We start from the raw sequence: 96,106 nt of genomic DNA on the forward strand, positions 1-96,106 counted from the left end.
ATCATTCGCTTGATACGTCTCAGTTTCTAAGTTCGCGAAATTTTGAAAGAACTCATCTTCTTGTTTAAGCAACTCATTTAAATCCGTTCTCTCTTGATTTAATCGTTGGAAATCAATCTTTTTAGACATATGAAACTCCTTTTTATTCTAGTGTCTCGGTTTATCATGCTCCAAAGGAAACGTTATCAAAACATCCGAGCTTTAAAGTAATTATAATAATCTTTTTATAAGACTACAAGACTATCTATAGAAGCACTTGCTACTATTAGCCTTGTAAAAGTTGATTATTGAATTTTCGATATTTCTGACAGGCTTACTGCACTTTATTTTGAAGACTGTAACTAAAATAACTAGTTGAAAAATATTTTTTTAAAAAAAGTTTTTTTCGTTGCTTTTTGTCTAGGTATAGTTTTAGGCTGGCTTAAAAATCTTCATGTTATAGCACCGCTATGTTTATTAAGAATTGTTTATATTCCGTTAAAAAGCTAAGAGAAATGCTGTATTATCAATCAATTCAGCGTAGATTGGTTTGACCTTCTATTTAAAAACCGATAAACTATTCAAGTATATGAAAATAATTAAAAGGAGCATGAAATGTCTCGTTTAAAAAAATATAGTGTGTTTTTCCAAACGCGAATTGGCTTTTTTAGTTTGCTGATTGGGTTGCTTTGGCTGAAAAATATGTTTGCTTATGTCGTTGATTTTCACTTAGGGATTCAAAGTTTCATGCAATTCTTTATTTTGATCATTAATCCTTTGAGTGTCTCTATGATCTTACTTAGCCTAGGCCTTTTTATTAAACGACCTAAAGTTGCCTATACAACGCTGTTTGTCATTTATGCCATACTGACAATTTGGCTATTTTCCAACGCGGTTTATTATCGGGAATTTACGGATTTTATCACGATCAATACCCTGCTTGGAGCTGGTCAAGTTTCAACTGGTTTAGGGGAAAGCGCCGTTCGTTTGTTTCGCTGGTATGATATCGTTTATATTGTGGATCTGTTCATCTTACCGCTACTTTTCTTTAAAAATAGAAGAAAGCTAGATCCAGAATATCCGCGTTTTCGTAAAGCTGCTGCTTTGACGGCCTTATCTTTACTAATCGGCAGTGGAAATATTTTTCTGTCTGAGATCGATCGTTCAGGTTTACTGAGTCGGCAATTTTCTCGAGAAAATTTAGTGAAATATTTAGGTGTTAATGCCTTTACTTTATATGATAGTTACCAGACGTATCAAAACAACCAAATTCGGGCCGAAGCTAGCCCAACTGATCTAAAAGAAGTTGAAAATTACGTTAAAGGTCACTACGCTGAACCGAATGATTCAATGTTCGGGATCGCTGAAGGAAAAAATGTGGTCTATATTCACTTAGAAAGTTTTCAACAATTTTTGCTCGATTACCAATTAACGGATGAAAATGGTGTGGCTCACACGGTAACGCCATTTTTAAATAGTCTGTATCACGGAGAAAGCACGTATAGCTTCGATAACTTTTTCCATCAAGTTAAAGCCGGTAAAACTTCTGATGCGGAAACTTTGATGGAAAACTCCTTATTTGGTTTAAATCAAGGAGCATTATTTACCCAAATGGGTGATAAAAATACCTTTGAAGCAGCACCAAATATTTTGAAACAAAAAGCTGGTTATACGTCTGCTGTTTTTCATGGTCATTCAGCTTCCTTTTGGAATCGCGACAAAACCTATAAACATTTGGGTTTTGAATATTTCTTTGACTCTTCTTATTATGATATTAATGATGAGAATTCTTTCCAATATGGCATGCACGACAAACCATTCTTGAATCAATCGGTTCAATACTTGGAACATCTGCAGCAGCCTTTTTATGCAAAATTTATTACGGTATCTAATCACTATCCTTATTCACAATTCAAAAATGATGAAGACGGCTTCCCTTTGGCCAATACTAAGGATGAAACGATCAATGGTTATTTTGCGACTGCTAATTACTTAGATACAGCCTTAAAAGAATTTTTCGATTATATGAAAGCCAGTGGTCTCTATGACAACTCAATTTTTGTCTTGTATGGTGATCATTATGGAATTTCAAATACTAGAAATAAAGAATTAGCGCCTTTATTAGGCAAAGATTCAGCAAATTGGACCGATTATGATAATGCTCAATTGCAACGTGTACCATTCATGATCCACGTACCTGGCGCAACAAACGGGGGGATCAATCATACCTATGGCGGTCAAGTTGATGCGCTCCCTACCCTGTTACACCTATTAGGCGTCGACTCTAAGCAATATTTACAACTAGGACAAGATTTATTCTCACCTGAACACAAGCAAGTCGTCGCTTTTCGGGATGGTGATTTTATTACGCCGCAATATACTTTCTATGGCGGTAAAATGTATGACAACCAAACGGCTCAAGTGATTGATGAACCGACAGCGGACCAGGAAAAGCTTTTTCTTGAATTAAATAAAACGGTTGATCAGCAATTGATTACATCGGATAAAATCAATAATGGTGATTTATTACGTTACTACCAAGACAGCGGCTTGACTCCAATCAGTCCAAGTACCTTTGATTATCGAGAACAAAAGGCCCGGCTAGAAGCCATCGAACGCCAAAAAGGGGCGTCTTCAACTAGCCTGTATAGTGATCATAACCAAAAATCAACGGTCGGTTTGTACAAAACGAAAACGTATCAGCAATATGAATAAGATAAAAAAGGTGTGACAAAAATCTTGTCATACCTTTTTTATCGAATATATGGTGTTCCGAAAATAACTTCTTCGGAAATAAGCCAAAACTTCTCGAAGCTGACCACTTTTCTTACATAGTCCATGACGAATTTAGAGGGAAGAATCAGTGACAACTGATTCTTCCCTCTATTCTAAGTATGTTTTCTAATTCGATTTTCTTTTTAAAGCTGCCTGCTTCAATTTTCGTTGCGCTTTTTTTGAGCCGCGCTCAATATCTCGTCGTTCTTTTCGTATTTCAAAGGCTTCAAATAAATTATCTACTGGATAATCGGCCGGATAAAGATCCGCGGCTCGGTATTCCAGTCTAACCCGTCGTTTAGGGACTTCAATAAACTGATCTGCCAGGTAAACGGCAAGTTGATCTGTAAAGGGAATCTCTTGGTAAACGAGCGCTGATTTTTGTTGTTCCAGCAAAAAGACTTTGTCTCCTCTGTAATAGGTCTCTTCAGTCGCTACTGTTGTTTGCTTTTGAGTTTTTGTTTTGAAGTTTTTCTTTGTGGTAGCATAATTTCGTTCAGTGAAATACAACTGAGCCTTAGCGATAACTTGCTCGGAAATTGCCATCTTTTTGGCAATCCATAACGCATTGCTTTCTCCGGTCTGACCGATTAACAACCGGTATTTCGGTGTTAAATGTTCCGCGTCAAAGTCCATTGCAGCCGTCACAAAATCGGCATGCTGTTCAGCAAAACGTTTGATTTCTCCATAGTGAGTGGTCGTTATCAGAATACTACCCTTTTGATAAAACTCTTCCATGATTGCAATCGCTAAAGCAGCGCCTTCGTTTGGCTCTGTGCCACTACCTAATTCATCTAACAGGATCAGACTATTTTTGCTTGCTTGTCGTAAGATCTCAGCGATATTTTGCATATGACCAGAAAAAGTACTCAAAGCATTTTCGATGCTTTGAGCATCCCCAATATCGACAAAAATTTGCTCAAAAATGGCGATCTCAGTTCCCGCTTGCGCTGGAATTTGTAATCCAATCATCGTCATTAGACTCATCAAGGCGACGGTTTTTAAGACGACCGTTTTACCACCGGCGTTTGGCCCAGTAATGGTTAAGCCGCGATACTCCTTGCCAATCGTTAAATTCAAAGGAACCGGATCATCCAATAAAGGATGTCTCGCAGCAATCAACTCAATATATCCATCGGCATTTATCCGAGGCGTGATTCCTTTTAATTCGCGACTATACTTCCCCCGCGCAAAGATCTGATCAAATTCTGCAATCACTTCAATATTTTTCTGGATTAACGGCAAGGATTCCGCCAATAAACCAGTCAAGGAAGCCAAAATTTGATATACTTCAGCTTCTTCAACCATTTTGTGGTAGGTCAATTGTTCATTCCACCGGCTGACATTGCTGGGTTCAATATAAGCCGTTGTCCCTTTACTAGAAAGTTCGACAATGGTCCCTTGGATCTGTTTTTTGTGAGCCGTCTTAACGGGGACCGTAAAGATATCATTACGTTTGGTGATGATCGCTTCTTGTAGCTTTTCTTTATTTTGACGAATAAACTTCTTTAATAGTTCTTGGATTTTTTCTTGCGTTTCAGCGATATCTCGCCGTGCTCGGCGCAATTCGCGACTAGCGCTATCGATTATTTGGCCGTTACGGATAACTTGATAAATTTCTGTCTCAATCTCATTGAAATTACTTAGTCCTTGTGCGTACCGACTTAACAACGGAGCTAAGCTTTGATTTTTCACAAAAAATTGCTGGATCAAGCGTAAACTGCGTAAAAAATCAGCGTATTCCAGTAATTCCTGCGGTGTTAAGACGAAGCCCTTTTCAAGCTGATTGGTAAGATGCTCAATATTTTGCAGCCCCATAAAAGGAACATGGAGATTGGTCTCGAGCAGTTGCTTGGCTTCTGTTGTTTCTGTCAAACGTTTTTCAACAACCGATAATTTTGTATGAGGTCGACTTGTTTCAATTAATTTCTTACCTAAACTACTAATGGCATAGCTGGTTAGTTGTTTTTTGATTTCGTTAAATTGTGTTTTTATAATTGTTTGATTATTCATTTTTTTGTCCTTTCGATTGAAAAGACACCTATCAAGCTTAGTGGGAACTTAACAAGATTTTATCTTCAAAGCTTAATCAATTACCTAAAATAACCGTAAGAAGACAATCTTTTAACAAAATTGCTAGGTAATTCAATTGATCGAACCTTTCGCTTCAGACTTTCTCACGTGTTAATTGAACAGCTTAATATACAACAGAATCGACAAAAAAGCTGTGAAGATTCCTCTTCACAGCTTAGACTAATATCGATCAGAGTCAGCTTTGACAGGTATCTAATTTGGCATACGAAATAAGCCTGCTTGCACAGAATTTTTTCGCTATTAAATTGCTCCAAATTAAATAACTACACTCACCAAGACACCTCATTAAATTTGTTAAGTTTCCTTAGTAATAGTCTAACGTGCTGACAATTATTTGTCAATTCTGACTAAAAATTAAGCAGTAGTCGCTGGGACTGGCTTTACGCCATCATTGATGAAATACACTTGGTACCAAGTCAAGAAGGTATAAATCGTCCAGATCTTACGACGACCATCGACGGTTCCCGCAAAATTATCATCTAATAATTTTACAATTTTGTCTTGATCAAAGAATTCTTTAACGAACTCTTGAGTAAAGACATCACGGACAATTTGATAATACTTTTCTTCACGCAACCAGTCTTTAATTGGGACTGGGAAGCCTAATTTTTCACGGTTGTACCATTCTTCTGGTAAATGACGGGCAGCCGCTTGACGGAATGCGTATTTTGTATTTTCAGCATTGATTAAATATTTGGTAGGGACAATCTCAGAAACTTTCATTAATTCTTTGTCTAATAATGGGACACGGACTTCTAATGAATTGGCCATTGCCAATTTGTCAGCTTTCAATAAGATATCTTTCGGCATCCATTGGTGCATATCTAAGTATTGCATTTTTTTGATCTCAGACATATCCTGAACTTTTTCGTAATGAACGTCAACAATGTCTTTGATCGTTGGACTTTGTTGGAATTCCGGTTGCAAGTAAGATACGGCTTCATCTTCCTCAAAGACTTTGGCTTGACCGATAAAGAATTCTTCAGCTGGTGCCAATGAAGTATATAAATGCAATGCGCCTTTAAAAGTTTTACCTTTCAAACCTTTGGCAATTGAGTAACGCATCCCTTTTGGTAGTTTCTTCAAACCTTCAGCCACGACCTTGACCACTTTTGACTTCGTGTTCATACCATAGGCTTGGTAGCCGGCAAATAATTCGTCAGCCCCTTCTCCACTCAAGGCTACCCGGACATCCCGGCTGGCAAGTTCCGTTAAGAAATATAATGGAACACATGAAGGATTAGAATCTGGTTCATCTAAATGATATTGAATCAATGGGAAGTATTCGAAAGCTTCGTCCCCTGTAACGACTCGAGACGTATTGTTAAGATCAATCAGATCTGCCAATTTTTTTGCTTCGATTGATTCATTGTAAGATTTATCGCCAAAACCGATCGAATAAGAATGTTCCGGACGTAAAACAGCTGTTACGTAACTTGAATCGACACCCGATGACAAGAAAGAACCAACCTCAACATCAGCGATCCGGTGGGCTTCAACAGATTTAACTACTGTATCATCAATCAAATCAACGGTTTCTTCCAAAGTCATATTGGTTTCTTGTTCTTTGACATCCCAGTATTGTTGGATATCTAATTTTCCATCTTTATAAGTAAAGTAATGACCTTCTTTGATGCGATAAACGTTTTTAAAGAAAGTTTCATCTAGCGCTGAATATTGGAACGTCATATATGGTTTCAGCGCTTCGCGGTTCAGTTCTTTAACAAAGTTGGGATGTTGTAAAAAGCTCTTGATTTCTGAACCATACATAAAGGTCCCATTCATGATTGTGTAATACAAAGGCTTGATCCCAAAGTGATCACGAGCACCAAATAATTCTTGCTTTTTGGTATCCCAGATCACAAAAGCGAACATCCCACGAATTTTTTGTAATAAATCAATACCGTATTCTTCATAGCCATGCAGCAGTACCTCAGTATCAGCATGAGTTGTAAAAATATGGCCTTTAGCGATTAAATCTTCACGGATACTTTGATAATTATAAATTTCTCCGTTAAAAGTAATGATTTTTGTACCGTCTTCATTTTTAATCGGCTGCGTTCCGCCTTCAAGGTCAATGATACTTAGACGACGGAAGCCTAAAGCAGCCCCTTCATCGATAAATTGTCCCGCGCTATTTGGACCGCGGTGAACGATTGTATCCATCATATTTTTAACGATTTGTTCTTTTTGCGTCGTATTTGAACGGTCAATAAAACCTACTATTCCACACACAATCTCTACCCTCTTTCAAACATGGTAAATGATACTCTTTCATATCAACTTTCAAAGTATATCATAGGATTTACGGACTTTCACGAGTGAACGTAATTTACTATGAAAAAAGCTCCTAAAAATTAATTTTTTCCAAAGAGAAATGCTTTCTTATCTCAGACTTTGCTGTAATTAAAAACTAAAACGAAAAATTTAAACGTTAACTGGAGGGCTTTAGAATTGAACAGGCTTTTGGATAAAAAAATACTGCGCCAAAATATTTTGGCGCAACACTTGTTGTTTCATTATTCATTATCTGTAATCGTCAAGGGCACTAAGAATGGATAGCTGCCGAAAAACTCAATCAATGAGCGGTTCTTTTGAGCCGTATTAAGTTTCAAATTGCTTGTCTTATCTTCAGGATTTTGTTTGATAGTTACGGTTTGCTTGCTATCTAAGGCAACGACATAATGATCTGGACCGATCTTTTTGAAATCATAGTTCTCGTGGTTCATGGTGGTGATAAAAATCGCATCCATCACGTCTACCGGTGTTTTCCGCTCAAGATTGATCGCCAAATCTAACGGCTGACTATTGTCTAGTAAGTTTTCATCAAACTCGAAACCTAGTTCTTTCATATGCGCAATAACATCATTCATCTCACGACTAAACATCGAGTTTTGACCACTAGTATAGATATGCTTTTGGTAGCAGTCTTTTAACAACGTCAGTACAGCATCATTTAAAATCGTAACTTTCATTGTTTCTGGGAAAACTTCCATCAACTTGATTTTTTCATTGCGGAATTTCCCGTCGGATGTTGGCATCATGAAACTGAATTTGATTTCGTTGGTGCTCGCTAACCGATAAGACAAATTGAAGTTTTTACTTTCCCAAGTTGAAAATTCATTGGTTGAAAGTTGTAATCCATGACTTTGTAACGGTTTGATCAATTCAAACGTGAAGTACTCCAACAAAGCACCTCTTGCAATGGCTGAGGCCTTCATTTCTTCTGAAATAAAAATTTTCTTGAAGTAGTCTAATAATGATTGGAAATCTGACTCCATTAATATTTTTCTGAATTTCAAATCAGCCAATTCTTTTTCTGCATCTTCGATTAATTGTAACAAATCTTGATAATTTTCTTCACGGTTATCGTAATAATTTAGCAAAGAATCACTAACCGTTTTTGTTTTTGGAACCGCTTGTAATGGTTTGTCAGCTTCTTCAGTGGTCTCTTCCGGATGAAGAATCTCTTTTTCGCGAATATTCAAACTCGGATCTTCAGCATCCACTAAAGAATCATAAATCTGATTAAGTTTATTCTTTTCTTCGGTCATTTATTCTCCCTCCTTATTCAAAAAATCTTTGATGAATTGGTCCAATGCGGCATCCATCTCTTCGAGTCCACCGAACCGTTTATTGATCAAACGTAATTCTTTTAAAGCAATCGCTTGTTCTAATGAAAGGCTGGCAATTTTATTTGCTAATTCAATCTTTTGTGATTCGCCTGATAATTGATCGCCGATAAAAGGAGTCCATTGGCTGCGTTGCTGCTTCAATTCTTGGATCTTTTGATCGATTCCCTCAATTTCTTCCTCGATCTTTTTACGATTCATAAAGGTTTTCGTTTCTTCTAGATTCGCTTTAAGTTTTTCTTGATGCTTCATTTGTCCGTCAATTTCACGCAATTCTGATTGAGCGGCAATCGTCTTCGCATCAAAGTTATCCTGTTGGTCCTGCAAGGCTGATAATTGTTCTTTATAACCGCCCTTTAGTGCCTTTTCCCATTGTTCACGAATTTCAGGTAGTATTTTAATCGTCGGTTGAGTCGCATCGACTTGGATAACCGTGCGTTCACGATAGTAGCTTCCCAATTGAAAATTTAGCAAAACCGGTGAAACCACTTCACACATAATCATGAATGGGAACGTCTTTTGAATCTCCGTATCTAGTTTGCTCGTCAAAAAATTATCGATTTCATGGTTAGCATTGCTAGATTGTTGGATCGAAGCGGGCAGCTCATTCCAGTAGATCTGATACACATCTCCCATGTGTTCAGCCTTCATCGCTTCTTCCAAACGCTTCAGCTGACCCATCAACCCACCTAACACATCGGAAGCAGATTCCTTTACTGAATCTAATGACGCTTCAGTTTGAATTTCTTCCTGTTTCTCTGGAGTCTCCATTTAAGACCCTCCTTTATTTTTTTAAATAATTATATAATAAATATACCCATAAATGTTGTTTTGTTCCAATTTCAGAACGGATATTACCAACAATTTCCCACTAAAATTGACAACTCACTCTTCTATTTTAACCTAGCAAGCGCCTAATGATAAGTCTAAACTACCACTGAAAGCAAAAAAGATTGTGTCTATCTGCAAAAATTGACACAATCTTTTTCATTATTTAGTTAAATTACTAAAGAAATCTTTGACTTGCTGCCATAGATTGGCAAAGAATCCTTGGTTATCTTCTAAGGTGCCTTTAAGGGAATCTCCAAATTTACCTAATTGATCAGATACTTTATTGACTGTTCCTTTAAAATCATCACTGATTTTATCTAGTTGTTGAATCGATTCTTTGTCCAAGACACCATCCGTTGTTTGGTACTGCTGGGCCAAAGAGACTAATTTATTAATGTCATCTTTTGTAACATATTGGGATAAATTATTTTTTTCTAAGGCATCATTGACGATTTTTTCGACATCTTCTTTAGTTGCCAACTCACCTTGTCGCTCTTTTAAATCCGCCAAGTCTTTTTTGATGTCAACTAAAGTTTGGTTTAATTGAGCCTTATAGGCTTCGTCCGCTTTTTCTTTTTCGCTGTCAGATAAATTTTGGTTCTGACTTTGTTCGTTAGCTTTATTAACGACGGATTGTGAAATATCAGATGTCGTATCTAATTCCGTTTGAGCCAATTGTGCCCGTTCGGGATCGACTGTTTCACCATTTGATTCAAAGGCTTTATAAACTCCGGTTAGAGCACTTTCGCCAGTTACTTTTACGACACTCGCAACTTTGACAGTTGCATCAGTGATCCCCGCTGTTACTAATGGATTTTTATATTGATCTGCTGTGATTTGGGTAATATTTTGTGGCGTCAGAATTTTGACATTGATCCCCTTCCCTTGATCTTCCCGGTTCACAACGACTGAACTCAACATAACGCTATCGTCTCCACTGCCATAACCTAGATATTTGACTAAATCAGCACCTGTCGCTTGTTCCATTTTGACGCTATCTTGATTAATTCCTAATTCACTCATCGTTTCATCTAATTGTTGCTGATTCAAACCGGCGCCAGCGACAAAGGTCGGTTTCCCCCAGCGTTCATTGATTGCTTCGTCATTGGAATCAGCATAGGCCTTTGTTTGGCTGACTAAACCGGCCCCTAATGATAGTCCTAGTCCTGCTAACAAAATATATTTATGAAGTTTCATAAGTTCCCTCCTACTTCTTGATACCTTCATTTTAGCTGATTTAGCCGTATTTGCTGCATTAAAGCCCTTCTCTTTAAAAAATTATTTACGAAACTAAGAATCTCTTAACTATTTTTTCAGACTTAAGACGGAAGCTAGTCCCCTCCTTTTATGCTTCAGGCCCTCCATTAAAAAAAACTTCTCAGCAAGAGCTGCTGAGAAGTTTTTTGGCTGCTATTGTTCTTTCGTCGTGAAATGAATCTTATCTTGCGCATCGCGTTCTAAATAAGTCGTTTCCTTTAAATAGCTAAACTGCAATTCTTTGATGCTAGGATCCTCCAACATTTGTTCGTAGCCTTCAAAGATTGCTCGAATATATTGTTTGTACACTCGTTTTTTTCGTTGTCGTTTGTTCATAAGACACCGTCCTTCTTGGATATCTTACCAAGCATCTGCTATTCAGACAAGTATTTTATTGATAGGTTTGTTGCAAATAACTCAACAAATCTTTAGAAAGATCCGTAGCAGAAGTTCCTTCCGGCTTATTTTCTAAAAATTCAACAACAGAGTAATTCTGTTTCTCGACATCAAAGGCATACAAGAAACTGTTTTCTTGTCCTTTTTCATCTTGTTTTTGTTTGATTTCCGCCGTGCCGGTCTTAGCGGCTAACGGAATATTTAAGGCTGCCAAATTATGAGCTGTGCCGTTTTCATCCGTAACAACCGCCTGCATATCACTGGTGATTCGTTCAGCGGAGCTGGCTTTAATGACCGTTTTTTTATCTTTAGTCGCTTGGTCAGCTAATAATTTAGGATAGACTAAAGTCCCTTTATTAGGAAAAACCGAATAAGTCGTGATTTGTTGGATTGGGTTCAACAGCAATTGGCCTTGTCCGTAACCAGTATCCGCTAATAAAATTTCTGAGTCAAAGCTGCCTTTGTTTGAAATCTGAGCTTGGTCCATGGCAATCGGCAAATCTAATGTTTTCCCGAAAATAAATTTGTTCAGACCAGCCCTAAAAGTTTTTTCGCCCATTTTTAAAGTTTCTTGCGCCATATAAATATTGTCAGAGTAAACTAATGCTGTTTTCAAATTGACCGGACTGACATCGGCTACCCGCGTAACTTGATAAGAACCCCATGAACTATCCTTTTGCCACTTCAACCCATTGATGGTTAACGCTTCGTCAGGATCTAGTGTACCTGCATCTAAGCCAATCGCCGCCGTCACGGTTTTAAAGGTGGAGCCTGGTGCGTAGCCGGTCGCAAAGCGACTCATGAAAGGTTGATTTTCATCATTACTGTAGGCATCATAGTCAGCTTGGCTGATGCCGTTGGTCATTTTATTCGGATCAAAACTTGGCGAGCTAGCGGCTACTAGTAAATCTCCAGTCTTTGGTGCCATCACCACACTAGAACCGGCATGATCTTTCAAGCCATTATAGGCAATCTGCTGCGCCCGACTGTCGATGGTCAGTTTGATATTTTCACCATCTTTTTTCGTGACTTGCTGTAAGATTTTTTTCTCAGTTCCTTGACTGTCAGTGATTACTAACGATCCGCCATCTTTTCCCCGCAACTGCTTGTCTAAAGCCATTTCTAAGCCACTGCGGCCAATCAAACTGTCGCTGGCCAAATCTGCATTTTTCTTCAGATCTTCAGCAGTCACTTTACCAACATAGCCAATTAACTGGGCTGCTGCTTCTTTTAAAGGATACGTACGACCAGTGACTGCCTTCACTTCTAAGCCGTCTGGAATCTCTGTCGGTGCTTCTGCTGTCGTTTTTAAGGGAACAAAAAAATCATCTTGGACCCAAGCTTGTCCTAAAGCATTCTCCACATCTTTTGCTGTAAGGCCTAAGCTGTTAGCAATTGCCGCAACTTTGTCTGTTCTCTCTGTGCCTGTTCCAAGATTTTTAGGGACCACGCCTAGTTGCTGAAGGGTGCCGTTTGTTGCTAAGCCTTGTCCGTTGCGATCTAAAAGCTCGCCACGAGTCGCCGGATCGATTGAGTATGCCACTTTATCTTTACCGGTCATACCAGGAAAAATCAAATTAGGTGCCCAATTGATTGCTTTACCATCAGCAGAAAGCGTTCCTGTATATTTTTGATTTTTAAGCTGACCAAAACCGGTATTCAATGACAACTGATAGGAAAAATGATTTTTGCCATCTTTTTGCTCGATCTTCAGCTCTTTCATTTTGATGTTGGAAGCGCCGATTCCTGTGAAAACTGATTGATACTTTTCTGCAACCTGTTCTTTTGAAAAACCGCTGGATTTAAGTGAACTAGCGGATAAATGTTTTGTTGTAGCAGTATACTTACCTTTTTGTAAACTTTTTACAAAGGCTTCAACCGTTGCTGCTCCTTGCTGTTTAAGCTGGTTTGCTTGATAGGAACGAATACCGAAAAATCCGGCGATTACTAAAATAATAACGCCGATAATAAGGATCGGCAGTTTACTCAATTGTTGATTATTACGTGTATTTCTTTTCATGACGAGATCCTCCCTAGCTTCTTTTCTCCTCTTTCTTTATACTGTAAAAAAGGATGTGTAAAAAATATGAATCATTGCTATCTATTTATTGGACCAAGCGGTTCTGGAAAAACTAGCTTGGCTGAAAAAGCCTTTGCTCCTCAGCAAAAAGTAATCTCCTATACCACCCGTACTCCCCGTAAAGGAGAAGTTGATGGTCGTGATTACTATTTCATATCGAAAAAAAAGTTCAAACAAATGATCACAGCCGATCAATTTGCTGAATATGATGTTTATGACCAAAATTTTTATGGTATCGCCAAAGCGACTCTGGAAGCCGCACTATTAGTTGATGACTGTTACGATCCAATCACTACGACTGGCTTCATCAATCTCCAACGTATTTTTGGTGACCAGATGGTCCCGATCTGGATCAATATTTCCAAAGAAACACTAATCAAACGACTTGAAAAACGCTCCTCAGTGGAAGAGTTGGAACGGCGGTTAGCTATTTTTGCTGAAGACCAAAAGAATCTGGCGCGTTTAAAAAAATTTCCAAATCTGATTGAAATCGATGGGGAACAATCATTGGAAGCGATGTTAGAACAGTTACGGCACGCGTTGAATTAACTGAAAGGCTTTCCGTTCACCGTGTTCAAAAGGGAAATAAACCATTCCGCGATAAGTAAACCCCAGTTCTTCGATCAGTTTGAGCATTGGTTGATTGGCTGGATAAGTATCAATTCGAATATCTCCGTAACCTAAATCCTGTGCTTGCTTGATAGCTTTTTTTAAAAGTATTTTGCCCAATCCGATGCCGCGATAGCTTTGACTAATTGCAACGTGGTGTAACGCAACATAAGGATCTGGATCTCTTCCTTGCCACTTTCCTTCGATTGCTTCGTAAACAGGATCCTTTTCAGTGATTAACGCAACGGTACCGACAATTTCATCTTTTAAAGTCAGCACATAGCTGGCTTTTTTTCGAATATCTGTCTGAATAACAGCCTTATGCGGCTCATGTCCATTTTGCCATTGAGGCGAACCTTGTTCTTTTAAATATTCTTTTGCCTCGTTAATGATTATTCCTATTGGGGCTACGTCTGCTTCGGTACTTCTGCGCAAAGCAAATTCTTGCTTTGGATTTCCTGTTTTATCTGGGCTACCCAATGTTTCTCCATCCTCTCCGCCAATGATCCCCGCGCTCTAAAAAAGCTCCAATTAATTCTAAGTGATGGGCTAACGACCACTTTTTAATGGTTCCTAAACCAGGGAATTTTCTAGTTTCTTGATATTGTAATAACTCGTGTAAGCCTAAAGTCAATAGTAATTGATCTTGATTGCGAGAATACCATTCACTTAATTTCTGCAAGGCTTCAAAGAATTTCTCACCTTGATTTTTGGCTGTTTCATTACTATCGGACACAAAATGCTTCACTCGCAAGTTAAGATAGGCATCAAAATAAGTGATATGAATCGTTATCGCTTTACTTGGTCCGCCTTTGTCAAAATAGCGACTGCCCTCAATCGTATAATCACTAAATCCTGTGATTTCCTCTGATAAATAAAGGTGTTCATCACTATAAAAATCATCCGCTTTTTCTGCATAATCTGCAACCTGTTTTTGTGGTTGAAAAGCTTCTCTGAGTAAAATTTTATTTGGCACTGCTAAAATTCTAAATCGACCTTGATCGGGGATTACGGCTAAATTGTGGTCCTTGATAGCCAATAATTCTTTTTTTCTCGGCGATTGTGCGTTAAAAACATAAAGCTCTCCTTGAAAAGGATTGTCTTTAGTGACAATCTCGGCTTTTTTTACACTAGATTCCAGCTCCAGAGACCAGGTGAACCGCTTTTCTTCAAATAATTTCGCACTGCCTACTTGTGGATTAGTGATTAAATAGCAAATCATAGTATTCTTATCAAAGAGCTCAATTGTTTTTTTTAGGGTGGCAGAATCACGGACTGGTTCAATGATCGGTCGGATTTTTTTCGACCAGCGCTGCTCTTTAATCAAACTATTTATTGCTAATAAATCAAATTGTTTCCCTCGTATATATGGATAATACATCGAATCACTCCAATGGTTCCGTCGGGCGACGACGTACCTGTCTTTGCTGACGTAGAAATTCATAATCTTGCTCCAAGGCTCGTAGTTCTTCTTCCAAACTTTCAATTCTAGCAGACTGGACATCTGTAATGAAGCGTTGATAATAGTTTTCTTCCTGTAAACTGTCCGTTTCAGCTAAGCGGCGGCGCAATTCTTTATACAGTTGATCAGTTGGGAAAAAGCTAGTGCCATATGACATTTTTTTTGCTTTTTGGACTTCTCGGAACAAGGAGGCCATGAATCGTTGAAGCAAAGCGTCCTCAGAAACTTGCAATTCTCTTTTCAGCGGTTTCTTTGCGATAAAAAAGGTGCCTTTAGCCGGAAGTTCCGTGACCGCTTCTGTATAAGGACGATAAATAAGGACACCGATTTCTTTAGGAATCTCATTTTGGACTTTTTCATATAATTCTTCAGTCAATACATAATAATTGTACTGGCCAATAAAGGAAAGCTTCGCCTTTGAGTAAAAGTCGGCTTTGGTGACTTTTAATTCATAGCAGCGCCACTCTCGGCTCGTTGGTTTAAAAAAGCAAGCCAGCGTATCAACGATTCCTTGTTCATCAGGCATCGTCACTTCTTCAACGACGATCGCCCCCAGTTCAAGGCAATAATAATACAAGGCCTTTTCTATTTCTTGTGTCAATGTTGTTTTCATAATCTCACCATGGGAACGTATTTTCGTAAACTTTAGCATATTCGCTATAAAAAAAACAGAGGTTGCCCTCTGTTTTAAACAAAATATGAAAGATCACTGGCTGGACTCGGATAAGCAAAAATATATTTTTCGACTTCTTCGTGAGACATTTTTTTAGTCAAGATAAGCAAGAGATAGTTGATGACCTCATCTGCTATCTGGCTCAAACAAGTGATTGCTACAATTCGTTCTTCTTCATCATAAACGAATTTAATTTTGGCCCCTTGGTCGTTGATTCGGCGATAAGTGTACCAGCCCGACAAATCAAGCGTCTTTGAATGATATTTCTCAGCCTGAGTCGCAATAGCTCGTTCACTTAAGCCGATTCGGGCGAGACGTTGATCGCCGAAAACGATCGTCGGAATCAAGGGGTAAATGATTTCCGCTCCTGGCGCTTGCATGGCTTGAACGACATAGTCTGCTTCAAAACTAGCCACTGGGGTAAGCTTTGGTTGACTTTTAGCTATGACGTCGCCGCACGCAAAGATATTGCTTTGAGTCGTTTGGAGCTGTTCATTGACCTGAATTCCTCTTTTATCGTAAGCCACACCGGCTTTCTCCAGATTCAATCCTTCAACATTCGGCACGCGTCCCGTAGCACCAATCACCAAGTCCGTGACTAATTCAAAATCTTTTCCAATAATACGGTACTCGGGATGCATTAACTCAATCCCTTTGGTCTCTATATTAAAATGAAACTGGATGCCTGACTCTTCCAGATGTTGAACTAAAGCCTCTACTAATTCCTGATCAAATTCTTTTAATGGCCGATCATTATGATGAATAATATGAACCTCTGAACCAGCGGCGTTAGCAATCACGGCCAATTCAAAGGCAATATAGCCGGCTCCGATAAAAGTAATTTTTTTAGGTAGATGTTCTAGCGCGAGAAAGTCTGTGCTACTTTGCAATAAGTCTTGTCCGTCGATTTGCAACACCGCTGGACGCTGACCAGTCGCAATCAAAAATTGCTCTGCAGTTAGTATTTGATCATCCACAATTATTTGATGAGCATCAATAAAACTTGCTTGTCCTTGATAACGGTCTATCTCTGCCCCATCTAGCCCAGCTTTTGTCTTTTGAGGAACAAAATCAGTGTAGTTGCGTTTAAAAGCCATCAGATCTTCCCAAATGATCTTAGGTGTTTTTTCAAAGCCTTTTCCCACTAGTGTTTCAATTCGTTTCTGTGCCTCCACGCCACTCATCAGCAGTTTTTTTGGATCGCACCCACGGTTGGGACAAGTTCCTCCCCATAAATCGGATTCGATCACCGCAACTTTTTTGCCTTGAGCTTTCAGACCATAGGCAGCGGAATTGCCTGCTGGCCCACTACCGATTACGATTGCGTCATAGTTTATCACTCTTACTCCTCCTGACTTAAATAACGAAAGACGTCTCCACGGCTGATCCAACCAAGCGTCTTATCACCTTTTTTGAGTTCAAAAGCTTCTTGCTCAGCCAGTAGATCAAAAACTTCACTTAAACGAGCATCGACCGCCAAACTGTGGAGCGTCTCAGCGGGGCAATTTTTTTGATAATAGCCCCCGTTGTATAACACCTCTAAGGTCTGGGTATAGACTTCGTCAGTCGTTTCATCGAAGAATTCTTCAACAAATTGATTGGCCGGATGTTTTTGGATCTCTTCTGGCGTATCGCATTGAATCAACTTGCCTTCGTGCATCACGGCGATCCGGCTGCCTAACTTCATGGCTTCTTTCATATTATGAGTCACAAAGATTATCGTATTACCTAACTTTTGATGCAGTTTTAAAACAAGATCTTGCAAGCTAGTACGTGAAATGGGATCCAACGCACTAAATGGCTCATCCATCAAAACAATATCCGGCTCTGAGGCGAGAGCACGAATAATCCCGATCCGTTGCTGCTGACCACCAGACAATTCACTAGGCATTCGATCTCTAAACTGCTTGGGTTCCATATCGACTTCCCGCAATAATTCATCGACTCGTTGACCGCGGCGTTCTTTGTCCCAACCCAACATATCGGGGATGACTTCAATATTTTCCTTGACACTCATCGTTGGAAATAAGGCAATCTGTTGTAAAACATAGCCGATTTGCCAACGTAATTTCTGAATATTGTAATCTTTGATTCTTTTTTCTTTAAAGTAAAGATTACCATCCGTCGGTTCAATCAGTCCGTTGATCATTTTTAAAGAAGTCGTCTTACCACTGCCGGAAGGACCGACAAGAACAAATATTTCGCCTTTTTGTACTGAAAAGTTGAGATCCTTTAAGACGAGGTTTCCTTCAAATTCTTTACTGACATCTTTAAATTCAATAATGGGTTCCATCTATTTTCCCTCCTTAATGATTTTTTCTTTCACCAAGAAGTCATGGGCCACTTTTTTCGGCTGTTGTTTCTTGACGTTCACCAGATAGTTCATCTCAATCATTTGATCTTCTGTGATTTTTCCAGCCAAACGATTCAAAGCTTTAACAACTTTTGGATGGTTATCCGCAAATTCCTTCTTCATTAAGGGAGCACCTTGATACGGCGGGAAAAGATGTTGATCATCTGCTAAAGTCACTAAATCATACTGTTTAATCTCACTATCGGTTGAGTAAGCATCGATCACATCAACGTCGCCATTATTGATTGCTTGATAACGCAGTGCCGGTTCCATACTTTGAACCGAGCTCAAATTCACGCCGTATTTTTCTTGAATTCCACGATAACCGTCCTGCCGATCGATAAATTCTAAGGTGAAACCGGCTTTTAATTGAGCTTGTTGGCCTTGCAGCTGAGAAATTTTAGTGATTCCCCGTTTTTCAGCTTCGCTTTTCTTCATAGCTAATGCATAAGTATTTTCATAAGCCAGCGGTTTTAATAAACGCATTTCAAATTGAGCACTTAATAATTTATTCGCCTCTTGATAGGTTTTTTTAGCGGATAAATCATCGGGGGTGTTTTCAGGAACTTTAACCAAACTTTCTAAGACTGTTCCGGTAAATTCAGGATAAATATCAATTTGATCACTCTTTATCGCACTAAATAAAAAACTTGTTTTACCGAAATTCGGTTTCAATTCTACCTTGATGGATGGGTCTTCTTCTTTAATGACTGCTTGATACATATTGATCAAAATATCGGGTTCAGAGCCTAATTTCCCCGCGATGGTCACAGTCTCCTGCTCCATCGGATTATTTTGAACAAAGAAGATACCGCCAATACTTAACCCGATCACACCTAAAACAATTAATGTGGTTTTCCCACTGCGATTTTGCAGGAAACGGATCAACGTACTAAAAATGATCGCCAGCAGCGCTGAGCTGATCGCACCAATCAGGGTCAAACTAGGATCATTGCGGTCGATCCCCAACAAGATAAAGGTCCCTAATCCGCCAGCACCGATTAAAGCGGCCAGCGTTGCCGTTCCGATAATTAAGACTGCCGCTGTTCGGACCCCAGAGATAATCACTGGCATGGCCATTGGCAGCTCGACCCGTACTAATTTTCGGATCCTTGACATCCCGAATGCATCCGCCGCCTCCTCAATTGAAGGATCAATCTCTGAGAGACCGATATAAGTATTTTGAAAAATCGGTAATAAAGCATAAACGACTAATGCAATCAAGGCCGGCACAGTGCCGATCCCAACAAAGGGAATCAAGAGCCCCAGCAAAGCAAGAGAGGGAATCGTCTGTAAAATACTGGTGATTTGTAAAACAACTTCTGCTAATTTTTTTCGTTGACTTAGAAGAATCGCCAAGGGAATCGCAATCACGACTGCAATCAATAAAGCACTTAAAGAAATGACTAAGTGTTCAAGGATTGCCGTTAGCAAATCAGCCTTCCGTTCATTGAAGGTGTGGATTAATTCATTCATAAACTGTCCTTTCAAAAATATGACCTGTTCTCATTATAACTTAATCAAAAAATGAGACAAAAGGATTGGCTTGTTTGAAAAAGTAGTATAATAATCAAAAATACTGAAAAAGGATGCTATTAGTCATGGAAACAAAAGATCATTTAAAACAAATCCAATTAACAAAAAATGGTAAAAGCTACTCTTATTTACATTCCCATCATTATAATTGGTTCAAAGCGATTGACTTAAATTTACTGAACAGTGATGGCTTCACCAATTATTTTATTCGAATCAAGCAAAACGAACCGACTATTTTTGCCGATTTGCAAACAAAGGTTTTACAGGCGACAATCACAGCCTTTCAACAAGAGTTGTCAGAAGCCGATAGTTTTGTTTTAATGACTGCGGCCTGGGCCAACGGTTTTGTGCCTGAAAATGCCACCGCTGCACTCCAAGATTTCGATCGCTATTTGACCAATTACACGATCCAAAAAGATCCGCTGCTAGGTTTAAACCAAATGAACGCTGATTTTAACCAGGTTTTAGTTCAACATTTCCCTAAAGTTCGGCGGCAAGATCTCCGCTTACTCTATCGCTTGCTTGTACTGAAAGATGCCTCAGCAGAGAAAATTGCTGAAGAATTAGCGCCTTTAAATGAGCCTACTCAAGCGCGGACAAAAATAATGTTGGAACTTTTTAAAACACTATAAATAGTAAAAAAGAGGCGGTGTGACAAAAAGTGTCACACCGCCTTTTTTCCAATAAACCGTATTCTAAAAATAGCTTCTTCGGAAATAAGCCGAAATCCCCTTCTTATTTCTTGAAGCTGATTACTTTTGTCGCAACCTCTTTTTCATGATAATCGTTGAATTTCTCGTTCGATTAATTTAAGGGACAGTTTTAAAGCTTTGACTCTTTCCTTTGACAAAGTAATTTGCGCTTTTAAATTCCGTCCCGCTTTTTGTTTTTCTTCAAGCGAAAATAGTGCCTGTTCAATCTTATGCAAAGTTGAGCCCAGAGATTTTTGAGCCGCTTGATAATCAGTTAATGTATATTCATCTTTTTTTTTCCTCCTTTTGAAACTCAAAAAAATCTCCCCTTTTCGAGGGGAGATACGAGTTCTGATTAAATTAACGAATTCCTAGAGCAATCCGCGCATAACGACTCATTTTATCCGTTGTCCAAGCTGGATACCAGACTAGTTTTACTTCAACATTCGTTACTTCAGGAATCTCAGCTAAGGCTGATTGGATGTTATCAGTTAGAATATCAGCCAACGGACAACCCATCGTTGTCAGAGTCATTTTGATTACCGTATTTCCAGTTTGCTCAAAATCTACTTCATAAATCAAACCAAGATTTACAATATCAATTCCCAGTTCAGGGTCAATGACTGACTCTAAAGCGGTCAAAATAGTTTCTTTAATCTCTGCTACTTCTGCATCGGTCCATTTTGGTGCTTTTTCTTCCACTTGTTCCACTCCCTTTCGAGTTTCAAGAGTATTTTACTCCATCTATCAGATTTTGTAAATGAGAATAACGGGTCGTTCATTCTCATTTAACAATTGTTATTTACTTGTTTGCGACTTTTTTAATAAATTTTGTTCATCCTGTGTTAAAAAGCTGCCAACAACGGAATCTGTGGCGACAATATTCGTGAATGAATTAGGATCAACATCTGCGACTACTTGCTTCAAGGTATATAATTCGTAACGGGTTAACACGATCATAATAACTTCTCGCTCACTCGCACTAAAACCGCCGCGCGCAGGAATAACTGTTAAACCGCGAAGCAATTCATTACTTAAAGCGGCACACATCTCGGTACTTTTGCCAGTGCTGATAAACGCAGTCATCTTTTGATGGCTCGTGTGGACATAATCGACCACGGTGCTCATCGTAAAGATCGTGATGATCGTATACAAGGCACTTTCCCAATTGAAGAAGAAGCCGGCAACTACAACGATCACACCATTTAAAAGCATCATATAATTTCCAACCGTACGACCGGTTGTTTTCGATAATAATAGAGAAACAATATCTAAACCGCCAGTGGTAAAACCAAGTTTTAGTGATAAACCAGCCCCGATACCTAATAAGACACCACCGGTAATCGCATTCATCAATACATTATCCGTCACTTGACCGACAGGAACGACTGTCGTGAAAACGGACATCGAGATCACATTAGCAAAACTTAAAATCATTGCTGAGTGTCCTAATTTAATAAAACCTAAAATAAACACGGGGACATTAAGCAGGAAGATCAAAATCCCAGTATCAATTGACAGCCCCGCGTTTGACAATAAATGCTCAGCGATTTGGGCAATCCCCGTCATCCCCGCAGAAAAGACATTAGCTGGGATCAAAAAATAATTCAATCCAACTGCACCTGTCAAACCTGTAAATAGAATAACTAATATTTTTTTGGCTAAATCCTTTGATGTATAATTGATAACCTTCCGCATCTACTACTCCCCCTTTAATTCAAACCTATAATAGAGTAACAGGTTCATTGATTATTAATCAATCGTTTTCAATCACTTATTGGAGAATAATTATAGCTTTCTTAGCATTTTTTGATAAACTAGAAGAAAAGGTTTAAAATGTTGTTTTTTTTATCAGTTTGACCTTTTATTTTGTTCATTAAATCGAACCATAAGGAGGATATCGATGGCAAAAGATGCAAGCTTTGACATTGTTTCAGAGTTAAATAAAGAAGAAGTCAAGAATGGGATTCAAATCGCTTTAAAGGAACTTAAAAATCGTTTTGATTTTAAGGGCAGTCTTTTCGAAATCAAACTAGAAGGAAATCAATTAGTCATCAAGGCTGAAGATGATTATAAAGTCGAACAAGTTAAGGATGTATTGTTTAGTAAATTGATCAAACGCGGCGTCCCCTTAAAGAATATCCAATTTTCTGACTCTGAACATGCGCTAGGCGGCAATGCCCGGCAAGCAGCCGAGTTAGTCAACGGAATCGATAAAGAAAGTGCAAAAAAAATCACGACTGCGATCAAAAACAGCAAACTAAAAGTCAAAGCACAGATTCAAGAAGATCAGCTCCGCGTTACTGGTAAGAACCGTGACGACTTGCAAAAAGTTATTACGCTAGTAAAAGACTTAGAGTTACCGATTGATGTACAATTTACAAATTATCGTTAAAAAAGCAGCCGACAAAAAAATGTCGGCTGCTTTTTATAACGGACCTAACTAAATCAGGCTTGATTATTGAAAGTAATAGTGGGTTAATCTACAAATATCTTATATGCGATATTTTTATTTTTTGCCCAAGTGAGTAGTTCCACTCTAGTCCATCGCCTCATGAAGCTGCCAAAAAGTTTGAGCCGCTTGAGACACCGCGTTTGGCCCGAAGAGAACTTGTCGATCCGCCCAGTTGACAGGTAATAAATTTTGATAATGGGGATTCAAATAACGCTGATCGAGCAATAGGATAATTCCCTGATCCTCCATCGTCCGGATCACTCGACCTGCCGCTTGAATGACCTTATTCATTCCTGGTAATTGATAAGCATAGCTGAACCCCTGCTTTTGTTTCTCATCATAATAGTCTTTAATCAGTTCTTGTTCGTGATTGACTTGCGGCAACCCCACCCCTACAACAACGGTACCGATTAAACGCTCACCAACTAAATCAATTCCTTCCGAGAAAATCCCTCCCAGTACACAAAAACCAATTAACGTTTTTTCTGGCTGCGGAACAAAGGCCGCTAAAAATTCTTCTCTTTCCTGTTCATTTAATTTTGAACCTTGGATTTGGATTTCATATTCTGGATATACATCATGGAAATAATCAGCGACTTGATCCAAATACTGAAAAGAGGGAAAGAATACTAAATAGTTCCCCGTTTTAGTTTTCACTAATCCTTCAATTGAAGCCGCAATTTTAGGAATACTTTGCGTCCTTTGCTGGTAGGTCGTTTGAATACTCGCGTCCACCATCACTAAGCGATTTTCATTGGGAAAAGGGCTTGGCAAACGATAGGTCAGACTTTCCTCACCCCCACCTAAAACTTCCTGATAGTATTCTAAGGGAGAGAAACTAGCAGAAAATAAAATACTGCTACCAACCTTTTCCATCGTTTGTTCCAAAAACCACGAAGGGTCAATACAGTACTCCTTAACAATCAAATCATAGCGTTTATGCTCCACCGTTGTTTGATAATGATCATCATAAAACTCACTCATCCGGGTAAAACGCAAAATCTCAAAATAAACCGGCAGCATTTTTTGCTGCAATGGATGATCTGGATTTTCAGCTAACCATTCTTTGATTTGTTCTTGTAATTTGAAAAGACTGTTGATCAAATTTTCTGGGGCTGCTGCTTGGTGATGGTAAGCTTTTCCATCCAATGCCTGCTGAATCAATTCAAATTCATTATCCGTACGCCGGAATGCTTTAGTTAATTTTTTAAAGGACTTATCTAAGTCTTTCTCAATCTGAACAAGGTTTTCTCTAGCAATGCTGGCTGAGTACATTTCCTTTGAACGATTGACCAAGTTATGGGCCTCGTCAACCAAAACCAAATTGGTTTTATTCTCTTCCTCAAAGAAACGTCGTAAATAGACTGTCGGATCAAATAAATAATTGTAATCGCCCACTACCAAATCACAAAAGCGGCTGACATCTAAGGATAACTCAAAAGGACAAAGTTCGTGTTTCTTAGCATATTCTTCAATCACTGGCCGCGTGTACTGATCCGCATTATTTAGCAAGTCCCATAAGCCCTCGTTGACTCGATCGTAATAGCCTTTAGCAAACGGGCAATGTTCCGGTGTACAGTTACGTTCTGTTAGAAAACAGATTTTATCTTTCGCTGTCAACGTCACACTTTTGATTCGTGCCTCTTTTTTTGTGAGTTTAGTCACGGTTTCTTCCGCCACTTGCCGCGTAATTGTTTTAGCCGTCAAATAAAAAATCCGTTCCCCCAGTTCCTCCCCCATCGCCTTAAACGCCGGAAAGAGGGTTGACATCGTCTTCCCTGTGCCGGTGGGAGCTTCAACAAATAATTTCTGCTGGGCATGGATCGTTTTATAGACTGCTGCCGCTAACTCTCTTTGACCCGCACGATAGGTATCAAAAGGAAAAGCGAGAGCTTTGAGAGACTCATTCCGGGTGTTTCGCCATTGAGTTTGAAAAATCAGCCAAGCCTCATAGCCTTCAATTAGATCCTTGAAAAAAATGGTCAGCTCTTCAAAAGTAAAACTTCGAACTTGGCGCGTAATCTTTTCTTCAATTGTTTGAAAATAAGTCAGACGGGTGCTGATCTCTGCTAAGCTCTCTTGTTCGCTATAGATATAAGCGTAAACCATGGCTTGATAAAAATAGAGATCAATAATCCCTGCTTCTAATTCTTCAAAGGGGGTTTCGGAAGTTTTGATTTCATCAATATATACGCGCTCGTCTTCCAAGTAAATCCCATCCGCTCGACCTTCGATCTGAATAGCTGTGTCAGCAATTTCCAGGGATTTTTTCAACCAGACTTCTTTTTGATAGTTCGGACCGGCTTCTTTTTGCAGTTGGCGATGAATCCGAGCGCCTTCTTGAGGTGTATGATTACTATTCTTTCCTTCATCAATGCTTCCGCGTCGTAGAATAAATTCAACTAGCTCGCGAATTGCGACTTTTTTAACCACCAATGGATCACCTCATTCTTTGTTTCATGCTCATACATTCTAACTTATTTTGCTGTTTCACCATAGAAGATTTTCCCCAACTCGTCAAGTCTATTCATCCTCCTCTTTTTCCAGCAGTCGTTGAATGAAATTACGGAAAACTTCCGTTGCGATCCCCATCTTTTCGTAGTTTTCAAAGATTGAATGAAGTTCCATCACTAGAAATGAGACATAAAAAGCATACAACAAAATACTTCCTGCTTGTAATGGTATCAAGCTTGAGACCGGCAAAAAGAAAAGCAGTAATAAAATGCTAGCAATTTTTCGTAAAATTCCATTAATCCCGATCTTTGATGAAATCTGTTTGGTCAGCTTCGCCGCAATCACCCCCGTCAGTAGATCCAAGAGCATTGCAACCGAGATCAACGCTAAAACGAAAAGTAAGCGTGGTTCTTGTTCAATCATTTTTAGCCAATCAGTCATGTTTACTTCCTCCTTACTTACATCCTTTTTTTCGACGCACAAATTCTCATTATTGGTTTGTCGCCAAACCTTTCCTTTCTTTAATATCTATTAACGAAAATTTCAGCAAAAATGCGTAGTAGCTTCAGTGAAAACATTTAAGAAAGCCGCAATTTTTTTACTTTTAAGGTATAATGAGGAAGTGTTACAACCGATTTTTTTAAGCGAAAAACATTTTGCGAATTAATCAGCTTAAGGCTACCTACTTTTTGTTACTTCAGGAGGAAAATAATGATTCAAATCGAAGGCTTTGTTACTGGAATCGCGCAAGAAAATTGCTATTTGATTCATAATGAACACTATTTACTAATCGTTGATCCAGGATCAGAAGGCGATCGACTCATCAAAGAGATATCACGGATTGGAAAGACGCCACGGGCGATTCTTTTGACCCATACCCATTACGACCATATCGGTGCAGTAGAACAATTACGACATAAATACGGTGTGCCTGTTTATGTCAGTGCATTAGAACAAAGCTGGTTAGGCGATCCCATCTTAAATCTCTCGGGGTTAGGACGTCATGATGACATGCCTGATCTGATCGTTCAACCAGCAGAATTTGAATTCGAGATGAAAGAGTATACAATTGCTGATATGACTTTCCAAGTAGTTCCTACTCCAGGTCATTCCATCGGCAGTGTTAGCTTTATCTTTGATGATTTCGTTGTCGATGGTGATGCCTTATTTAAAGGCAGCATCGGCCGGACAGATCTTTACACTGGTGACCTACAACAATTACTTTACAGCATCAAAACATATCTTTTTACTTTGCCACGGGAATTGCCGGTATATCCCGGTCATGGCGAGGCAACGACGATTGGTCACGAGATCGATACAAATCCGTTCTTTAATTAATCTACTTTTTGGAGGTTTTAATTATGACAGAAACAAATCTTTATATTGTGCGCCATGGGAAAACGATGTTCAATACCTTGGCTCGTGTGCAAGGCTGGTGTGATACACCACTAACCAAAAGCGGACGCGATGGGATTCATTACGTTGGCCTGGGATTACAGGATACAAAGTTTGAAGAAGCTTACTCAAGTGATTCTGGTCGTGCCATCGAAACGATGCGCATTCTTTTAGGCGAACATCCTGAAGGCAAAGAAATTCCTTATCATGTCGACCCACGTATTCGTGAGTGGTGTTTTGGCTCACTAGAAGGCGCTTATGACGCGGAAATGTGGGGCGTCTTACCGCGTGTCTTGAATTTTAATACGGAAGACGATTTGTTTTCCACTGATGTTACCTTTGAAGAAATTGCCAATGCAGTAGAGGGGGCAGATACTGCTAATTGGGCAGAACCATATACTCAATTACGTGATCGTGTGTGGAATGGATTTGAAGATATCGCGCAAAATCGTGAAAAACAAGGCGGTGGAAATGTCCTAATCGTCTCTCATGGTTTAACGATAGCCTTCTTATTGAGCTTAATCGATCCCAAACAACCGGTGCGCGCCAACTTGCTAAATGGCAGTATCAATCGGCTTCGTTATGAAAACGGTGAATTCTCAATCCGGGCAATCAATGATATTAGTTACATGGAACGAGGAAAGACAATTTCTGATCAAACAAACGCATAAATTTGTAACCGTCGATAACTTTCGGCGGTTTTTTTTCTTAAAAAAAGCTTACTTATTTTTCAATGGTCTTTTCATTTAGGAAACGGTATACTATTTTATGTTATTAATTTGAAAGGACGTACAATATGCTTATTGCGAATATTTTTAAAGCTATTATTCTCGGAATTGTCGAAGGAATTACAGAGTGGCTACCGATTTCTTCTACTGGGCATTTGATTTTAGCTGATGAATTTATCAAATTGAACATGAGCCCTGCTTTTATTGAAATGTTTAATGTTGTGATTCAGCTAGGAGCGATTTTAGCCGTGGTGGTTTTATTTTTCAATAAATTGAACCCCTTCGCCCCTAGTAAAAACAATATAGAAAAAAAGGAGACTTGGACGCTTTGGTCAAAAGTCATCATCGCCTGTTTGCCGGCAGCCATCATCGGTATTCCAGCTGACGATTTTCTAGACGCTCATTTCCACAAGTTTTTACCTGTTGCGATTATGTTGATTGTTTACGGGATCGCCTTCATCGTGGTGGAAAAACAAAATAAACATAAAACACCAAAATGTACTAATTTAAATGATTTTACTTATCAAGCTGCTTTAATCGTCGGTGGCTTCCAACTGCTTTCATTAATTCCTGGAACTTCTCGCTCCGGTGCAACGATCTTAGGTGCCATTTTGATTGGAAGTTCCCGCTATGTCGCAACTGAATTTTCTTTCTTTCTAGGAATCCCCGTAATGTTTGGCGCTAGCGGATTGAAAATTGTTAAATTTTTAATGCATGGAAATACTTTTGGTGCTTCTGAAATTGTTGTTCTTTTAGTCGGAATGGTTACGGCCTTTGTCGTATCGATTATCGCCATTAAATTCTTACTAGATTACATCAAACGTAACGATTTCACTGTTTTTGGTTGGTATCGAATTGTCTTAGGGATCATTTTGATTGGCTATTGGCTAATAGCCATGTAAGATCTGCATTTATGCAGGTCTTTTTTATTGTTGATAATAATTATAAAGTAACCGCGAGACCCTCAGCCACTACTTTTTCCACAAAAAACCTCCTTCTATCAATCTATATAATATTGATAGTCATTCTCAATTCCAGTTGATAACCACTTTCATTCTCAATTAACTTATTTTATTATCAATTACATCAACAACTGTGATACTATGATAATGAAAGGACTACTATTTAGTGAGTGTTCAAATCCACCGCTCCTTTATTTTAGTCTAATTTAGGTAAATTAAGAAAGGAGGAAAAGTGATGAGTAAAAAAGAACGTGAAGCTTTTCTCTCTACCCTTTTCTGTTTAGTATTTTTAATTGTCGGAAGAATTTCAATGGCTCTCTCCCAACCGTTTTTCCCGCTCTTCTTCCTAATCGCAATCATTAGTGGTGGCTGGAAACAAACGTATGAAGGAATTAGCGAATTAATCCACGAGCGGACATTAAATGTGGATTTACTGATGGCTTTAGCAGCCATTGGTGCTTGTTTAATCGGTAACTGGTTCGAAGGTGCGATGCTGACCTTTATCTTTTGTCTAAGCGGGGCTTTGGAAGAATATGCTACGAATAAAAGCACGAAAGAAATTACGGCATTGATGAATGTCGCTCCCAACGAGGCAATAAAAATTAGTGCTGACCAACATGTAACTGTCCCCGTTGAAGAATTAGAATTAGGTGATTTGGTATTTGTGCCTAAAGGTAATGCTATACCGATCGATGGTCGGATGTTAGGGACTTCCTCTATTGATGAATCTGCTATTTCCGGCGAGGCCATCCCTGTTGAAAAAAAGATTAATGATGACGTATTCGGTGGGACGATCAATTTGGGTCAGCCTTTTACTTTAGAGGTAACCAAAGTTAGTACGGATACTCTATTTGCACAAATTTTACGATTAGTTGAAAATGCCCAAAATGAAAAAAGTGCAACGGCGACTTTTATTGAAAAAATTGAGAATGTTTATGTAAAAATAGTTTTGCTAGCGGTGCCTTTAATGATTATTTTCACTCATTTTTTATTGAACTGGAGTTTTACTGAGAGTTTTTATCGCGGCATGGTTTTATTAGTTGTTGCTTCTCCTTGTGCTTTAGTTGCCTCAGCCACTCCCGCAACCTTAGCTGCTATTTCCAACGGTGCAAAAAAAGGAATTCTGTTTAAGTCCGGAAAAACATTAGAGAAGCTAGCTGATCTGCAAGCAATCTCTTTTGATAAGACGGGTACATTAACACAAGGAAAACCTCGCGTAACGAATTATAAACCGCTTTCTGATGATCCTGTGGTTCCTCAACTATTTTATTCCATGGAACGCCACTCGACTCATCCACTGGCAGTAGCGATCACAAATTTTTTTAAAGAAGAAGAAAATTTACCACTGCAAGTGGAAGAAAAAGCTGGTTTTGGCTTAGAAGCAAACTATCACAACCAGACCTGGCATTTAGGAAAACCCAGGAAAAATCAACAACACCCGTTGATTGATCAATGGCGCGAAGAAGGAAAAACCGTTGTGGTTCTCAGTCGAAATAATGAGATCACTGCTTTATTAGCCTTAATGGACTTACCAAAAGCCCATACAAAAGAAGTCATCGGCTATTTTCAACAGCAGGAAATCGCTACTGTGATGCTGACTGGTGATAATTCAGGTGCCGCTCGATATGTCGCACAACAGCTCGACTTAGATGATTTTCATGGTGAATGCTTGCCGGCAGACAAGACTAACTTAATAAAGGCTCAGCAAGAAATGTATTCAGTCAACGCGATGGTTGGTGATGGCATCAATGATGCTCCTGCTCTAGCTACTGCCAGTATCGGGGTTGCTATGGGGGAAGGGACTGATGTAGCCATGGAAGTCTCTGATATGGTACTAATGAAAAATGATCTGACCAAATTAATGTACAGTCATCGCCTAGCTAAAAAAATGAAACGGATTATTCGTCAAAATATCGTCTTCTCATTGGCTGTGATTCTTTTATTGATTGCTAGTAATTTTTTACAATTTCTAACCTTACCTCTTGGGGTTGTCGGTCATGAAGGAAGTACCATTTTAGTCATTTTAAACGGCTTACGAATGCTTTTACCCTTAAAAGAGTTTGAGTTGAAAGAGACAAATTGCACCGCTTGTCCCCTTTACAAAGCCGTTCACTAAAAAATAGTGCTGCTTTTTAACAAAGTAAACTCTGTGTTTTTCCTTTATTTTCTGTTAAGGAAAAAAACTTGTCACGATTTTATTGCATTGAAAAGCTCCTTTATGTATAATAAGTAATGTTGAATTGTACGGTCATAACCGTATAAGACTGAATTCGGAGGTGAAATCCATGCCAAACATTGAATCTGCAATCAAACGTGTCCGCACTAGCGAAGCTGCTAACGCTAAAAACTCATCACAAATGAGCGCAATGCGTACTACTGTTAAGAAATTCGAAGAAGCTGCTGCCGCTGGCGCTGAAAATATGAACGACCTTTATAAAGAAGCTGCTAAAGCAATCGATATGGCTGAAACAAAAGGTTTGATTCACAAAAACAAAGCAAATCGTGATAAAGCACGTCTTGCTAAAAAATTAGCGAAATAATAAAAACCGATCAATTGATCGGTTTTTTTATTTTAGCCTAGCCCCCTGAAATTACTTTTTCAGGGGGCTAAACTTTTATCAATTATTTTTTTGCATTCATTAGTTCAACGTAACTGTTTGAACGTTCTTCCATGTCCTCAACGGTTTGATTCAACATTTCCTCTACTAGCGCATCATCGTCCTTAATGTTATGCAAAGCAGAAAAACGTGTTTGCCCTTCAAGGAACTGATTCATTTTACTAAAGTCCGCTTTTTTGAAATCGATTCGCATTGGATCTTTGCCTTTTTCAGCCCGCTGTGGATCAAAGCGATACAGTTGCCAGTAGCCTGATTCAACTGCTTCTTTCGCTTCCTCGATAGATTGACTCATACCACCACGAATACCGTGATTGATACAAGGTGTATAGCCAATTACTAAAGATGGTCCCGGGTAAGCTTCCGCTTCTTGAATAGCTTTCAAGGCTTGAGCAGGATTGGCTTCAATCGAAATTTGCGCTACATAAACATCCCGATAAGTCATGGCAATCATACCTAGATCCTTTTTCTTCGTCTTCTTTCCACCAGCCGCAAATTTGGCAATCGCCGCAGTTGGTGTCGCTTTAGACATCTGTCCGCCAGTGTTGGCATAGAGTTCATTGTCCATCACTAAAATGTTGACATCTTCACCAGAAGCCAGAACATGGTCGATCCCGCTAAAGCCGATATCGTAGGCCCAGCCATCACCACCGATAATCCATTGACTCGGTTTAGCAAACATTTCCCGATCGGCTAAGAGGGCTCGGAATTCATCAGCTGTTTCCGTAGCTAGCGTCGCGGCTAGTTTAGCGGCGCGTTGTTGACTGCCTTCTCCTTCGGTCATGTGGTTCAACCAGTCTTGTAATTGGGCTTTAGTGTCCTCCGAGCCAATTCCTTCTTCTAGCACAGAAATGATTTTTTTCGCAACACGTTCCCGTTTCATTTGGTTGGCAGTGTGCATACCCAAGCCATATTCAGCATTGTCTTCAAAGAGTGAGTTACTCCAAGCTGGACCCCGCCCATCTTGATTGAGGGTGTACGGCGTGGCTGGAGAAGAACCGCCCCAGATTGAAGAACAGCCCGTTGTATTAGCAATCATCATACGATCCCCAAAAAGCTGGGTTAAGAGTTTCACGTAAGGTGTTTCACCACAGCCGGCACAAGCACCTGAGAATTCTAACAATGGTTGTTCAAATTGTGAGCCCTTTACTGAGAATTTCTTCGCTGGATTAGCTTTTTGTTTCAAAGTCATCGCAAAAGCCCAGTTAATCGCTTGATCCTTTTGTTCTTCATAAGACCTCATCCCCAATGCTTTTTCTTTAGCTGGACAAGCTTCGACACACAAGCCGCAGCCAGTGCAGTCTTCCAGTGAAACCTGAATTCGATACTTGAGTCCGTCCTTGCCCCGCATATCTCGAGTGATAAACCCGGCTGGTGCTTCCTCAAGCTCTGCTTCATCCGCAAGAAATGGCCGAATAGCTGCATGCGGACAAACAAAGGCACACTCATTACACATCGTACACGCTTCTGGGATCCACTCAGGCACCTCTAAAGCAATTCCGCGCTTCTCATAAGCTGCGGTTCCAGAAGGCATTACACCTCCAAGCATACCGTTTTCAATCAAATCATTAACTGAAAGCTGGTTGCCTTTTTGGCGATTGATTGGTTCCAAAATATTACGAACATACGCTGGTTTATTGCGCTCATTTTCCATCGTTGCAGTTTTGACTTCAAGTGTTGCCCATTCTGCTGGTACTTCAATTTTTTGTAGCTCAGCAACAGTAGCATCGATCGCCTGCCAATTTCTTTCAACGATTGCCCGAGATTTTTTCCCGTAAGCAGCATCAACTTCAGCTTTTAGCAGCGGTAAATAAGTCTCGTGGTCCATGATATCAGTCAACTCGAAAAAAGCCGTTGACATGACTTGATTGATCCGCCCACCTAAACCAGTTTTTTGAGCAATCTCCATTGCATTAATAATATAAAAATTAATATGGTGTTCTGCTAAATAGCGTTTCAGGCGATTTGGCAATAACTGCTTAACTTTCGCTTCATCCCAAACGGTGTTCAATAAGAAGGTTCCGCCATCTTTCAAGCCCTTCAATAGATCATATTGATGAATATAAGAGCTGTTGTGACAACCAACAAAATCAGCTGCCTCTACATTATAAGTCGAAAGAATCGCTTCTTTCCCAAAACGTAGGTGGGAATTCGTTAGCCCACCCGATTTTTTTGAATCGTAAGAAAAGTAAGCTTGAGCATAATAATCAGTATTATTTCCGATTATCTTGATTGCTTGCTTATTTGCTCCAACTGTTCCATCTGAACCCAACCCCCAGAATTTTGCTTGGAAGGTTGTTTTAGGCGTCAAATCTAAGACTTTGCCCATTGGTAAGGAAAGATTTGTCACATCGTCATTGATCCCAACAGTAAAGCGCTGCTTCATATCAGCAACTGGTAATAATAAATGATCAAAAACAGCCACGATTTGATCTGGCGTCACATCTTTAGAAGCGATTCCGTAACGGCCGCCGATCACGATTGGACGGTTGGTATGACGATAAAGCACGCTTTGAACATCTAGTAATAATGGTTCACCGTCTGATCCAGGTTCTTTAGTCCGGTCCAAGACAGCGACTTTTTCAACGGTTGTCGGTAATTTTTCCAGCAAGTTTTCAGCTGGGAAAGGGCGGTATAGGTGCATATCAATAAAACCTACCTTACGCCCCTGCTGGTTTAAATAATCAACGGTTTGCTGAATCGTTGGGGATGCCGAACCCATCGCAATAATAACCTCAGTTGCCTCTGGATCACCGTAATAATTGGTTAAATCATAGTTGGTTCCCCGAAGCTCATTAATTTTATTCATGTATTTTTGGACGATGGCTGGCATTTCGTCATAATAACGATTGACCGTTTCTCTTTGTTGGAAATGAATATCTGGATTCTGGGCTGTCCCAGAAACATTCGGCCGATTAGGATTCATTCCTCGTTCCCTAAATTCAGCCAATGCTTCCCAATTCATCATCGCCTTTAAATCTTCATAATCAATCACTTCGATCTTTTGTAGCTCATGACTGGTTCTAAAGCCATCAAAGAAATTCATGAAAGGTAGTTTGCCTTCGATACTGGCTAAGTGGGCAACTGCTGACAGATCCATGACCTCTTGTACGCCGCCCTCAGCCAACATACAAAAACCGGTTTGACGGGCAGCCATGACATCACTGTGATCACCAAAGATACTTAATGCATTCGTAGATACCGCCCGCGCAGCTACGTGAAAAACGGTGGGTAGCAATTCACCCGCAATTTTGAACATATTAGGTATCATTAGCAATAGACCTTGTGAAGCTGTGTAGGTGGTTGTTAACACCCCGGTCTTCAATGAACCATGAACGGTTCCAGCAGCCCCTGCTTCTGATTGCATCTCCACTACTTTGACTTGCTCGTCAAAAATATTTTTTCGGCCTTGTTCCGCCCACTCGTCAACCACTTCTGCCATGGTTGAACTGGGGGTGATTGGATAGATGCCGGCAACTTCTGTGAACGCGTAGGATATATGCGCTGCTGCGGTATTTCCATCCATTGTTTTCATAGTTTTCATCATTTGCACCTCACTTAAACCAACTGCTCCTGCTTCGTCTTTTGAATGTATTGATCAATTTCATGTGCGGCAACTTTTCCTGCTCCCATGGCTAAGATAACAGTCGCTGCACCAGTTACAATATCACCACCGGCAAAAACACCCGGAATGGATGTCACACAGGTTTCTTCATCCGCATCAATATAGCCCCATTTGTTCAAAGCTAATTCAGGGAAAGTATCTAATAAGACTTTATTGGCTCCTTGTCCAATTGCTTCAATCGCAGTATCTGCTTCGATAATAAACTCACTGCCTGGAATGACGATTGGTCGGCGCCGACCTGACTCATCCGGTTCGCCTAACTCCATTTGCACACATTTGACCGCGGATAGACGGCCTGATCCATCATCGATATACTCAACTGGATTAGTCAACCAATAGTACTCAATCCCCTCTTCCACGGAATGATGGTATTCTTCCTCACGAGCTGGTAGCTCTTCCAATGAACGGCGATAAACGATTGAGACTTTTTCAGCCCCTAAGCGCTTCGCTGAACGAGCCGCATCCATCGCCACATTCCCGCCACCAATCACGACTACGTTCTTCGATTTTTGGACAGGAGTGTCATATTCGGGGAATTGATAGCCGTGCATCAGATTGACCCGCGTCAAGTATTCACTGGATGAATAAACTCCGTTTAAAGAAGTTCCTTTGATTCCTTGGAATCTTGGTGCGCCCGCACCAACAGAGAGGTAGCAGGCATCAAAATCATTCAAGATTTCGTCCATTGTAATTGTTTTACCGACCACTACATTTGTTTCGATCTTGACACCTTGAGCCACAATCCCTTCAATCTCTTGTTTAACGACTCGTTTTGGCAGACGAAACTCAGGAATACCATAAGTCAGTACCCCACCAGGAGAGTGCAATGCTTCATAGATCGTCACATCATAACCTAATTTCGCTAGATCGCCAGCAGTAGTCAGTCCTGAAGGCCCCGAGCCAATTACTGCCACTCGGCCCTTATCACCCTTGTTTTCTTTGTATTCAAGTGGCTGTTGCAAAGCCCAATCAGCAACTAGACGTTCCAGTTTGCCGATCGCTACCGGTTCAAATTTCTTCGAACGTCCCAAACGACAGACCATCTCACATTGTTTTTCTTGTGGACAGACACGGCCGCAAATCGCTGGTAAATTTGTATAGCGCCCTAGAATCTCATACGCTAATGACATATTTTCTTCTTCAATCGCCTTGATAAAACCTGGAATGTCGATCATTACCGGACAACCTGTAATACAAGGAGCGTTTTTACATTGCAAGCAGCGGCTGGCCTCAAGCCGTCCTTCTTCTAACGTATACCCTAAAGCCACCTCATCAAAATTCTTGTTACGAATCTCAGGTGCTTGTTCTTTCATCGGTGTTTTCGTATAACTGCGTTTAGCCATTTGCGCTCACCTGCTTTTCATATCTCTCGTTGGCCAATAATTCTTCCGGTCGATACTGTTGCATCCGATTAACAAATTCACCCCAATCGACTTCTTCACCCAAAAATTCTGGTCCATCGACACAAGCAAATTTGATTGAATCTGCTACCGTTACGCGGCAACCACCACACATTCCGGTGCCATCAATCATAATCGGATTCAAGGACACATAAATGGGCACATTATATTTTTGGGCGGTAATCGTACAGAATTTCATCATGATACTTGGACCAATCGCCCAAGCCATCGCAATGTTTTCTCGCTGAAAGACTTCTTCCATTGCCTGTGTAACGACACCTTTTTGCCCTATTGACCCATCATCTGTCATTAAAATTAGCTCATCGGAATATTTCCCACATTCTTCCTGCAAAATTAACAAATCCGCAGTTTTAGCCCCTAAAACGGTGATCACACGATTCCCGGCTTCTTTCAAACCTTTGACAATTGGAAATAGCGCTGCGATTCCCACGCCCCCGCCGACTAAGAGAACCGTTCCATAATTTTCGATATCGGTAGCTTTCCCAAGCGGACCAACAATATCTGACAAAGCTTCACCAGCCATGACAGTTGCCAGCTGAGCAGTCGATTTACCAATCACTTGAAAGATTAAGCGAACCCAGCCCGCTTCTTTGTCTGTGTCGACGATTGTTAGAGGAATCCGTTCTCCTTGTTCGTCGATTCGCAAGATCACAAACTGACCGGGTTGAGCTTTACTGGCAATTCGCGGTGCATCGACTAAAATTTCATATTCTGTCGGTGCGAGCTCCTTGCGTTCTAATACTTTAAACAAATTCTCACTCCATTCTTCCCGTCTGATCCTTACTCCGCTGCTTCTACTAAACTTTTCACAAATGTTTTCAAGATTTCTTCATCATCATCATCTGCTTCGTTTTCAATCTTCACTGTATCTGCGGCCTTTTTGGCACCCGTCTTGGCAAAAGCGTCATCAAAGGTAATCGCTGCCTGACAGAAATAATCTGGATATAATTCGCTGTCTCCACTGCCGACTACACCATAGACTTTGCCTGATAAATCTTCATCAGGTAATTCTTCATGCAAATCTTCTAAATCAAAAGGCAGTTCACCGTCTCCATCAGTATAAGTAGCAAGAACACAAATATCTGCATCTTCATAAAAATCAGCCTCGGCATCATCTGCTTCGACGCGTTCAACTTCAATGTCTAACGCTGTAAATGCATCCTCTAAAATTTCTGAGATCCCTTCAGTGTTCCCTGTGTTGCTGGCATAAACGATTTTTGCTAATGTCATTTCTGTCATCCTCTCTTGAATAAGTTTCTTAGTAGTGCTTATATAAAGTCAGTATTAGCTGACTTTTATCGTAGACAAATAAAGAACCATTTAATCATTACCTATCAGTCTAAAAGCTTTCGGACTTAGCAACATTTTCTATTCAAAAATCCACTTTAGGTAGTTGCCACCTTGCTATTATCATACCTTATAATCAGTGATTATTAAACATAGCTAAGAAAAAAAATCTTTATTTTTATCGGCAGATGAAGATTTGTTTGATTTTATCATCTTTGTTATATAAAGTTTGTTAACGGTACCATTAAAAATAATTTCAATAGCCATTACTAGTAAAAAATTATTTTAGCTACGCGTCACAGCTTTCATTCTCATGGTTTTTTCATATAAAACATAAGAGGTTCGGCAAATTTTGCCGAACCTCTAACGCTGTCTTGAAAACGAAGGAGCACTTATAATGAACTTGAGTAGTGACACAAACTCGAGGCTTTTATTGGCGGTCTTCCCCGTATACAAAACCGAGTGATTCGCTTTGTGAGACTAACGAATTGTCGCCCTCGTGCACGTATATAAAATTTCTTCAATTTTTCCAAAGCGAATCCGTCACAACTCAATAATTCTGAGGAGTGGTTTAGATGGAAGTCGTTGTCGAACGTTGTTGTGGACTGGATGTTCACCAAAAAACCGTCGTCGCCTGCACACTTGTCGGAAATCTTTCGACCAATCGTCCGAAGAAAGTCATTAAAACCTTTGGTACACGAACCTTTGAGCTACAAGAACTAGCTTCATGGCTTCACGATCAAGAAATTTCTACTGTTTTGATGGAAAGTACCGGACAATACTGGTATCCTATCTGGAATGTTTTGGAAAAGGAAGGATTCAAATTAATTCTTGCCAATCCTCAACGGATTAAAGGAATTCCTGGTCGAAAAACTGATCAAAAGGATGCCGAATGGATTGCCCAACTTGGTCGCGTGGGGCTCGTTCCTCAAAGTTATGTACCACCAACAGATATACAAGAATTGCGTTCCCTCACTAGAACTCGTACTCATCTTATTGTCGAGCGAACCCAGCATAAGAATCGTATTCATAACATTCTCCAACAAGGAAATATTAAACTAACGGGATTTTTGTCAGATATCTATGGAAAGACTGGCAGAAAGCTCATCGACTTACTACTAAGTGGTGAAAAAATCGAAGAGGAAACCGTTCTAAGGTGTCTTCACTCTCGGGTAAAAGCTTCCCAAAGAGATATTGTCGAGTCACTAAAAGGTACACTGACAAAAGCCCATCGGTTTGAGATGCAAGTTCACTTTGATATCATCGATTGTCTCGAGGAGCAGATTACTGAATTGAGTAAAGAAATTCGCATAAGAACTGCACCTTATCAAGAGATTATCGACAAATTGATAAAGATTCCAGGTATAAAAGAAAGTTGTGTAGAAGTCATTCTTTCGGAGATTGGACCGGATATTTCTGCTTTCCAAACACAATCCCATCTGGCCTCTTGGGCAGGTCTCTGTCCTGGAAGCTATGAAAGTGGCGGTGTTAGGAAGAAAGCGCATATCGGAAGAGGAAATAAATATTTGAGGACTGCCTTGTACCATGCCGGGCGGACAGCTGCGCACTCAAACAGCCACATCTTTTCCGAATTTTATCAGCGACTTGCAAGTCGTGGTTCAAAACAAAAAGCTGTGATTGCGACAGCGCACAAGATTCTTCGGGTCATTTATCGAACGCTGGAATCAGCAAATAAAAAAAGCTACTGCGATGGTCTTGGACTGACATCACAGTAACTATCAAAAAAATTTTTTACAACCTTATTATAAACGAGGAGAGGCTTTTTTTGCCATTTTTTCGTTTGTTTTCATATAAAAAAATACGTACATCCTCCCAAATTGAAACTACCTAACTTGTACGTTTAATCAAAAAAACCGCAGATAATGAAAAAAATTCATTATCTGCGGTTTAACTGCTATCTAGTTTTTGATTCTTTCCGTACTTTTTAAAATGAACAATTGAAAGTTTAGTTCCTTTTCGGCTTGTCCCGTTTTGACTTCGTAATCATTTTCGACTAATTCATCATACATTGAAACTAATAAATTTAGCGGAAATTTAGCAATTTGCTGCATTGCCAGTTTCACTCGATAAGGGTGAACGCCTAATGTTTCAGCGATGTTGGCCTGTTGATACCCCATTTTCTGCAAAATTTTTGTTTGTAACAGTAATCGAATCTGGCCAATCAGAATAGCCGTTAACTTAATTGTCTCTTCTCCTTGCAGATGCAAGTCCTCATAAGTCTGATACGCCTGTTCAGTATCACCTTTTAAAATCTGCTCAGTTAATTCGAATATGTTGTGTTCCAAAGTCTTAGGAACTAGATCTTGAACTAACTGAAGGGTAATCGTCCCACCTGCTCCAGCTAATAATAGTAGTTTTTCTAATTCGTTCATCGCTTTTGATAGATCGTAATCTGTTAAACGTAAAAACAAATCAAAAGCTTCTTTTGAAATTTTGACATTTTCATTATTGATATAGCGCTGTAAGAAGGTCCGTAACTCCCGTTCCTGCAGTGGGGCCGCATCAATTAGCTCTGTTTTTTTCAAAGCCTTAGTAATTTTTTTACGCGCATCAAGCTTTGGATAGGTCGCCCAAAAAACGACAATCGACGTATCAAGTGGTTGTTTTAAATAAGATACTAGACTGTCCGTATCCTGCTCAGGTACGTTATTTTTCTTTTCGCCTGTTAAAAAATAGGGATTTTCAACAAAGATTAAGCGATAATCCCCGAAAAAAGGCAACGATTCCGCTTCATCAATTACCGCACCTAAGCCGCTTTCTTCCATATCAAAAGACATGAAGTTGAGCTCTTCTAAGTCATCTTTTTTCATTCGATCGATGAAGGCCTGACGAATTTCCTGAATTAAATAATCCTCAGTCCCAGTAACTAAGTACACAGGTTTCAATGGTGCAGTTCTAATTTGCTGAAGAGCTTCTTGTGTGTTCATTTGATTACTCCTAGTTCAATAAATCATTAAGATTTTGATCTTTATCAGTTACTCATATTGCTGACTATCTATGCTAACACGATTATTCAAGAAAATCTATCATCACTTCAATTTTTGACTGATTAATGAGTGGCCACCATTGATAGTAGATCATTCCCTGTTGATCTGTCCGAAAGACTGTGACCCGATACTTTTTAAGCTTTCTCAAGGTTTCAACGGTCGGGTGACCATAACGATTGTTCTTTCCAACCGAGATAATTCCATATTTAGGCTGCATTTTTTTCAACAATGCTTCACCAGTCGAAGTATTGCTGCCGTGATGACCTACTTTAAGAAAATCCGTCCTTAATTGCGGATAAGCGCTAATTAATTTTTCTTCTCCCTCAACCTCTAAATCACCAGTCAGTAAAAAACGTTGGCGATTTACTATAAAAAATGTAACCAGTGAGTCGTTGTTTTCTCCCCGACTTATCTCCGGTGACAGTATTTGGAGCTTTAGATATTTTCCAACAGTATCTCCTCGTTGGACTAAATGAATTCGGGTTCCCGTAACTGATTCCAAGTTTCTTTTTAACGCCTGCTGAGAGCCTTTAGCAAGATAAAGATTCTTTACTTTAATCTCATTGAGCACATGTGTCAGTTCCCCCATATGATCGGCATCGTTATGGGTAATCAACAGGTGGTCTATCTTTGAACAACCAATTGATTTCAAAAAAGGTAATAGATTATAATCAGAAAGCTGTCTTTGTTGCTGCCTTTGCCATTTTTGGCGTTTGAAATTTGAACGCCCACCGGTATCAATCAGAAATGTTTCCCGCTTAAAGGGCAATCTGATGAAAATACAGTCTCCTTGACCGACATCAATAAACGTGACCAAACCCTTGGGGGAAAAGGAGAGCATGATTAGGCAGAAAATCATTGCCCCCGCTAATAAATACACTTTTTGCCGATACTTCAAACGATCAATCATTAAAAGAACCAATAAAATCAAGAGCATCAGTAAAATCAAACTAGGCCGTCCAATCGTCAAATTAGGAAAAGCTATCCCTACTAAGACTATTTCCAATAATTGAAAGAGTCCATCCATTAAGCGACTTAAAACCTGGGTAAGCGGCAAAAAACAGCCAATAAAAAGTAATAGGCAGCCTGGTAAAATCACCCATTCAAACAATGGGAATAGTAACAACGTGACTAATCCGCCGATAAACGTCCACTCGCTAAAGCTATAAAGTAATAATGGCATTGAAAGAAATGAGAATAATAGCATCTGTTGCCAAGTTTTAAGCCGCAGATCCGTCATGTAAAGCAGCAATAAAGCAAAATATAAACTCAACTGGGCACCAACTGACCAAAGGACTAGTGGAAAACACAGTACTAGAAAAAACAACATGATACTCCATTGATCAAGTTTAGCAAGCATGCAATCAAAAGTGACACAAGTAAAAGCAATCAGATAGCTCAATACAGCTCGGATTGTGCTAAAGCTACTGCCAGTTAAGCCAATCAAAAACAGTCCTAGACCGCTTAACAGAATCAAGCGTGATTCTCTGACTAACCTGCAGCGTTTCAAAAGGAGGTGCACCCCACCTAAATAAAATTGAATATGTAGCCCTGATAAGGTAAATAAATGCAGCAAGCCGGTCGATTTATAGGCCTTCGTCTGCTCAGCAAAGTGACTATCCTTATAACCAATCACTAAAGCCTTCACGTAGCTTGCTAAACGCTGATCATAACACTGATCAATCCGCCAGATTAACTGCTTTCGCAGGTCACTCAACCTAGCACTTTTTCGAGGCATTGGTTTGAGTGCTCTCACCTGTAACTTTTGACTAATCCCTAAGCTATGATAGTATTTTTGTTCATCAAAACCATTTAGATTGCGGGCTGTTTCAAAGTTTTCTGACTCGCCACTAACTACGGCTACATTGGTTAAATCATTGCTTATCCAATACTTCTTTTCTCTAGGTTTTTTTAATGCATAATAGACCAAATATTTTTTCCCATGTATTTCGCCCGTTAGTTTTAATAAATTCCCATCGACCTTGACTGAATTGGTTTCGATTGTTAACACCTCCTCAGTGAGCTTGACTGGTTCCGCTATTAATTGACTAATATAAAAGTAGGTTCGTATAGCTAGAAAAAAACTGCACAAAATGACCAGTAACAATAGCTGGCGCTTTTTCATGCAGACGATTCGAAGCATTAAAATAATTAATAGTAAAAAAATCCATCGATTAAACTGATAGATCAGGCTGCTTGATAAAACAGCAACAAGAATCGGTAATAGTAGATAATTACGGACAGCCTCTATTTTTCCGGTGATGTGGCAGCATCTTCTCCTAATTGTAACTTAGTAAAATATTTACTCTCCAAATGAACCTGATGCGCGCTGGCACCCACTTGCTTAATCAATTCGATCGCATAAGGATCATTACGATAGTCCTTTAAATAGTGAATTTTCTTGATTCCAGCTTGCAATAAAGCTTTCGTACACGCTAAACAAGGAAAATGGGTCACGTAAACCTCCGCTTGATCTGTTGCGATCCCTAATTTGGCACACTGCAGCAGTGCGTTCATTTCCGCATGAATCGTCCGTAAACAATGCCCATCGACCACGTAGCAGCCATCATCAATACAATGGACATCACCGCTGACAGAGCCATTGTAACCTCCAGCGATGATCCGCTTATCGCGGACGATCGTTGCTCCTACTTCTAGTCGTGTACAAGTACTTCTTAGTGATAATAATACAGCTTGGGCCATAAAATATTGGTCCCAAGGGATTCTCTCTTCTGTCGTCAAAATTTTCGTCCTGTCCTCTCTTTGATCTTTCTTATATTGTAATCGAGTCTTTCAAATTTTCAAGCGTCTTTTCTCCAATACCAGATACTTTCGTTAAATCCTCTATCGCTTGAAAACTGCCATTTTCTTCGCGATAAGAAACAATATCTGCCGCTTTTTTTTCACCGATTCCCGATAATTTTTGTAATTCTAGCTCGTCTGCTGTATTGATATTAATTTTTTCTGACTCTGATTTTGTTCCAGCGGTGCCAGCCAACTCATGTGCCGGAGACTCAAGTTTTGGTAACTCCTCACCGACCTTCGGCACATAAATGACCTCTTGATCAGCTAATAACTTTGAAAAATTTATTTGATTTTGATCGGCTTCGTCAGTAAAACCACCTGCTAAGTCAATTGCATCCATTAAGCGCATCCCCGTTGTAATTCGGTACATTCCTGCCTTTTTTACCGCGCCTTTAACGTCAACATACCAATCCTGTCTACTGGATTGACTAGTTTTGGTATCGCTGCTTACAGTTGAAAAGAACGCTGGGTCAACGGAGGCTTCTTCAGGTTCTCTGAGTAAGAAGAAAATAATTCCCAGCGCCAAAATTATCGGTAGCGCAACTAAATAAGGATACTTTTTAAGATATTCTTTCATAGCAACCTCCTTTGTAAGAAAGTACGCAAAGAACTTGCAACAACTCCACAAGGATTTTAGAAGACAAAAAAAGTGTTAGACACTGAGGTCTAACACTATAATCTATTGCATTTTTGCTAAATAAGCTAAAGCATCTTGAACGTTTTTCACTGGGACGATCTTCATATCCGTCTTCAATTTCTTAGCAGCTGCTTGCGCTTCGGCGTAGTTAGATTGGATTCCCGGTTGTACTTCTTTCATTTCCTTCGTTATTTCATCATTTGGAGCGAAGAAAATTTTATTGCCACTGGCCGCAGCACTGGCAACTTTTTTGTCAATTCCACCAATGCGACCAACCTCACCATCTGGACTAATCGTTCCAGTACCCGCAATCTTTTCGCCGTGACGTAGATCTTTATCAATTAACTGTTCATAAATTTCTAAAGTGAACATCAACCCAGCCGATGGTCCGCCAATATCACCCGCATCGATTTTCACCTTGTCTTGTGCGTTGATCTCGGTATGATCCGTTAACGTAATCCCGATTCCCGGCTTTTTATCGGTTGGTAATTTGATCAGTTTTCCGCTGGCTTCTTTGGTTTTACCCTCATGAATATACGTAACGGTCATTTCTTGTCCAACTTTTTGTGATTTTACATACTTCATAAAGTCTTCGCTACTAGTAAAAGTTTTACCATCAGCCTTCGTCACAGTATCTCCCACGCTGATTTTGTTAGCAAAATTGGAATTCTTTTCAACGCCTAAGACATAGACTCCCTTATATTCCATTTCATACGGTTTATTTGCCAATTTTAGCGCTTGTTCAATCGCGAAATTCTGCGAGGTTTCCATATTAAATTTTTGGATTTGCATATATTCCGCATCGCTGGCACCGCCAGTCAGATCATCCACCGAGATAATTTCACGAAAAGGCTTGATCTGGGCCGCCAAAGCCGTAAAGACTGTTGCACGTCTAATACCCACCGAAGTTAAACTAAAAGAACCCTTGTGCTCATCCTGCTTATCGTTAACTGTAATTAACTCCTTCAGATTGATTGTTTCACCAGGCTCTTCGATATAATAAGGTAGTGGAACAATCACACAGGCAATCATAACTAACGCTAAGAAAACCAGTAATAATCGTTTGACAAGTTTATTGTTTTTCACTCTGCTCACGCTTCTCTTCCAATGCCCGATAAACTGCTTCAGGCAAATATTCTTGAATATCCCCATTAAATTTCCAAACTTCTTTTAAAATTGAAGAGCTAATGTGACTATACTTAGGAGCAGCCAACAAAAATACACTCTCCAATTCTTGATCTAGATGTCGATTCATTAAGGCGATTTCTTTTTCATATTCGTAATCTTTGATGCTGCGAATTCCTCTTAACAGAAACTTGGCACCTAATTTTTCGGCAACGGTCACCGTTAATTCGCTTTCTTGGGCGATGACTCGAACATTAGGAATATGCTGGACAGACTGTTTCACGATCGCCAACTTTTCCTCTGGGGTGAAATAACTACTTTTACTGGTATTTACAAACACTCCAATGATTAATTCATCAAATAGTTTTGCTCCCCGTTCGATCGTATCAAGGTGCCCCATCGTCAATGGGTCGAAACTTCCGGGAAAGAGTGCGATTCGTTTCATCTTAATCCTCCTATTTCAAGACATTTAGGCTCTTTTGAACAAGTCTGATTTTCACCTATAAATTCAGATAGTCATAGCTATCTACTAAAACACTTAAACCAATTCAACCATGATCTTTAATCGCTAGTCCAATCATAAATCGTAACAGCAGTAATGCCATAGTTCTGACGTTTACGTTCTCTTAATTGTCCGATTACTTCGGGCAAGACTACCTCTTTATCTGTTTCACAAACAACTATTGCTTGATTCGTCAATAAATTATTTTCCAATAGCATTTCAATCTGCTTGACGATCTCTTGTTTTGCATAAGGCGGATCTAATAATACCAAATCAAACTGCGTTCCGCTAGTAATTAACTGTTGAATCGCCTGATTTGCAGGCATTTTCATTAATTGGAAAGCTGCTTCTTGTTTCGTCATAGCTACATTTTCACGGATAATTTCCATTGCGCGAAAATTCTTTTCTACTAAAACTGCTTGTTCCATTCCGCGAGAAACGGCCTCGATTCCTAATGACCCACTGCCTGAAAATAAATCTAAAGCCACTCCGCCAGAAAAATACGGACCAATCATATTAAAAATCGCGCCTTTGACTTTATCAGTTGTAGGCCGCGTATTATTTCCAGTTAATGTTTTTAGCTTCCGCCCACCAAATTCACCTGCGACTACTCGCATGAGCTACATACCCCTCTCTAGTTTTCTACTTATTCTACTTAAAATTCATATTATCAATAATTTAAGTTTACATAATATGATTACGATTAACAAAAAACAAGTAGACATCAATGCCTTTATTATCAAACAAAAAGATGAAAAATGTTTGAAAAAATCAGACATTTTTCATCTTATTTAGACTGTTTCAGCTAATCGAATCTTTGTATTGGCTTCAACGACATCCAACTCATCATCATCTTTCACTTGATAAGCAGCCTTCGTTCCGATTCGATCTGCAAAATTCATTTCAATATCAGGACGATAAGAACGCTCCACTTGGCGAACGAAGTGTAAAGCCTGCAGCTTTTCTTCTGTTTCATCGACAACTTCCTCGTTCACATATAATACTACATATTTCATTTTTCTTGAGACAAAATGGACCAAACCAAATCGCTTCAACGTTTTTAATTGCTTTAAGGAATAGACCCACACGATTATTCCTCGTCTTTTCTGCATTACAAATTCCGTATTATCCATGACAATTCCCCTCACAACTATGATTCCCTGTTTCAAAAAAAGGATTTCCTGCATCAACTTTGATCTCTGAAGAAATCGTCTCTGCTAATGTTTGACCAATCTCATCTAATAATTGTTGAAAATCCGTCTCAGCTAAGCGAAAAGCTGCCACCTTTTCATTTAAATCAAGGGCCCGCTTACTTACCCGAACTTTTCGTTGGGTTGCGCGAAAATCTGGTGCGTATGAACCATAAGCAGCAATCTTTTCAAAATTATCCTTGGCTGTTTGGAAATCTTTTTTTAATTGCATTACTTCAGGACAGTTATTCATTTGCGCTCTAGCCTGCAGATAGTTTTTATAGCTTTGACTCGCTAAAATGGCTTGAATCAAGACCTGATTCTGATCCTCTAGCTGAAAGAAAGCTTCATTAATAATCAACTCATTCACTATCCTTTGTCTTTTCTGTTTCTTGTAATAAGACTAGCACACTTTCTTGATTGATTGCAATGCCCAGACTTGCTTCAGGTGTATCAAATATTTCATTAAAATGGTCATGGCTAATCCAATCGAACAGATTAAATAGCGGGTCTACCGCTGGTGAGTAAAACAAGCCATTCTCATAGGTAACTTTTTCCCGTTTTGCTAAATCCTTAAACTCAGACTCAGACAATTCAAAAGATAGATTGCTCAAATGAGCCTCTTGATCTGTCTGCCACTCTTCTAATCGCTCGTTACTTAATACTTTTTTGGGTGCTGTTAAAAAACTTTTAAGCATTTTTTTACTGGCACTCATGGTTTGATCCGCCACTGAATAAACAGGGAGCTTATGAAATACACGATACCGATTAATGGCCTCAACCGTTCTTGCCTCTTTTTGCTGGTTCAGTACATTCCAATCTAAATTACTCTCTTGTACACGATTGGCGAGGGGATTACCACTATTGATTTGATAAGGCATTAAGCGCAAGAGATTCTCAAGGTCCAAATACACGATACCGATTAGTTTTTCACTATGCCCATTAAAAAAAAGCATCGCGAATGTCTGGTTGTCGAAGGCAACCAACGGGCGAAAGCGCATATCGTTTTCACTTAATTCAATCGCAACTGGTTCTTCATCGTAGGTTAAGGAAAAATCAGCAGATAAATTTATTTTATCGGATAATTGACTGCTCGTCATACCAAATTTAAAAGGCGAAACATCATTTTTTTTTGCCATCACTTTAATCGCACTGACTTTACCAGATTCTACATTTACTTCTAAAACACCTGCATCCAAATTGTAATTCCGTGTTTGAAAAAAGAAGCCACTATCCTCAGTCTTCGTTGGTTGACCAAATTGCTGCTCAAAGTCTGCAATCGGCTCTGCGATATACTTAGCATATCCTTCTGTTTTGACGACTTGATGCTTCAGTGCTTTATGGCGAACCACTTGATTGATGGGTGCATGTGTTATTTTTTTAGGCGTAGGCGGAAAGAGGACCGGCTGCAAATAGTAGCCGATCAAAACTAAAAATAGAATACTAAAAAAACCGATCACTCTTTTCACACATCAACGCTCCTAATAATTATTTTTCTTTCACTTCAATCAGTAAATCGCCAGAAGAAATACTTTCGCCTTCTTCGACATATAAATGGGAAACTTTTCCGGCAAAGCGCGCGTCAATTGATGTTTCCATCTTCATCGCCTCGGTAATTAGTAATGGCTGACCTTTTTCAACATGATCGCCTTTTTTAACCAAGACTTTTAAGACTGATCCAGTCATCGTTGCTCCGATTTGTTCACGGTTAGTTGGTTCAACTTTGCGTTTTGTTTGGACCGCACTTTTAATTGAGGCGTCCTTAACAACTACTTCGCGCCGTTGACCGTTCAAATTGAAGAACAAGGTCCGATTTCCTTCGATATCCGCCTCGCCAATTTCATCTAAGCGAATGATCAAAACTTTACCTTTTTCAATCTGTACATTGATAGTTTCACCTAAACGCATTCCTTCAAAGAAGGTTGGCGTATCTAATAAGGTTACATCCGCAAATTGTTCATAAGATTTTTGATAATCCAAGAAAACTTGCGGATACATCAAGTAACTCAAAACATCGGTTTTACTTGGTTCAAAGCCAATCAATTCTTGCAATTCTTGCTTCACTTTAGCAAAATCGACTGATTTAGCAAATTTCCCTGGCCGCTCTTCCATTGCTGGTCGACCTTGTAAAATGATTCGTTGCAACTCTTCAGGGAACCCACCTACTGGTTGACCCAATTCACCTTGGAAAAAGCTAACTACGGATTCAGGATAACTCAATTCATCTCCATGATCGTAAATATCTTCTTCAGTGAGTTCATTTTGCACCATAAACAATGCCATATCTCCAACAACTTTAGATGAAGGCGTTACTTTAACGATATCCCCAAACATCATGTTGACAGTATGATACATTTCTTTGATTTCATCCCATTTTTCGCCTAAGCCAACCGCTTTAGCCTGCTGTTGCAGATTCGAATATTGTCCGCCAGGCATTTCATGATTGTATACTTCTGTTTGAGCGGCAACAATTCCGTTTTCAAAACTTGAATAGTAGGGGCGAACATCTTCCCAATAATGATTCAATTGACGTACGTTCTTTAAGTTTATTTCCGGTGTCCGATCACCATATTGCAACGCGTAGTACAAACTGCTTAAACTTGGTTGACTCGTTGCTCCGCTCATGGCACTTGTTGCCACATCAACAATATCAACCCCTGCTTTAACAGCCGCAGATAAAGTAATAATACCGTTACCAGCCGTATCATGGGTATGCAAGTGAATGGGTAAGTCGGTCGTTTCTTTCAATTCGCTAACCAACTGGAATGCCGCTTGGGGTTTCAATAAGCCAGCCATATCTTTGATTGCTATGATATGTGCCCCTAATACTTCCAGTTCTTTTGCCATATCTTTGTAATACTGAACATTATATTTCGTGCGATTTGGGTCTAAAATATCCCCAGTATAGCAAATCGCTGCCTCAGCGATTTTACCAGCATCACGAACATACTGAATACTTTTTTCCATTTGTGGCAGCCAGTTTAAACTATCGAAGATTCGGAAAACATCAATCCCGTGATGCGCTGCTTCTTTAATGAATTCTTCCAACACATTATCGGGATAATTCGAATAGCCTACTGCATTAGATCCACGGAATAACATTTGCAACAATGTATTAGGCATTGCTTTACGCAATAATTTCAATCGTTTCCACGGATCTTCTGTCAAGAAACGATACGCCACATCAAAGGTTGCTCCACCCCACATTTCGCTTGAAAACAACTCTGGAATGGCTTCACCAGTTGCTTGAGCCACATTTAATAAATCATGAGTTCTGACCCGAGTAGCTAATAAACTTTGATGAGCATCACGGAAAGTCGTATCGGTCATTAAAACTGAATTTTGTTCTTTGACCCATTTGGTGACTGCTTCTGGACCTTGCTCATCTAAAATATTTTTAGCTGTTAGAATTTCTCGTTGTTTAACTTTTGGCATCCGTGGTGTTTCAAAGTAACGTTTTTCATGTTTTTCGATCCCAGGAAAACCGTTGACTGTAATCTCAGAGATGTAGCGCATCGTCTTATTCCCACGATCACGTACTCGAGGAAATTCAAACAATTCCGGTGTATTATCGATAAATGTCGTCTTCGCATCACCACTTTGAAAAACCGGATGACTGATTACATTGTGCATAAAAGGAATATTCGTTTTGACTCCGCGAATTCGAAATTCAATTAAACAACGCTGCATTTTTTCAATCGCTTGGTCAAAATTCAAGGCATGGGTACAAACTTTTACCAATAATGAATCAAAATAAGGTGTCACCGTTGCACCAGCATAAGCGTTACCGACATCTAGACGAACACCAAAGCCCCCTGGAGAGCGATACGTATCAATCTTCCCGGTATCAGGCATAAACCCATTCAACGGATCTTCGGTTGTTATCCGACATTGAATCGCCGCTCCGGCCATTTGGACAGCTGCTTGTTCTGGCAGTCCAATTTCTTTATGCAGATCTTTTCCTTGAGCGATCAATAACTGTGACGTCACAATATCAACACCAGTAATTAATTCAGTGATCGTGTGTTCCACTTGAACCCGCGGATTTACTTCAATAAAGTAGAAATTATCACCCTCAACTAAGAATTCGACTGTTCCAGCATTGACATAGCCGACGTGCTTCATTAATTGAACTGCTGCTTGACAGATTTTTTCTCGCTGAGCCGTATTCAAAGAAATACACGGAGCTACTTCAACGACTTTTTGATGGCGCCGTTGAACCGAGCAATCCCGTTCAAATAAATGAAGGACATTCCCGTGGCTATCGCCTAAAATTTGGACTTCGATATGTTTAGGATTGGCAACATATTTTTCCACGTAGATTTCATCGTTTCCGAAAGCCGCTTTTGCTTCACTTTTGGCACGATCATAGCCTTCACGGGCTTCTTTTTCATCATGAGCTACCCGCATACCGCGACCACCGCCGCCTAGAGCAGCTTTAATCATAATGGGATACCCATGTGATTCAGCAAATGCTAAGACGCCTTCAATCGTATCGACAGGACCATCAGAACCTGGAATTGACGGAATTCCGGCTTCTAATGCGGCTGTTTTGGCTTTGATTTTATCACCAAAAATATCTAAATGATGTAATTCAGGTCCTACGAAAATAAGACCTTCCTCACGGCAACGTCGCGCGAATTCTAAGTTTTCCGAAAGAAAACCATAACCCGGATGAATCGCATCGACATGGGCTTCTTTTGCCACCCGAATAATGTCTTCAATATCCAAATAGGCATCAATCGGTTTTTTTCCTTTACCGACAATATAAGCCTCATCTGATTTAAAGCGGTGAACGGAGTATTGATCCTCCTCTGCAAAGATTGCCACCGTTTTAATCCCTAATTCATTACACGCGCGAAACACCCGTGTTGCAATTTCTCCTCTATTTGCTACCAATACCTTTTTCATGCACTTCACTCCTGACTTTTTAAGTATTCATACTCGATCGCAAGTTTCGTGCGTTTTTCATCTGCACTGATGTTTAATGCAAAAGCAACGCCGACTGACAATACAAGTAAGCTATTTCCTCCTTGACTCAAAAATGGGAACGTGATCCCAGTCAATGGAATAATTCCTAAAATACCACCAAGATTAATAAAAACTTGTAATAACAACAAACTTCCAATTCCGATACAAATCAATGAATTGAAAGGCTTCTTCGAACGAATCCCAACCAAGTAGATCCGTGCGATCATAAAAATCAAAATTGCTAATATAATTAAAGCGCCGATCAAACCGACTTCTTCAATGACAATTGAAAAAATAAAGTCCGTATGAGCTTCACTTAAAAACCCTTTTTTCTCAATACTATTCCCTAAGCCACGGCCAAACCAACCACCGTTATACATGGCATAATAGCCATTGACCATTTGGTGACCTTGATCCAATTCATATTTGAAGGGATTTTTGAAACTTTCAAAACGACTGACAATGTAAGCCAATCTTTGGGGTAAAATCGCCTCACCGAAATGAGTCAAAAACTGAATCACCAAAAAGCTGCCGATAATTCCCGCACCACCGACAATTAGGCTATACACCCAATTAATTCCACTAGCTAAGAGTAAAATTAAAGCTAACAATGTGATAATCGCCGCGTTCCCCATATCAGGCTGAACAGCAACTAAAAAGATCATCGCAAAAACCAATATCAACGGACGTTTCATATCAGTCACAAAATTATCCTGAATTGTCTCTTGTCGTTTAGAAAGAATATAGGATAAATACCAAACGACCATAATCTTTAAGTATTCCGCTGGCTGCATACTGAAACCACCGATTCGGATCCAACCTTTTGCGCCGTTGACTTCATCTCCAATAAAAAAAACAACAATCAACAGAGCAAAAATTAAATAAGTCGCAAAAATGATCAACTGCTGACTTTTTAATACATCTGTTTTCATCTTGTACATCAAACTGATCATAATTAAACTTAAGCCCCAAAAGATCGCTTGGTTCATCACAAGACTCGTTGGATTTGCATCATTTGTAATCAATAAATAGGAAGTTGAACTGTAGACAAAAATCAAACCGATGACAGTCAGAATCAAGTAAGGAATCAAAATGCTGTAGTCTAAAAAATGACGTTTCTTTATCTTTGTTGGCAAGATCTAAGCCTCCCAGCCGGTATCCGTCAGATCTTGACGATTTTCATATAATTCAGTGTATAAACGATTCAGCTCTGCTTCTAGTTCACTAAGCATCTGCTGACCTTCTCCTTGCTTTAAAACACCAATTTTTTCAGCAAAAAAAACTTGCCGTGAGAAGCCGTACATTTGTGTATCAACGACTTCTTCAAAAGCCTTACATTGAGAGATACAAAGACTATTTGTCTGATTATGAATCAGTAATTTGATCCGATCGGCATCCTCTTGCAATATTTTAATGGCAAAATCAGAAGAAATATTTTCCATTTTGCTTCCCTCCTATCTTGGTTTCAACATTATAACATAGAAAAATTTCAAAAAGGAAAAAAATAAGTGAGACTAAGCTTTTTCTAAACTCTTCGTTCGGGTTTTGACTTTTACACAGCAAATTTATATTACAAGAAGATTACAAATCCCGAAAATACAAGGAAAACGCGAAATATCAATTCTTTTTTTAAAAGCATTCGTGAAACAATGACATTTCATGAAACATAACGATTTTTAGGCTTTCCAATTATTATAAAAAAAGACCACACTTTTTAAAGTGCGGCCTTCAAAGAACTTTATTCAGCAACTTTACGTTTCTTCGCTGCTTTTTCACGTTCTGATTTATTTAGAATCTGTTTGCGTAGGCGAATAGATTCTGGTGTAACTTCACAGTATTCATCATCATTCAAGAATTCTAGTGATTCCTCCAAAGTTAAGATCCGTGGTTTTTTAATCACTGATGTTTGATCTTTATTGGCTGAACGAACATTAGTCATTTGTTTTGCTTTCGTGATATTTACACCAAGGTCATTGTCACGACTATTTTCACCGACGATCATTCCTTCATACACTTCTGTGGTTGGTTCAACGAAAACAGTTCCGCGTTCTTCCACACTCATAATTGAGTACATGGTAGCTTTACCAGTATCAACAGAAACAAGTGCACCATTACGGCGACCGCCAAGCGTTCCTTGAATCATTGGTAGATATTGGTCAAAGGTATGGTTCATGATCCCATAACCACGTGTCATTGATAAGAATTCTGTTGTAAATCCAATCAAGCCACGGGCTGGAGCTAAGAAGACCAAACGAATTTGACCATTTCCTGAATGGATCATGTCTTGCATTTCAGCTTTACGTTGACCTAATGCTTCAATCACACTACCCATGTATTCTTCCGGCGTATCAATTTGAACTCGTTCAAATGGTTCACATTTCACACCATCAACGATTCGTTCGATTACTTCCGGACGTGAAACTTGTAATTCATAGCCTTCACGACGCATATTTTCAATCAAAATTGATAAGTGCAATTCGCCACGACCAGAAACTGTCCATGCATCGGGTGATTCTGTATTCTCAACGCGTAATGACACGTCTGTATGCAATTCTGACATCAAACGTTCTTCAATCTTACGTGAAGTGACATATTTCCCTTCACGACCAGCAAACGGTGAATTATTGACCAAGAATGTCATTTGTAATGTCGGTTCGTCGATGTGTAAAATTGGCAATGCTTCTTGATGATCAATTGGCGTTACCGTTTCCCCAACAAAGATATCTTCCATCCCAGATACCGCAATCAAATCACCAGCCTGAGCTTCTTGGACTTCCAAACGTTGCAAACCGAAGAAACCAAAAATCTTCGTTACTCGGAAGTTTTTAATCGAACCATCTAGTTTCATAAGAGAAACTTGGTCGCCGACTTTCATTTTCCCGCGGAAGACACGGCCAATCCCGATTCGGCCAACGTAATCATTATAATCCAACAAGGATACTTGGAATTGTAACGGTTCGTCACTATTGTCAACTGGCGCTGGGATTTTTTCAATGATTGTATCAAAAATTGGTGCCATTGTTTTTGTTTGTTCTGCAGGATCATCTGATAAACTAGATGTTCCGTTGATAGCTGACGCATAGATCACTGGGAAATCCAATTGATCATCGTCGGCGCCTAATTCGATAAATAATTCTAAGACTTCGTCAACCACTTCTTCAGGACGAGCAGAAGGTTTATCGATTTTGTTTACAACTACGATTGGTGTTAAATGTTGCTCCAAAGCTTTTTTCAATACGAAACGAGTTTGCGGCATCGTACCTTCATAAGCATCGACAACTAACAACACACCATCAACCATTTTCATGATTCGTTCTACTTCACCACCGAAGTCGGCGTGTCCTGGGGTATCCATGATATTGATTTTGTAATCTTTATAGTTTACAGCCGTATTTTTGGCTAAGATCGTGATACCACGTTCTTTTTCAATCGCATTTGAATCCATTGCACGTTCTTGCAAATGTACGTGACTATCAAGGGTATCAGATTGCTTTAACATTTCATCAACTAAAGTTGTTTTACCATGGTCAACGTGGGCGATAATGGCCACGTTGCGGATATCTTCTCTGTATTTCAATTTAACTTGCTCCTTTTCTTGTAACGCGAGACTCACTCGATTGACAATTATAACAGAAAATCAGTGAGAGTGTTAGTAAAACATTTTCATTATTTCAGAAAAAAGTCTTTTCTTAATGTTTCTGCCTATTTAACCGCTTGAATATCCTTCATCGCTGCTTGAGTAGCGCCGATAAAAAGTTCTCTTCCGTGGAAATTTAAAGGCTGATCATCCGCCCCGCAAGTCACCATTCCTAATTGTTCCATCATGATTTTTCCGGCCGCGTAATCCCATGGGCTTAACATGCTAATATACCCCAGCTGAGTTCCTTTGATAATCGCGATAAAGTCTAACCCGGCACAACCTAATACACGAATTCCCATCGATATGTTGGCAATTTCTTGGGCATGATACAAATTTTTGCGGTAAAGCGCCGCATTCATCCCAATCAGACCTTCGTCTAACATTTTATTTTCTGGCGCGGCAAGTTCTTGTTTATTAAAGAAGACTTTTCCAACTTTTGGTCCACCCCAAAAAAGTTCATCCCGCATCACGTCATAAATAAATCCTAGCTGGCCGATTCCTTCTTCATAGACTGCAAGCATGATACAAAAGTTTTCTTGCTGCATCACAAAATTTAAAGTGCCATCGATTGGATCAATCACAAAAACTCGCCCATGGTCAATCGGTGTTTGATCCAAGCCATTTTCCTCGCCTAAAATTTTAGCTTCCGGATCAAAAGACCGAATTTTTTTAACGATAAAATCTTGCGTTTCCTGGTCTACGTTGGTCACTAAATCAGTTCTTCCTTTTTTTTGATCAACCTTTAACGCATCGCCTAGGCCAGACTTGATTCTCTCAGCAGCTTCATAAATCCAAGCGATAATCTCGTGTTCCATAATCGTCCCCTCCTAATCTCACTGTTGTTTAAAACGTTTGCCAGTCGTCTTTTTCGCTTGTTGAACAGTCCGATACAAAGAATAGCCACTAGCCGTTTCGAACTCTCGACCAATTCTTTTTTCTTCACCAATACTTTTTATAACGGATTTAAATTTTTTATAGCCAGCTAAAAATTTTTCGGTTTCAACACCCGTTTCGTTAGCGGCTTCAACAAGATTCAGAAAATTGATCACGTTCGCAATCTCTTCATGTGTCCAATCTTCATCAATTGGATAACTATAATTTGCCATTATTCACACCCCATTCGCAAATAGTTTACCATAGAACCCTCCTTTGCGTTTAGGCAAAAAGATTTAAAGAAAGGAACTATCAATCAGGAACTAATTTTTTCTAAAATGAGCAGAACGCTTATTCTGTACACAACAATGTTCATTCATTTTAAAAGACTTTTAAGAAGCTTCTTCAAGAGCTCAAAAAAGCACCTCGATCTCCTGTTAAATGCTATTAAGCTAAGAGACTTCTACAAAAAATGAGGGTACTTCTCTAAGTGTAATTGAAAAACAACTACCCAAAATAGGCAGTTAAGCACATATAGAAATCGATAGCGAGTGTCTTCAAGGCTTAAAAGCAGCAAAAAGCTCTGTTTTCTACCGTGAAAAATAATTACTAAATTAAAACAAAAAAACGCCAAAATTTCATTAATTTTGGCGTTTTCCAACGATTTAATTAAATATGAATCGGTAAACCTAACGCTAATTCAGACGCGTCCATCACGATTTCGCCTAATGATGGATGCGGGTGAATCGTTAACGCAATATCTTCTGCATTCATCCCTGATTCGATTGCTAAAGCTAATTCAGATACCATATCACTGGCTCCGACGCCGGCAATTTGTCCACCAATAATTACATTGTCTTCTACCGTTGTAACCAAGCGGATAAAGCCTTCAGTCTTACCTAATGATAAGGCACGACCATTACCAGAGAATGGGAATTTGAAAGCTTTAGCTTCGATTCCTGCTTCTTTAGCTTCTTTGATGGTCATTCCTACAGAAGCTAATTCAGGATCGGTAAAAGCGACAGCTGGCATTGCTTTGTAATCAACAGCAACTTTCTTGCCGGAGATTGCTTCTGCAGCAATTTTCGCTTCATAGCTTGCTTTGTGAGCGAGCGCTGCGCCGGGAACGATATCACCAATTGCATAGATGCTTGGTACATTGGTCCGGCCTTGTTTATCAACTGTAATCAAACCACGGTCCGTCATTTCGACCCCCGCTTGTTCCAAGCCCATATCATTGGTATTTGGCCGACGACCAACAGTGACCATCACGTAATCTGCATCAATCGTTTCTTCTTTGCCGTCCACTTCATAGTGAACAGTCACGCTTTCACCATTGTCAACGGCTTCTCGTGCCATGGCAGAAGTTACTACTTTAATCCCTTTTTGCTCAAAGTCTTTTTCGACCAATTGCACCATATCTTTTTCATAGGTCGGTAGAATTTGCGGTGAGCCTTCTAGAATCGTCACTTCAGCACCTAGGTTCGCATAGGCACCACCTAATTCGGCTCCAATAACTCCACCACCGATAATTACAAATTTCTTTGGTACTTCAGTTAAAGCCAAACCGCCAGTAGAATCTAGAATACGACCGCCAAACTTGAAGCCAGGAATTTCAATCGGACGAGATCCAGTAGCCACAATTGCATTATTAAATGAATAAGTTTGCGCTGAATCAGGATGAATCACCCGTAAATTTTTATCATCAACAAAGAATGCTTCTCCTTCAATGATCTCTACTTTGTGTTTTTTCAACAAGAATTTGACGCCACTCGTTAATTTATTAACGACACCGTTTTGTTTCCAGTCTTGAGTTTTAGCAAAGTCCAATTTGACGCCTTCGCTCGTTACACCAAACATTGCAGAATCAAGCGAATCTTGATAATGATGTCCAGCAGAAATCAAGGCCTTAGAAGGCACACAGCCGACATTTAAACAAACGCCGCCAATGTATTCTCGTTCAATAATCGCTACCTTTTGTCCCATTTCAGCGGCGCGGATAGCGGCAACATAACCGCCAGGTCCGGCACCAATTACAACTGTATCTAATTCAATGGCAAAATCTCCAACTACCATGATTTTATCATCCTTCCATTAATAATAATTCTGGGTCAGCTAATAAACGTTTAATATTGTTCATAGCTTTTTGCGCTGTCGCTCCATCAACAATCCGATGATCGAAGCTTAATGAAAGTTTCATCACACGACCGACCGCTAATTCACCTTCAGAGTTGACGATTGGTTGTTGGGCAATCGTACCAACCCCTAAAATAGCTACTTCAGGGTAATTGATGACTGGTGTGAACCAGCCGCCGCCAACTGAACCGATATTGGAAATGGTAATTGTCCCGTTGCGCATATCGTCTCCTGATAATTTGCCATCATGAGCCAAGGCTGCTTTCTCATTGATTTCATCAGCAATTTTGAACATGCCTTTTGTATCTGCATTTTTTACATTTGGTACATATAAGCCATGATCTGTATCGGTTGCAATCCCGATATTATAGTAATTTTTATAGACGATTTCTTGCGCCGCATCATCGATTGAAGCATTCAAGACTGGGTATTTCTTGACCGTTGCAGTCAAAGCTTTCACTACGTATGGTAAGAAAGTTAATTTTGTGCCATTATCTAAAGCAACTTGCTTGAATTTCTTACGATGATCCCAAAGTTTAGAAACTTCAACTTCATCATGTAACGTTACATGTGGAGCAGTATGTTTGCTGTTAACCATTGCTTTTGCAATCGCTTTACGTGTCGGTGTCATCTTCTCACGCGTTTCCATTTCACTCATGTTAGAAGTAAATGGCTGTGCTGGTTTTTCTGCTGATTTTGGTGCACTTGAAGAAGCTACTGGTGTTTCAGCTGGTTTTTCTGCTGATTTCACCGGAGCAGTTTGTCCGCCACCAGAAACAAAGGCATCAATATCTTCTTTTACAACACGGCCACCTTTTCCTGTCGCTGTTACCTGAGTAATGTCCACGTCTTTTTCCCGCGCATATTGACGAACAGACGGCATAGCCAGAACACGTTTATCTGGGTTGCTTGCTTCAACTACTGAAGAATCGCCCTTTGTTTCAGCTTTTGGTGCTGCTGGAGCTGCTGGTTCGGTTGAAGCCGCACTGGAATCATTATGACCTGGCGCATCAATTTCGACCAAAACATCACCCACATTGGCAACAGTGCCTTCTCCTACGATAATATTTTTGACAGTTCCTGTTACAGGGGATGGGATTTCTTCCACCGATTTATCATTTTGAACTTCTAACAAGGTATCGTCTTCTTCGATCTTGTCGCCGGCTTTAACAAACCATTTAACAATTTCACCTTCCGCGATTCCTTCACCAATATCTGGTAATTTAAACTGGTAGACACCACCGCCATTATTTGCTGACGGTTCTGCAGCTGGCGCTTCTGGTGTTTGTGATTCTGCTGCCACACCAGAGTCCCCTTCATTGTCTTCGTGTCCTGGTGCATCAATTTCGACCAAAACATCACCCACATTGGCAACGGTTCCTTCATCTACAATGATTTTTTTGATGGTTCCCGTTACAGGGGATGGAATTTCTTCCACCGATTTATCATTTTGGACTTCTAATAATGTATCATCTTCATTAATGGTATCGCCAGCTTTGACGAACCATTTGACGATTTCGCCTTCCGCGATACCTTCCCCGATATCCGGCAATTTAAATTGGTAAGCCATTAGTTTTCGCTCCTTATCTCTATTTACTAGCACTTAAGCTAGTCCACAAATGTTGTATGAATTTTCCTAACGTAAAAATCCAGTAATCTCAAATGGATTTCTTTTAGTTTCAATTAATAAATAATAGTAGAAACTAAAACTAGCAATTAAAATTCAACGATTTCTTTTACTTTTGCTTCAATATCCGCTGCGTTTGGCAACCAAATACCTTCCGCTTGCCCAAATGGGAAAATTGTATCTGGAGCAGAAACACGTCCAATTGGAGCTTCCAGTGAAAGAACTGCCCGTTCAGAAATTTCTGAAACAACTTGCGCGCCAACTCCAGCTTGTTTTTGTGCCTCTTGAACAACAACTACACGGCCCGTTTTTTCAACCGATTTAATGATTGTTTCGACATCTAACGGTGCTACTGTACGTAGGTCGATAATTTCTGCATTGATATTTTCCTTTGCTAGATTATCCGCTGCTTTGATTGCTTCACGAACCATCGCACCGTAAGTGATAATCGAAACATCAGTCCCTTCTTTTGTCACCGCCGCTTTATCTAATGGTACTTCGTAGATTCCTTCTGGTACTTCCTCACGGAATGAGCGATAAAGCTTCATGTGTTCTAAGAAAACAACGGGATCGTTGTTGCGAATTGATGAGATTAATAAACCTTTAGCATCATAAGGATTTGATGGGATTACGACCCGTAAACCAGGTGATTGTGCCATCAAGCCTTCTAAGTTATCTGAGTGCAATTCTGGTGTATGGACACCTCCACCAAATGGTGCACGAATAGTGATTGGCAGATTGCGTGTGCCACCCATACGGTAACGGGTCCGCGCCATTTGACCAACAATTTCATCCATGGCTTCAAAGACAAAACCAAAGAATTGGATTTCTGGAACTGGACGGAATCCTTGCAAGGCTAATCCAAAACCAAGTCCGGCAATACCAGATTCAGCCAATGGCGTATCGAAAACTTGATTTTCCCCAAATTTTTCTTGTAGACCTTCTGTCGCACGGAAGACCCCACCATTTTTACCGACGTCTTCACCGAAAACTAAAACTTCTTTATCTTTTTCAAGCATCAGAGCTAAGGCATCTGTGATTGCTTGGATCATTGTTTTTTGTGCCATAATTATTTCGACTCCTTCGCTTCATAGAATTCAATTTGTTCTTTGATATTTTGTGGTTGAACTTCGTACATATTCTTCAAGAAATCAGAAACTTTTTGTTTTGGTACACGGTCAGCATCAGCAATTGCCTGCTTAATTTCTGCTTTAGTATCTTCAATGACTTTTTCTTCTTGTTCTTCTGACCATAAGCCTTTGTCAGTCAAGTATTTACGGAAACGGACCAACGGATCCTTTTTCGTCCATTCATCATCCATTTCTTTTGAACGATAACGCGTTGGATCATCACCAGATAAAGTATGGGGACCATAACGATAAGTTAATGTTTCAATTAAGACAGGACCATTGCCATTGGCTGCCCATTCACGAGCCATTTTAGATACATAATAAACAGCTAGTGGATCCATTCCATCGACTTGAATACCAGGAATTCCGGCAGCGACAGCTTTTTGAGCTAACGTTTTAGCAGCCGATTGTTTTTCACGTGGTGTCGAAATCGCAAAACCATTATTTTGAATATAAAATACAGCGTTCGCACGATAAGCCCCTGCAAAGTTGATTGCTTCATAGAAATCACCTTGAGATGAACCGCCATCACCAGTGTATGTGAAAACAACATTTTTCTGTTTGCGTTTTTTCAAGCCTAAAGCTACACCCGCAGCTTGGACATATTGTGCTCCGATAATAATTTGCGGTGGTAGTGCTTGAAGATCAGCCGGATAATTATTTCCAGCAACGTGCCCACGGGACCACAAAAAGGCTTCCGCTAATGGCAAACCGTGTTTAATCAGTTGAGGAACGTCACGATAACCAGGTAATAATACGTCTTCTTTTTCGAAAGCAAAATGACTAGCCAATTGACTAGCTTCTTGTCCAGCGGTTGGTGCGAAGAAACCTAATCTTCCTTGACGGTTCAATGCAGTCGAACGTTGGTCTAAAACGCGTGACCAAACCATTGAAGTCATCAATTCTACTAATTCTTCATCTGATAAATCAGGAACTAAATTCTCATTTACAATTTTTCCATCCACGTCAAGCGCTTGATACACGGGGAAATCCGCGTTTACATCTTTTAGTAAGGCTTCAAAATCAATCGTTAGCTTTTTTTCTGCCATGGTGTCACACTTTCCTCTCTTAATGAAATAAGTCTTATTCATAGTGCAACAGCAAATCAATCTGTATTATTGCTATTGCCCCTTCCTTTTTAAATTAGCATTTTTGTGTTTAATTGACAACCAAATTGCTCAGTCCTTCTAAACAAATTAAAGCGTTTCATTTTTTGACTTTATGAAATCACCCTTGTTTCATTTCTGTTTAGTATTTTTTTGCGATTATAACTAGAAAAAGCTTACGGGAAAGTCTTTGATTTTGTTGTTTTTATTGTTAAAAAATCGCAAAATTGATTAAACAAAAGCTGATTTCTTCCTCTACTTAAAATAATTAAAATATTTTTTCACAAAAAAGAAACAGAGCAGCAATACAGCCTGCTCTGTTATAGTTCAGATGATTTCAAATCCATTCTTTTGCGATTTTGATATAAAGCACTTTTCCAAGTTGTGTCGCCAGCATATAGGCCGCGACAATTCCTAGATACCATAACCAGTAGGCATTAGGTAAGTGAACAAAATTAAATTGTTCTGCCAACGGTGTGACTACGACTAAAATACCAATCACTACCGCCAATAATAAACTAATAAAAACTTGCGGTGCTGGACGGCTTTGCAAAAAGGGGCTTTTTCTTGTACGAACCATCAACACGACTAATGCTTGCGTCGTAAGCCCCACCATAAACCAACCGGTTTGGAATAAATTTTGACTAGCCAGTGTATTCGCGCCGAAAACAAACCACATTACTAAAAAGGTGATGATATCAAAAATCGAACTGATTGGTCCAATACAAACGGTGAATTTTAATAAACCATTCGTTTCCCATTTAGTCGGTGTTCGAAGCTCTTCTGCATCAACGTTATCCCAAGGAATCGTCAGCTGAGCAAAATCATAAATAAGATTTTGCAACAACAGTTGAATCGAAAGCATTGGAAGAAATGGTAAAAATGCGCTAGCAACTAAGATTGAAAAAACATTCCCAAAATTTGAACTGATCGTAATCTTGATGTATTTCATCATATTGCTGAATACTCGGCGCCCTTCAATGACACCAAACTCCAAGACACCCAAACTCTTTTCTAACAAAATAATCGAACTAGCATCTTTGGTAATATCCGCCGCAGTATCAACGGAAATCCCGACATCGGCTTTTCTTAGCGCCGGTGCGTCATTAATCCCATCCCCCATAAAACCAACCGTGTGTCCTTTGTTTTGCAACGCTTCAATGATTCGTGATTTTTGCATGGGATTTAGTTTGGCAAATAGATGGGTCTTTTCTGCTGCTTGGTACAATTCATCATCCGACATTTCATCCACTTGATTACCTAGCACAAAGTTTTCAGCCGGAATCCCAACGTCTTGGCAAACTTTTTGTGCAACAATGGCATTATCACCGGTTAAAACTTTTACATCAACACCATGCTCTTGCAAAGATCTGATTGCTGGTTTTGCTGATTCTTTCGCTGGATCAAGAAAGCCCATAAAACCCATCAAAGTCATTTCTTTTTCATCGTCTGTTGAATAGATGGCTTCGTCATGAGCATCCCGGTGGACTGCTACGGTGATGACGCGCATCCCTTGCCGGTTCATTTTCTCGTTGACCTTTTGCAATTGTTGACGAATCTCTGATGTTAATTCCAATATCTCTCCATTAATTTCAACGTATTTACAGATTTCTGCCATCTCTTCTACTGCACCTTTGGTAATCATTAACTGATGATCGTCTGTTTTCATAACGACGGTCAAGCGCCGACGTGAAAAGTCAAAGGGGATTTCATCAATCTTTTGAACCGTTTGATAAGGCAGTTGTCGCTCTTGCTCTTCGAAATAATTGATGACGGCAATATCCATCAAATTTTTCCAACCTGTTTGATAGTTCGAATTCATGAAGGCCAAATCCAAAACTTGTTCATTTTCAATCCCTAATGGATCTAGATGCTGGACCAAAACCACTCTATCTTCAGTGATCGTACCTGTTTTGTCCGTACACAATACATCCATGCTGCCTAAATTTTGGATGGAGGCCAATTCTTTGACAATGACTTTATGTTTCGACAAGGTTAATGCACCTTTAGCTAAGTTAGAACTTACAATCATCGGTAGCATCTCAGGTGTCAACCCCACAGCGACCGCGATTGCAAAGAAAAACGCACTACTCCAGTCACCCTTTGTCAATCCGTTAAGTAAGAAGACTAGCGGAAATAAGACCATCACCATTCGTAATAATAACTTACTGACTTTCGTTAAACCTATATCAAAGGAAGTTTTTCCGCGTTTAGAGGTAGCATTTTTAGCGATATCGCCAAAAAAAGTTTGCTCGCCAGTTTTTAAAATAATAGCTTTCCCTTGTCCACTCAACACGTCGGTTCCCATAAAAACTAAGTTAGTCAAATCAAGCGCCGTCAGCTCTGCTGTCACTTCAGTATTTTTGGGGACAAATTTTTCAACTGGCATCGATTCGCCGGTTAATGACGATTGATTCACGAATAAGTCCTTTGTCCAAATCAAGACGGCATCGGCTGGAATCATGTCACCAGTCGCCAAGGTCAAAATATCCCCAGGAACGACTTCGTCCATCGGTATTTCCTTAGTTTCACCATTACGGGTAATTGCTGCTGTATTTTCAATCATTTCCTTCAATTCAATACTCGCTTTTTGAGAGCGATATTCTTGAATAAACGTAATAAACACACTAGCTAAGATCATAATCGTCATGACAGCTGCCGCTTCGAGATCGTTGGTCAACAAAGACACCAGCGCCAAAGCTGCTAAAACATACACGAAGGGATCATTAAACGCTTGTAAAAACAACAGTAGCCCCGGGGTAGGTTTTTGGGCAGATACTTCATTGGGACCATATTCTTCTAAACGACTGCGGGCATCTTCTTCCGATAATCCCTGCAAAGATGTCCGTAAATTTAAAAAAAGGTCACGGTCTGTTAAAATAGCTAATTTTTTCAATTCTTGATCTTTATTGATTTTGCGAGCAAGAAGTTTTTTTTTGTTCATCATAGTTGTTCCTCCTAAAGTTCAGGACAACAGATGTCGCCCTGCGATATTTATTTTTGGGTCGACTATCCTCATGATCCATCTTCCTAACATCCTCTCGTTCATTAGGGAAATATTGGCTTTTAATAGACATATTATTTCAAAAATCGAAAAAATTTTATTGTCATACGCGTTCATTTTTCTAATCTGCTGAAACAGAAAGGACAGCGGATAAAAAAAGCGCGCACTCGAAAATGAGCACGCGCGAATAATCATTCATGTTCATCGTCGAGCTTTAGCACTATAGGGCGTAGACAAACTTGTCAGCTACGTTATGAATCACCTTCACGATGATTCCTGTTCTACCCATTGGCGTCTCTCGACATTTTTGGGCAGTAGCCTGTGTCCATATAGGAGCCTCACCTAACAACTATTTAAATTTCTTCTATCACTATAATCAACTTAGCTAATACTGTCAAACCTTATCTTGAAAAAAATGATTCATTTTCAGAAATTCATCTACTTTTTTATTAGGCATTTTTCCAAAATAGTCAGCAAATTTCTTGCTCCAGTGCTTTGTTTCTCGCGCTTCAGCAAATTCTTCCATTGTATTATCATATTCTTCAATCAATTGATATTCATAGTCTTGATACGTATCATAATGAACGACTGCCGTTTCAGGCAAGCGCGGTTTGATTCTCATTTCAACACTAGGCTTACCTATACTTAATCCAGCAATCGGCAACACATAATCTGGCAACTTCAATAAATTACTAATTTCAGTAATATCTTTTCGAATCGAACCTACCACCACACTGCCTAACCCAAGTGCCTCTGTAGCAATCACCGCATTTTCCAACGCCAAAGCCGCATCAGTTATGGCCGTAATCAGCGGATCCATCCCTTGATCGATCTCGTATGCTACACGGTAGTGTTCAGCAACCTTTTGCGTGCGCTTTAGATCAGCAACAAAAACTAAAAAAATTGAACTGCGTAAAATGTGTGGGTTTCCTGGATTCAGCGCTACCATCTGTGCTCGAATATCACGATCCTTCACAACAATAATACTGTACATCTGACCATTCATCCAACTTGGTGCCTGACGACTCGCCTGTAATATTTTCTGTAGCTGATCTTCTGACAATTGATACTCTTCATCAAAATCCCGATAAGTTCGATGCTGCTTCATCACTTCTAATGCGTCCATTTCATTCCTCCTAAATACGTTATCACAACTATTGCTTCTCTACTAATTTGGTCGTTTGAGCCGATTGCTTTAGCTCTTTAGATATTTTTTGCAACTTTTCGAAAAAAATCTGACAATCGGCTGCAGTCATTCGGGTATAATTGACCCTCATAGCCATTGTATCATTACTAAATAAAAATGAAGGCGCAATCAGAAGTTTTTCTTGTAAAAATACTTCCCACTCTTTTCTGGTCAAAGATTGATGACGCCAAGTTAAATAAGCGTAAATCCCCCCAGTAATTTCAGCGACCTGCCAATCTTCCGCGACACTTCTGGCCTTGTCATTAAAAATGCGCGCCCGCTCCTTCAATTTAATCACCAAATCCTGCTGATTTTTTTCAAAATGCGGATCCGTCAAAGCTGTGTGGGCAATCACTTGAGGAAAGACACTGATTGAAAAATCCATCATTTGTTTGGCTTCCGATAATCGTTGAATCAAATCCTGATCGGCAACGACCCAGCCGATTTTGATGGACGAACCAAAAATTTTCGACAACGAACCTAAATGAATCACCTGATGCGGAGCCAATTCTTTTAAAGAAGGCGGAATCTGATTGAAGTTCAACTCGCTAAAAACCTCGTCCTCAACAATCGGTAATTGATATTTGCGGCTGAGCTCAATTAAATCTTTTCGCCGTCTTTCAGACATAGTTGAACCAGTTGGGTTTTGATAGGTCGGATTCAAAATGATCAGCTTGATCTTTTTTGTCAAAATCAACTGTTCTAATTTGTCAATCCGCATCCCTTCGCGATCCATCTCAACCCCGTAAAGTTTGATTCCCGCGCTAGCAAAAATTGGTAACGAATACAAAAATGACGGATCCTCAATCGCGACGCTGTCCCCGCTTTGCAGCATAACTTGTAATAATAAGAACATCGCTTGTTGAGCTCCTGAGGTAATTAAAATTTGCTTTGGCGAAACCTCAATCTTTTGTTCTACTTTTACGCGCTGGCAGATTATTTGCTGTAACGGCTGATAACCTAAAGGACTCTGTTTGCGTTCTTCTAACAACAATTCCTCCCAAGTATAAGAAGGAAAACGAAAATCGGGGATCAAATTCAAAGGTAGATCACCCGAATATAGATCAAGCGACTCAGGATCTTTTAATAATACTTGCATCTTTTCTAAAAAAGGAACTTTAGGATAGGACTTTTGTGTAAGTAGACTGCGCCAATCCACTCGTGAAATGGTACTCCGTCCCCAGTTACCTTCATTTACGATGGTACCACTACCTTGACGCCGCTGAATCCAGCCTAAGCTGACTAATTCATCTAACGCGTGAACAATGGTAGAACGATTGACACCGTAAGATTCAGCCAACTTGCGTTCAGCTGGGAGCTTATCACCTGGTTGCAACGTACCGTTTTGGATGTATTGAATCACTTGTTCGATAATTTGTTGATAAATTGGAATGGCTTTTTCTTTTGATAAGTGCCACATCGAAATCCCTCATTTACTATTGGATGATTTAAAGCTAAACCAATTGTCAAAAGCTGTCAATTGCTTAACTACATATTATTGTTGAAAATAAAAATACGACTGTTTGCTTCACTTTGTCGGCAATACTTTTCTCCAGTATCCGCTAAATTTTTTACTAACTAGTAATGAGTCCTCGCAAAAAAAGGTCGCGCCAGCATTTGGCGCAACCTCTTTAAAGTTTTCTAAAAGTTTTTAAATTGTATCGCCATTGAAAATCGAGTTTTTAACTACAACATAATCGACTTTCTGTAAGGCCTCTAAATCTTTTCCACCAGCATAAGAAATCGATGATTGCAAGTCTTGTTGCATCTCAACTAAAGTGTCTTTTAAAGAACCTTTATAAGGGATCCAAATTTTCTTACCTTCAACGTTTTTCTTTTCGCCTTTTTGAAATTCTGAAGCACTGCCGAAGTATTCTTTATATACAACACCGTCTTCAACTTTCGTTTCACCGGGTGATTCTTCATGACCCGCAAATAAAGAACCGATCATGACCATCGTTGCACCAAAACGAATCGATTTGGCAATATCACCGTGAGTACGAATACCGCCATCAGCGATAATCGGTTTGCGAGCTGCTTTAGCACACCAGCTTAATGCTGCTAATTGCCAACCGCCAGTCCCAAAACCTGTTTTGATTTTCGTGATGCAAACTTTTCCTGGACCGATTCCTACTTTGGTAGCATCTGCTCCGGCGTTCTCTAATTCGCGAACGGCTTCTGGTGTGCCCACGTTTCCGGCAATCACAAAAGTTTCTGGTAAATATTTTTTTATATGCTTAATCATGTTGATCACTGGATCAGAATGTCCGTGAGCAATATCGATGGTAATAAAGTCAGGGTTCAATTGTTCTGCTGCTAGTTGTTTTACAAAATCATATTCATATCCTTTGACACCGACACTGATCGATGTAAATAAACCACGTGATTGCATTTTCTTGATAAAGGGAATTCGTTCTTCTTCGTAAAAACGATGCATAATATAGAAGTAACCATTCTCCGCCAAAAATTCTGCAATATTCTCATCGATAATTGTTTGCATATTGGCTGGTACCACTGGCATCTTAAAACTAAATTTTCCTAATTTAACGGTCGTATCACATTCTGAACGACTACTCACAATACATTTATTAGGGATCAACTGAATATCTTCGTAATCAAATACTTTCATAATGGCCTCCAATGAATTAGATAAAAAAACATAGGGCGCTATCGCCCTATGTAATTTACAACATATTCAGCTAAAATGCAAGTGGTTTTTTGAATTAACAGCAAAAAACACGAACATTAACTTTTTAAACTAAGCTGTTCCTTAATTTTTTTGCTTGAAGACTGATTAAAAAGATAACATCTTCCATTTCTTCTTCGCTCGTCACTTTCATTTCGATCTGTTTGGTATTTTTTGAGACATCTTCAAATTTTTCTTTGAATTCATCTGACATTACCTTGACCATCGGCGTCAAATAACGAACGCCAAAATCTGGAAATGGTGTGATCACTGAAAAGTAATCTTTATGTATCTTGATATTACAAAGCAAACCATTATATTGTTCAATTACTAATTGCCAACCCGTTTGCTTTTGAAAAATATACTTAATCTTGGGATCATAGTGCCGCATAATTTGTGCTAACAAAATTTTTAAGTATTGTGAATTGGGGAGTTCTGCTAAAATTGTCTGCAACTCGTACTTTTCACTCTCTGACTTAGATTGTTTGCTTTCCACGGTTATCGCCTCTTTCAATCTACTCTTTAACAAACGATAATTTAACTAGAGTCATTAGTTGTATAAGTTAAATTCATTTCATTTTTTCCGTTTTCATATTTCCTTTTAACTTTTTTTTCATATTCAGTTTACCACTTTTAATTAAACCTGTCATTTTTAATACCTCGCTTTATTTTAAAGCATAAAAAAAACGACCAAACGGCCGTTTTTTCCTATTTTAATGATTTGTCGCCGATATCTTGGCGATAAAAATAACCACTTGTATCGACTTCTGCTAGTGCTTGATAGGCTATTTTTTGTGCCGCCTCAATCGATTCCGCCTCAGCTTCTACTAAAAGCACTCGCCCACCTGCAGCTTGGATGGTTCCTTGCGTCTCAGCCACACCGGCATAATAAACCGTTACTTGATCGTTAAAATGCGGAACCCTCATTCCTTTTTGATAGGACCCTGGGTATCCTTCTGCAGCCAACACGACACCGACTGTCGCTCGTTCACTCCATGATAATTCTGGCTTACGGTCATTTAATAGATCATCGATTACTTGAGCAAGATCGCTAGTTAAACGCGGTAAAACCACTTGTGTCTCCGGATCACCGAAACGCGCATTAAATTCAATTACTTTCGGCCCTGCTTCAGTTGCAATTAAGCCGGCATATAAAATGCCAGTAAATGGTGTTTGATTTTTAACCATACCTTTGGCCGCCGGTTCTAAAATCTCTTTTATCCCCATCTCAACCATTTCTGCTGAGATTTGTGGAACCGGTGAATAAGCACCCATTCCTCCGGTGTTGGGACCTTTATCGCCATCATAAGCCCGCTTATGATCTTGCGCAATCACCATTGGATAGACTTCTTCATTTTTTACAAAAGCCAGTAGCGAAAACTCTTCCCCAGCTAAAAATTCTTCGACCACTACTTTATCGCCGCTTTCACCGAAACGATGATCCGTCATCATTTCTTTTAACGCCTGCAGTGCTTCATCCAAATTCATCGCTACAACTACGCCCTTACCAGCGGCTAGGCCATCTGCCTTAATCACAATTGGCGCGCCTTTTTCTTTAACATACTCACAAGCTTTTTGATAGTCCGTAAAAGCTGCATAATCGGCTGTAGGAATCTGATTATCTACCATGATTTTTTTCGCGAATTCTTTTGAGCCCTCGATCATTGCAGCCGCTTTATTAGGGCCAAAAATTTTCAATCCTGCCCGTTCAAAATCATCAACGATTCCATTCAGCAATGGAATCTCCGGTCCTACAAACGTCCAAGCAACCATTTGCTCTTTCGCAAAAGAAATCAAAGCTTCATGATTATCTTCGGCGATTTCCACCAATTGAATCCCATCTTTTTTCATACCGGGGTTGCCCTTAGCACAGAAAACCTCCGTTACCTGCGGACTCTCCAACATTTTTTTTGCAATCGCGTGCTCGCGGCCTCCGCTACCAATAATTAATACCTTCATCGAATCCTCCTAAAAATTAATGTCTGAAATGGCGAACACCGGTGAAGACCATCGCAACCCCATATTTATTAGCCATTGCAATCGAATCTTTGTCACGGATACTTCCACCAGGCTGAACAATCGCTTTAATTCCATGCTGCGCCGCATATTCCACACTGTCATCCATTGGGAAATACGCATCACTGGCTAAAACAGCGCCATTCATCCGACCTTTCGCTTCTTCTAAAGCAATTTTAACAGAACCGACTCGATTCATTTGTCCAGCGCCTACACCAACTGTTTGATGTTCATTTGCCACGACAATCGCATTCGATTTCACGTGCTTAACGGCTTTCCAGGCAAAAGCTAGAGCTTTTAATTCTTCCCCTGATGGTTCCCGCTCAGTGACAACTTCCCAGTCCGCTGGAATTTCTTCGACCACATCTTGATCTTGAACTAACAAGCCTCCTAAAACTGAAACGACTTCTGGCTGATTGTTTGTTTGTTCACTGAAGTCTAACGTCATCAAACGCAAATTCTTCTTACTTGATAACACATCAAACGCCTCTTGGCTGAAGCTTGGTGCAATAATGATTTCTAAGAATAATTTATGCATTTCCTCAGCAGTCGCCAAATCAATTTCGCGATTGGCTACTAAGATCCCACCAAAGATCGAAGTTGGATCGGCTTCGTAAGCAAACTGATACGCCTCAAAGATAGTCTGTCCGCTACCAATTCCACAAGGATTCATATGTTTCAACGCTACGACTGTCGGATCGGTGAATTCTCGGGCAATCCGAATGGCCGCATCAGCATCTTTAATATTGTTGTAAGATAACTCTTTACCATGTAATTGTTGAGCACTAGCAATCGAGTATGGAGTTGGTATGGCATTTTGATAAAATGCCGCACTCTGATGGCTATTTTCACCATAACGTAAAGTTTGTTTCAAATCATAAGTCAATGTCAATTTTTCTGGTTCCGTTTCGGCAACCGCTTTAGTCAGATATTCAGCAATCAACGCATCATAAGCCGCTGTATGACGAAAAACTTTTGCTGCTAAACGTTTGCGTGTTGCTAAAGAAGTCATTTGATTTGTTTTTAGCTCAGCTAAAACAAGCACATAATCTTTTGGATCAACCACGACTGTGACCGAATTGAAATTTTTGGCTGCAGAACGTAACATACTTGGCCCGCCGATATCAATATTTTCGATTGCATCTGCCTCGGTTACATCTGGTTTCGAAATTGTTTCTTTAAATGGATAAAGATTTACACAAACAAAATCAATTGGTTGGATATCGTGAGCTTTCATAGCTTCCATATGGCTAGCTAAATCTCGTCGCCCTAACAATCCGCCATGAATTTTTGGATGCAATGTTTTTACTCGACCATCCATCATTTCAGGAAAGCCCGTCACTTCATCGATACTGAGCGTCGGAATGCCCGCTTCATCCAAAACTTTCTTTGTTCCTCCAGTAGAAATGATTTCAATTCCGGCTTGAACCAAACCTTTAGTAAATTCTACAACTCCGGTTTTATCTGAAACACTAATTAATGCTCTTGTCATCGTGACACTCCTTTTTGATAGTAAAGAACTCAAATTCTAAAATATTAATAATGAATTACTTGTTCTGTTTCGCAATCTCTGCTAACACCTCAGGATAAAGTTGGTGTTCAAGTTGATGAATCTTGGCTTCCAAATCGGCCAAATCATCTTCTTCCGCTACCTTAACTTTCCCTTGAGCAATGATTGGCCCGGTGTCTACACCGCTGTCTACATAATGAATCGTCACTCCCGTTTCTTTCACCCCAGCTTCATAAGCATCTTTAATTCCATGCAAGCCGGGAAAATTTGGTAATAAAGCAGGATGGATATTGACGATTCGCTTCGGAAAAGCCGCTAATAATTCTTTCCCAATGATGCGCATATAGCCGGCTAAAACGACTAATTCGACTTGATATTTTTTCAACAACGCTAGTAAAGCCGCCTCATAACTTTGTTTATCAGAAAAATCCTTCAGTTCAAAACTCTCACAAGAAACCCCAAACTTTTCCCCTCGTTCTAGTACATATGCATCGCGATGATCTGAAAATAATAAAACTAGTTCCGCTGGGATTTTCTTTTCTTTAATGGCTTGAGCGATCACTTCAAAATTCGAACCATTTCCCGAAGCTAAAATTGCGATCCTCATACGTGTGCTCCTTTAAAAACAATCGCTGACGCTTGTTTTTCTGTCACTTTCCCAATCACATATGAAGCTTGATTGCGTTCATTTAAATCTGTTTGCAATTCAGCTAATTTTTCCGGCGCAACGGCTAAGACCATCCCGATGCCCATATTGAAGATCTCATACATTTCCATTTCAGGAATCTCACCGTATTTTGCTAAAGCAGCAAAAATCGGTAAAACTGGCCAAGTGCCAAGTTCAATCTCACAAGCTAGATTTTCTGGTAACATGCGAGGAAGATTCTCAACAAATCCCCCACCGGTAACGTGAGCAATGCCGTTGACTAATTCTTTCTTAACCAATGGCATTACAGCATCAACATAGATTTTTGTAGGGACTAAAATTTCATCACTCAGTTTTTCTGTTAACTCTGGCAATTTTTCATCGATCGAAAATTGATTCATCTCAAAGAAGATTTTACGAACTAGCGAATAACCGTTAGAATGGATCCCCGATGATGACAAGCCAATTAGAATATCACCTGCTTGAATTTTTTCACCGGTAATCATTTGACTCTTTTCAGCGATCCCAACCGTAAAACCGGCTAAATCATAATCATCTGCGCCATACATCCCTGGCATTTCTGCTGTCTCGCCGCCAATTAAAGCCGCACCAGCCTGTACACACCCTTCAGCCACACCGGCAACCACTTGCTCCAGACGAGCGGGAACATTTTTACCAGTCGCAATATAATCTAAAAAGTAGAGCGGCTCGGCACCTTGCGCAACGATATCATTGACACACATTGCGACACAATCGATCCCGATCGTATCGTGTTTGTCCGCTTGAATCGCTACCATCAATTTCGTACCGACACCATCCGTCCCTGAAACTAATACGGGTTCTTTTAAATCAAACTGACTTAAATCAAAACAACCACCAAAACCGCCGATTGCTCCCATGACACCTAGGCGCTCCGTTCTTTTCACGTGTTTCTTGATTCGTTCAACTACTTCATAACCGGCTTCTACATCAACGCCGGCTCTCGAATATGCATTTCCCACTCGATTCGCTCCTTATTCGTCATTAAGTATTTTTTAATAAAAGGATGTTTTTTCTTTTAACGTTGCTTGATAATGCTCTTCGTAATCGTACAATGGTGTTGGATAATCTCCATTGAAATAAGCCATGCACAATCCTGAATAAGGTGCATCAAAATCGAGTCCAATAGCTTCGATTAAGCCATCTTCACTTAAAAATGATAGCGAATCCGCTCCAATCAATTCACGAATTTCTTCAATCGAGTGATTTGCGGCAATCAGTTCCTTACGCGTCTGAATATCGATTCCGTAAAAACATGGATAACGCAACGGTGGTGAAGCGATTCGGACATGGACCTCCTTCGCTCCAGCTTCTTTTAAAAGATTTACAATCCGGCGGCTAGTCGTTCCCCGGACAATCGAATCATCTACCATGATAACTCTCTTTCCTTCCACCACGCCGCGAACCGCTGAAAGTTTCATCCGAACTCCTTGTTCTCGCAACTCTTGGGTTGGTTGAATAAAGGTCCTAGCAACATATTGATTTTTCACTAGACCCATTTCATAGGGGATTCCCGATTCTTCCGCATAACCGCTCGCTGCTGATAAAGAAGAGTTGGGAACACCGACAACCATGTCTGCTTCAACTGCTGATTCTTGCGATAAAATCCGACCCATATTTTTACGGGCACTGTGGACATTCACTCCTGCGATATTAGAATCTGGTCGGGCAAAATAAATGTATTCCATCGAACAAATTGCCGGTTGAGTATCTTCGGTAAAACGTTCAACTTTCAGGCCTTCATCATTGATCGTAATAATTTCACCAGGATTAACATCTTGAATAAATTTTGCGCCGACTACTTCCAAGGCACAAGTTTCAGAAGCAACCACATAAGCGCCATTAACCATCTGCCCAATCGACAGTGGTCTAAAGCCGTTAGGATCAAGGGCTGCAACCATCGATTTTTCAGTTAACATTAAATAAGCAAAGCCGCCCTTTACGGTATTTAACGCTTCTTTCATCCGTTCACAGAGTGTTTCCTTTTGACTGCGGCGAATCAGATGCATCAAAATTTCTGTATCTGAATTTGAATGGAAAATCGCACCATTCTGTTCTAAATCCTTACGCAAGCTTTTAGCATTCGTTAAATTACCATTATGAGCTAACGCGAAATCACCATCGTAAAATTTGAATAAAAATGGTTGGATATTATCAACACTGCCATTTCCAGCAGTCGCATAACGGACGTGACCGATGGCCGCTTGCCCTGTTAATTGATTCAATTGACGTTCATCTTTAAAAACTTCGGATAAGAGTCCTAATCCACGATAACCTGTTAATTTCCCAGCATCATTACTGACAATTCCAGCACCTTCCTGTCCGCGATGCTGCAAACTATGCAAGCCAAAATAGGTGACGCGAGAAGCATCTGGGTGTCCCCAGATGCCAAAAACGCCACACTCTTCATTTAAACTTTTTACTTCATTAAACATGGAATGGCTTCCTCCCATAATTCTCTGGCCTTTCGCGTAACTACTTTGATTTCCCCGCCATCAGCTACCAAGTTGAGCTCGCCAGTGTTTGTTACTTCGCCGATTTCCACTGCCTTTTCACCAGCCAACTGTTCAAAAGCTGCCTGATTTTCAGATTTTACGGATAGAACAAATCGCGATTGCGTCTCAGCAAAAAGATTTTCGATCGGCATGTCAACTTTTACGGCCACACCAAATTCATGATTGAAGGCCGCTTCTGCAAGCGCTACTGCCAAACCGCCTTCCGCACAATCATGGGCACTTTCAACTAAACCAGCTTTAATTGCAGCTAAAACCATTTCTTGATTGGCTTTTTCTACGGCTAAATCAAAGTCCATTAATTTTCCTTCAATCAAACCTTTTTGCATTTTTTGAATTTCAGTTCCATTGAAATCAGCTTTCGTTTCACCGATTACATAAATTAAGTCGCCGACTTGTTTAAACTCCTGAGTCGTAATATGAGCTAAATCTTCAATCAAGCCCACCATCCCGATCATCGGTGTCGGATAGATCGCTTTGCCGTTCGTTTCGTTATACATCGAAACATTCCCAGAAATAACAGGTGTGTTCAATATGCGACAAGCTTCTGAAATCCCATCTGCTGACGTCCATAATTCCCAGAAGCCTTCAGGTTTTTCCGGTGATCCATAGTTCAAACAATCGGTAATTGCTAGTGGCTGACCGCCAGAAGCAACAATATTACGGGCAGCTTCGGCAACTGCAATTTGTCCACCAACTTCCGGATTCAAGTATAAATAGCGGGCATTACAATCGGTCGTCATCGCCAACGCTTTATTTGTTCCCCGTACCCGTAAGACTGCGGCATCGCTACCTGGCCGAACGACCGTATTTGTCCGAACTTGTGAATCATAGGTCTCATAGATCATTTTCTTCGAAGCGATCGTTGGTTGTTGCAATAAATCTAGTAACGTTTCCGAAGCATTCGTGACTTCAGGCTTAAATTCAGCCAATTTAGCAAATTCTTGAATACGTGCTGGCTCACGTTTTTCATTTTCATAGACTGGAGCATCTTCAGCCAGCGCATCTACCGGCAGATTGGCAACTTCTTCACCGTGGTGGTATAAGCGATATAACCCATCATCAGTCACTTCGCCAATCGTTACCGCATCTAATTCGTAACGCTTAAAGAGTTCGACTACTTCAGCTTCATGACCTTGCTCAACACAAATCAGCATCCGCTCTTGTGATTCAGACAGCATCATTTCGTAAGGAGTCATATTGGTTTCTCGTTGTGGCACATCATCTAAATAGAGTTTTAATCCTGAACCGGCTTTTGAAGCCATTTCTGAACTTGAAGAAACCAAACCAGCCGCACCCATATCTTGAATCCCAACCAAGATATCTGAGTGATCTAGAATTAATTCTAAACAAGCTTCTAATAACAATTTTTCCATAAAAGGATCACCGACTTGAACTGCTGAACGTTGCTGTTCTTCGCCTTCAACAAATTCCTCTGAGGCAAATGTCGCACCATGAATCCCATCGCGCCCTGTTTTGGCACCAACGTACATGATCGAATTGCCGACTCCTTTGGCTTGACCTTTCTGGATATCTTTGTGATCGATTAAACCAACACACATCGCATTCACTAGTGGATTGCCTTCGTAACATGGATCAAAAGCCACTTCGCCGCCAACTGTTGGAATCCCGATACAGTTGCCGTAACCGCTGATTCCCGCGACGATTTCTTCTAATAAATATTTTGTTCTCGCCGTATTCAACTCGCCGAAACGTAAAGAATCTAATACTGCAACAGGACGAGCCCCCATACTGAAAATATCACGAATGATTCCGCCAACTCCGGTAGCCGCTCCTTCATAAGGTTCGACAGCTGATGGGTGATTGTGGCTTTCTGCTTTAAAAACAACTGCTTGACCATCACCGATATCAACGATCCCTGCTCCTTCACCAGGTCCTTGTAAAACCTGTGGACCGTCTGTTGGAAATTTCCGTAAAACTGGTTTTGAATTTTTGTACGAACAATGTTCACTCCACATTACCGAGAACAGTCCGGTTTCAGTATAATTTGGCAGGCGACCAAGAATGTCTTCTGAAATCAAGCGATATTCTTCATCGGTCAAACCCCATCCAGCGTAAATGCGCTGATCTTTGATTTCTTGAGCCGTTGGTTCTAATTTCATCATTAGTTTGCAGTCACCTTTCCAAAATTAGTTAAAATCGAAGCAAAGAATTTTATGCCGTCATCTGAACCAAGCAATGTTTCCATGGCACGTTCTGGGTGAGGCATCATTCCTAAGACATTTCCGGCTTTATTCGTGATACCGGCGATGCTTTCGACACTTCCGTTAATATTTTCCCCTTCATAAGTGAAGACGATTTGATTATTCTCCTTTAATTCAGCCAATGTTGCTTCATCACAGTAATAATTTCCTTCACCATGAGCGACTGGAATCTGGATGACTTCATTCGCTTGATACTCAGAAGTGAATTTTGTTTGATTATTCACAACTCTTAATGGTGTAATTTTACTAATAAATTTTAGTGAGTCGTTTTTCCGCAAAGCACCTGGCAATAAACCAGCTTCAGTTAAAATTTGAAATCCGTTACAAGTTCCGAAAACTGGCTTGCCTTCTTCAGCAAAACGAATAACTTCCGACATAATATTAGCAAAGCGTGCAATCGCGCCACAACGCAGATAATCACCATATGAAAAGCCTCCTGGTAACAATACCCCGTCGAAACCTTCTAAGCTGTCTGCATCGTAGCGAACATATTCGCACTCAGCTCCCATAATTTCTTTCATTGCCCAATACATATCTAAATCACAATTTGAGCCAGGAAATACAATGACCGCAAACTTCATATTAGACTTCCTCCACTGCGGCAATTTCATAGCGATAAGTCTCCATATTGACGTTCGCTAATAATTTATCGCAAACTTCTTCGATCATTTCTTCAACCGAACGATCAGATTTGGCTACTTTGATTTCAAAGTATTTTCCGATCCGCACCTCTTCAATTTCGTCATAACCTAAACGATGAACCGCACCTTTGACCGCTTCTCCTTGGGGGTCTAACACAGAATCCTTATACGTTACATAAACTTTTACAAAATACATGCTTATTCTCCTCGCTTTTCTAATCTATTTAAGACTTCTTGATATACTGGAATAATATCTCCCAGATCACGCCGATAAATATCTTTATCTAAATGATCTTTGGTTTTTTTGTCCCACAGTCGACAAGTATCCGGTGAAATTTCATCGGCTAATAATATCGAACCATCCTTTTGGCGCCCAAATTCTAATTTGAAATCAATCAATTGAATATCGATTGCATCAAACAATTCAACCAAAGCTCGATCGACTTCTAAGGCCATTTGGCGTAATTGAGCAATTTCTTCAGTTGTTGCAATCTCTAAAAAACGGATATGATCATCAATAATCATCGGGTCATCTAATTCATCATTTTTGTAATAAAATTCAATAATCGGTTGTTTTAACGGTGTCCCTTCTGGAATCGCTAGCCTTTTTGAAAAACTGCCAGCCGCCACATTCCGAACGACGACTTCTAAAGGGATGATCTCAACGGTCTGAATCAATTGTTCGGTTGCCGATAACTGCTTGATATAGTGATTTTTAATTCCTTTGTCGTTTAAAAACTCAAAGATCAATCCAGTAATTTGATTATTTAGTTCGCCTTTACCACTAATTTGATCTTTTTTTGCACCATTCAAAGCAGTTGCTTGATTTAAGTATTCGACCCAAACAACTTCTGGATCCTCGGTTTGAAACAATTGTTTTGCTTTTCCTTCATACAATAAAGTTCCTTTTTCCACGTCATAACGCTCCCTTTTAATGAACATTTTAAAACATATTAGATAGATCGTTCGTTTCTCAACTTCATCTTTAGTGTAACAACTCAAAATAAATATTTCAACATTTTATCGGATAATATAATTAAATATCTAACACAACGTTCGTGTTTAGAATGGTATTTTCACCGTTACACTTCAGATCACTTGAAGATAACGTTTACAACAGCTTGGAATGGTGTTATATTTATTTTGAACAAAAGAGATGGGGGAATCGCTTATGTTGGATGCGCCTGCTGCGGCTCAAATTTTTCTTGAGTCAATGTTAGAATCAGATAAACAATATTTGCTAAACGTCTTGTTAGGATTGGATAGCACTCATAATCTTAATCAACATACTAGTTTTTATTCCTATCGTAATTTGAAAAAAATTTTGCATCCAAAACAATCACATCCGATGCAATCTTTACATTTTACGAATCAGTCACAAGACTGCCTAATTATTAGACAATTAAAAGATCGTTCATTTTTAAAAAATTCTTATCACATCGAGATTCTGTTAAATAATCAGTCCTATAATTATCGACTGATTGACTGTTTATTAGCGCAGCTCCATGAATCTTGTTATGTCGATGTTTATTCCTATGCTTGAAATTAGTAAAAGCCCCTCGCCTAATGGCAAGGGGCTTATTTTTTATTCGATTCCTACACGTTCGAAAATTTTATCAACATTTTTTAAATGGTAATTATAATCAAAGGCATCATCTAAATCTGCTTCAGATAACATATTCGTGATTTTCTCATCAGCTTCCAGTAAAGGACGAAAATGCGTTTGATGATCCCAAGCATATGCTGTTTTCGGTTGAACTAAGTCATAAGCTTCTTCACGCGTCATGCCTTTATCGATTAATTTTAACATCACACGTTGGCTATAAATCAAACCGAAAGTCGCTTCCATATTACGTTTCATATTTTCTGGGAAAACTGTCAAATCCTTAACAATTTTACCAAAACGATGCAGCATATAATCAACTAAGATAGTTGTATCCGGCGTGATGATCCGCTCTGCTGATGAGTGTGAAATATCACGTTCATGCCACAAAGCAACATCTTCAAAAGCAGTGATTAGGTGCCCCCGGACAACCCGAGCCAAACCAGTCATATTTTCTGATCCGATTGGATTACGTTTATGTGGCATCGCAGAAGAACCCTTTTGACCTTTTGCAAAAAATTCTTCTACTTCGCGCGTTTCTGATTTTTGCAAACCGCGAATTTCTGTTGCAAAGCGTTCGATTGAGGTTGCGATCAGAGCCAAGCTTGAAAAATATTCCGCATGTAAATCGCGCGGCAAGACTTGAGTGGAAACTTCTTGTGGACGAATCCCTAATTTTTCACAGACAAATTCTTCAACAAATGGCGGAATATTCGCGAATGTTCCAACTGCGCCAGAAATTTTCCCTGCTTCAACACCTTTAGCAGCATGTTCAAAACGTTCGATGTTTCGTTTCATTTCTGAATACCAAGTCGCTAATTTCAATCCAAATGTCGTCGGTTCTGCATGAACACCGTGGGTCCGACCCATCATAACTGTATTTTTGTGTTCTTTCGCTTTTTCACCGATGATTGCCAAAAAGTCCTGTAAATCTTGTCGTAAAATGTCGTTGGCTTGCTTGTATAAATAGCCATAGGCCGTATCTACCACATCTGTACTAGTTAAGCCATAATGAACCCATTTGCGTTCATCTCCTAACGTTTCAGAAACAGCACGCGTAAAAGCGACTACATCATGTTTGGTTGATTGTTCGATTTCTAAAATTCGCTCAATATCAAAACCTGCATTCGCTCGAATTTTTTCGACATCTGCTTTCGGAATTTCACCTAACTCGGCCCAAGCCTCATCCGCTAAGATTTCAACTTCCAACCATGCTTTATAACGATTTTCATCGCTCCAAATATTTCCCATTTCAGCTCTTGTATATCGAGGTATCATGCCATTCTCCTTAATTGTATGTTTGACTTTATACTTTTTCTTAATAATCTAGTTAAATAAAGCTATTGTCTATTTTTCTATTTCAAAAAATATTGTCCGTTAAACTAGTTAATCCCAGGTTTCGGTCTTCTTGACATCGTCTAATGTTCGTTGGATGCTGTCTGTTAAAATGGTAATGTGTCCCATTTTCCGCCCCTTCTTCGGCATTGCTTTCCCGTAGTAATGGAAATGCCATTCCGGCCAGAGATCAATCAGCTCATAGGACTTCAATAGATTTTCTCCTAAAACGTTTATCATCACTGCATTTGAGAGTAGTTTAGGCTCGCTTAACGGCCAGCCGCAAATTCCACGGATATGGGCATCGAACTGACTCATAGTACAAGCCTCAATCGTATAATGCCCTGAATTATGCGGACGCGGTGCGATTTCATTGACGTATAAAGCTCCTGCTTTAGTTAAGAAAAATTCCACACAAAGTGTTCCAACTAAATCGACACCTTCAGCGATAGCTTTTGCAATTCGACTAGCTTCTTGTGCAACCGCGGCATCAATTCCTGCCGGAGCGATGGTTTCATGAAGAATGTTATTGCGGTGAATATTTTCCACGACCGGAAAAGTAACATAATCACCAATATTATTGCCCGCTACTTGAACCGACAGCTCCTTTTCAAAAGGAATCCAAGCTTCTAAGACACAAGTTCCTTGACGCAATAAGTTCATCGCTGGAGCTAAATCCGCAGTACTTTTCAAAACATACTGACCATGTCCATCGTAGCCACCACGTGTTGTTTTTAAAACGCATGGATAGCCAATCCCATCAATCGCGTCTTGGATATCTGTCGGACTGATGATCGTCGCGTAGGGCGCGATCACAATATTATTATTTTCTAGAAAAGATTTTTCCATTAACCGATCTTGGCTGATTGCTAATAAATCGGTTCCTTGGGGAATGTTGGCAAAATGTTGAATTTGATTGATCGTATTGACATCGACATTCTCAAATTCATATGTGATTACTTGTGATCGACGAGCCATTTCCTTTAAAGCCATTTGATCATCATAATCAGCAACGATATGCCAATCAGAAACTTGCGCTGCCGGACAATCTTCCGTCGGATCGATTATACCCGTACGAAACCCCATTTCCTTCGCGCTGATAGCCATCATACGGCCTAATTGTCCTCCGCCTACGATTCCAATCGTAGAGCCCGGTTGTAACGATTTAACCAAGTTGTTCACTACTTTCCAATACAGTTTGTGTCATTTGCTGGCGTTTTACTTCGAGGCGCTCAGCTACTTTTTTATCATACATTGAAAGCATCTGCGCCGCAAGTAACCCTGCGTTTGTTGCCCCCGCTTTTCCGATAGCGGTTGTCGCGACTGGAACCCCTCCTGGCATTTGCACAATGGATAATAATGAGTCCAAGCCATTTAATGCTTTGGATTGAACCGGCACACCAATCACTGGTAAGGTCGTTTTGGCAGCAACCATCCCAGGTAGATGGGCTGCACCACCAGCTCCGGCAATAATTACCTTAATGCCACGCTCTCGTGCTCCCTCAGCAAATTCAAACATTAAATCGGGTGTGCGGTGAGCCGAGACAACTTTTTTTTCATAAGCAATCTTTAACTCATCGAGACTTTCACAAGCATGTTTCATCGTTTCCCAATCAGAGGTACTCCCCATAATAACTGCGACTTCTGGATTCATAATCCGCTCCCTTCTGCGATTAAAGAAATGGTCACTCAAGACAAACATCTCTTCAGCTAAACTACCTAAACTTTTACTCCTAGTAAAAGTCGGCAATCTTTCGTTAGTCATGCTTATTTTAGCAAGCAAATAGTGCTAAGTCAAAACAGATTTCGAATATTAATAGTTTTTTCTAATCTATTGTTCGTATTTAACGAGGACAAAAAAAGTGCGGCAACTTGCCGCACTTTTTTAGCTATGCTCTTTTTTATATCCATGAAATAAAAGATTTAAAATAATCGCTGATAAACTACTCATTACGATCCCGTTACCAGTAAACATTTGAACTGTTTCTGGCAATTTGGCAAATAACGTCGGCATTGCATTAAAGCCTAAACCAAAACCAATCGATATAGCAATAATCAATAGATTTTTTTCATCGTTATAATCCACTTTTGATAACATCTTCATCCCTTGAACGGCTACCATCCCAAACATTACCAACATTCCACCGCCCAAAACTGGTTCAGGAATGATTTGCGCTAATGCCCCGACCTTAGGAAAAAGTCCCAAGATAATTAGAAAAATAGCTGAAAAATAAATCGGACGACGGGTCTTGATTCCAGATAATTGAACCAGCCCAACATTTTGTGAAAAACCAGTATAAGGGAATGTATTGAACAAACCGCCTAAAATAACTGCTAAACCTTCTGCACGATAGCCACGTTTTAAGTCATCTTCTTTTATTTCTTTACCGATAATATCGCCCAAGGCAAAGTAAACGCCTGTCGATTCAACCATACTGACAATTGAAATAATAATCATCAACAAAATTGAAAAAGGCTCAAACTTCGGTGTTCCAAAGTAAAAAGGTTGCGGCACGTGGAATAACGGCGCGTGTCCAATCGCAGCCAAATCTACTTGACCCAGTAATGCTGCTAAAATTGTACCTACCACTAGACCTACCAAAACAGCGATTGAACGAATGAATCCTTTTCCGAAAACTTGAACAGCTAAGATCAAAGCAATCGTTACAAAAGCTAATAGTAAATTGGTAGGATCACCAAAACTTTTATTCGTAGCATCGCCGCCGCCCATTTTCGCAATAGCTACCGGAATTAACGTCAGACCGATCGTTGTAATTACTGTTCCCGTAACAATTGGTGGAAATAGTTTTTCTACTTTAGAAAAGAAACCAGCAATCAATACAACAAAAACTCCTGCAGCAATAATTGAACCGTAAACAGTCCCCACACCATGAGTCTGACCAATTAAAATTAGTGGCGCAACTGCTTGGATAGCACAACCTAAAACAACTGGCAGTCCGATGCCAAAAAATTTATTGACCGTCAATTGTAGCAAAGTTGCAACCCCACACATAAAAATATCAATTGAGATCAAATACGTCATTTGCGCTTCATTAAAACCTAATCCCGTTCCGATCAAAAGGGGAACGGCTACTGCACCAGCATACATCGCTAAAAGATGCTGCAACCCTAAAACTGCTGATTTTCCATTTCCTGTCTCGCTTGTCACTTTATGCATCCTCCTCGATAAATGTCACTTTACCGTCATGTAAGGAAGATATTCTTGCTAATGAAACGACTGGAATATCCATGTCTTCAATCAGCTGACGACCGTCTTGGAAAGATTTTTCAATCAAAATTCCAATTCCGGCAACATTTGCTCCAGCTTGCTGACATAATTCAATCAATCCCTTAGCGGCCTGGCCGTTTGCTAAAAAGTCATCGACTAATAAGACATTGTCCTCTGCAGAAAGGAATTTATGAGAAATAGAGATAGTGCTAGTTACTTGTTTCGTAAATGAATAAACAGATGCAGTCAAAAGTTCTTCGTCCATCGTTAAGCTTTTTGATTTACGAGCGAAGATCATTGGCACTTGCAAAGCTTGAGCGGCGTAAACGGCTGGTGCAATACCAGAAGCTTCGATCGTTACTACTTTAGTAATTTTCTTATCGGCGAATACTTCTGCCAAACGTTTACCCATAGCGTCCATTAATTCAGGATCTACTTGGTGTGTGATAAATTCATCAACTTTTAAAACACCTTCACCCAAAACCCGGCCATTTTCCTTGATACGATCTGTCAATTCTTTCATTATCTTTTTCTCCTTTTCGTTTTTTGTAATTTATCTTCACTGTCCTCAGAAAAGATAAATCCATTTTTCAAGCTAAGATACCCTTCTAGTACAAAAGTACTTGATATCTTTTTCTTGTCGTTTTTTGCTTAAGACAAAAAACGCACCTCATCTGCAAAGCAAAAAAGGTACGTAAACGTACGATTTTTACTTATAGTCTTGCGTTTACGGCACAAGGTAGAAACTGTCATCCATATCATGACGATATATAAGCTCAACTTCAATGAAAACTTTCATTGAAGTTTATGAAATATGAAGATTATTATAGCAGATTCCACTGATCTGTAAACTAGAATCATTTCAAATGAGAAGAATAATAGCTGAATTAAATAATTGTCTCACTTTTTCCAAAACCTACCTCTATTATATAGAAACAATTCTCTAAAACCCAAAAGAATGATTCGATCAATTGACAACAGTAACTATTGTTCGTTTAAGCCGATTCGGGTAAGTAATACTTAAAATTAAAGGCAGTCTGATGATTCATTTATTTCAATGACTTTTTTTGTGATATATCACCAACGTTGGTCCCCTCTTGGTCGTTTTTTGCTCGGAATCTTTCAATTATCAGCGAGATCGATCTCTTCAAAAAGATTATGTACCTAAAAAAGAAGGCATGACAACAATTGTCATACCTCCTTATTAATTTGAACCTATTTTAATTCGTTAGCAACTGAGAAATGACCGATAACATCTGTGATTCGTTTCAAGTCAACGTTTCCGCCTGAAACAACGGCAACAACTTTCTTACCATTCACATATTGATCAACTTTTCCTGAAAGAATAGCAGCTGTCGCTAAAGCACCAGCACCTTCAACCACGATTTTTGTCCGTTGGATCAAATCTTTCATCGCTACTTCGATTTCTTGTTCAGATACGGTTACCATATCATCAACTAAGTCTTCAACAACTTCAAAAGTAAGATTTCCTGGGAATTCTACTGCACAGCCGTCCGCAATCGTTGGTCCAACTTTATAGCCAACTTTTTTACCTTCGCGGAATGAAGCAGTCATACCATGAATATTATCAGCTTGAACACCAATGATATTGATATTTGGATTGAATGTTTTCATTGCGACTGCAATACCGGCAATTAAGCCGCCACCGCCGACAGGTACGATTACAGTGTCGACATCCCAGATAGAATCTAGAATTTCAAGACCGATCGTTCCTTGACCTGCCATAACAAATTCATCATCGTAAGGAGGAATATAAGTCACACCAGTTTCTTCAACGATTTTTTCACAATAAGCTTTGGCTTCATCAAAGCCAGCACCATGAAGGATTACTTTTGAGCCGTAACCTTCCGTTGCTTCAACTTTAGCTTTTGGAGCAGTTTCCGGCATAACGATTGTGCTTTCAATTCCTAATAATTTAGAAGTCAATGCCACACCTTGCGCATGGTTACCAGCTGAAACGGCAATGACACCTTTATCTTTTTCTGCTTGTGTCAGATGAGCGATTTTGTTGAATGCTCCACGGAACTTAAACGAACCTGTTAATTGCATGTTTTCCAATTTCAAGAAAACTTGTCCGCCTGTTTTAGCAGTTAAAAACATTGATTGAATTAATGGTGTCACACGACCATATTGTTTTACTACATTTTTTGCTTCATGAATATCTTCAATCGTCACAGGTAATTTTGTCATTGTCTTAGTCATTACAAAACATCTCCTACTTCAGTATAAGGAACATCGATTGAATCTGCTAAAGCTTTAGAAACAACTTTACCATTGTAAACACTCAAACCTGAAAGTAATGATTCATCAGATTTCAATGCAGCGTCAATACCTTTTAGACTAACTTCTTTAAGGAATGAAATGTTTCCTTTTGCTAGGGCAATCGTTGCAGTTCTTGGTGTTGCACCTGGCATATTTGGAACCGCATAATGGATTACACCATATTTTGTGAAGACTGGATCAGCATGATTGGTTGGTTTGTCGATTGTTTCAACTGTACCACCTTGGTCGATCGCGATATCAACGATTACTGAACCTGGTTTCATTGATTTAACCATATATTCTTTAACTAATTTTGGTGGCTTAGCTCCAGGAATCAAGACAGTAGAAATGAAAACATCTGCATCTTTAATCCGGTTTTCTAAGTTTTCAGTGTTAGAAACAATTACTTCAACGTTATGATCTTTGTAACGTTCTTCTAATTGTTTGATCCGGTTTTCGTTCACTTCAAGGATCACAACATGACAGCCGATGCCGACAGCCATATCTGCTGCGTTTTCTGCTGCGTTCCCGCCACCTAAGATGACAACTGTTCCCGCTTCAACGCCTTCAATCCCAGGAAGTAAAATCCCTTCACCGCCGTGTTGTTTTTCAATATAGTATTGACCTAAGTTTACTGCCCGACGTCCAGCGATGGCACTCATCGGTTTTAATAATTCTAAAACACCATTGATAGAAATGTTTTCACCAGATAACGCAGTAACGCCAACTTCCATCATTTTTTCAACGCAGGCTTTGTTTGCTGCTAAGTGTAAAAAGCCCCAAATGATTTGTCCTTTTTTGAAATAGTGGTATTCACTTTCCATTGGTTCTTTTACTTTTACGATTAAATCAGCCGTCCATGCTGTATCTGTATCAACGATTTTACCGCCCGCTTCAACATATTGTTCATTCGTAAAACCTGAACCCGCACCTGCATTATCGTCAACCAGTACTTCATTTCCTGCTTCAACTAAAATTTTTACATTTTCAGGTGTCATGCCTACGCGTGCCTCACCTTGTTTTGGATCTTTAATTACGCCAATTTTCACGGTAAATCACTCCTATGGAATTTTTATCGAAGTTTATTAACTTCTGAACATGTTTAATATATCACAATGCCTTTTTTAAGCAACGATCACAACTCAAGTGTTATTAATATCTCATTTTATTAAAATACGCATTCATTTAAACAAAAAAAAAAAGACTAAAATGCCTTTATATCAATGTTTTAAAATAAGAATGCTTTCATTTTTGTATTTAAAATTCTATTTAAAAAGTTTTTTTAACAAAAATGAAGCAAACGTTCTCACTAAATTATGTGATATACCTCATTTAGCGAGAACATCAGCTGCTACTTACAAATAAGAATTACAAAAAAAGCCAAGGAATTATTCCTCAGCTTTCTCTTGGCAATCTGGACACAAACCATAAACTTCTAAACGATGCTTGTTGATTTGATAACCAGTTAATTTACTTGACGCCATTTCAACATCTTCTAATCCAGGATAGAAAAAGTCGACAATTTTTCCACATTCCGTACAAATTGCATGATAGTGTTGTTTGTTAGTAAAATCAAAGCGACTTGCTGCGTCACCATAATTCATTTCTTGAACAATTCCGATCTCCACAAACTTTCGCAAGTTGTTGTACACGGTCGCCACACTCATATTTGGGAAGCGGCTTTCTAGCGAACGAAAGATCTCGTCAGCTGTTGGATGATTTCGATACTGGATCAAATATTCTAAAATGGCATACCTCTGTGGCGTAATACGAACCCCACCGGCCTTCAATTCTTTGATCGCTTGATCAACTGCCTCATTTACCATATAAGCCCCTCCTGCCTGTATTCTCTACTAAAATGATACTATTATCTGAGGAGAAATACTAGGCGGATTTGAAATTTAACATTTTTTATAAACTTATTGGTTGAATTGGAATAATTCAGTTGATAAATAGCGTTCCCCATTATCAGGCAATAAAACCAAGACTTTTTGTTCCGGAGTCATTTCTTTCGCTACTTTAAGCGCCGCAAATAACGCAGCTCCTGAAGATATCCCTACTAAAATGCCTTCCTTTTTCGCAATTTCCCGGGCAGTCTCCATAGCGTCACTGCCCTTAACCGCTAAAACTTCATCATAAATATTAGTATTTAAAATACTTGGAACAAATCCAGCTCCGATTCCTTGAATTTTATGAGGAGCTGGTTGACCGCCTTCTAATACAGGCGATTCTGCAGGCTCTACCGCATAAATCTTAATATCTGAATACATCCGCTTCAATTCATTACCAACGCCCGTAATCGTTCCTCCAGTACCAACACCGGCAACAAAAGCATCTAATCCATTTGTTTCAAAGACATTAACAATTTCTTTGGCAGTCGTTTCTTCATGAACTTTTGGATTGGATGGGTTATCAAATTGTTCCGGCACAAAACCGCCTTTTTCTTTTGCTAATGCTTCTGCTTTAGCAATTGCGCCTTTCATTCCATCTGGCCCAGGGGTTAAGACTAGTTTTGCACCATAAGCCTGCATCAGTTTTCGTCGTTCAACACTCATCGTTTCAGGCATCACTAATGTTACCGGATAGCCTTTAGCTGCTCCAACCATCGCTAGACCGATTCCAGTATTACCGGAAGTCGGTTCGATAATTTCCATACCAGGTTTTAATTCACCGTTTTTTTCAGCGTCTTCGATCATTCGTAAAGCGATTCGATCTTTTACACTGCCGCCAGGGTTGAATGACTCTAGCTTCACGTAAACTTGTGCCATTTCATCAGTTGTCATATTTGCTAATTTTACAATGGGGGTTTCACCAATCGTTTCTAAAATCGAGTTATAAATTTTTGCCATCTTACTCACTCCATTTCTTACCTTATGTAAGTTATCTTAACGAATAATGAGAAAAGATGCGAGAATTTTGTCTTTTAAAAAGTGGCATTAGCAATTGCCTAATGAACAGACTTTCCCATAAACAAAAAAAGACAGAGCTGACCGCTCCGTCTTAAATAACAATCGTATCACCAGGCATAATGGTTGAATCAGAACTCCAACCATTATCGGCTAATAATTGATCCACGCTAATACCAAATTTCTCGGCGATTCCCCAAATTGAATCTCCTGATTGAACAGTATAAGACTGTCCGCTAGCTTGTGCCTGCGGAGAAACTGTAGTTGTTTGCGAGCTTTGAACTTGATCAGTCTCAGTCGTGGTTTGTACTGCCGTACCTGCTCCTGGCGTATCAAAACGTGTTAAATTATATGCTTGAATCAATGAAATCAGTTTCCCAGCATAGCCTGGATCAGTAGCATAACGCCCTGTCAAATAGACAGCCGCATCTTGATAACTATAAGTATGACTCTTTCGTGCACCCGCATAATAAGAGCTTGCTAAAAGACTCGCATGCGCTTGGAAAGATTCTCCATAGCTACTATATACAGCAAAGGGCTCATTCATTGTCACCCACTGGCCATCTAAATATTCTTGTGTGCTCATAGTAACTGATGGACCACCGCTATATTCTTTTACGCCAAACAAATTATAGTAAGGTGCGGCTGATAATTGGGAACTACCAAAACCTGTTTCAACTAGCGCTTGAGCGACCATAATCGAGGCATAAAGATCATTTGCCGCTGAGACCTGCATCGCAGAAGCCCCTAACTGTTCGATAAAAGCCGCTTGATTTTGGGTTTGTCCGGTTTCAGCTGCTTGGGCTTTAACTGGCTCTAAATTTAAAACAGCCGGCGATAGAATCATTGCTGTTCCTAATAAAGGAATTGATTTCTTAGCTGACTTCAATCGCTTCTTCTTTTGCTGCATTCTCAAATAATTATATTTTTCGGTACGCGTTTTAAACTGATTCATTATATACCTCCAAGAAACCTTTACAGAGCTCTTCATTTTTATTTACCTTATGAGTATAAGTCAATAATAATCAACAAACAATTTAAACAAACTAATTTCGCTAATTTGTCATTATTTCGTAACATGTGTAATGAAAAAGTAGTCGTCTTGCCATTAATAACCACTTGATTTTATCAAAGCAATCAATAAGCAGACATAAAAAAAACGAAACGATCGTTAAACGATCGTTTCGTCGTCATCAGTTTTTATTCATCAAGCGCTTCATTTTGAAAGACTAGTTGATCATCCAGTAATTCAATCGAAACTTTTGTTTTCGGCATAACGCGTCCAGCAATGATTTCTTTGGCTAATGGTGTTTCAACTTCTCGCGTAATAAAGCGTTTCAATGGCCGTGCGCCGTATTGCGGTTCATACGCTTTTTCCGCAATCCAACTCTTGGCATGCTCAGAGATAGTCAGTTGGATTTCTTGTTCCTCCAAACGGTGAGAAAGTTGCTGCACGATTTTCTCTACGATTTCTTTCACATCATCTAAGCTCAATGGAGTAAATAAAATCGTATCATCAATTCGATTCAAGAATTCTGGTTTGAAGTGTCCTCGAAGTAAGCTCAAGACTTGTTCTTTGGTCGCTTCGGGAATCGTTCCCTCGGCCGTCACGCCATCTAACAGAACTTGCGAGCCAATGTTACTAGTCATGATCAATACAGTATTTTTGAAATCAACTAAACGACCTTTAGAATCCGTCAAACGTCCATCATCCAATACTTGTAACAAAATATTAAAGACATCTGGATGTGCTTTTTCGATTTCATCTAGCAAGATAATCGTATAAGGATTGCGGCGAACAGCCTCGGTCAATTGACCGCCTTCCTCATAACCAACATAACCTGGAGGCGCTCCGACAAGCCGTGACACTGAATGTTTCTCCATATATTCACTCATATCGATTCGGACCATATGCTCTTCAGAATCAAATAGATTCTCCGCTAATGCTTTTGCCAGCTCGGTTTTTCCGACACCGGTTGGTCCTAAGAACAAGAATGAACCTAGTGGACGGTTAGGGTCTTGCAAGCCTGCCCGCGAACGTAAGACAGCATCACTTACAGCATCAACGGCCTCGTCTTGACCAATTACCCGTTGATGCAAAGTACTATTTAAACTCAATAGTTTTTCTCGTTCACCTTCGACTAATTTAGTTACAGGAATCCCCGTTAAACGCCCAACAACTTGCGCAATTTCATTTTCGGTAACGGATTCTTGGACCATTTTAATGTCATTCTTTTTATTTTTTTCTTCCAGTTCAGCTAATTCTGTTTCTAGTTTAGGAATCGTCCCATGACGCAGAACGGCTGCTCGCTCAAGATCGTAATTATTTTCGGCATCTTCTAATTCATGTTTAGCTTGATCAATTTCCGCCCGTTTATTGGAAACGACATTGACTTCCTCTTTTTCAGTCTCCCATTGCATTTTCATCGCATTGGTTTCTTCCCGTAAATCCGCTAACTCCTCTTGCAGATTAGCTAACCGTTTCTTACTAGCATCGTCGCTTTCTTTTTTCAAAGCCGCTTCTTCGATTTCCAATTGCATTAATCGCCGTGTTACTTGATCCAATTCAGTCGGCATCGAGTTCATCTCTACCCGAATGCTGGCACTAGCTTCGTCGACTAAATCGATTGCTTTATCTGGTAAAAAGCGATCCGTAATGTAGCGATCAGATAAAGTAGCTGCCGCTACTAAAGCATTGTCGTGGATATTTACCCCATGATGGATCTCAAAGCGTTCTTTCAAGCCCCGCAAGATACTAATCGTATCTTCCACGGTTGGTTCTTTTACGAGAACTTTTTGGAAACGACGTTCTAAAGCCTTATCTTTTTCCATGTATTGACGGTATTCATCTAAGGTAGTCGCACCGATCAAATGTAATTCTCCCCGAGCCAGCATCGGTTTTAACAAATTACCGGCATCCATGCTCCCTTCTGTTTTTCCCGCTCCGACAATATTGTGAATTTCATCGATAAAGAGGATGATTCGACCATCGGATTTTTTTACTTCTTTCAAAACGGCTTTCAGTCGTTCTTCAAATTCTCCCCGGAATTTCGCTCCAGCAATCAATGAACCCATATCTAGAGAAAAGACTGTTTTATCTTTTAGATTTTCTGGTACGTCTTTTCGAACGATTCGTTGGGCTAACCCTTCAACGATGGCGGTCTTTCCGACACCGGGTTCACCAATTAAGACTGGATTATTTTTAGTTTTTCTAGATAAGATTCGAATGACGTCACGAATTTCCTCATCGCGGCCAATGATCGGATCTTGTTTTCCATTTTTGACTTGTTGGACTAAGTCGACCCCGTATTTTTCTAAGGCTTTGTAAGTTTCCTCTTGGTTTTGTGAAGTCACTCGATCGCCCCCTCGCATTTCTTCAATATTTCTTTGGACTTCTTTTTCATTTAATCCTTGTTGGTTTAAATACTTCGTCAAGGAATAATTTTTTAACTTCATCAACGCTAAAATGACGATTTCCGTCGATAGAAAATCATCTTCAAATTTTACTCGTATTTGATCTGCTTCATTCAATAAATTGAATAGATTTTGACTAAGATTTTGACCATATTGAACATTTCCGCCGCTGACAGTTGGATAGTCATCCAAAAGCTGATCCACTTCTTGTTCAAACTGATCCACATCTATCCCAGCATCGGTATAAAAGTTTCGACCAAAATGATTGGGTTGTAAAAAAATCTTCCATAAATGAGCGATATCAATTTCTTGATGGTGTCGCGTAACAGCGATCTGCTGGGCCTCAGCGATCGCTTCTTGTAAAGTTGTCGTCATCTTCTCGATATTCATAAACATACCTCCGACATAAATAATATTTTACAGTTATTAGTATAACTCTTTGGTCAGTAATGGTCAAATAATTAAACTCGCAAATCACAACGTTTATTATTATGAAGAAAGTCAAAATAATGCTACAATTCTTTCATTATTAGAAAAGGTTTATCCTCTTCGTTGTTTCCTCAGCATTTTTTTGCTAAAAAGTGAATGACGCGATGTGAAGAAGCCATTTTCACAAAACAATTATATTTTTAACCATAGTAAGGAGAGTGATCCAGTGATTTCTCGTGTGATCGGATTCGAAAAAGGCTTTGACCTTTCAACTGGAAACTATTTTGAAACTTATGAAGTAATGCTTCCTAAAATAGATAAATTTGATCTTGTAGTAAAAAATTTAGCCGTTTCCATCAATCCAGTTGATACAAAATTACGACAAACTGGTAAAGGAACCCCTCAACCTCATGTTTTAGGTTTTGATAGCGTGGGAATTGTTATGCAAGTCGGTAGTCACGTTGAAAATATCGAAATTGGTGAGCGTGTTTTTTTTGCCGGTACCACTAAACGATTTGGTAGTTATAGTGAGCAGCAAGTCGTTGACTCACGGATTGTCGCAAAATTGCCTAATGAGCTTCCAACTGACGAAGCAGCAGCGATGCCTTTGACCTTTATTACTGCTTATGAAGTTTTATTTGAAAAAATGGGCTTAGTTCCAAAGGAAAATCAGAATGAAGGAACCATTTTGATTGTTAATGGTGCAGGCGGTGTCGGATCTGTTGCGACCCAATTAGCAAAATGGGCTGGTTTGACCGTCATTACCACTGCCTCCCGCAAAGAAAGCAAAGCATGGTCTGAAAAAATGGGAGCTGACTACGTTGTCGATCATCACAAAGATTTGACCAAACAGCTCAAAAAAATCGGCTATTCAACCCTTCCTTATATTTTACTTTTGCACTCAACCGATCGCTATTTTGAAGAAATGAGCGAATTGCTCGAACCTTTTGGCCATCTTGCATCGATTGTCGCCTCAAATAAAGACATAAATTTAGCCAAACTCAAGAATAAATCTGGCAGTTTTGATTGGGAGTATATGTTTGCTAAAACCGATTATGACTATGATATCGCCAGCCAAGGTGCCATTTTAGAATTGTTGGTGCAATTATTGCAAACCAAGAAGATTCAAAGTACCTTAACTAAGATTATCCCGGGTTTCTCACCAGAAGCTTTTTATCAAGCTCATCAGTTGGTTGAATCCAATCAAATGATCGGTAAACTCATAGTCCATTATTGATAACTAATCAATTCTAAAGATAACAAAAAGAAGTTAACGAATTCACTCGTTAACTTCTTTTTTGGCTTCTTTAATTTCGTGATTGATTTGACGTTGTTTACTAATTAATACATAGATCATACCAATTAAAAACGGCAGTAGATAGGTAGCATAACGGTATAAAAGCAAAGAAGAGACTGCATCGACTTTTCCGACAATATTCCTAAATAGTAATACATACACAAACTCGAAACCGCCAATCCCCCCTGGCGCTGGTAAAACACCACCGAGAATTACTGTAAAACTAATCAATGCCACTGTCAGCCAAAGATCAATTTGCGGATGACTTTGAATTAAAATGAAAAACGGCAAGGCATACCAGACCACCAGTTTGGCCATATTGGAAAAAAAAACACGCAAAACCGCTTGACGATCGTGAATAAAAGTTTGGATCGCCCCTCTTAAAGAATAAACTTGGATATTCAATTGATCAACGATGTCCCGTAATTTTTTCTGTTTAAAAAGCCGATTACACACAATGACCAAGAAAACTTGAGCATTGATGTTTAAACTTAGTAATAATAACACCGAAATAATCAGCAACGTGACGATAATCCCTGCTGAAACAAAGAAAATACCATTGGAAATATATTTTTGAATTGCGTCGCTCTTTACGATTAAGAAAAACAAAGCCCAGACGATCAAGGCAGCCTTATAGACAATCATGCGTAATGCACTCGTACCGGTTCCTTCTGAAAACTTCAGCTTCTTTTTGTGGTAATAAATCACCTCAGACACAATCGAACCTGTGCCAAAAGTAATCACTCGATAAAAAGTTGAATACGCTGAAGCAAAAAAACCATCGCGGATTGTAAATTCTGGATTAAACTCCGCCGCAATATTTTTAATCGTATATCCTTCGATTATCTGACTGATAAGACCAAATCCCGTGACCCCTATAAGTACTGGCAGTGACGTTCTGCCAAGCTCCGTAAAAATCTCACTCAATGAATCACGAATAACAAAAATAATCACTCCGATCATTACTACAAATAACAAAATATTTAGAATCAATTTACGATTGATTGATACCTTCATCTTTTAGCCCCATCTTTATCTTTTCTTACTATAGCCTAACATATCCCTTGGGGCAAAAAAAGAAAA

81 protein-coding genes and 2 riboswitches (1 of these 83 only partly in view) are annotated in these 96,106 nt (G+C 39.6%); of the genes, 12 read left to right on the top strand and 69 right to left on the bottom strand.

Annotated elements, in window-relative coordinates; translation table 11 throughout:
* A protein-coding gene (locus EP1_RS01670) for a carboxymuconolactone decarboxylase family protein (RefSeq protein WP_067622365.1) crosses the window boundary here: on the bottom strand, positions 1 to 129 show its start. Its footprint begins 219 nt before the window's first position; the window shows 129 of its 348 coding nt (coding positions 1-129); the start codon lies at positions 127 to 129; its stop codon lies beyond the left edge, outside the window.
* Between the two features lie 465 nt (positions 130 to 594).
* Here EP1_RS01670 and EP1_RS01675 point away from each other — a divergent pair, with 465 nt between their 5' ends.
* Positions 595 to 2,694 (top strand): LTA synthase family protein, encoded by a 2,100-nt coding sequence (locus tag EP1_RS01675; RefSeq protein WP_067622368.1) that lies wholly within the window; start codon positions 595 to 597, stop codon positions 2,692 to 2,694.
* 186 nt (positions 2,695 to 2,880) lie between these two features.
* Here EP1_RS01675 and EP1_RS01680 read toward each other — a convergent pair whose 3' ends face one another.
* From EP1_RS01680 to pbp4, 7 genes are all read right to left on the bottom strand, one after another.
* Complete coding sequence (locus EP1_RS01680) at positions 2,881 to 4,767, bottom strand: endonuclease MutS2 (RefSeq protein WP_067622371.1); 1,887 nt, start codon at positions 4,765 to 4,767, stop codon at positions 2,881 to 2,883.
* 435 nt (positions 4,768 to 5,202) lie between these two features.
* A complete protein-coding gene (gene asnB, locus EP1_RS01685; RefSeq protein ID WP_067622375.1) occupies positions 5,203 to 7,083 on the bottom strand; it encodes an asparagine synthase (glutamine-hydrolyzing) in 1,881 nt (626 codons plus the stop codon).
* Between the two features lie 284 nt (positions 7,084 to 7,367).
* Positions 7,368 to 8,402 carry a hypothetical protein gene (locus EP1_RS01690; protein WP_067622378.1) on the bottom strand — a complete coding sequence of 345 codons (1,035 nt, stop codon included), beginning with the start codon at positions 8,400 to 8,402 and terminating at the stop codon, positions 7,368 to 7,370.
* On the bottom strand, positions 8,403 to 9,251 hold the full coding sequence (locus EP1_RS01695; RefSeq protein WP_067622381.1) for a hypothetical protein: 849 nt from the start codon (positions 9,249 to 9,251) through the stop codon (positions 8,403 to 8,405). It lies immediately after the preceding gene.
* Positions 9,252 to 9,470: 219 nt separating this feature from the next.
* Positions 9,471 to 10,508 carry a DUF1002 domain-containing protein gene (locus tag EP1_RS01700; protein WP_083507468.1) on the bottom strand — a complete coding sequence of 346 codons (1,038 nt, stop codon included), beginning with the start codon at positions 10,506 to 10,508 and terminating at the stop codon, positions 9,471 to 9,473.
* Positions 10,509 to 10,721: 213 nt separating this feature from the next.
* Entirely contained in the window at positions 10,722 to 10,904 is a 183-nt protein-coding gene (locus tag EP1_RS01705) for a hypothetical protein (protein WP_067622390.1), read from the bottom strand.
* Between the two features lie 55 nt (positions 10,905 to 10,959).
* The gene (gene pbp4 / locus EP1_RS01710) at positions 10,960 to 12,984 is read right to left on the bottom strand and encodes a penicillin-binding protein PBP4(5) (protein ID WP_067622393.1); all 2,025 of its coding nucleotides are present in this window, start codon (positions 12,982 to 12,984) and stop codon (positions 10,960 to 10,962) included.
* Positions 12,985 to 13,050: 66 nt separating this feature from the next.
* Between pbp4 and EP1_RS01715 the strand changes: the two genes are divergently transcribed.
* Entirely contained in the window at positions 13,051 to 13,593 is a 543-nt protein-coding gene (locus EP1_RS01715) for a guanylate kinase (protein ID WP_067622396.1), read from the top strand.
* Here the strand turns inward: EP1_RS01715 and EP1_RS01720 are convergent.
* The 6 genes from EP1_RS01720 to EP1_RS01745 all read right to left on the bottom strand — a co-directional run bounded on the left by EP1_RS01720 (position 13,573) and on the right by EP1_RS01745 (position 19,617).
* Complete coding sequence (locus tag EP1_RS01720) at positions 13,573 to 14,133, bottom strand: GNAT family N-acetyltransferase (RefSeq protein ID WP_245630573.1); 561 nt, start codon at positions 14,131 to 14,133, stop codon at positions 13,573 to 13,575. The genes EP1_RS01715 and EP1_RS01720 overlap by 21 nt on opposite strands.
* Positions 14,126 to 15,034, bottom strand: a complete 909-nt coding sequence (locus tag EP1_RS01725; RefSeq protein WP_067622399.1) for a sce7725 family protein — start codon at positions 15,032 to 15,034, stop codon at positions 14,126 to 14,128. Before EP1_RS01725 ends, EP1_RS01720 begins: the two co-directional genes overlap by 8 nt.
* A 4-nt stretch (positions 15,035 to 15,038) precedes the next feature.
* The gene (locus tag EP1_RS01730; protein WP_067622402.1) at positions 15,039 to 15,728 is read right to left on the bottom strand and encodes a hypothetical protein; all 690 of its coding nucleotides are present in this window, start codon (positions 15,726 to 15,728) and stop codon (positions 15,039 to 15,041) included.
* Between the two features lie 74 nt (positions 15,729 to 15,802).
* A complete protein-coding gene (locus EP1_RS01735) occupies positions 15,803 to 17,128 on the bottom strand; it encodes a dihydrolipoyl dehydrogenase family protein (protein ID WP_067622405.1) in 1,326 nt (441 codons plus the stop codon).
* 2 nt (positions 17,129 to 17,130) lie between these two features.
* Positions 17,131 to 18,081, bottom strand: a complete 951-nt coding sequence (locus tag EP1_RS01740) for an ABC transporter ATP-binding protein (RefSeq protein ID WP_067622410.1) — start codon at positions 18,079 to 18,081, stop codon at positions 17,131 to 17,133.
* Complete coding sequence (locus EP1_RS01745) at positions 18,082 to 19,617, bottom strand: ABC transporter permease/substrate-binding protein (protein WP_067622414.1); 1,536 nt, start codon at positions 19,615 to 19,617, stop codon at positions 18,082 to 18,084. It lies immediately after the preceding gene.
* Between the two features lie 125 nt (positions 19,618 to 19,742).
* Between EP1_RS01745 and EP1_RS01750 the strand changes: the two genes are divergently transcribed.
* Positions 19,743 to 20,309, top strand: a complete 567-nt coding sequence (locus tag EP1_RS01750) for a hypothetical protein (protein WP_067622417.1) — start codon at positions 19,743 to 19,745, stop codon at positions 20,307 to 20,309.
* Positions 20,310 to 20,452: 143 nt separating this feature from the next.
* On the opposite strand, the gene EP1_RS01755 is transcribed toward EP1_RS01750, so the two are convergent.
* From EP1_RS01755 to EP1_RS01765, 3 genes are all read right to left on the bottom strand, one after another.
* Positions 20,453 to 20,686, bottom strand: a complete 234-nt coding sequence (locus EP1_RS01755) for a hypothetical protein (RefSeq protein ID WP_067622421.1) — start codon at positions 20,684 to 20,686, stop codon at positions 20,453 to 20,455.
* Between the two features lie 43 nt (positions 20,687 to 20,729).
* A complete protein-coding gene (locus EP1_RS01760) occupies positions 20,730 to 21,071 on the bottom strand; it encodes a metal-sulfur cluster assembly factor (RefSeq protein WP_067622424.1) in 342 nt (113 codons plus the stop codon).
* Between the two features lie 96 nt (positions 21,072 to 21,167).
* Positions 21,168 to 22,067: a YitT family protein gene (locus EP1_RS01765; protein WP_067622427.1), complete on the bottom strand. Its 900-nt coding sequence runs from the start codon at positions 22,065 to 22,067 to the stop codon at positions 21,168 to 21,170.
* 205 nt (positions 22,068 to 22,272) lie between these two features.
* Between EP1_RS01765 and EP1_RS01770 the strand changes: the two genes are divergently transcribed.
* Positions 22,273 to 22,764, top strand: a complete 492-nt coding sequence (locus EP1_RS01770) for a YajQ family cyclic di-GMP-binding protein (RefSeq protein WP_067622431.1) — start codon at positions 22,273 to 22,275, stop codon at positions 22,762 to 22,764.
* 144 nt (positions 22,765 to 22,908) lie between these two features.
* Here EP1_RS01770 and EP1_RS01775 read toward each other — a convergent pair whose 3' ends face one another.
* Together EP1_RS01775 and EP1_RS01780 are read right to left on the bottom strand one after the other, a co-directional pair.
* Positions 22,909 to 25,260 carry a helicase C-terminal domain-containing protein gene (locus tag EP1_RS01775; protein ID WP_067622434.1) on the bottom strand — a complete coding sequence of 784 codons (2,352 nt, stop codon included), beginning with the start codon at positions 25,258 to 25,260 and terminating at the stop codon, positions 22,909 to 22,911.
* Positions 25,261 to 25,347: 87 nt separating this feature from the next.
* The gene (locus EP1_RS01780; RefSeq protein ID WP_083507470.1) at positions 25,348 to 25,719 is read right to left on the bottom strand and encodes a phage holin family protein; all 372 of its coding nucleotides are present in this window, start codon (positions 25,717 to 25,719) and stop codon (positions 25,348 to 25,350) included.
* Positions 25,720 to 25,989: 270 nt separating this feature from the next.
* On the opposite strand from EP1_RS01780, the gene EP1_RS01785 reads away from it, so the two are divergent.
* The 5 genes from EP1_RS01785 to rpsT all read left to right on the top strand — a co-directional run bounded on the left by EP1_RS01785 (position 25,990) and on the right by rpsT (position 30,903).
* Positions 25,990 to 26,616 carry an MBL fold metallo-hydrolase gene (locus EP1_RS01785; protein WP_067622438.1) on the top strand — a complete coding sequence of 209 codons (627 nt, stop codon included), beginning with the start codon at positions 25,990 to 25,992 and terminating at the stop codon, positions 26,614 to 26,616.
* 23 nt (positions 26,617 to 26,639) lie between these two features.
* Positions 26,640 to 27,344: a histidine phosphatase family protein gene (locus EP1_RS01790; RefSeq protein ID WP_067622442.1), complete on the top strand. Its 705-nt coding sequence runs from the start codon at positions 26,640 to 26,642 to the stop codon at positions 27,342 to 27,344.
* Positions 27,345 to 27,469: 125 nt separating this feature from the next.
* Entirely contained in the window at positions 27,470 to 28,303 is an 834-nt protein-coding gene (locus tag EP1_RS01795; protein ID WP_067622447.1) for an undecaprenyl-diphosphate phosphatase, read from the top strand.
* Between the two features lie 295 nt (positions 28,304 to 28,598).
* Positions 28,599 to 30,479 (top strand): heavy metal translocating P-type ATPase, encoded by a 1,881-nt coding sequence (locus tag EP1_RS01800; protein ID WP_067622450.1) that lies wholly within the window; start codon positions 28,599 to 28,601, stop codon positions 30,477 to 30,479.
* 169 nt (positions 30,480 to 30,648) lie between these two features.
* The gene (gene rpsT / locus EP1_RS01805; protein WP_067622454.1) at positions 30,649 to 30,903 is read left to right on the top strand and encodes a 30S ribosomal protein S20; all 255 of its coding nucleotides are present in this window, start codon (positions 30,649 to 30,651) and stop codon (positions 30,901 to 30,903) included.
* Positions 30,904 to 30,985: 82 nt separating this feature from the next.
* Here rpsT and nifJ read toward each other — a convergent pair whose 3' ends face one another.
* Genes nifJ through EP1_RS01825 form a run of 4 tightly spaced genes read right to left on the bottom strand, consistent with a single transcriptional unit; the run spans position 30,986 to position 37,254 of the window.
* Positions 30,986 to 34,525 (bottom strand): pyruvate:ferredoxin (flavodoxin) oxidoreductase, encoded by a 3,540-nt coding sequence (gene nifJ / locus EP1_RS01810; RefSeq protein WP_174519729.1) that lies wholly within the window; start codon positions 34,523 to 34,525, stop codon positions 30,986 to 30,988.
* An 11-nt stretch (positions 34,526 to 34,536) separates the two neighbouring features.
* Positions 34,537 to 35,946, bottom strand: coding sequence for an NADPH-dependent glutamate synthase (gene gltA / locus EP1_RS01815; protein ID WP_067622462.1), 1,410 nt, complete (start codon positions 35,944 to 35,946; stop codon positions 34,537 to 34,539).
* Entirely contained in the window at positions 35,939 to 36,775 is an 837-nt protein-coding gene (locus tag EP1_RS01820; protein ID WP_067622466.1) for a sulfide/dihydroorotate dehydrogenase-like FAD/NAD-binding protein, read from the bottom strand. The genes gltA and EP1_RS01820 overlap by 8 nt, the downstream gene beginning before the upstream one ends.
* A gap of 29 nt (positions 36,776 to 36,804) precedes the next feature.
* Positions 36,805 to 37,254: a flavodoxin gene (locus EP1_RS01825; protein ID WP_067622470.1), complete on the bottom strand. Its 450-nt coding sequence runs from the start codon at positions 37,252 to 37,254 to the stop codon at positions 36,805 to 36,807.
* Positions 37,255 to 37,886: 632 nt separating this feature from the next.
* Here EP1_RS01825 and EP1_RS01830 point away from each other — a divergent pair.
* Positions 37,887 to 39,047 carry an IS110 family RNA-guided transposase gene (locus EP1_RS01830; RefSeq protein ID WP_067622474.1) on the top strand — a complete coding sequence of 387 codons (1,161 nt, stop codon included), beginning with the start codon at positions 37,887 to 37,889 and terminating at the stop codon, positions 39,045 to 39,047.
* A 183-nt stretch (positions 39,048 to 39,230) separates the two neighbouring features.
* Here EP1_RS01830 and holA read toward each other — a convergent pair whose 3' ends face one another.
* The 34 genes from holA to purC all read right to left on the bottom strand — a co-directional run bounded on the left by holA (position 39,231) and on the right by purC (position 79,442).
* The gene (holA, locus tag EP1_RS01835) at positions 39,231 to 40,259 is read right to left on the bottom strand and encodes a DNA polymerase III subunit delta (RefSeq protein ID WP_067622477.1); all 1,029 of its coding nucleotides are present in this window, start codon (positions 40,257 to 40,259) and stop codon (positions 39,231 to 39,233) included.
* Between the two features lie 82 nt (positions 40,260 to 40,341).
* On the bottom strand, positions 40,342 to 42,330 hold the full coding sequence (locus tag EP1_RS01840) for a DNA internalization-related competence protein ComEC/Rec2 (RefSeq protein WP_245630574.1): 1,989 nt from the start codon (positions 42,328 to 42,330) through the stop codon (positions 40,342 to 40,344).
* A 236-nt stretch (positions 42,331 to 42,566) separates the two neighbouring features.
* Positions 42,567 to 43,061 (bottom strand): ComE operon protein 2, encoded by a 495-nt coding sequence (locus EP1_RS01845; protein WP_258867657.1) that lies wholly within the window; start codon positions 43,059 to 43,061, stop codon positions 42,567 to 42,569.
* A 31-nt stretch (positions 43,062 to 43,092) separates the two neighbouring features.
* Positions 43,093 to 43,701: a helix-hairpin-helix domain-containing protein gene (locus tag EP1_RS01850; protein WP_067622483.1), complete on the bottom strand. Its 609-nt coding sequence runs from the start codon at positions 43,699 to 43,701 to the stop codon at positions 43,093 to 43,095.
* Between the two features lie 102 nt (positions 43,702 to 43,803).
* Positions 43,804 to 44,856, bottom strand: coding sequence for a SepM family pheromone-processing serine protease (locus tag EP1_RS01855; RefSeq protein WP_157065567.1), 1,053 nt, complete (start codon positions 44,854 to 44,856; stop codon positions 43,804 to 43,806).
* Positions 44,834 to 45,331 (bottom strand): pantetheine-phosphate adenylyltransferase, encoded by a 498-nt coding sequence (gene coaD / locus EP1_RS01860; protein WP_067622492.1) that lies wholly within the window; start codon positions 45,329 to 45,331, stop codon positions 44,834 to 44,836. The genes EP1_RS01855 and coaD overlap by 23 nt, the downstream gene beginning before the upstream one ends.
* 116 nt (positions 45,332 to 45,447) lie before the next feature.
* Entirely contained in the window at positions 45,448 to 46,005 is a 558-nt protein-coding gene (gene rsmD, locus EP1_RS01865; RefSeq protein WP_067622496.1) for a 16S rRNA (guanine(966)-N(2))-methyltransferase RsmD, read from the bottom strand.
* A gap of 174 nt (positions 46,006 to 46,179) precedes the next feature.
* Entirely contained in the window at positions 46,180 to 46,527 is a 348-nt protein-coding gene (locus EP1_RS01870) for a YlbG family protein (RefSeq protein WP_174519731.1), read from the bottom strand.
* Positions 46,514 to 46,939 carry a YlbF/YmcA family competence regulator gene (locus EP1_RS01875; protein WP_067622503.1) on the bottom strand — a complete coding sequence of 142 codons (426 nt, stop codon included), beginning with the start codon at positions 46,937 to 46,939 and terminating at the stop codon, positions 46,514 to 46,516. The genes EP1_RS01870 and EP1_RS01875 overlap by 14 nt, the downstream gene beginning before the upstream one ends.
* Position 46,940: 1 nt before the next feature.
* On the bottom strand, positions 46,941 to 48,047 hold the full coding sequence (locus EP1_RS01880) for a CAP-associated domain-containing protein (protein WP_067622507.1): 1,107 nt from the start codon (positions 48,045 to 48,047) through the stop codon (positions 46,941 to 46,943).
* A 19-nt stretch (positions 48,048 to 48,066) separates the two neighbouring features.
* Positions 48,067 to 51,489 (bottom strand): pyruvate carboxylase, encoded by a 3,423-nt coding sequence (locus EP1_RS01885; RefSeq protein ID WP_067622512.1) that lies wholly within the window; start codon positions 51,487 to 51,489, stop codon positions 48,067 to 48,069.
* Between the two features lie 5 nt (positions 51,490 to 51,494).
* Positions 51,495 to 52,685, bottom strand: a complete 1,191-nt coding sequence (locus EP1_RS01890; RefSeq protein WP_067622515.1) for an FtsW/RodA/SpoVE family cell cycle protein — start codon at positions 52,683 to 52,685, stop codon at positions 51,495 to 51,497.
* A 3-nt stretch (positions 52,686 to 52,688) separates the two neighbouring features.
* A complete protein-coding gene (locus EP1_RS01895; protein WP_067622519.1) occupies positions 52,689 to 52,991 on the bottom strand; it encodes an Fpa/YlaN family protein in 303 nt (100 codons plus the stop codon).
* A 296-nt stretch (positions 52,992 to 53,287) separates the two neighbouring features.
* A complete protein-coding gene (typA, locus tag EP1_RS01900) occupies positions 53,288 to 55,126 on the bottom strand; it encodes a translational GTPase TypA (protein WP_067622522.1) in 1,839 nt (612 codons plus the stop codon).
* A 125-nt stretch (positions 55,127 to 55,251) separates the two neighbouring features.
* Positions 55,252 to 56,004: an inositol monophosphatase family protein gene (locus EP1_RS01905; protein ID WP_067622525.1), complete on the bottom strand. Its 753-nt coding sequence runs from the start codon at positions 56,002 to 56,004 to the stop codon at positions 55,252 to 55,254.
* Between the two features lie 18 nt (positions 56,005 to 56,022).
* Positions 56,023 to 56,295, bottom strand: a complete 273-nt coding sequence (locus tag EP1_RS01910) for a UPF0223 family protein (RefSeq protein WP_067622528.1) — start codon at positions 56,293 to 56,295, stop codon at positions 56,023 to 56,025.
* Positions 56,296 to 56,731: 436 nt separating this feature from the next.
* Complete coding sequence (gene lpdA / locus EP1_RS01915; protein WP_067622532.1) at positions 56,732 to 58,138, bottom strand: dihydrolipoyl dehydrogenase; 1,407 nt, start codon at positions 58,136 to 58,138, stop codon at positions 56,732 to 56,734.
* Positions 58,139 to 58,145: 7 nt separating this feature from the next.
* Positions 58,146 to 59,768: a dihydrolipoyllysine-residue acetyltransferase gene (locus tag EP1_RS01920; protein ID WP_067622537.1), complete on the bottom strand. Its 1,623-nt coding sequence runs from the start codon at positions 59,766 to 59,768 to the stop codon at positions 58,146 to 58,148.
* 146 nt (positions 59,769 to 59,914) lie between these two features.
* The gene (locus EP1_RS01925; protein ID WP_067622540.1) at positions 59,915 to 60,892 is read right to left on the bottom strand and encodes an alpha-ketoacid dehydrogenase subunit beta; all 978 of its coding nucleotides are present in this window, start codon (positions 60,890 to 60,892) and stop codon (positions 59,915 to 59,917) included.
* A 2-nt stretch (positions 60,893 to 60,894) separates the two neighbouring features.
* Positions 60,895 to 62,004: a pyruvate dehydrogenase (acetyl-transferring) E1 component subunit alpha gene (pdhA, locus tag EP1_RS01930; protein ID WP_067622543.1), complete on the bottom strand. Its 1,110-nt coding sequence runs from the start codon at positions 62,002 to 62,004 to the stop codon at positions 60,895 to 60,897.
* Between the two features lie 394 nt (positions 62,005 to 62,398).
* Positions 62,399 to 65,005: a magnesium-translocating P-type ATPase gene (gene mgtA, locus EP1_RS01935; RefSeq protein ID WP_067622660.1), complete on the bottom strand. Its 2,607-nt coding sequence runs from the start codon at positions 65,003 to 65,005 to the stop codon at positions 62,399 to 62,401.
* Between the two features lie 252 nt (positions 65,006 to 65,257).
* Positions 65,258 to 65,422: riboswitch (M-box (ykoK) riboswitch) on the bottom strand.
* Positions 65,423 to 65,459: 37 nt separating this feature from the next.
* Entirely contained in the window at positions 65,460 to 66,191 is a 732-nt protein-coding gene (locus tag EP1_RS01940; RefSeq protein WP_067622548.1) for a nitroreductase family protein, read from the bottom strand.
* A 28-nt stretch (positions 66,192 to 66,219) separates the two neighbouring features.
* A complete protein-coding gene (locus tag EP1_RS01945; protein ID WP_067622552.1) occupies positions 66,220 to 67,671 on the bottom strand; it encodes an aminotransferase-like domain-containing protein in 1,452 nt (483 codons plus the stop codon).
* A 231-nt stretch (positions 67,672 to 67,902) separates the two neighbouring features.
* Positions 67,903 to 68,880, bottom strand: a complete 978-nt coding sequence (gene guaC, locus EP1_RS01950; protein WP_067622556.1) for a GMP reductase — start codon at positions 68,878 to 68,880, stop codon at positions 67,903 to 67,905.
* A 124-nt stretch (positions 68,881 to 69,004) separates the two neighbouring features.
* A complete protein-coding gene (locus EP1_RS01955; protein ID WP_067622559.1) occupies positions 69,005 to 69,433 on the bottom strand; it encodes a DUF3788 family protein in 429 nt (142 codons plus the stop codon).
* A gap of 212 nt (positions 69,434 to 69,645) precedes the next feature.
* Positions 69,646 to 70,896 carry a phosphoribosylamine--glycine ligase gene (purD, locus tag EP1_RS01960; protein WP_067622563.1) on the bottom strand — a complete coding sequence of 417 codons (1,251 nt, stop codon included), beginning with the start codon at positions 70,894 to 70,896 and terminating at the stop codon, positions 69,646 to 69,648.
* A gap of 16 nt (positions 70,897 to 70,912) precedes the next feature.
* Complete coding sequence (gene purH, locus EP1_RS01965) at positions 70,913 to 72,445, bottom strand: bifunctional phosphoribosylaminoimidazolecarboxamide formyltransferase/IMP cyclohydrolase (protein ID WP_067622567.1); 1,533 nt, start codon at positions 72,443 to 72,445, stop codon at positions 70,913 to 70,915.
* A gap of 55 nt (positions 72,446 to 72,500) precedes the next feature.
* The gene (gene purN / locus EP1_RS01970; protein ID WP_067622571.1) at positions 72,501 to 73,070 is read right to left on the bottom strand and encodes a phosphoribosylglycinamide formyltransferase; all 570 of its coding nucleotides are present in this window, start codon (positions 73,068 to 73,070) and stop codon (positions 72,501 to 72,503) included.
* Complete coding sequence (purM, locus tag EP1_RS01975; protein WP_067622575.1) at positions 73,067 to 74,110, bottom strand: phosphoribosylformylglycinamidine cyclo-ligase; 1,044 nt, start codon at positions 74,108 to 74,110, stop codon at positions 73,067 to 73,069. Before purM ends, purN begins: the two co-directional genes overlap by 4 nt.
* 33 nt (positions 74,111 to 74,143) lie before the next feature.
* Positions 74,144 to 75,583, bottom strand: a complete 1,440-nt coding sequence (gene purF / locus EP1_RS01980; protein WP_067622579.1) for an amidophosphoribosyltransferase — start codon at positions 75,581 to 75,583, stop codon at positions 74,144 to 74,146.
* Positions 75,568 to 77,787 carry a phosphoribosylformylglycinamidine synthase subunit PurL gene (gene purL, locus EP1_RS01985; protein WP_067622582.1) on the bottom strand — a complete coding sequence of 740 codons (2,220 nt, stop codon included), beginning with the start codon at positions 77,785 to 77,787 and terminating at the stop codon, positions 75,568 to 75,570. Before purL ends, purF begins: the two co-directional genes overlap by 16 nt.
* Entirely contained in the window at positions 77,787 to 78,467 is a 681-nt protein-coding gene (gene purQ, locus EP1_RS01990) for a phosphoribosylformylglycinamidine synthase subunit PurQ (protein WP_067622585.1), read from the bottom strand. Before purQ ends, purL begins: the two co-directional genes overlap by 1 nt.
* Before the next feature lies 1 nt (position 78,468).
* Positions 78,469 to 78,723 (bottom strand): phosphoribosylformylglycinamidine synthase subunit PurS, encoded by a 255-nt coding sequence (gene purS, locus EP1_RS01995; RefSeq protein WP_067622588.1) that lies wholly within the window; start codon positions 78,721 to 78,723, stop codon positions 78,469 to 78,471.
* Positions 78,724 to 78,725: 2 nt separating this feature from the next.
* Positions 78,726 to 79,442 (bottom strand): phosphoribosylaminoimidazolesuccinocarboxamide synthase, encoded by a 717-nt coding sequence (purC, locus tag EP1_RS02000; protein WP_067622592.1) that lies wholly within the window; start codon positions 79,440 to 79,442, stop codon positions 78,726 to 78,728.
* A 256-nt stretch (positions 79,443 to 79,698) separates the two neighbouring features.
* Here purC and EP1_RS02005 point away from each other — a divergent pair, with 256 nt between their 5' ends.
* Complete coding sequence (locus tag EP1_RS02005; RefSeq protein ID WP_067622597.1) at positions 79,699 to 80,070, top strand: hypothetical protein; 372 nt, start codon at positions 79,699 to 79,701, stop codon at positions 80,068 to 80,070.
* Between the two features lie 42 nt (positions 80,071 to 80,112).
* On the opposite strand, the gene purB is transcribed toward EP1_RS02005, so the two are convergent.
* The 11 genes from purB to clpB form a co-directional block, all read right to left on the bottom strand.
* Positions 80,113 to 81,408 carry an adenylosuccinate lyase gene (gene purB, locus EP1_RS02010; protein WP_067622602.1) on the bottom strand — a complete coding sequence of 432 codons (1,296 nt, stop codon included), beginning with the start codon at positions 81,406 to 81,408 and terminating at the stop codon, positions 80,113 to 80,115.
* Between the two features lie 108 nt (positions 81,409 to 81,516).
* Entirely contained in the window at positions 81,517 to 82,638 is a 1,122-nt protein-coding gene (purK, locus tag EP1_RS02015; RefSeq protein ID WP_174519730.1) for a 5-(carboxyamino)imidazole ribonucleotide synthase, read from the bottom strand.
* Positions 82,631 to 83,119, bottom strand: coding sequence for a 5-(carboxyamino)imidazole ribonucleotide mutase (gene purE / locus EP1_RS02020; protein WP_067622608.1), 489 nt, complete (start codon positions 83,117 to 83,119; stop codon positions 82,631 to 82,633). The genes purK and purE overlap by 8 nt, the downstream gene beginning before the upstream one ends.
* A 231-nt stretch (positions 83,120 to 83,350) precedes the next feature.
* On the bottom strand, positions 83,351 to 84,634 hold the full coding sequence (locus tag EP1_RS02025) for a nucleobase:cation symporter-2 family protein (RefSeq protein WP_115872469.1): 1,284 nt from the start codon (positions 84,632 to 84,634) through the stop codon (positions 83,351 to 83,353).
* A gap of 1 nt (position 84,635) precedes the next feature.
* Positions 84,636 to 85,217 (bottom strand): xanthine phosphoribosyltransferase, encoded by a 582-nt coding sequence (locus EP1_RS02030; RefSeq protein WP_067622614.1) that lies wholly within the window; start codon positions 85,215 to 85,217, stop codon positions 84,636 to 84,638.
* 173 nt (positions 85,218 to 85,390) lie between these two features.
* Positions 85,391 to 85,488, bottom strand: a riboswitch (purine riboswitch).
* A gap of 421 nt (positions 85,489 to 85,909) precedes the next feature.
* The gene (gene tdcB / locus EP1_RS02035; protein WP_067622617.1) at positions 85,910 to 86,917 is read right to left on the bottom strand and encodes a bifunctional threonine ammonia-lyase/L-serine ammonia-lyase TdcB; all 1,008 of its coding nucleotides are present in this window, start codon (positions 86,915 to 86,917) and stop codon (positions 85,910 to 85,912) included.
* Entirely contained in the window at positions 86,917 to 88,026 is a 1,110-nt protein-coding gene (ald, locus tag EP1_RS02040; RefSeq protein WP_067622622.1) for an alanine dehydrogenase, read from the bottom strand. The genes tdcB and ald overlap by 1 nt, the downstream gene beginning before the upstream one ends.
* A gap of 339 nt (positions 88,027 to 88,365) precedes the next feature.
* Complete coding sequence (locus EP1_RS02045; RefSeq protein ID WP_067622625.1) at positions 88,366 to 88,803, bottom strand: Fur family transcriptional regulator; 438 nt, start codon at positions 88,801 to 88,803, stop codon at positions 88,366 to 88,368.
* Positions 88,804 to 88,896: 93 nt separating this feature from the next.
* Positions 88,897 to 89,826 (bottom strand): cysteine synthase A, encoded by a 930-nt coding sequence (gene cysK, locus EP1_RS02050; RefSeq protein WP_067622629.1) that lies wholly within the window; start codon positions 89,824 to 89,826, stop codon positions 88,897 to 88,899.
* A gap of 151 nt (positions 89,827 to 89,977) precedes the next feature.
* Positions 89,978 to 90,838 carry a glucosaminidase domain-containing protein gene (locus EP1_RS02055; protein WP_067622632.1) on the bottom strand — a complete coding sequence of 287 codons (861 nt, stop codon included), beginning with the start codon at positions 90,836 to 90,838 and terminating at the stop codon, positions 89,978 to 89,980.
* A gap of 245 nt (positions 90,839 to 91,083) precedes the next feature.
* Positions 91,084 to 93,687 (bottom strand): ATP-dependent chaperone ClpB, encoded by a 2,604-nt coding sequence (clpB, locus tag EP1_RS02060; RefSeq protein WP_067622637.1) that lies wholly within the window; start codon positions 93,685 to 93,687, stop codon positions 91,084 to 91,086.
* Between the two features lie 265 nt (positions 93,688 to 93,952).
* On the opposite strand from clpB, the gene EP1_RS02065 reads away from it, so the two are divergent.
* Entirely contained in the window at positions 93,953 to 94,963 is a 1,011-nt protein-coding gene (locus EP1_RS02065; protein WP_067622642.1) for a zinc-binding alcohol dehydrogenase family protein, read from the top strand.
* Between the two features lie 42 nt (positions 94,964 to 95,005).
* On the opposite strand, the gene EP1_RS02070 is transcribed toward EP1_RS02065, so the two are convergent.
* Complete coding sequence (locus EP1_RS02070) at positions 95,006 to 96,040, bottom strand: lysylphosphatidylglycerol synthase transmembrane domain-containing protein (protein WP_067622645.1); 1,035 nt, start codon at positions 96,038 to 96,040, stop codon at positions 95,006 to 95,008.
* Between the last annotated feature and the right edge of the window lie 66 nt (positions 96,041 to 96,106).

Origin of the sequence: Enterococcus pseudoavium NBRC 100491 (assembly GCF_001544295.1) — a bacterium.
Classification (GTDB): Bacteria; Bacillota; Bacilli; order Lactobacillales; family Enterococcaceae; genus Enterococcus_A; species Enterococcus_A pseudoavium.

What these genes read in the sequence shown, in the direction of transcription:
- EP1_RS01675 (WP_067622368.1), top strand. Translation starts at nt 595, where the DNA reads ATGTCTCGTTTAAAAAAATATAGTGTGTTTTTCCAAACGCGAATTGGC.
- EP1_RS01680 (WP_067622371.1), bottom strand. Translation starts at nt 4,767, where the DNA reads ATGAATAATCAAACAATTATAAAAACACAATTTAACGAAATCAAAAAA.
- EP1_RS01690 (WP_067622378.1), bottom strand. Translation starts at nt 8,402, where the DNA reads ATGACCGAAGAAAAGAATAAACTTAATCAGATTTATGATTCTTTAGTG.
- EP1_RS01695 (WP_067622381.1), bottom strand. Translation starts at nt 9,251, where the DNA reads ATGGAGACTCCAGAGAAACAGGAAGAAATTCAAACTGAAGCGTCATTA.
- EP1_RS01700 (WP_083507468.1), bottom strand. Translation starts at nt 10,508, where the DNA reads ATGAAACTTCATAAATATATTTTGTTAGCAGGACTAGGACTATCATTA.
- EP1_RS01705 (WP_067622390.1), bottom strand. Translation starts at nt 10,904, where the DNA reads ATGAACAAACGACAACGAAAAAAACGAGTGTACAAACAATATATTCGA.
- pbp4 (WP_067622393.1), bottom strand. Translation starts at nt 12,984, where the DNA reads ATGAAAAGAAATACACGTAATAATCAACAATTGAGTAAACTGCCGATC.
- EP1_RS01715 (WP_067622396.1), top strand. Translation starts at nt 13,051, where the DNA reads ATGAATCATTGCTATCTATTTATTGGACCAAGCGGTTCTGGAAAAACT.
- EP1_RS01725 (WP_067622399.1), bottom strand. Translation starts at nt 15,034, where the DNA reads ATGTATTATCCATATATACGAGGGAAACAATTTGATTTATTAGCAATA.
- EP1_RS01730 (WP_067622402.1), bottom strand. Translation starts at nt 15,728, where the DNA reads ATGAAAACAACATTGACACAAGAAATAGAAAAGGCCTTGTATTATTAT.
- EP1_RS01740 (WP_067622410.1), bottom strand. Translation starts at nt 18,081, where the DNA reads ATGGAACCCATTATTGAATTTAAAGATGTCAGTAAAGAATTTGAAGGA.
- EP1_RS01745 (WP_067622414.1), bottom strand. Translation starts at nt 19,617, where the DNA reads ATGAATGAATTAATCCACACCTTCAATGAACGGAAGGCTGATTTGCTA.
- EP1_RS01750 (WP_067622417.1), top strand. Translation starts at nt 19,743, where the DNA reads ATGGAAACAAAAGATCATTTAAAACAAATCCAATTAACAAAAAATGGT.
- EP1_RS01765 (WP_067622427.1), bottom strand. Translation starts at nt 22,067, where the DNA reads ATGCGGAAGGTTATCAATTATACATCAAAGGATTTAGCCAAAAAAATA.
- EP1_RS01770 (WP_067622431.1), top strand. Translation starts at nt 22,273, where the DNA reads ATGGCAAAAGATGCAAGCTTTGACATTGTTTCAGAGTTAAATAAAGAA.
- EP1_RS01780 (WP_083507470.1), bottom strand. Translation starts at nt 25,719, where the DNA reads ATGACTGATTGGCTAAAAATGATTGAACAAGAACCACGCTTACTTTTC.
- EP1_RS01785 (WP_067622438.1), top strand. Translation starts at nt 25,990, where the DNA reads ATGATTCAAATCGAAGGCTTTGTTACTGGAATCGCGCAAGAAAATTGC.
- EP1_RS01790 (WP_067622442.1), top strand. Translation starts at nt 26,640, where the DNA reads ATGACAGAAACAAATCTTTATATTGTGCGCCATGGGAAAACGATGTTC.
- EP1_RS01795 (WP_067622447.1), top strand. Translation starts at nt 27,470, where the DNA reads ATGCTTATTGCGAATATTTTTAAAGCTATTATTCTCGGAATTGTCGAA.
- EP1_RS01800 (WP_067622450.1), top strand. Translation starts at nt 28,599, where the DNA reads ATGAGTAAAAAAGAACGTGAAGCTTTTCTCTCTACCCTTTTCTGTTTA.
- rpsT (WP_067622454.1), top strand. Translation starts at nt 30,649, where the DNA reads ATGCCAAACATTGAATCTGCAATCAAACGTGTCCGCACTAGCGAAGCT.
- nifJ (WP_174519729.1), bottom strand. Translation starts at nt 34,525, where the DNA reads ATGATGAAAACTATGAAAACAATGGATGGAAATACCGCAGCAGCGCAT.
- gltA (WP_067622462.1), bottom strand. Translation starts at nt 35,946, where the DNA reads ATGGCTAAACGCAGTTATACGAAAACACCGATGAAAGAACAAGCACCT.
- EP1_RS01825 (WP_067622470.1), bottom strand. Translation starts at nt 37,254, where the DNA reads ATGACATTAGCAAAAATCGTTTATGCCAGCAACACAGGGAACACTGAA.
- EP1_RS01830 (WP_067622474.1), top strand. Translation starts at nt 37,887, where the DNA reads ATGGAAGTCGTTGTCGAACGTTGTTGTGGACTGGATGTTCACCAAAAA.
- holA (WP_067622477.1), bottom strand. Translation starts at nt 40,259, where the DNA reads ATGAACACACAAGAAGCTCTTCAGCAAATTAGAACTGCACCATTGAAA.
- EP1_RS01850 (WP_067622483.1), bottom strand. Translation starts at nt 43,701, where the DNA reads ATGAAAGAATATCTTAAAAAGTATCCTTATTTAGTTGCGCTACCGATA.
- coaD (WP_067622492.1), bottom strand. Translation starts at nt 45,331, where the DNA reads ATGAAACGAATCGCACTCTTTCCCGGAAGTTTCGACCCATTGACGATG.
- rsmD (WP_067622496.1), bottom strand. Translation starts at nt 46,005, where the DNA reads ATGCGAGTAGTCGCAGGTGAATTTGGTGGGCGGAAGCTAAAAACATTA.
- EP1_RS01885 (WP_067622512.1), bottom strand. Translation starts at nt 51,489, where the DNA reads ATGAAAAAGGTATTGGTAGCAAATAGAGGAGAAATTGCAACACGGGTG.
- EP1_RS01895 (WP_067622519.1), bottom strand. Translation starts at nt 52,991, where the DNA reads ATGGAAAATATTTCTTCTGATTTTGCCATTAAAATATTGCAAGAGGAT.
- EP1_RS01905 (WP_067622525.1), bottom strand. Translation starts at nt 56,004, where the DNA reads ATGGAACACGAGATTATCGCTTGGATTTATGAAGCTGCTGAGAGAATC.
- EP1_RS01910 (WP_067622528.1), bottom strand. Translation starts at nt 56,295, where the DNA reads ATGGCAAATTATAGTTATCCAATTGATGAAGATTGGACACATGAAGAG.
- lpdA (WP_067622532.1), bottom strand. Translation starts at nt 58,138, where the DNA reads ATGGTAGTTGGAGATTTTGCCATTGAATTAGATACAGTTGTAATTGGT.
- EP1_RS01920 (WP_067622537.1), bottom strand. Translation starts at nt 59,768, where the DNA reads ATGGCTTACCAATTTAAATTGCCGGATATCGGGGAAGGTATCGCGGAA.
- EP1_RS01925 (WP_067622540.1), bottom strand. Translation starts at nt 60,892, where the DNA reads ATGGCACAAAAAACAATGATCCAAGCAATCACAGATGCCTTAGCTCTG.
- pdhA (WP_067622543.1), bottom strand. Translation starts at nt 62,004, where the DNA reads ATGGCAGAAAAAAAGCTAACGATTGATTTTGAAGCCTTACTAAAAGAT.
- mgtA (WP_067622660.1), bottom strand. Translation starts at nt 65,005, where the DNA reads ATGAACAAAAAAAAACTTCTTGCTCGCAAAATCAATAAAGATCAAGAA.
- EP1_RS01940 (WP_067622548.1), bottom strand. Translation starts at nt 66,191, where the DNA reads ATGGACGCATTAGAAGTGATGAAGCAGCATCGAACTTATCGGGATTTT.
- EP1_RS01945 (WP_067622552.1), bottom strand. Translation starts at nt 67,671, where the DNA reads ATGTGGCACTTATCAAAAGAAAAAGCCATTCCAATTTATCAACAAATT.
- guaC (WP_067622556.1), bottom strand. Translation starts at nt 68,880, where the DNA reads ATGAAAGTATTTGATTACGAAGATATTCAGTTGATCCCTAATAAATGT.
- purD (WP_067622563.1), bottom strand. Translation starts at nt 70,896, where the DNA reads ATGAAGGTATTAATTATTGGTAGCGGAGGCCGCGAGCACGCGATTGCA.
- purH (WP_067622567.1), bottom strand. Translation starts at nt 72,445, where the DNA reads ATGACAAGAGCATTAATTAGTGTTTCAGATAAAACCGGAGTTGTAGAA.
- purN (WP_067622571.1), bottom strand. Translation starts at nt 73,070, where the DNA reads ATGAGGATCGCAATTTTAGCTTCGGGAAATGGTTCGAATTTTGAAGTG.
- purF (WP_067622579.1), bottom strand. Translation starts at nt 75,583, where the DNA reads ATGTTTAATGAAGTAAAAAGTTTAAATGAAGAGTGTGGCGTTTTTGGC.
- purL (WP_067622582.1), bottom strand. Translation starts at nt 77,787, where the DNA reads ATGATGAAATTAGAACCAACGGCTCAAGAAATCAAAGATCAGCGCATT.
- purQ (WP_067622585.1), bottom strand. Translation starts at nt 78,467, where the DNA reads ATGAAGTTTGCGGTCATTGTATTTCCTGGCTCAAATTGTGATTTAGAT.
- purS (WP_067622588.1), bottom strand. Translation starts at nt 78,723, where the DNA reads ATGTATTTTGTAAAAGTTTATGTAACGTATAAGGATTCTGTGTTAGAC.
- EP1_RS02005 (WP_067622597.1), top strand. Translation starts at nt 79,699, where the DNA reads ATGTTGGATGCGCCTGCTGCGGCTCAAATTTTTCTTGAGTCAATGTTA.
- purB (WP_067622602.1), bottom strand. Translation starts at nt 81,408, where the DNA reads ATGATACCTCGATATACAAGAGCTGAAATGGGAAATATTTGGAGCGAT.
- purE (WP_067622608.1), bottom strand. Translation starts at nt 83,119, where the DNA reads ATGAATCCAGAAGTCGCAGTTATTATGGGGAGTACCTCTGATTGGGAA.
- EP1_RS02030 (WP_067622614.1), bottom strand. Translation starts at nt 85,217, where the DNA reads ATGAAAGAATTGACAGATCGTATCAAGGAAAATGGCCGGGTTTTGGGT.
- tdcB (WP_067622617.1), bottom strand. Translation starts at nt 86,917, where the DNA reads ATGACTAAGACAATGACAAAATTACCTGTGACGATTGAAGATATTCAT.
- EP1_RS02045 (WP_067622625.1), bottom strand. Translation starts at nt 88,803, where the DNA reads ATGGTAAATGAGGCAGTTGATCAAGCGATCAAAGAATTGAAGGCCGGT.
- cysK (WP_067622629.1), bottom strand. Translation starts at nt 89,826, where the DNA reads ATGGCAAAAATTTATAACTCGATTTTAGAAACGATTGGTGAAACCCCC.
- EP1_RS02055 (WP_067622632.1), bottom strand. Translation starts at nt 90,838, where the DNA reads ATGAATCAGTTTAAAACGCGTACCGAAAAATATAATTATTTGAGAATG.
- clpB (WP_067622637.1), bottom strand. Translation starts at nt 93,687, where the DNA reads ATGAATATCGAGAAGATGACGACAACTTTACAAGAAGCGATCGCTGAG.
- EP1_RS02070 (WP_067622645.1), bottom strand. Translation starts at nt 96,040, where the DNA reads ATGAAGGTATCAATCAATCGTAAATTGATTCTAAATATTTTGTTATTT.